This window comes from Thalassotalea ponticola (genome assembly GCF_041379045.1).
Lineage (GTDB): Bacteria > Pseudomonadota > Gammaproteobacteria > Enterobacterales > Alteromonadaceae > Thalassotalea_A > Thalassotalea_A ponticola.
The window spans coordinates 2,248,149-2,363,491 of the sequence record NZ_CP166871.1; the positions used below are offsets into that span (position 1 = coordinate 2,248,149).

The following is a 115,343-nucleotide window of genomic DNA, read 5'->3' on the forward strand; positions in this document are numbered from 1 at the left end:
GTATTACCGCGATACCACCGGAACTCGGCGGCGCCACACTGCATAAACGATAAACTCGATAAGGCGCACACAACGCTTGCTTTTGTTGCGCTTGATAATGTTTCATATCCTCAAGACTTAACAGCCCCGGTGCAATAGCACTGTTTTGCACCGCATCAACAATTTTTTGCGCTATCCAGCCTTGGTAAAATACCTCACTTTTGTGTTTTGCTAGCGCTCGATACACGTTAGCAAGTTGGGGATTTTTTAACACCGTTCCGGCTTTCAATGGCTCGCCATTTGGATAGAAATAGGAGCTCGCAGCAGTCAGTTGCTTTACACCGGGATTAAAGCCCATGCTAACTAACTTAGCCAAGCGAGGTGATACCTCAAAGCCGTGCTCAGCCAAACTAATGGCTCGCTCAAACAATTTAGACCATGGCAATACACCATACTGTTGATGGGCTTGCTCCATTGCTTTGACAACACCGGGAACACCAACGCTTCGACCACCAACCACAGCATCTATCCATCTTACTGGTGTACCATCAGCTTGTAAGAACAAGTCTTGTGAGGCTGCAGCTGGAGCCGTTTCGCGACCGTCAAAACTGGTGACTTGCTTGGTTTTATTGTCAAAGTACAACAAAAAGGCTCCGCCGCCAATGCCCGAAGACTGAGGCTCAACTAAGGTGAGCACCAGTTGCACCGCTATCGCGGCATCGATTGCGCTACCGCCTTGCTGCAAAATATCAGCACCAACTTCAACCGCATACGGGTTTGCCGCGGCGACCATGTACTGTTTTGCCTCAACAACCGACTTTTCAATAACGCCCGTTGCTGCTTCTGGCTCACGGTCTTCACGTTGTAGCTCGCTATGCTCTGCCAGACCACAAGCACTCACCGAAACTATCAGGCTAATTAAAAGTACAAGCTTGGTAAGATAACGCATAAAATTCCTTGTTGTTGTTATTGCGGATGTCGACCCGACCATTGTAAATGCCACTGATTAAATTGTAAAAAGGCATCCAACAAAGGCTGATATTTATCTGTATCACCTTCTAATGCCCCTAATGCATGAGCACAGGCTTCTAAGGAAGATACATCACTCGCTTTGTGGTGCTTGCGAATAACGTACTGACTTTTTATCTCTGCTGCCAGGGTTATGGCGGGTAAACGTTGTAAATTGGTGGACAGTTGCATCATTTTATACGCTTTGCGCCACGTCGCATCAATAATCACAATCACTTGCTTGCGCTGCTGAGCCACTGACAACTCGGTTGCAGGTTTGGCTGACGCACTAGGATATAACACAGCCACATTTACCTCATCGTTGCCAATCAGTTTATTTAACGGCTCACAGTGTGAAAAATCTTCCCCTACAATAACCTGAGAGTTTTGCAGTGACAAGTGTGCTAAAGGTACACTGCCTTTACTGTGTCCCTGCTCTTTGGGGTGCTGGAGAAATAAGACCTGAACGCGGTTATCGATGTGTTGGCAAAACTTACAAAGACAAGTGACTAGCGGTCGCTCACACCTTGTGCAATACTGTCGGCTCATAATAAAATCAAAGTTGTTGGTATTCCTGCATTATAAATAAAGCTATCCCTATGTTGAAGTTATCATTACCCATACAGCTGAGCGCTTGGCTAATGCCATTAGTCGCCCTCATTTTGGCGGTCGTCGTACACTTTCTTCCCTCAGACCTATATGAGCTGTGTATTTATCACCGGCAACAGATTGAACAAGGACAGTGGTGGCGAATTATTAGCGGCCATTTTGCTCATACGAATCTTAATCATCTACTGCTTAACCTTGCCGGACTCGTTATGCTTTGGGCGTTACACGGCGATCACTATCAACATCGCAGTTTTTCGTTGGTGTTTTTAATATCCGCCGTAACCTGTAGTTTGGGCATCTATCTATGGACCCCTGAAATGACTCAATACGTTGGCTTATCGGGGGTGCTACACGGTGTGTTTGTTTGGGGAGCGATTAAAGATATTGAAAAAGGTTGGCGTTCAGGATACCTACTGTTGATTGGCGTATGGGCAAAAATCGCCTGGGAACAAGTCAGTGGCGCGAGTGCCGATGTCGAGCAACTAATCAATGCCAAAGTCGCTATTGACGCTCACCTATTTGGCGCATTGGGCGGTGTTGTCGCCGTGTTACTATTGACACTGCGTTCAAAACTAGCCCCCCGTTTATCGCCAAGTGAATAGCTCCGATAGCCGTCGCTAATATCTTGGTGTGCTATTGGGGGACGACAAGCTTTGTCGATGAACATAAATAGTATAACTGGATGAGCTAAACGACGAGCCATAGCGTTCCAATAAAGCTTTGGCTTCGTCGCGAGTGCCCAAGTGCTCGGTGAGTGCTTGATAAAATGACAATTCTGGCGGCATCATATCGGCATATGACTCGTACCCCACAACCAACTCGACCTGAGCTTCCCCACCGACTCGATAGTTCCACAGCCAACTTAGTGGCCATTGTATCTGTTTGGCAGCGTCACTGACCTGTTTGATCATTTCTCGTGCCTGAATACCTTTACCGGGGGCTATTTTTAAGGTTTCAACGGCAAAGTACTGAACCGGCTTGGCGCTGTCCCAAGCGCTGTTTTGTTTGTCATAGCGAGAGTAATAATGAGAGGTATTGACAATAAACGGCAGTACTTTTTCTCGCCAGTGCTCAACCGTACCCGCTTGTTTTGCCCAGGCTTTGTGGTCGCTAAGTTGATCCCAATTGGTACAACACGAGCTCATCATGTACACATTTAATTTATCGCCAACGACTGGGGTGTATATATGCCAGGTATTTTTCTCACCTTTTTTGAGTCGATACTGTAAGTGTTCTTTTAATGCACTTTCAAACTCGACCCGGTTAACTTCATTGATTTCTATCACAAACACATCGGTTAACGGCATAAATACCGGTTCGTCATGTTGTTCATTTTGAGCATCAGTGGCTGGTGCTTGTGCGGTTGTCGTAGACTCTTGCTGTTCAGCTCTGATAGCCGGAGTTAACAATAAGCAGCACAAACAACTGACGACAAAAGAGCGGAAAAAAAGATCAAATGGCTTGGCAAAATTTAGGACGTTGAGAATACTCATTATCGGTGAATCACTCGGATTATTACTATTTAATGTTTACTATAGTCGATAAATTTTGATTGGCTCACCCGTCATAAAAAATCATCAGCATAACAAATACCGCACTGAGCGAAATCAAGCGGTACGTAAGCGAGGGATTCACAGCGTGTAAACGATGTAAAACGCTGTAAACGTCAAGCTTAGCAACACGACGATTCGGTAAAAATAACAGATGAGATAAGTGGTCGGTCGTGAAGGTTCTGAACCTTCGACCAAGATTGCGTTAACGGTTAAAAGCCTTGGCTTTATCGCTAGCATTTACTTGCTGAAAAGAAAGTGGTCGGTCGTGAAAAGTTTGAACCTTCGACCAAGATTGCGTTAACGGTTAAAAGCCTTGGCTTTATCGCTAGCATTTACTTGCTGAAAAGAAAGTGGTCGGTCGTGAAGGTTCTGAACCTTCTACCAAGATTGCGTTAACGGTTAAAAGCCTTGGCTTTATCGCTAGCATTCACTTCATGAAAAGAAAGTGGTCGGTCGTGAAAGATTTGAACCTTCGACCAAGATTGCGTTAACGGTTAAAAGCCTTGGCTTTATCGCTAACATTTACTTGCTGAAAAGAAAGTGGTCGGTCGTGAAGGATTTGAACCTTCGACAAATTGGTTAAAAGCCAACTGCTCTACCAACTGAGCTAACGACCGATATAAGGATTGTGACTGTCTCATTTGATAAATGAGAAAGTGCTTGGTGATGATGTTTACCTTCGACCAAGATTGCGTTAACGGTTAAAAGCCTTGGCTTTATCGCTAACAGTCACTTCCTGAAAGAAAGTGGTCGGTCGTGAAGGTTCTGAACCTTCTACCAAGATTGCGTTAACGGTTAAAAGCCTTGGCTTTATCGCTAGCATTTACTTGCTGAAAAGAAAGTGGTCGGTCGTGAAGGATTTGAACCTTCGACAAATTGGTTAAAAGCCAACTGCTCTACCAACTGAGCTAACGACCGATATAAGAATGTTCACTTTCTGAAAAGAAAGTGGTCGGTCGTGAAGGATTTGAACCTTCGACAAATTGGTTAAAAGCCAACTGCTCTACCAACTGAGCTAACGACCGACATAAGATTGTTCACTTCCTGAAGAGAAAGTGGTCGGTCGTGAAGGATTTGAACCTTCGACAAATTGGTTAAAAGCCAACTGCTCTACCAACTGAGCTAACGACCGACATAAGATTGCTCACTTCCTCGTTTGGCGAAGAGAAAGCGCTTGGTGATGAAGTTTACCTTCGACCAAGATTACGTTAACGGTTAAAAGCCTTGGCTTTATCGCTAACAGTCACTTCCTGAAAAGAAAGTGGTCGGTCGTGAAGGATTTGAACCTTCGACAAATTGGTTAAAAGCCAACTGCTCTACCAACTGAGCTAACGACCGACATAAGATTGTTCACTTTCTCATTTGGCGAAGAGAAAGCGCTTGGTGATGATGTTTACCTTCGACCAAGATTGCGTTAACGGTTTAAAGCCGTGGCTTTATCGCTAACAGTCACTTCCTGAAAAGAAAGTGGTCGGTCGTGAAGGATTTGAACCTTCGACAAATTGGTTAAAAGCCAACTGCTCTACCAACTGAGCTAACGACCGACATATAGTTGCGTTAGGGCTTGTGCCTCAACGCGGGGCATATAATACTGATAATAATTTTTAGTGCAACAACAATTTTAAGATTTTAAAGAAAAACTGTTCGTTCGCACAAAAATACAGCATTTAGCTTTCTTTACTAAGCCTTAACTAAACTCAATAAAGGTCCACTTACCAGCCTAATACGGTTTAACGTACCGTTTTAGATTAGCGAAAAAAGAACCCGACATCCAACGGTTCTTTTTTGCTGCGAGTAATAGACAAATTATAGACTGGCTAAACGCGCTTTTGCCAATTGTGCAGCAGATGAGCCTGCATATTCAGCGATAACACGTTCAAATAGAGATTTGGCTTGCGCTGTCTGACCTTGCTTTTGCTTTACCATACCCAGTTTTAAGATTGCATCGCTGCGCTTAGATGATTTCTCGTAGTTATTCATCACAATGCTAAATTCTTTTTCAGCAGCAGATAAATCACCTTTGTTAAACAGCAGTTGCCCTAACCAATAGTGGGCATTATCGGCATAACTTGAATTAGGGTATTGTTCAGTGAACTTTTTAAATTCAACAATCGCTTGATCATAGCGTTTGTCTTTTAAAACTAAGTTTACCGCGCGATCATAGGTTTGATTTTCAGTTAGGTTTTCGGAGTATTCAACCGAAGACGGTTGTGTACTTGCAGGTGGTACTACAGCCGCAGAGCTCTGTGATAAACGACGGTCGATTTCCTGATACAGTTCGCGTTGGCGCTGTAAGATTTGTTTAATCGTATAGGCCTGCTCTTCAGTAACACCACGCAATTGACTAACCTCAGTTTGCAGCTCGTCAATTTGTTGTTGCATGTCAATTAGTGCACGATTGCGAACTTGTAGCATGCGTTGTAACGTTGCTACATCCGTCGTTTGATCTGGGGTATCGTTAACTGTCGATTGGTTAATATCGAGTACGGGTGCAGGCTCAGCAGCAAGTGCTATATTAGCACCTGCTGCCACCGCAAAACCCAAGATAAGTTTATACGATTTCATTTATTATTCCGTCTGTATTAGTAAACCAATACTGCACGACGGTTTTTAGCGAAGGCGCTTTCACTGCGATCATTAACCGCTGGCTTTTCTTCACCGTAAGATACCGTTTCGATTTGTGTCGACATTACGCCAGAGTTCTCTAGGTATTTTTGTACCGCCTGTGCACGACGCTCGCCAAGTGCGATGTTGTATTCTGGTGTACCGCGCTCATCGGCATGACCTTCAATAACAACTTTTGCGTTTGCATTTTTCACTAAGAATGCTGCGTGTAAGTCAAGTACTGACGTTACAGAGCTATCAAGTTTTGCTGTATCAAAGTCGAAGTAAACAGTGTTTGCAGCAGAAAGTTTTTCTTGCTCTTCTTGTTTGATCTGCTCTAGACGAGCCATTTCAGCAGCGGCTGCCGCTTCTGCAGCTTGTTGCTCTGCTTGTGCTTCTGCTGCTGCTTTATTAGCAGCAATACGCGCTTCTTCATCAGTCGTGTCGTTTGATGAACACGCTGCCAAAGCAAGCATAGGTAGGGCTACAGCCATGCTCTTTACTAATTTATTTAAACGCATTTTGATTCCTCAATTGATACAAAATTATTATTCTAAATTTATATTTTTTATAAATACGGTGACCAAGCAGGTGATTTCACTTGCCCGTTTTTGGCCGGCAGACGCGCTTTAAAGCGACCGTCTACAGACACGAGTCCAAGTACTTGACGATTACCATGCAGAGTACTGTATATTATCATGCCTCCGTTGGGAGCAATACTTGGTGATTCGTCAAGTCGGGTTTGAGTTAACACCTCGACTTGCGAATAAGCATCAAGAGCTTGCTTGGCAAGGCGATATTGTCCCTGTGTTCGATTCACCATTACTAACTGACTACCATCAGGTGTTATCGAACCACCGAGGTTCATTTCACCATCAAAGGTCAGTCGTCTAATTTTCCCATCAGCTAAATTTACTCGATATAGCTGCGGTTTGCCACCCCGTTCTGAGGTAAATATCAAAGATTTTCCATCCGGTGACCAATTCGGTTCGGTATCAATGGCTCGATGGCGAGTAATTCGTTGAAGTTTTTTACTTTGTAAGTCCATTACGTACACTTCTGGATTGCCATCTTTAGACAAGACCAACGCCATTTTATCACCGTTTGGCGACCAACGAGGCGCGCCATTAATGCCTTTAAAGCTTGAGATAACTTCGCGCTTTGCGGTGTAAATATCTTGCACGTAAATTTGTGCCTGACGTTGTTCAAAGGTGACATAAGCCAGTTTTGAACCATCTGGCGACCACGTTGGCGACATCAGCGGCTCAGACGATCGCAATAACACTTGCTCGTTGTAGCCGTCGTAATCAGCAATCACTAACTGATAAGGCTTGCTGCCTTCATCGCGGACAATGATATACGCAATTTTGGTACGAAAGGCACCGCGAATGCCGGTCAGTTTTTCAAATACCACATCCGATATTTGATGCGCTTTCGGGCGCAATAAGTTGGCACTAATGTACTGCGTTGGCTTTGAATCCACTAACACGTGAGAATTGCCTTGTACCAATCTACCGTTTTGTAACGCTTGGCCTTCACCACCGCTTAATTGACCGCGAATCACGTCAATCAACTTAAACGATACCAAAAAGCGTCCATCATCAGTTTGTTCAATATTGCCCATCACCAGCGCTTCAACCCCCAAAGACGCCCATGCTTGGTAGTCAATGTCTTCAATTGATTTTGGCTGCTGCGGCATACTCAAGGTTGCCAACGGATTAAACTTACCACTGCGCAGTAAATCTTCGCGAATGATCTTACTGACATCATGAGGCAGCTCACTGGTGCCCTGATAGGTAAACGGCAACACCGCGATAGGACGGGTTGTATCAACACCACCGGTTATCACTAACTCCAATTCAGCGTGCGCTTTACTGATCAGCGCAGCGAACATGGCGACGAAAAATAATAATTTTTTAATCATAATCTGTTATTTAAACTCTGGTTGATAGTGAATAATGATATTTTCAAGTTGCTTAAATACGGCAGGGTCCTTTGACACGGGCAAAGTATTGGCCTTAGTCACTGCTTTTACTGCTTCTTGGCACACCGCGCGATCGCCATCTACCGCGGTCGCACTGATCACAAAGCCACTCGATGCCAGTTTGATACGTACTTTACACGATTTACCCCGCATAGTGGTTTCATCTTTGATAAAGTTACGCGCGATAGTTTGAGTAATCAACGCACTGTACTTATCAACTTCGCTCATCACTTGCTGACTTCGAGCACTTTCGCGAGCGGCCATTTCTTCCTGCATTTGTTGCTCTAACAAGCGTTGCTGTTCGGCGCGCTCTGCAGCTTCTTTACGGCGTTTTTCCTCTTCTAGCTTTTTGCGACGGCGCTCTTCTTCCGCTTTGCGAGCCGCTTCCTCTTCGCGTTCACGACGGGCTTTTGCTTCCGCAGCAGCTTGTTCGGCTTTCTTGCGTTCTGCAACTTTTTGCTGGCGCGCTTTTTCTTCAGCTTCGGCTTTTGCCTTTGCTTGTTTAGCGGCGCGTTCTGCTTTAACGCGTTCCGCTTCCTTGCGCTTTCTATCTTGCTCTAGCTTTTTAATTCGCTCGGCTTCCGCTTGTCGCTTCTGGCGCGCTTGCTCAGCGCGACGTTCAAGCTCTTTGATCCGCTGTTTTTCGCGGTTATCGGCAAGCTCTTTTTCGCGCTTTAGTTTATCCACTTGCTGTTGTAATTTGGCACTGTCGACAACAACGGCATCAATCACCTGCATTTGCGGTTTAGGTGTCGGTTTGGGTTTGGCGCTAAAATCGGTATTGGCAATAAGGATCACCGCAAACACCGCATGCACCGCAAGCGCGGCGACTAAAGCGATAAGATAATTTTGCTTAATCGTTTTGCCATTGGGTAAATAAGTAAAGATACCCATACACTTCGCAATGACGCCACCGATAAGTTTCTTTATCACATTCACGTGTTAATTCTCCACCGACTCTGTCATCAAACCGACAGATGGCACACCTGCGTTTTGCAGTAACACCATAAGTTGGATAACCGCATTGTAGTTAACGTTACCATCGCCATTGACAACCACCGGGGTGTCGGGGTCAACGGTTAGACGAGCGCGAACTAGCGTCGCTAACTCTTCAGGCTCAAGTGGTTCACTTTTACTGTCACCTACGTTGAGATAAAAACGCCCATTGACGTCAACACTCGCCACCAGTGGAGGCTTGGAGTCTTGTGATAACGTTTCCGCGTCAGCTTTTGGTAAGTCGACCTTCACCCCTTGGGTGATCAACGGTGCGGTTACCATAAAAATAATTAATAACACCAGCATGACATCAATGTACGGGACGACATTGATTTCTGCTACGCGTTTTCGCTTTGAACGAACATACATAATCGGCGCTCCTGCTTATTGCGGTTGCGTCTGTGTTGCTGGCATCGCCACCGTTTGGCGCTGTAAAATACTTGAAAACTCTTCCATAAAGTTACCATAGCTGTTTTCCAAACGCTCAACCGTATGTGAAAAACGGTTATACGCCATAACAGCGGGAATTGCCGCAAACAAGCCCATCGCCGTTGCGATCAATGCTTCAGCAATACCCGGCGCCACCATGGCCAAGGTCGCTTGTTGCACCGCTCCCAACGCGATGAATGAATTCATAATTCCCCAAACCGTACCAAATAGGCCAATGTACGGACTAATAGAGCCAACAGTGGCCAAAAATGACAAGTGGGTTTCCAACTCATCAACTTCTCTTGACAACGCGACGCGCATCGCTCGGTGTGTACCGTCAACGATTTGCTGAGGTTTTGCGCCTGGGGTCTTGCGAATGCGGGCAAACTCTTTAAAACCAGCAACAAACAAACTTTCTAAGCCCGTCATATGACCGCGCGCAGTTATTTCTTTGTACAGCTTGCCTAAATCAGCACCTGACCAAAACTTATCCTCAAATGCTAAAGCATTTAGTTTGGCGTTATTTAACGCCTTTGAGCGTTGAATAATCATCGTCCAAGAAGCGATGGAAAACCCAAGTAAGGTCAGCATAACCGCCTTTACAAGTAAGCTGGCCTGTAAAAATAAATCAAAAAATGAAAGTTCAGCGTGCACTGGTTAATGCTCCTAAAATAACTGCAGGGATGGGACAAGGTTTTGCTTTGTTTAAATCGACACAAGCGACGTTAACACTCACACGGCACAATAAGGTGTTCTCTTGATTAGCGATCTCTTGTTCAAATTGCAAACTTGCCTTTTTTAAATTAGATATTGTTGTTGTCACGGTAAGTAAATCATCCAATCGGGCGGACGCCTTGTTTTCCATAGCCACTTTTGTGACCACAAATCCAAGCTTTTGTTCAAGAAAATATGATTGGTTAATACCCAACGCTCTTAGCCACTCAGTGCGAGCGCGCTCGGCAAATTTTAAATAATTTGCGTAGTAGACGATGCCACCGGCATCAGTGTCTTCATAAAAGACTCGAATTGAATAGGTAAAGCGCTTATTTTTATCCATTAGAGGTCTAATTCGATACTGCCATAACAACCAAGCCTTATCTTACGTTATATATCGCCTCATCCTCAAGAGCCATAACTCTATTTTGTCTAAACAACAGCCAACATTTACAAAATTCAACGCTGTTTTGCCTTAAACATAAAAAAAATAACCCTAGTGAACCTCTCCTTTTCGGCCTCACGCCCCCATTAACAAAAATAAATATTTACTATGAAACGCGTTAAACTGGATAAAAAGTCAGAAAATATAAATAAAAAAACACATCTTAACAGCACCACACATACATTAGTTTTTCTTATCCGAATAAGCAAAAAATCTCGTTTGTTTACGACCATTAAAGACCATAGAATGCGCGCATCTTGGAAACATCTCTTGTTAATATACTGTTCCTGGATTTATTTAACTTCCTACTATCAACTCTTATTGTTGAGCCCACTTGATTACAAGTGGGCTTTTTTTTTGCTAAACAAATATTTTATCAGTAAGTTATATACATACTTACCTAAGGGATGGACTATGCAGTTTAGCGATATCAAGGTCATTGAGCAGGCGTTAGACCGACTAAAGAACAACCATAGTGTTTGGTTAGCAACCATTACCCATACTTATGGGTCAGCGCCACGACCTATCGGCTCAATTTTTGTCACCGACGGTCGTATACGCTTTGGCTCCATATCAGGGGGATGTTTAGAGGACGCTTTTGTTGAGATGATAGAAGCCGATCACTTTGAGATGAAAAACCAGCGTTTTATTTACGGTCGTCACGGTCAGCAAGAGGCTATTTACGGCGAACTGCCTTGTGGTGGCCGTATTGAATTGGCATTAGAATACATCGATGCCAACCAAGGCAATGTACAACATTTTCAACAGTGGTTCGATTGTGCACAGCAAAATATTCCCTATCAACGATGTGTATATTGGCACAGCGACCAACGCCAGATAACACCACTTGTAACTTGCCACCAACCAATGGCCAATATAGAACAAGGCGATGGGTTTATCAGTATACGTTACCAAGAAGTTTTCCAATTATTATTAGTGGGGATCGGCTTGGTCACCGAACACATTGCGAGACTGGCGATGTTAAATGGCTATCAGGTACGAGTATGTGATATGCGTCGTGAGTTAGCTGATACATGGCAGTTTGACGCACAGCGCGGTGGAGTTGATATCACTTGGATGTCTCCGGATGAGTTTGTTGAACAATACGCCACCTCGCATAGTGCCGTACTAACCCTTGCCCACGATCCCAGACTCGACGATGTCGCTTTAATGAGTGTTTTTAATACCCAAGCTTTTTATATTGGCGCAATGGGCAGTGTGCGTACCACCAAAAACAGGCTTGAGCGACTAAAGCGAATTTGCGGGCTAAACGAGCAACAACTGCAGCGGCTGCACGCGCCAATTGGCTTGAATATTGGCAGTAAAACACCGATAGAGATCGCCATCGCCACCATGGCCGATATTATTCGGGTTCGTTATAACATCGACAAATGCAGCTTATGACCAATAACAGACAACAAGCAGCTATCGTGCTGGCGGCAGGATTTTCTAAGCGCTTTGGCAGTGATAAGCGATTATCGGGTGAGCCACCAATGTTAGTAAAAACGCTGACTGCGATTGCTCGACATTTTGCTGATATTTATGTGGTGCATCGCCATTGTGATCAGGCAATAACCGCGTTGTTACAATCGTTACCAACGACGCAGATAGCCGCGCCCCAATCGCCTTTAGGCATTGGCGAAAGTATCGCCTGTGCTGCACAATATATGCACCAAAATCACAATTACCAACGGATTTGGTTGTTTCTTGCAGACATGCCCGAGATTACTGATGACACCTTGCAGGCACTGCTTAATACTGAGCTCGATAAATATATTACGCGTCCCGTATTCAATGGCCAAGCAGGTCATCCAGTGGGCTTCCCCAGGCAAGACTGGCCAGCGTTAATGCAATTGAAGGGGGACATCGGCGCGGTTGAGGTTATACAAAAAAATCAACACCGGTTGCGATTAGTGAGTTGTACTGACGAAGGAACGGTGCGCGATTACGACGTTCCCTGTCAAAATAAAGTAGAATAAACCACGTTGGCTTATGCCAAATGAGAGAGTTCTGATGCCGCGAGAGATGATCAGTCTGGTTTATCTAAGCCAAAATGCAAGTAAGCTTTACTGGTCACAATGCGACCGCGTGGCGTACGCTGTAAAAAGCCTTGTTGAATTAAAAATGGCTCAATTACATCTTCAATGGTTTCGCGCTCTTCACCAATCGCGGCGGCGATGTTATCGAGGCCAACCGGACCACCGTCAAATTTCTCTAATATGGCCTGCAGTAGTTTTCTGTCCATTAAGTCAAAGCCTTCGGCATCAACTTCCAGCATATTAAGCGCTTTTGCCGCCACCTCCTGACTCGCCACGCCATTGGCTTTTACTTCAGCGTAATCTCTAACACGGCGCAATAATCGGTTGGCAATACGCGGTGTCCCACGCGATCGCTTGGCCACTTCTAACGCCCCTGCGTCATTCATATCAACGTTCAGAAAGTGCGCACTGCGAGAAATAATATCTTTTAAATCAGCTACCTTATAAAACTCTAAGCGTTGCACAATGCCAAATCTATCGCGAAGAGGTGAGGTTAATGCCCCCGCACGAGTCGTTGCACCAATCAGAGTAAATGGCGGTAAATCGAGTTTTATCGAGCGCGCAGCAGGGCCCTCGCCAATCATAATATCTAACTGGTAATCTTCCATTGCTGGATAGAGGATTTCTTCAACCATTGGACTCAAACGATGGATCTCATCAATAAACAAAACATCGTTCTCTTCGAGATTGGTGAGTAGCGCGGCTAGATCGCCCGCTTTTTCTAATACTGGGCCTGACGTAGTGCGGATATTTACCCCCATTTCGTTGGCCACGATGTTAGCCAGCGTCGTCTTACCAAGACCAGGAGGACCAAATATCAATAAATGATCAAGTGGTTCATCGCGTTTTTTAGCCGCTTGAATAAAGATTTCCATCTGCTCTTTTACGTGATCTTGACCAGTGTAGTCGTCGAGTAACTTGGGGCGTATCGCCCGATCGATGGTTTCTTCTTCTCTACTTAATGTCGGCTGAATTAAACGATCCGCTTCAATCATAATGTTAACTTACCTAATGTGTTTTACCGTACCAGCGAAACGCGTGCTTAAAGCATAGACTTTAGCGCATCTCTGATTAACTCTTCAGAGCTCATTTCTGGTTTTAATACTGCTTTAACCGCTTTATCAGCCTGCGCTTGTTTGTACCCTAACGACACAAGTGCGGTTATCGCATCGCCTTTGGCATCAACTGCAGGAGTTATCAATACATCATCGCCATGCTGCTCAAGCACAAGGCTATCGCTAACTGGGGTATCAATATCAAGGCCCCAGTCTTTGAGCTTATCGCGCATTTCAATAAGTAAGCGTTCAGCGGTTTTCTTACCCACTCCGGGAATTTTTACAATAGTGCTTACGTCGTCGAGTGTTACGCAGTTAACAAACTGATTAGCCGACATATTTGATAAAATAGCCAAAGCTAATTTGGGGCCGACGCCATTTACTTTTATGAGTAAGCGAAATAATTTCCGCTCGGTTTGATTGGCGAAACCATACAGTAATTGTGCATCTTCGCGTACCACAAAATGGGTGTATATAGTGGTCTCTTGATTTAACTGTGGCAAATGATAAAAACTGGTCATTGGTAAGGTAACTTCATATCCCACACCAGCGCACTCTAGGACAATCTCTGGCGCGTGTTTCTCAACCAGTATGCCTCGTAATCTTCCTATCACGGTCTACCCTGTTTCATGTTGTAAATCGAATTACCACAACCTTAACACTGTATAAATATATAGTAAACTAAAACTTGGTTACTGGCGCGATTTGCTCACTCAATTGACGACCTTAACTGGTTAACGCAAACGGCCACGCACCGTCTTTTTCGCATGACCGGCCATTTTAATCAGCGATTCATAACTGTGGGCATGACAAATGGCAACGGCCAACGCGTCAGCGGCGTCGGCCTGGGGTACCGACGGTAGCTTTAACAATGACGTCACCATGTGTTGAACTTGCTCTTTACTCGCCGCTCCCGTACCGACAACGGCTTGTTTTATTTGTCGAGCTGAATACTCTGCGACATCGAGGTTGAGATTGGTGGCGGCAACCATCGCCGCGCCTCTGGCTTGGCCAAGCTTGAGTGCGCCAGAAGGATTCAGCCCCATAAACACCTGTTCAATGGCAAACATGTCGGGTTTAAACTGAGTCACTAGCTCGCTTACCCCAGCGAAAATAATTTGCAGTCGCTGAGCCATATTATCGCCCGCCGTTAGCGTTTTAATGCAGCCGCTACCTAAATATTGAAATTTTCGGCCTTGCACATGAATTACACCGTATCCGGTTAATCGCGAGCCAGGGTCGATGCCAAGAATAATACTCATATAAAAGTCGTTATTAACATGTTGTTGGTCATAGCATAATGACAGTCATTTTACCTCGCTACACGCACAATGCCAGAGAAAACAGACAAACGATAAAAATGGCCCTAACGCAACGCGATTGCAAGGTGTAAGTACGCAATAAAAAATCCCGTTAAGCAATACCTTAACGGGATTTTTTTGTCCATTGCGATTAACTCACTGGCGTGAATTGACGGCGTTACTCGCTGTCTTTGCTAATTTTTGCAATACCCAACTCAACCAACTGCTCAGGATTGGCTTGTCCTGGTGCATTGGTTAGCGGACACGCTGCGGTAGTTGTTTTTGGGAATGCCATAACATCGCGAATTGATGTAGCACCGGTCATTAGCATCACCAAGCGATCTAAACCAAACGCCAAACCGGCATGCGGCGGTGTACCGTAGCGCAATGCTTCAAGTAAGAAACCGAACTTTTCTTTCGCTTCATCATCGCTGATACCCAAAATATTGAATACCGTTGCCTGCATTTCTTGGTCGTGGATACGCACCGAACCACCACCTAACTCAACACCGTTTAATACCATGTCATACGCATTTGACAAAGCGGTTGTCGGGTTGGCACGCAACTGCTCTGCACTCATATTTGTCGGTGCCGTGAACGGATGGTGCAGTGCGTGTAAGTGACCATCGACTTCTTCAAACATTGGGAAGTCAACAACCCATAGTGGTTTCCATTCATCACTCACCATGCCAAGATCTTCACCCAGTTTAAGACGCAAAGCACCTAGCGCTTCAGTCACCACAGTGTAGTTATCAGCACCGAAGAAGATGATGTCGCCTGAACTCGCGTTAGTGCGAGTTAGTAATTCGCTGACAGCCGCTTCGGGTAAAAATTTTAAGATTGGCGACTGAATACCGTCCATACCCGCGTCGATATCGTTGACTTTCAGCCACGCCAAGCCTTTGGCGCCGTAAATGCCGACAAATTTGCCGTATTCGTCGATGTTTTTGCGCGATAGTTTATCGGCAGCGCCCGGTACACAAATCACCGCGACGCGACCTTTGGGATCGTTTGCAGGGCCGTTGAATACTTTAAACTCAACATCTTTTAAAATGTCGGCTACGTCAACAATTTCAAGTGGGTTGCGCAGGTCAGGCTTGTCCGAACCAAAACGAGTCATCGCTTCGTGATAACTCATGTGCGGGAACTTGCCTAAATCGACATTTAACAACTCTTGGAACAGTTCTCGGATCATGGTTTCGGTAACATCTTGAACCTGCTCTGCCGTCATGAACGAGGTTTCGATATCGATTTGAGTGAATTCTGGTTGACGATCTGCTCGCAAATCTTCATCGCGAAAACACTTAACGATTTGATAGTAGCGCTCCATGCCAGACATCATCAACAACTGCTTAAACAATTGCGGTGATTGAGGTAAAGCGAAAAAGCTGCCTTTGTGAGTGCGACTTGGCACTAGGTAATCACGTGCACCTTCCGGCGTCGCCGCCGTTAGAATAGGCGTCTCAATATCCATAAAGCCTTGATTTTCTAACGACTTACGTACTGCTGCCGTGACTTTAGCACGAAAGCGTAAACGCTCAGTCATTTCTGGGCGACGCAAGTCAAGGTAACGATATTTTAAACGATTTTCTTCGCTGTTTTCTTGGTTGAAATCAATCGGTAATGGCGCAGATTTATTTAAAATATTAAGCTCTAAACCCAAAACCTCAACAGCACCGGTCGCCATGTCCTTGTTTACTTGCGACTCTGGACGGGCGCGAACCTTACCTTTTACTTGAATACAAAACTCATTGCGCAATGTGTTAGCAACGTCTAATACTTGCGGTAGATCGGGATCGAAAACGACTTGAACAAGACCTTCTCTGTCTCGCATATCAACAAAGATTACCGCCCCTAAGTCACGACGGCGGTTAACCCAACCACATAAGGTAATTTCTTCACCTATGTGAGACTCGTTTACCTGACCACAAAACACGCTACGCATTATCATTTATCCTGCTAATTTCATAAAAATTGTATCTTGTGGCGGGTGTATAACGGCCGCGCAGTCTTTGCACGTACAGCGCCAAATCGGCGGAGAAATCACTGCTGCAACCGTCGACTAATCGTTCTATACATCGGCTTACAATCGCGATCGCCACAAGACAAAAAATCAAAGGTCGACATTATAGCGAATAGCACCGTAATGTCACCCATCGACACAATAATTTTAACCGATAATCAGACTAATCAAGAATTATCCACACCTAGGCTGGCTAATTTCTTAGCATTTTTCAGTAAGTTGGCTAAAAGCACAAAAAAGCTGGCCTTATTACTCGTTTAAGCCTTTGTTTATCTGATATAATTTGCCTATACGTTTTTATTGGCGAAAGATAATGCGGCATCTACGTGGCCCTTGGGGTCTGTATCTAGTCACAGGGTGACAGATCAGGCAGCAAAGCCTTCAACACCGCGCCTTGCATACGATATGACAGATAAAAAAACCGACTTAATTTATTCGAAACCACAAGCCAAGGTGGCTGACTTTCGCTTTGATGCGCAAGTTGTTGAAGTGTTTCCGGATATGATCAAACGCTCAGTGCCCGGCTACTCAAACATTATTGAGACCATTGGTCAGTTGAGCAAACGCTTCGCTCAAGATAACAGTAACGTCTACGATTTGGGTTGCTCATTGGGGGCAGCCAGTTTAGCGATGCGCCAAAATATTGAAGCGAAGAATTGTAAAATCATCGCTATAGATAACTCCAAAGACATGGTACAACGATGCCAAATGCACGTTAATGCGTTTAAAGCAGCCACTCCTTGCCATGTGTTTGAAGGCGATATTCTAGACACCGACATGGATAATGCTTCAGTCGTTGTGCTCAACTTTACGCTGCAATTTATCGACAGTAGCAAACGTCAACAATTAATGGATAAAATCGCTTCGGCATTATTGCCTGGTGGTATTTTGATCCTATCTGAAAAAATATACGACAACGACGAGACGTGTCGTGATTTACTTAACGATTTACACCACGATTTTAAGCGCGCCAATGGTTACAGTGATTTGGAGATAGCGCAAAAACGAGCAGCCATTGAAAACGTGATGCGTCCCGATGTACTTGACACCCACTACCAACGCTTAAACCAAGCTGGGTTTAGTCATGCGACTACCTGGTTTCAGTGTTTTAATTTCTTTTCTTTAATCGCCATAAAATAATGAATAACGTATTTAATAAATTTTACCAACAAATCGCCGGCAATCGCCTCGCTCATTGGCTTACCCAGTTACCAGAGCAGCTAAGTCAGTGGCAAAAAAGCGAGCTGCACGGCGACTTTAGTAAGTGGCAAAAGACGTTACAAGCCCTGCCGCAAACAACGCCTTCGCATATTGATCTTTGCAATAGCGTTACCATAGGCGACGCTGATGATATCCCTCTAGGTCAACAAAAGCGCATTGAAGCCTTGCTGAAAAATTTTAAACCTTGGCGCAAAGGCCCTTACCACGTGCATGGCATTGATATCGATACCGAATGGCGCAGTGATTTTAAATGGGATCGGTTAGCCCCACACATCAGCGATTTAAACGGTCGCTACGTATTGGATATTGGTTGTGGCAGCGGCTATCACTTGTGGCGCATGCGCGGTGCTGGAGCAAGCTTTGTGGTGGGCATCGACCCAACCCAGCTATTTTTAATGCAGTTTTTAGCCATGCAGCACTTTATCAACGATGCCAATGTTAACTTGCTACCATTAGGCGTTGAACAGCTACCCGAGCTAAAAGCCTTTGATACGGTATTTGCCATGGGGGTGCTGTATCATCGAAAATCACCCATCGATTTTCTACAGCAGTTAAAAGCACAACTGGTCAAAGGTGGTGAGTTAATTTTAGAAACGCTGGTCATCGAGGGTGACGAGAATACGGTGCTTGTGCCCGGTGAACGATACGCCAAAATGCGCAACGTGTGGTTTATTCCCAGTACTGCCGCATTGGTGTTTTGGATGGAACGGTTGGGCTTTAAAAACGTGCGCGTGGTCAATACCGATCAAACCGCGTTCGAAGAGCAACGCAAAACCGAATGGATGGATACCGAGTCACTGCAGGACTTTCTCGATCCTAATGATGCCAATAAAACCATTGAGGGCTACCCTGCCCCATTGCGGGCAATCATTATAGCCAACACCTAATCCGTTGTGCGGTGTTCACCTGAGTTGGTAAACGACGGGCATAGCGCTCTATTTAACCAAGCGCTATGCTCACTGTTTATCGTGCAGCCCTCACGTGCTAGCTGCCCGAATACACTAATTAATTAATGCGATGTTTATTTGCCATTCTCTGAACAAATAACTGAGCAAAAAGCGGCGCTGATTTTGGCTCCATATTAAAATACAACGACGGTTCAATAAGCTCCGCTTCCATCATCGCAAAACGCTCTCCCATGCGGACAAAATCAACTCGTGCGTACATTGGCATTTCATCAATTGAGGCTAAGACCGCCATTGCATGGTCTGCTTGCTCCAGTAGCTCAGCTTGTGGCTCAACCAGAGTCAGTCGCCCACCGTGCTCTTCTTGTACGCGAAAATCATTGGCTTTTGGGGTTTTTAAAATACTGTGACTGTATTGACCGTCAAAGTAAAAACACGAGTATTCGCCTTCTTCAATAACACTTTCGACAAACGGTTGTACCATAAAATCACGCTTAGCGAAGGTTGTTGCCAAGGTGGTTTGGTAGTCTTGCCAATTGTCGATAGTCAACCAGAAGGTGTCATCTGCATTTGCACTAACACAAGGTTTTATCACCAATTGTTGGCAACCAAATTGCTCAAAACAGGCGGCAATGTTGTCGCTTTGATACTGGTTAAACCATGCGGTTGGGACAATGTTTACGCCGTGATTTTGCAATTCTTGTAAATACTTTTTGTCTATGTTCCAGGCGCAAATAGTCAGTGAGTTTTCTAATACAGCGGAGGAGTTTTCAATGTCGCCAAGTACTTGTATAAACCGCTCTGCATCATCTTGATAATCCCATGGTGTGCGGATTAAAACCACATCAAATTGATCCCAGTCCACCTCGGTGTCTCGCCAACTTACCATTTCAGTTTGCCAGCCCAACTCCAACAGAGGTTGGTCTAATAAATGATCGTAGGCTTCAAAGCCTTCAAGGCTCTCCATAGTCAGAATTGCACAGCGTTTCAACGATTTCCCCTTGTAATGTTCAGCGTTGTATTACCGCTAAGAATGACGCACAGACTTAGCTCGCAGTAAATTTATCGACAGAGTTTACGTTTTTTGGTTGACCACAACAACCTAAACCACGTAAATTAACAACATAAGTAACACCATTGGATAAGTGATTATGAAAACAATAAAAATTGCCGCGGTTAGTCTACTTTGCTTGGCATCAATGCAAAACACAGCGATTGCTACGCCTTATAGTTCGTCAAGTGACACCACCGCGACGATAAGTATCGATATTCCTATGCTCGCTGATGCTAAGGTGTTTGCTGCCTATACTGACTCGATGCCGGCCGTCGTAAACTACTTTACTCAAGCTGACACTGAGCAAATTCGCCAATATTACACTGAAAAATTTGGCGTTCCTGTCTCTGAACGCACTCAATACGGCCGACTAGAGTTGTACTTTGACTACATGCAAAGCGACGTGCGAGTGATTGTTGATCCACAAGACTATTTGCCAGAGAGCAACATGCAAGAAGTGGATGTGATCATGACAGCAAAACCATAAATACGCCCTAAGGCGAATTGACTTCACTGAAATAACAATACAAAAAAACGCACACACAATACGTCATTGTGTGTGCGTTTATATCTACAGCCAAATATTTTATAACCGTAAATCAGAGCCCCTGTTGTCGCGCTTATTGCAACAAGATTTCATCGATCGTACCTTGAGCTAGTGGATGGTACCCCGGTCGAGCCACCTTAAAAACTCGTTTTGCAAACGCCAGTCCTTGCGGTGTTTGCGCGAGCTTTTTGTACAGCGGAACAATGAGTTTACGACGCCCGATGTGAATTAGGTACTGTTCAAGCGCTGGCATGACCGTGTCATAACCTGTGTGCAAGGCAAGTAAATACCAGGCGTGTGCAATTTCAGCGTTGGTGCTTTGAGTTAAGTTAAACTGGCGATCGAGTTGTGCCATAGTATCAAGGCTCATTTGACGATCTAAACCGTTGATAAAGTACAACCATTCATGCACGGTCCATTTGTTGGTTGGCAACTGTGCCAGCGCAACTTCACCGGCAAGCCACTGTGCCGTTAACGCGTCAATTTTAACAAATACGTCGGAAGTTGGAGTTGGCGTTGTGTTGGGTAAACCGGCGGTAAAAATCCACTCATTTACTTCGTTCATGCTGACAATACCTGGGTATTTGTCAATCAGGTTTTGTCGCAAGTAGTTGATAAACGTTTCAGTGCCGATTGACTGAAAGGCAAAGTGATTAAAATAATCTAAAACAAATGGATCAAATTTTTCACGCCCAAAACGCTGCTCTAAGAACATCAAAAACAGCTGACCTTTCACATAGGGAACACCGCTGAACGCCGCATCGGGATCACGGCCCTGTAGATCGAGATACAGGATAGAGTCGTTGGCCGGTAATGTCGCTAAGTCCCCCTGTAAATCAGCAACACCTAACACTTGCTCCATGATTGCTCGCTCACTGCCAAACACGCGTTCCATAATGCGATTCTCAACATACGAAGTAAATCCTTCGTTCAACCAAAGGTCGCGCCAGCTTTCATTGGTCACTAAATTGCCAGACCAACTGTGTGCAAGCTCATGAGCAATCAAGTTTACCAGCGATTTATCGCCTGCCACTACGGTTGGCGTGATAAACGATAATCTAGGGTTCTCCATGCCGCCAAAGGGAAAGCTCGGTGGCAATATCAACAAATCGTAACGGCCCCAGCGATACTCGCCGTATAAGTCCTCTGACACCTCAATCATGTCTTGTGTGTCATCAAATTCGGCTACAGCGCGATCGAGAATGTACGACTCTGCGTAAATACCGGTTTGTTCGCTCATCGGCTTAAACTGTAAGTCACCGACCGCAATCGCGATTAAATAGGCGGGAATCGCCTGAGGCATGACAAAGTGATAATCACCATCTACTGGTGTATTCGGTTCGTTATTGGCACTCATCACTGCCAATAGTGACTTCGGTGTTTTAATTCGCGCACTGTAGGTTAAGCGAACCGCGGGCGTGTCTTGGATTGGGATCCAACTGCGCGCGTGAATAGCCTGATTTTGACTAAACATAAACGGCTGTGTTTTGCCTTGTGTTTGCGCTTTCGACAACCACTGGAGACCAGACGCTTTTTCGGTTGATTGATAATAAACGCGTAGTTTTTTAGCTTGAAAGTTCGGAGTAATGGTTAACTTTGATCCCATCACATCATCGCGCTTGGCAAGCTGATAGCTAACAGTGTGCCACTCGCCTTCGCTATCTTCGGCTAAGGTTTTGAAAACAATCAAATCGCGAGTATCTAACACCACCTTTGTTTGTTCGGCATCAAGCCAGGTTAAACTGAGGTCGACAAAACCCTTTACCGCTTTTTGATCAAAATCAACAGCCAAGTCTAAGTAAGCGTGGCTTATTTTTACTTGCTCGTAATTTGCATAAGTTAAGGTGTCCTTTGCTACGGCTAGTGCATGGCTAGAAAACATGACTAGGGTGCAAAACACCATATGAAGTCGCTTTATCATAGTATTTCATCTCTAAGTGGTTAACGGCGTTAGTGTACTGACAAGATTTTGCTTTGCAAGTACCACAACTACAGAATAAGCAAATCCCGCGGTGATTGTAGCGCCTGTTGTGATAAAACTCCTGGTTGAAAATCAACGGATGAATTTCAATTCAAATTTTGCGATAATTCGCGCTTGACGTTTTCTTTTACCTAATTACATCAAGGCTTCGTGAATACTTGTTATGGACTCTGAAAAATCACTTTTTGCCCGCCGATTTCGCGGTTACTACCCTGTTGTTATCGATGTTGAAACAGCCGGTTTTAACGCGCAAACCGATGCCTTACTTGAAATTGCTGCAAGTATTTTACACATGGATGAGATCACCGGGCTATTATCGGTAAAAGAAACTTTGTGCTTTAACGTTGAACCGTTTGAGGGGGCAAACCTTGAGCCCGCCGCGCTTGAGTTTACCGGTATCGATCCTCATTGTGCCTTGCGAGGTGCGGTCAGTGAGTCTCAAGCATTAAAAGATATCTTCAAACGAGTGCGCAAAGAAATGAAAAGCTACGGTTGTAAACGCGCCATCATGGTTGCCCACAACGCGGCATTTGACCTTGGTTTTGTCAATGCAGCAACTGAGCGTTGTAATATTAAGCGCAGTCCATTCCATCCATTCGTCAGCTTTGATACGGCTACACTGGCTGGTTTGGCGCTTGGTCAAACCGTATTGGCCAAGGCATGTGAAAGCGCCAATATAAACTTTGACAATAGCGAAGCACACAGTGCACTTTACGACACCGAAAAAACAGCGCAGTTGTTTTGCTTTATCGTCAATAAATGGCAACATCTCGGTGGTTGGCCATTGGCTAATGAGCAAGCGGAACAAGACAGTGAAAAAGCTGGTTGTATTCATGACGATCCGTCGACAGAAGACTAAATTGTAAGTTGTTACTCACTGCAGTTAGCAACACTGGTTTGGTTTATCAAGGCGTGAGACAATGGTTTAGCCTAAGCTGCAAGCTATAAGCGATAAGCAAACTGCGATAACGATATGTATCAGCGGTGACTAAACCGATGTTTTACTGCCAAAGCTAAGTAAGTTAACTCGTCGCGACTGACGGCGAACATAGATAACTTTCAACGCAAACAGCAAAAAAGGTAAGGCAATAAACACACCAAGCGCATCGGTTTTAAATTTGATCAACAACATCGAAAAAGCGACAAAGCCCCACGGATAGTACTCATACACCACTTGCGGTAAACGAAAGCCCGGAACGGTTTGTTTTACTCGATTTTGACGTCGATAGTTTGAGCGCAATACCGATATATGAGCGCCATAAGCAAATAGTGCCACGGCAGGCAGTAGATAGCCTATTGCATCAAATCGAAAAAACAATGCCCCTGCAAGGGTGAAATAAATAAGCGGAAGTTTTTCATAGATAGGGGTGCTAATTTTCACTGATGTGCTCCGTTTCTTATTCTTGTCAATTACCACTTACCGAGTGCAAGCGCCCGCTTACTAGACACGTGTGACCATCGGTTTGGGTAACTGTGATTCAATAATCTAGATGTTATTTTGTGCTTTACTCCAAAGTGTAGTGCAAAAAAAAAAAGCTGCTTAATAAAGCAGCTTTTTTTTATTCAGTTATAACTGACTGATTATTATAATTTATCAGCGTTATCAGATAGGTAAGATGCAACGCCTTCTGGTGAAGCGGTCATACCTTTGTCACCTTTGTTCCAGCCGGCTGGACATACTTCACCGTGCTCTTGGTGGAATGCTAACGCGTCAACCATACGGATCATTTCGTCAACGTTACGACCAAGTGGTAAGTCGTTAACCACTTGATGACGTACCATACCGTCTTCATCGATAAGGAATGAACCGCGGAACGCAACGCCAGCTTCTGGATGCTCAACGTCATATGCTTGACAGATTTCGTGTTTAACGTCAGCAACTAGAGTGTAATCAACTTGACCGATACCACCTTCGTTTACTGGTGTGTTACGCCATGCATTGTGAGAAAATTGTGAATCGATAGAAACACCAATAACCTCAACGCCACGGCTCTTGAAGTCATCCATACGGTGATGAAACGCAATCAGCTCTGATGGACAAACAAAAGTAAAATCTAATGGGTAGAAAAAGATAACGGCTTTCTTGCCTTTAATAGCTTCACTTAAATTGAAGTTATCAACAATTTCACCACTACCTAATACAGCAGCAGCGGTAAAGTCAGGTGCTGGACGACCTACTAATACACTCATGGTTTTCTCCGTTTTTTGTTAATGCTAATAAGACATTAGCCAAATAAAATGATTTGCGACACAAGGTGCCGATGACACCATTGCATGACTTTATATATGGCGATGAATAGAATAATTACAAGGCCATAGTTTTAATTATTCTGCGTCTTTGTATTTTTCAGCGGTATCTTTTACCAACGGCTGAAGTTCGCCTTGTTGGAACATTTCTAAAATAATGTCACAACCGCCAATCAGCTCGCCTTCTATCCACAGTTGCGGAAAAGTTGGCCAGTTTGCATATTTTGGTAACTCTGCGCGAATATCAGGGTTTTGTAAAATGTCAACATAAGCAAACTTTTCACCACAGGCCATTAGCGCTTGCGAGGCTTGCGCTGAAAAACCACAACTTGGCAGTTTTGGTGAACCTTTCATAAAAATTAAAATCGGGTTTTCGGCGATTTGTTGTTTGATTTTGTCGATAGTTTCCATAAATTCCTCGAGCAAGCTTGTTTATTCAAGCTTCTTGGGTACACAAAAATAAAGTCCGACTAGTTTACTCGGTTTTTTGGGGTGACGACAACCGCTTTTCAACAATTGTCGTCATTTTTTTGACGACGCGAGCCCCTCAACGAGGCTAGTAAGAGGTTATTTGGCCAGTTCAGCCATGATATTGTCTTTCAGCTTTTCCCAAAACTGTACCGACTTAAGACCGTGATCACGCACCACCTGCACCGACTCGTTAAACTGTCCGTTTTCAGCCAACTCGATTAATTGGTGATAAAACTCTTGGGTGAGCGCTCTAGCCTGAGGGTCGGCAAAGTACACACCACCAAGCCTTGAGTACAAGTTTTTAAAGCCGTTTAAAACCAATACATAAATCGGATTATTCGATGCCAACGCCAAATCGTGATGCAGTTGGTAATCTGTTTCAGCAAATTGTTCAGCACTTTCTGAAGTATCGATACACGCTCGCACTAGTTCGATCACTTTTTGCGGATTATTTTTAATCGCCGCGCGTACGTAAATAGCGCAGATATTGGTGCGTGCCGACAGCAAATTTTCAACCAAATCAGGGATTCCTTCTTGGTCTAATTCGGCTAATCGACCTAAGATATTGAGTCCGCATGTTTCCCAAAAGTTATTCACTTTAGTTGGTTTACCGTGCTGTATAGTGAGCCAGCCATCACGAGCTAAACGCTGTAATACCTCGCGTAATGTTGTTCGAGTAACGCCTATCAGTTCTGATAGTTCGCGCTCGGCGGGTAAAATAGACCCCGGCGGAAAACCGCCATTCCAGATCGACTCGACGATATACTGTTCTGCGAATCCGGCTGGACTTTGAGCTTTAATGATCATGAATATTCCATCTAAGGGGTACATTTATAGCGAGATTTACCGCATTGATGCACTTGTTACATCCAAAATTGAACGCTGTAAAAACTGCGACCCCAAATACTATTGATAGGTTAGTGTTATATAAACTGATTGTACCAGATTATGTCAAGGTTACACACCACCTTAATGTGCAAAAAATTCATCTTACCGGCTAATCAGTGGGTGATATATTGAGTAGTTGTTAATTTTGTTAAAAAATAGATGTGGATATTAAAATCAGTTTTAGGTGCCTGTCATCGCGCAAATACATCGCGCTAGCAGATCAATCGCTTTGCTCATCTCACTTTGTTTGGCAGGTTGAAATGGCGAACATCACCGCATGTATTGCGATTAAAGCAAATTGAGTTAGCGCCTGTGGCCTTTGTGATACGTATTTGGCGCGGCTTTGTGTGCCTTTTGGCCGCGTTATTAGCTACTCACTTTCAATTCCCCCCATTGCAAGCACTGCCTTGCACTGGGATATCGTTCGCTTTATCACATCGAAACTAAAGACTATATGAATATTAAACAGCAACATAAATAGCGCAGAGCTTGACGTACAGCTAGACTTTGCTGCTTTTAGTTAATATTATCAAGCCTTTCAAATGTCATACTGACATTAATATTGCGTTCATTTTGTACTACGCTTTGTAAGTGCCTTAAAAATTAAGGAAAGCGGGCTATTATTGAGCGCAAACATCATTATCAAGGGCGTCTGCATGCAATTATCTTACTCTCAGGCTGTATTTAAAAATTTTTTAGGGCAAGCGCCTCAGTGGTTTAAACTAACCATTATTGGCTTTTTAATCCTCAATCCGATTCTTTTCTTTTGGGTGTCTCCTTACGTAGCTGGTTGGGCTTTGGTCATTGAATTTATTTTTTCTTTGGCGATGGCACTTAAGTGTTACCCATTGCAACCGGGTGGCTTACTGGTGATTCAAGCCGTCGCCATCGGCATGACAACGCCGGCACAAGTATTACATGAAATAGAAGTTAACTTAGAAGTCATACTGCTGCTGATTTTTATGGTTGCTGGTATCTATTTTATGAAGAACCTGTTGTTAGTGTTGTTTACCAAGATTATTACCAAAATCCATTCAAAAATAGCCGTGTCGTTGATGTTTTGTGCCGCCAGTGCCTTTTTATCAGCGTTTTTAGACGCACTAACCGTAATCGCGGTCATTATTAGTGTTGCTGTGGGCTTTTACTCTGTTTATCACAAAGTCGCCTCAGGCTTACATCAGTCACAGGCGCACGACCCAAACAGCGACCACGACCTACCCGAGTACTCCCGTAGTGACTTAGAGCAATTCCGTGGCTTTTTGCGTAACCTACTGATGCACGCTGGTGTTGGTACCGCTCTTGGTGGGGTGATGACCATGGTAGGCGAACCGCAAAACTTAATTATCGCTGAGCAAGCAGGATGGCAATTTATCGAGTTTGCTATTCGCATGTCGCCGGTCACTATTCCAGTCTTTATTGCCGGCTTGTTAACCTGCTATTTATTGGAAAAATTTAAATGGTTTTCTTACGGGGTCCCTTTGCCAGAAAACGTCAGGCAGATATTGGTTGAATTTGATCAACAAGAAACCGAAGCGCGCACTCGCGCCGATAATATGAAGCTCGTGGTACAAGGTCTCATCGCCATTTGGCTCATCGTTGGCCTGGCACTACACCTCGCATCTGTTGGTCTTATTGGCTTAACCGTGATCGTTCTTGCCACGGCATTTACTGGCGTTATTGAAGAGCATCAAATTGGTCATGCCTTTGAAGAAGCACTGCCGTTTACCGCGTTATTGGCCGTGTTTTTTGCTGTGGTTGCGGTAATTATCGATCAACAGTTATTTACGCCTGTTATTAATTGGGTATTAACCTACGAAGGTAATATGCAACTGGTGATGTTTTATTTAGCCAATGGCTTTTTATCTATGGTCAGTGATAACGTATTTGTTGGTACGGTGTATATCACCGAGGTCAAAAAGGCTTTGCTATCAGGTCAAATTACCCGCGATCAATTTGATATGCTAGCGGTCGCAATTAACACAGGTACTAATTTGCCATCCGTAGCCACACCAAATGGTCAAGCCGCCTTCTTGTTTTTGCTCACCTCAGCCATTGCACCGCTCATCCGCTTATCGTACGGACGGATGGTTTTTATGGCATTGCCTTATACCATTGTATTAACCATTGTTGGCCTGCTCATCATCAACTCAGGGGTATTAGTGGAATACACAGATATGTTTTATCAAATGGGATTGATTGAGCATCATACGCTGAGTGAAAGCGCCAGTCCGTCAGGTCATTAACCCGATACTGATGCTGTATGTATTGGCAAACGTATACACTTAAATTGTTTGCCAATACATCACCTACTCGCTCGGGCTGACTAGGCTGATGTAAAAAAGGATCTAGCACTCTAGATCCTTTTTTTGGTTCGATTAGCGTTAATTGTTGAAGTGGTACAAAGCCCCAAATGGAATCGGTTATCTACGGCCGTTTTGTGCCATTAACTGCCTGTGAGATTTAATGATAAATGAAATAGAAAACTAACTAAAAAGCTAAACGTAGCGGTGTAAAAGGACACTATAAATAATTTGCGAATAGCGCTAAATTCTTCATCGTCCAATTGTTTGTGATAGCCGAGAAACAGATAACCAGCTTCACCTATTAACGCATTTTTACCACCACATTTATTGGTGTTTTTACGTAAATATTTTAACCGAGATTGAGCCGCAATTTGGTTTATTCCAGCAAAAATGGCGGCACAAACTCCTACAAATAAAATTAAACCCTGTATTACTTCCATTGTTTTATCTCAGTCCGCTTTACGCTGACTTAAGTATTAATAATTGATATTAACTACCTAAGTGTTTGACAAGTCTGTATTCTTTTTAGTCCAGTTTGGGTTTTTCCAATGTACATGCATCTTCGACTTGCTCCAAAAATAGCCAGATACCAACACTAGGATTAAATACAGAAGACTTGTCCATGCACCAATAATCTTATCAAGGTCAGCCTTGTAGTAACCAGAAACAATTAGTACAGCAAGAATAAGAATAGGAAAGGCTTGCTCATTTAAACGTATTTTTAAAATAGATTGGCAGTTACTGCATTCAATGCCCGTAGATGGGCTGCATGTGGCTTTAACCATAAAAGGAATTTTTGTGCCACAAACGGGGCAATTTTTCTTACTATCCATAATTTATCAAAAATCAGTTTTCGTCCGTTGCTCGCTCAAAGCGGAAGTAAATTTCCACTATGTTTTTATTTAATTTACTGATTAAACGTCAAAAGTAAAAGTGTCTATTACGACGATTCGTGACATGAAACTCAACAACATGTGCTACAAACTATTGATTTTAATGATAAATGCAATCGACACGGAACGATTTCGTTGCGCCTCAATAAGAGCTAAGCTGTTGATTATAAATAGGAATAAAAAAGGATCTACGTTATGTAGATCCTTAATTTCATATCAGCCCAGCGTAAGCGGCCTTTTTTGTGCCCGGAATTTGACTATAAACAATTGAAAAGGTTAATGTATATTCAAGTGTTAGCAATCTAAACGTAACTGAAAAATTTAAAATAAATAGTTACTTAACAGGGAAATTACTTTGAATCAGCTATTAATAACCAATATAACAGTGATGTGTTTTTTGTTAGGTTGTGCTTCAACAAACAATGAAACTTTAAGTTTTAATAGCAAATGTGAAGGCTTTGAGTCCAATGACTCCGACAGGCTCGAATATAATTCTTATAAGAACTCTATCAATAGAGTAGCTCCTAAGTACCCAATTCAAGCGGCAAGAGATAAAGTTGAAGGGTATGTTCAATTTAATTTTGATATATCTGAACAAGGCAAGCCAATAAATATTGAACCAATATCGTCATTTCCTTCAGATACTTTTATAGACGCTGCAAAACAGGCTCTTTCACAGTGGGAATATATCCCTATGACTAAAAGTGGCTCGCCAGCATTAAGCAAGTGCCATAGTGTACAAATTGATTTTAGGCTGAGCTAAGACTGCAGAGTCGAGCTACGTACATTGTTGTGCTTAGAATTATATTTTAGTTAGGCTCAATATTCTTACTAGGACGTTAATATGAATAAATGAAAACCGCCTTCTTCACAAGGCATTAACCTTAAGTGGGGCGACCAACAAATTCGAGGCTTAGTCCTCGAATTTTTATTCATAAAAGTGAATATTTGACTTGGCGGTCGGTTAGGTTAGTATGAAGCGAAGTGGCGGAGGCAACTACCGCTTTGAGCGATAAACAGCCGTTGTATAGTGACTTTTTATGGATATCACGGATATAAAATTAGAGAAACCACTATTCTACAACAATTCCATTGGTTTGAGGTTTGAGATAGGGCCAGATGACGTAGAGTTGTGGGATAATGTTGAAGAGCGAGATATTAATAAGGAATATTTTGATATCGCCTTACAAAGGGCTATTTCCATATTCAATGAAGTCTTTAAGCCTGACGACAGTATATCTATAGTATTTCAAATGTTTTCAGATGGTCGCAGGAAGGTCAAAAAGAATAGTTTTATATTTAAGCAGTTTTTACCTTCTGGTAAGCCTCAAATATCCTATACCGAACATAAAGATATTTACTCTGAAAACATAGATTACAAGAGAGAATGCTGGAAAAGGGCTACTTTCGAAAACATCACGCCTCAAGACGTCAATATAGAACAAATACTTCTGTCTTTAATTAATTTCGATTTTCCCTCTCGACGGCCTTCTTCCAAAGGGGAGGTTTATTTTATAAATCATACGAGGGATATAGTGCTGAATTTATACGATGATCGAGGTATGGATGTTATTGCGCTCGATAAGGCAGTATTAATGCCCCTGTATTTATCACACAACCAATTTATCCTGAATTACGACAGAGCAATCATCGAACAAACTTTTGGGCAACCCACCTAAATTATCCGGCGGCAGCTATTGGCACAAAACAGCCGGTCAAGCCACATCGAATATGAAGGAGATTCCATCTAAAAACATGATGGAATGACGATGTTTTTTTTCTGGTATTTTGACGAGTTCTGAATGGCACAAAACAGCCCCTCAACCCTACCTTGAAATGAAAGTAGGTTGCGTTTTTCACCGCAATGACGGTTCTTCTTTGCTTACTTTAACTAAGGGCGCAGAGCGAACGTCAGTGCCCACTACTTTTATATGTAATTTAATAACAAATTGTTGAACGTCAAACAAGGCTCTCTAAACAACAGTTCAATCAGCCGTCGTTGGGTCGATGGTCGAGCGCACTTGCGCTACCGAATTGACCGGAAACCCGCCCATTTGTGCGTGCTTTCGCACCAAGTTTTCGTCTTCAGCGATATAAACACAATAAATTTTATCGTCAGTTACATAGCTGTGTACCCATTGAACCTGAGGTCCTAATTCATTGAGTACCGCGCACGACTTTTGCGATATGCTCTGCAACTCGTCACCCGACAAATTGCCAGCGCCAGGTATTTCACGTTCAATAACAAATTTAGGCATGTGTATTTCCTCTGTAATGCCAAAAGTCCATTTGACTATAGGCTAAGGTGACGCTAAATCAAGCTAGGCCATATTGACCTTGGGTGAATGATCCTACTGAAAGGTGAAATCGCGTTGATCAAGGCGAAATTATCTGGTTTAGTCATCTAAATCTACTCACAAGTTATTGCACATCGACGACAATCACTTTATTGTTGGCATTCATTATTAATCAAGCTCGAATGAGAATAAAAACACAACGGTCGTACTTTAATGCTTAAACGATTAAATGATTTTGTGCTAACCCCTACATCGTGGTGGCTGTTAGCTTTATCCGCACTGGGTTTAGAACTCAGCGCCCTTTACTTTCAATACGGTATGGAACTTGAGCCGTGTATTATGTGTATCTACCAGCGCGTGGCCATTGTCGCTATTGTTATCGCCGGCGTTATTGGTGCGCTTGGCAATGCATTTATGGTCACTCGCTTACTCGGTTTTGCGATATGGGGAGTTGCAGCTATCTGGGGATTGGCACTGGCCTTGGAACACGTTGAAATCCAAGCCAACGCTGGCTCTTTATTTTACACCTGTGACTTGGTTCCCAACTTCCCAACATGGATGCCTTTACACGAATGGTTACCAGCTCTTTTTGCCGCAACAGGTGACTGTGGCGAAATAAGTTGGCAATTTTTAGGCTATTCAATGCCTCAGTGGATGGTTGTCGTATACGCTGTGTATAGCGCACTGTTTGGGGTGTTTTTCCTCGCTCGTGCAAGCCAACTGTTTAAAAAACGACACTAGGGCGTGTTCACAACGCACGGCCAGCTAACATGCGCCGTGCGTTTTTTCAAATGTTGAGTACGTTATTGCTACCTCTATGCCTTTCATACCCTCAGCTCAGCTAACCAGAGTGATTGTGCTTCCTTGACGAGAGCGTTTGACATCAATGCGTTTTGCCATTTGCTCCTTTAACTCGCTTACATGAGAAATAATACCGATACTTCGTCCCGTTGTTTGCAAGTCGATTAAAGTTTCAATCGCCAGTTGCAGCGCGTCTTGATCTAAGCTGCCAAAGCCTTCGTCGATAAATAACGTATCAAGAACAATACCGCCAGAACATTGCTGAACCACATCACTTAGCGCCAAGGCCAAGGCTAATGATGCCATAAACGACTCGCCGCCAGAGAGTGTTGCTACGGGACGTACTTTGCTGCTGTAATTATCATAAACAGCCAAATCAAGTCCGGCGCTGACATTGCGCTTTTGTTGCTGTTCGTCCTGGCGCATTAACTCGTATTGACCGCGACTCATCACCTGTAAACGCTTTGAGGCAATAGCCAATACACTATCGAGTAAGTCGGCTAAAACAAACCGCTCTAACGATACGCGAACACTACCACGCCCAGACGCAGCGGCAGCTAAATTGCCAATAATCTCATATTCGCTTTTGCTTTGCGCTTGCTGCTGTTCAAGGCGCTTTATTTTTTCCTGAGCGGACACCAGTCGCCGGTGATACAACACCGTTTGGTTGTGTAATTGTTCCACCTCATTGTACTGCTGCTCGGCCGCCAAGCGCTGTTGCTCTAACGCTTCAACGTCGGGTGGCTGTTGCTTCTCTAACTGCGTTGCCAACGCCGATAACTGACCGGTTAACTGTTCGCGTTGCGTGTTGTGTTCATCGATTTGCCGTTGTATTTGCTCAACTTGTGGTTCGCTTGCTAACGCACGCTCAAAGTCAATCTGCTGCTCAAATCCGTGTTGCAGTCGTATCTGTTGCCAGTTTGTTTGCGCTTGTTGCTCGCGCTGTTCGAGCTCGGCGAGCGAATCAACACTTTGGCTAATGTGTGCGTCCAACGCAGTTAACTGCTGCGTCACTTGGTCAAGTGCTTCTTGAGCTTGTATTTGCTGTGTGTCAAGTCGCTTGATTTGCTGTTGGAGTTGCTCAACTTGCTGTGTGATGACGCCGTTGCCTCGGTATTCTTCGGGCACACTTTGCCGCGCTTGCAGCAATGCCTGTTCAGCCTTTGCCCGTTGCGATGCAAGTTCGGGTAACCGTGCATTGAGTTCTGATATTTTGCTTTGAAGTGGTGCCAGTGACGCCTGCATGCGCTGTTGATTGCGTTGCCATTTATCTAAGTTATTAGCGACCTCATCGAGCTTGCTTAACTGTGACTCTAACGCGGCAATACGTTGTTCTAACTGCTCACAGGTCCATTGAGCAGTAGCGTCAAATTGCTCGCTCAATTGAGTCTTCAGTTTGGTCAATGCTTGCTCTGTTTGTTGCCATAACACCTGGTGTTGCTGTAGCGTTTTGTCACTTGCTGACAACTTGAGATGTTGCGCTTGCCAGTGTTGGTGAGCTTGCTCAAGTTGCGCTTTATCTACCGTGTGTGCCGCTTGCGCCTCTGCCGGATGAGGGTGCTGCGTCGCCCCACAAACCGGACATGGATGCCCGGCTTGTAATTGTTTGGCCAGTACCGTGGCTTGACTGGCATGGTAAATACTTGCTTGCTGATGATATATACGCTCAGCTTGTTGACTGTCATACCGATCTTGCTCAACGCGTTGCTTGGCCTGTTGGTGTTGTTGCACATGGCCATTTAATTCGTTGGTCAACTGATCATATTGTTGTTTTAATTGGTATTGTTGCTGAATATTTTGCAACTCAATCTGGACAGCGTGCCGCTTTTGCAGTTGTTGTTGGCTTTGTTCTATTAACGCTCTTCCCTTGTCGCTGCGCTCTGCTAACTGCTGATATTCGGCTTGCGTATGCGTTAGTTCCGTCTTTGCCTGTTGCTGTGCTCGCTCTGCTTGGTCAAAGCTGTCACCTACCTGAGTCAACTGCTGCTGTAGTGGCAACATCGCAGTCAACCGATTAATTTGGCTCAGTAATTCATCTCGACATTGACTGTCTTGCTTGGCTTGCTGATATTGCTCTTTGATGCGCTGGTGGGCAAGTACTTGCTGTTGTTTTTGTTCAAGCCATTGTCGGTGCTGGTTAACAATACGTGTTTTTTGCGTACTAATGGTTTGCAGCGCCTGCCAATGCGAATCAATTTTCTGTGCCCGCAAAATAGATTGATGTTGCTCGACCAGCTGTTCGATCTTGGCTTGATTGGCGTTGACGCGCGCGAGGTTTTCACCTGCTTGCTGCTGTTGCTTGAACAGTTGACGCAAGTTACTCGCTTGTTGATAGCGCTCACTTACTGCACGTCGATGCGTATCTGCTTGCTGTTTATTGGCTTGCTGCTCGTTGGCGGTTTGCGCCGTTTGCTGTACCAATTGAGCTAGCTGCTCTGCGTTTTCGCAGTCAATATCGTCTAAGGTATCATTTACGCGCTCAATAAATTGGCGATACTGACGTTCAATATCCGTCGCTTTATCTTTGATCTTTTGCTCAATCTTTTGATAAATATCGGTAGCAAATAGGGTCGATAAAATCGCTTGTCGTTCGGTTGAATTAGCGAGCAGTAATTCGCGAAACTTACCTTGTGGGAGCACCATTACTTGACGAAATTGATCAACGCTCAAACCAACGATTTGGCTGATATGCTCATCCGCTTCGGTTTTCTTTTTAGCAACCAATAACGTTTCATTACCACTGTCATCCATGCCAATTAGCTCGGCACTGGCATTGTGTTTAACTTGTTTATCGCCGCGTTTGCTGGCGCGCATTTGCGTCGGTGTACGAGTTATCCGATAGCGCATGCTCTTGATCGAAAACTCTAACGTTACTTGGGTGAGTACATCGGGCTTGGCTTGATCGCAACGCACCGACAGATCTTTGCGCTCCGCGTCTGTTGTTTCTCCATACAAGGCATAGCAAATGGCGTGTAATATCGATGACTTCCCCGCACCAGTTGCACCGTCAATTAAGAATAACGGGTTATCGCCAAGGCGCTGAAAGTCGATGTGTTGACGGTCGGCAAACGGGCCAAAAGCCTGTAGCGTTAATTGATGTAACTTCATCACTCTCCCTCGTGTTCTGCTTTGGCTTGACTAACGCATTGGCTCATAATCTCGCGTTGCGGCTCTGTCAATTCAATGCCCATGACTTGCTGGTAGAAGTCAGCGAATACATCTAATTCTGATTTTTTATTGGCAAACAGCGGTGCCTCACTTTGCTCTCGCGGCTCGTTAAAGTTAACCCGTTCAAGCTGTAAAACATTGGGAAAAACCGCGCGCAATTGTCCCATCGGGTCGAGCATAAGTTCGGTATCGGTCAATCTCGCCAAGTAATAGTGCTCACATGGCGTGCCGTGTTCATCGCGATGCGCTTGCCCTTGTGCAATTAACTGTTGCAATGGCCCTTCGATTATTTTCACATCGCGCTTGGCCTGCAATGGCAACTGGGTTATTTGCAACGAATGGTTTTCATCGATATCCACCAAGGTGACGCTTTTTTGTTGACGGTGTTCTGAAAACGAATATTTTAGTGGCGATCCGCTGTAGCGAATATGCGATTTGCCGCGATATTGTGGACCGTGCAAGTGACCTAACGCAACGTAAGTGAACTCTTGCATTGGCTGCCACGCAACTCGATCCGCGCCGCCAATCGACAACGGGCGTTCCGAGTCAGATTCACTCGCTCCATCGACAAAACAATGAGACATCAATACCGCAGGTATGTCGCGGTAATGCTGTTGTTTGTGAGCAAGTACTTTGGCCACACAATAGTCGTGAGCTTGAGCATGGCTTTTTATCTTCGACACCTCTTGCTCGTCGGCAAAGGCGAAACGCAGCTCATTCGGGTCGTGATACGGTATCCCGTAAAACGCCACTTGCTGTTCTCCATTTTCAACGATGATGGGCTCGGTCACCTCGGCTAAATCGGCCACGATATGTACGCCCGACAGGTGCATTTGTTTAGCGCCAAAACGCAGGCGCTTAGCGCTGTCGTGATTACCGCTGATGATAATGACTCGTATATCGAGCTCGGCCACTTGGTTTATGAATCTGTCGAGTACATCGACGGCATCTGACGGTGGCACCGAGCGATCAAAAATATCGCCAGCAATCACTAAAGCATCCACTTGATGATCAACCAAGTACTGTTTTATTTGCTCTAATATATAAACTTGATCATCGAGTAATGATTGGTTTTGAAACAAGCGGCCAATGTGCCAATCGGAAGTGTGAATAAAGCGCATTTATAATTATAAGACTCGTCAGCTAATAATGGACTGACCACATTATGCCAGAGATATCGGTGCCTGCACAGAGTGACAAACACGCGATTAATGCGCTTGTTGCCAATTTAACTTCGTGCTAAATTGCCGTTTAATTTCAACAATTTTGTACTTTTCTTTATGCTTTCAGGGCTTTTTTCTCGGCTTGTCAACTCGCCATCTGTGCTCGACACAGAATCCAAATACTGGTTAATGGATGCGTTTATTTGGGCGGTAAATAATTTCGATAAACAACAGTTTCTCAATCACAGCCAATTAGTCCTACCCAACAATGCGTTCTATCCGGGTCGGGTCAGCAGTGTACAAGATATGGCAGAGCGTATTTTTGTACAAACCGTGTCACTTGCTGGTATGCAACACTGGCCAATCACTCTCGCCTTAGCGCCTCCACAGCAACCGCTATTGCGCCACGGTGCTGAGCAACGCTTACAATTTACCGGCTCACTGCGCGGTGAGCAGTGCGTCGTCAGTCATCACTCGCCTGATTTTGAATCACCAGCTACCCAGTCGCTAACCATCTACTATAAACAACCTCAAGTAAATCAACCGCAAGATATGATTGCCTCTTTAGTACAACAACTGGCAATCTTGCTGCTGCCCTACCGGCAAACAGCCTTACCGGGTGGCGATAAGTTACTTAGTGCAAGTGTCGATGTCATCGCCTGTGTGTTGGGCTTTGGAGTCATTTTTAGCAATACCGCATATCAATTTAAAGGTGGCTGTGGGAGCTGCTATAACCCTATGGCCAATCGACAGGCGTTGCTTACAGAGAATGACAATGTGTTTTTATTGGCCTTGTATTGCCAAGTGAAATCTATTCCCTATAAACAAGCGAGTCGCCACTTAAAACCACATATGCGCACCTTGCTTAAGCGCGCAGTCAAAGAGCTTGAACGCATTGGCGTTGTCGACTTTAACAGCCTCGAGAATTTGCGCCGTTAAACTGGCTTTTACGGCGCAATGGGTACATGATGTAAACAGATGAATATACTGGCTACGGCTGAGGCTTCACGTTTTAGCCTGCGAGGATCACTGATGATTTATAAACGTGTTTACACCGAGGCGCACAAGCGAATTGCCCTCGTTGCTCATGATAATATGAAGCCCGATTTGCTTCAATGGTGCGTTACCCACAAGCAACGACTGCAACAACATCAATTGTTGGCTACCGGTACAACTGGCTCGGTACTTGAACAGCAAACCCAGTTACCAATAACCAAGCTGATATCGGGGCCTCTCGGTGGCGATCAACAAATCGGCGCGCTAATCACCGAACAAAAGATTGATATTGTAATATTTTTTTGGGATCCACTAGAGGCTCAACCGCATGATCCTGATGTCAAAGCACTGTTGCGCCTGGCGGCTGTTTGGAATATCCCCGTCGCCTGTAACATTGCAACCGCCGATATGCTGGTAAGTTCACCGTTGTTTGATACACCGATGCCTCGACAGATTCCTGATTACGACGCGTATTTAGCCAAACGGCTATAGTCACACGTCACAGTTCACAAAAAAGGAAAGCCTTAGCTTTCCTTTGTTATTGATGAGGCATTCGCCCCTGAGATCGGTTGACCTTTGTTGACAAAATGCGGTTAAACGAATCTTTTGGACAGTTATTCTGTTACCAGCTTAGGAAATGATTTAACTAAGTCATCAACCGCTTTCATCTGGGTCAAATACCCCTCTAAAGCGTGCAGTGGTAACGCACTTGGCCCATCGCATTTCGCCTCGTCAGGATTTGGATGCGCCTCAATAAACAAGCCGCCAATACCAAGAGCCATACCCGAACGCGCCAGTTGCGCTGCCTGGGCGCGACGTCCGCCTGCCGAGTCTTCTCGTCCACCGGGCTTTTGCAAGGCGTGAGTGGCATCAAAAATCACCGGCGCCATCGACTTCATTTCGTCCATTGCCAACATATCAACCACAAGGTTGTTATAGCCAAAACAGCTACCTCGTTCACAAAGAATAATATTTTCGTTACCCGCTTCGCCAAACTTTTTAATAATGTGGCGCATTTCATGAGCCGCTAAAAACTGTGGTTTTTTGACATTGATAACCGCCCCAGTTTTCGCCATGGCGACTACTAAGTCGGTTTGTCGAGCCAAAAATGCCGGCAGTTGGATCACATCTACTACCTCGGCAACTGGCTGCGCTTGGAACGGTTCGTGAACATCGGTGATAACAGGAACGTTGAATGTCGATTTGATTTCTTCAAAAATCTTCAAGCCTTCATCCATACCCGGACCGCGATACGAATTGATTGACGAGCGATTTGCTTTGTCAAATGATGCTTTAAACACGTAAGGAATGTCCAACTTATTGGTCACCTCAACGTAGTGCTCAGCTATTTTCATCGCCATATCACGAGACTCGAGTACATTCATACCGCCAAACAGTACAAATGGCAGATCGTTTGCGATACTGATGTTCGCAAAATCAATTTTTTGTAAACCCATAATAATCCTTAATAATTAGCCGACAGTTTGTAAAATCTGCCCGCAAAACCAGGCTGCGAAAGTACCTAGAGTATAACCTAGAACAGCCAATAGTACGCCAACAGGTGCTAATGATGGGTGGAATGCCGATGCCACAACGGGTGCCGATGCCGCACCGCCGACATTCGCTTGGCTACCAACCGCCATGTAAAACAACGGCGCTTTAATCAACTTAGCAACAAGCAACATCAGTGACGCATGGATCAGCATCCAGATAATACCTATAACAAAATAAATTGGCGCATCGGCTATCATTCTGATATCCATTTTCATCCCAATAGAGGCGATTAAGATATACAGCATGGCAGAGCCGACTTTCGAAGCCCCTGCCCCCTCCAATTTGCGCCAACGAGTGAACGACAAGGCGATACCTACAGCAGTAGCAAACACAATCATCCAGAAAAACTTGCTGTGAAACGACAGTCTGTCGAGACTCGGATAGTTTTCCACCATAAATGGGGTAATACTGTCGGCAAACATATGAGCAAAACCGGTGACGCCAAAGCCGATCGCTAAAATCAACATCAAATCGGTGAGTTGCGGTATCCGCGAGTGCTCAGCATGAAAGTTTTCGACTCGCTCTTGCAACCGTTGAATAGCACTGGTATCGGCGCCTGTATTGGCGTCGATGCGCTTGGCATTAGACGCTAAAATTAACACCACAGCCATCCACAAGTTAGCAACGATGACGTCAACGGTGATCATCGCCGAGAAAATGTTGTCGCCAACATCATATATTTCCTTCATTGCCGCTTGGTTTGCGCCGCCACCAATCCATGAGCCAGCAACCGTTGTCAAACCGCGCCACACCGCCTCTGGACCTTGCACCGATAACAACTCAGGACTAAAGCTGGCGACGATTAACAGGGCGATAGGTCCACCGATAACGATGCCGAGCATGCCGGTAAAAAACAATATCACCGCTTTTCGCCCCAGTCCGGCGATTGCCTTTAAGTCGACACTTAAGGTTAGGAGTACCAGACAAGTGGGCAATAAATAGCGCGAGGCAACATAATACAGATTGGACTCTTTACCGCTAATAACCCCTGTACTATTTAAAATAGAGGGCAAAAAATAACACAGTAAAACCGCTGGCACGATGGCGTAAAAGCGTTGCCAAAATTGATGGTTAGAGTGCGCAGTATAAAATACCGCTCCTAACATAATCGCTAATAATCCTAACACGGATGCATCATTGGTGATCAATGCACTCGATTCCATGAACTCTCCCTATCGCCTTGTATCGGCTATGTATTGTTAAATTATGACGTAAAATCAGCCTTATAAAGCTCACATATAAAGTGTTAGTGAACTTTACAATCGCGCTCCAATACGGTGTACATTGACTCTGTGAGCCACTGAGTTTGATTGGTGCTTTTGTCGCTAAAATATTGATGATCATCAAACGCCACTTTGTGATAATCAACCTGCTCTAATAAAAAGCTGTGTTCCCGCTGGCAATTAGCATCAGACGGCGCCAAAGCCAAAACGAGATCCGTGGTCAGCAACGCATGCTGGTAATACTGCTCGCGAATTAATGCCCCTTTTAAACTCAATAAATACTGAATAAACAGTTTGTCATCGTTTATCGGCTGTAGCGATACATGCTCTTCGTTGTCTTGACCTAAGCGGCGTTCAAGCTCCTGCCAAGTTATTGGGTTCCCATCAATGCAGTCAAAAATAATCGCATAATTGTCATCGCAAATTATGCGCACCATCACCGAATCAGGTACGTACACCGCTTCGGCGCGAAACCCCAATTGACGGCAAACATGCAAAATAAGCATATTTTTTACAACCGGCGCTATCGAACGATGAGCAATAGCGTATTGTAATTGGTGCTCCGACACCGACCACGTTGGTTTGTACTCACTGACAAAGAGCTGATCGATAAAAATCAATTGCAACAGACGTTCAGCTTTTTCCAACGGGTCGCCAATATCCCTTAACGCGTCTTGTGCACTAGCGATAAAGCTGGCAATTACTTCGATATTTGCCTGTGATTCACTGGGATCAGTTGACCACAAATGTTGTTCTATTAAACACACCGCTTTTACTAAATCGATTTGCTCAGATTTTAATTCTGCTAACAATAATTCTTTCATTAATCCTGATTACTCATTAACCGCCAAGCGGTACAACAATAAGTGATGGTTACATTGCATTTGCAATATTGGCGCTTAAAACAAAAAGTTTTGCTTGGTTACCGCGACTCGAGCAGCAAGGACGACCCAGCCCATTGCTCCTAAGTAGCCGATGACTCGCATGGTGTTATTACGCGCCCATTTAAGTGCGTATAAGCCACAAAAAATATACGCCGCTACTGCAAATAACTTTTCCGTCATCCAGCTTACTTGGCCCGGATACAGTGACAGTTGAACCATCATGACAACGCCAATAAGTAACAGTGCCGTATCAATTACGTGCGGTGTTATTTTCAACCAAGGTGACTTTAGCTTGTCAGATTTTGTCATACACAAGGCGAAGCGAAAGCTAAATAACGCGACGCTCAATGCGGCCAATGTCATATGTAAATGTAACATGTAATAAATTTACTCCGAATCGAAAGCAACGATTAAAAACTTGCCGCTAGAATAGCATAATCGCCGTCAGTTGTAATGTATTGACTGTTTTTTGCTTATCGCAGCTATAACTTTTACAGTTTATTCACTAAAACAATTACAGAGCTTCGCTACGATCATATTTACATCGCTTTTTAGGCGATATTTAAACAATTTTTAACTTTGATTAAATATCACTCAAAGCCTTTAAGTGGCGGTTCTTATTGGTTTATCGGTTGTTGTAAAAGGTTAATACACAACATTATCCACAACTTGTGTGGAAAACTTCACAAGCGACAACTTTGTCGGATTTCTAAGCCGATTTTGGCGAGTTTTAATCATAAAAAAAGCGGCCTTAGCAGCTTTTTTTATGATTCTTCATTATTTATTAACTTTTGTCTTCAATATAATGCGATGCAGCGGCGGTAAAAACAACATCTGTTGAGCTGTTAAGGGCGGTTTCCGCTGAATCTTGAACAACACCGATAATAAAGCCGATCGCAACAACCTGCATCGCAACGTCATTGGGAATACCAAACAGGCCACATGCGAGAGGGATCAGTAACAAACTACCGCCAGCGACGCCAGACGCACCACAGGCTGAAATCGCTGCCACAACACTGAGCAATAACGCCGAACCGAGATCGACTTCAATAGCCAAGGTGTGTGCCGCAGCTAATGATAATACGGTAATCGTAATTGCCGCCCCCGCCATATTAATCGTCGCGCCAAGAGGTATCGACACCGAATAGGTATCTTCGTGCAAGTTAAGCTGACGACACAAGCGCATATTAACGGGAATATTGGCCGCCGAGCTGCGGGTGAAAAAGGCGGTTATGCCCGACTTGGCTAAACAGGTTAGTACCAGTGGATACGGATTTTTGCGGGTGATGATAAAGACGATCAACGGATTGACCAACAAAGCAATAATTAACATCGAGCCCAACAACACCAGCAGTAACTGCCCGTATTCATACAGTGCCGAAAAACCGGTAGTGGCTATGGTGTTGGCAACTAGACCAAAAATACCAATAGGCGCGAGGCGAATGACCACACGCACAACGGCAGATATCGCCTCGGCAATGTCTTGTATCACGGTTTTCGTTTTAGTACTCGCTTGTTTAAAGGCAAAACCTAAGCCCAGCGCCCATGCCAAAATGCCGATGAAGTTACCCGTTACAATCGCGTTTAATGGATTGTCCACCAATTTGTAGGCTAACGTAGTGAGTACCTGATTAAGCCCTTTCGGTGGATTCGCGTTGGCACTGGCCAGATCCAGCGACAAAGATGTCGGAAATAAAAAACTCATCGTTACCGCTGTGAATGCGGCGCATAAGGTACCGATTAAATACAGAAATATAATCGGCTTTAACTTGGCATCACTATCGAGCTTTTGATTGGCAATCGACGCAATGACAAGAACGAACACTAACACCGGGGCTACCGCTTTTAAGCCATTGACGAATAGACCACCCAATATGGCAAAGTTTTTCGCGATATCAGGGGCAATTGTCGCTAGCAAGCTTGCCAAAAAAATAGCCACGATGATTTGCTTAACCAGACTGGCTTTAATCACCTTATTTAATAATTCTGTCATTGATGTTAGTTCTCTTATTGTTTGTTATTGTGCCTGTAAATGCGCAGTGTATTGTGTTGGCTTTGCTCACTTTGATCAAGTGTTTGCAAGTAATCTTTATTGATAAACTGACCGACAACGGCGGCGAGCTGGTCATTGACACGCAGATAAATTTGTCGCTTGCGCAGCCAAGGCGCTATAGCTAACTCTTGATAGACTTTGTTCAGTTGTCGGCGCTTATCTCGAAACTGGGGCCATACTTTGTCATTGTGATAATGACAGTCCAATTGAATGTGCTGGCAGCCCATCGCAAGCGGTATATCAATGCCCCCGTCAGCGGCAGGCTTATCGTCGTTGGTCTTATTGACAAGGCATAGGTCAACATAGCCTAAGTTATCGGGCAGTTCTACTCGTTGCGGTAACTCAGCCACGGCAAGTAGGAATTGCCAATCACTCACATCGTTAAAGTGCTGAGTAATGACTAACTGGTTTTGATAACGACGAATGATCCCGCCGGCCAATTCGATTTTAGGTGTCGCATCTTGTTTTGCCAACACGCAGGTCTGATGAACCTGATTTAACTGTGCCTCAGACAGGGTAATCGACGCATAACGCTGACAATATTGGCGGATCAGGTGACGTTGTCGAGCGATAGAAAATTGCAAAAGCTCTGATATTAACAGACCGTCATTGGGCCCGAGTATGTGCTCAATATCTCGTTGACCGTATTCGTCGAGCAACGCTTGTGCTTCGGCTAAATGACGAGCGCTGCGTTGACTGCTGTTGAGTATGTGAGGCCAACGTCGCGTCAGCAAAGGCAATACGTTTTGGCGTAAAAAGTTGCGTTCAAATCGCTGATCTTGATTCGACTCATCATCGATCCACGCTAACTGATGGTATTTGGCATAGCATTCAATCTCTTGACGGCTAACCGTTAATAGTGGTCTGCCGATACGCTGCTGTTTTTCGCCGGTTCGCAATGTTCGCATCGCCGCAAGACCGGCGACTCCCGCACCGCGTTTTAATGCCAACAACATGGTTTCTAACTGATCGTCTTGGTGATGGGCGGTTAAGATCACGGCATGCTCTGCGCTGTTGGTACTGAGTGCGTTATAACGCGCCTTGCGCGCACTAGCTTCAATGCCTAGACCGGCTTTGGCGTCCAGTTGAACTCTTACCGCGAGGTAATCAACACCGTAGCTATTTGCTTGTGTTTGGGTGAATTGTTGCCAGCTATCGGCGTTGTCACTCAATCCGTGATGTACGTGAATCGCCTTAAGTGAGCCGTTAATATGACCTGCATCTTGTAAATGAGCGGCGGCGTGTAATAGCGCTTGTGAGTCACACCCACCACTGTAGGCAATAACTAATGGCGTCGACAACAGGCTATGCTCAGCTAAAAAGCGCAATAGTGTTTGCTGTAAGTTAGTTACTGTCATTGCCGTCTACAATTTACCAATTTAAATCCACTGCTATCAAAATGAAATAAGCGCCACATAAGACGCTTATTTTTGCCAGTCACCGATGTTATCAGCTGATAATGACTATCGCTGATCAAACCATAGACTGTGAAAAAGGGAAGCCATAGCTTCCCCTTACAACGAGTCTAACAGTAGCCGTAACTCATTAAACGCTGATAGCGATTTTCAATCAAATCATCTTTGTCGTGCGCTTCAATATCGCTTAAGTCTTTTTTAATAGCTTGCTTTAACGTATTGGCCATTAAATCGAAATCGCGATGTGCACCGCCTAGTGGCTCCTCGATAATATTGTCGATTAAGCCAAGTTCTTTAATGCGATCAGCAGTAACGCCCATGGCTTCGGCAGCAAGAGGCGCTTTTTCCGCGGTTTTCCACAAAATAGACGCACACCCTTCTGGCGAGATCACCGAGTAGGTCGAGTATTGCAACATGTTTACGCGATCGCCAACACCAATAGCAAGCGCACCGCCCGAACCACCTTCACCGATAACGGTACAAATAATAGGTACATTCAAGCGCGCCATCACTTTCAGGTTGCGGGCAATGGCTTCCGACTGCCCGCGCTCTTCAGCGCCGATGCCCGGATACGCACCCGGCGTGTCAATGAAGGTAATAATCGGCATGTTAAAACGCTCGGCCATTTCCATGATGCGAAGTGCTTTGCGATAGCCTTCTGGACGTGGCATGGCAAAATTGCGGCGTACTTTTTCCGCCGTAGCGCGGCCCTTTTGATGACCTATGACCACAACTGGACGGCCATCGAGGCGCGCCGTACCCGAGATTATTGCTTCGTCATTGGCATATGCGCGATCACCAGCAAGTTCATCAAAATCAGTAAACATGCGTTCGATGTAGTCTTGCGTATATGGACGGCCGGGATGGCGCGCAATACGCGACACTTGCCACGGATCTAAATTGGCGAATACTTTTTGTGTTAATTCTTCGCTTTTATTGCGCAATTGTGCAATTTCAGACTCTAGATCTAAATCGAGCTCTTGCCCCTGATTGACTAATTGCAGTTCTTCTATTTTTGCTTCTAGTTCTGCAATAGGTTGCTCAAAATCCAAAAAATTGAGTGACATAAATTGATTACCTAATATGTTATCTTCTGCCTTTGTCGCATGTAAGATGATGGCAACAGAGGTCATCCAAACCGCTTAAGCAAGCGATTTTACTAAACTTATTCTAATTTTAAAACTGCATGGCGACATTATCTTCGCCAAGTAAAAGTTTTAACTCATGTACTAGAGTGTCACTTGGGGTTACTCGCCACAGTGTCCCTAGTTCAAGTTGTGCTGACACCTCTGGACGCTGATAAAACACCCTGAGTGGACACGTTCCCTCTTTGTAAGGTGTTAATATTTGTCGCAATTGACCCGTAAAGTCAACCGCCAGTGCAGCTTGCACTAAATTTAAATCGATTGATTTAATAAAATGTTCGCGCGCTTGGGTTATTGTCATTACTTCTCGAGCCGTCATTGTAAGGCCTCCGGAGTAATCATCAAAGCTGACCTGTCCGCGACACACTAAAACACTGTCGTTTTTGAGTATCTCTTCATAGCGCTCAAAATCATCGGGAAACAATCGCACATCGATACGCGCACTTTTATCATCAAGGGTAACCAGTGCCCAGCGGCGTCCTTTTTTATTGACCAGCACGCGCACGCCGATCACCAGCCCCGAAGCCGTGGCCACTTTATCTTTACCGCCTGGCTGTAAGTTAACTAAGCGCGGTGCCCCGTATTGCTTAATTTCGTCGAGGTAGCGATTAATTGGATGCCCGGTCAGGTAAAGTCCTAGGGTTTCGCGTTCACCGTCTAGCCACACCGCCTCTTCCCATGGAGCGACCTGCTTAAACGACTGAATCGTGTCATCAACTTGTTCATTGATAAGGCCAAATAAATCATCCTGACCGATGGCTTGCGCTTTAGCGTGTTGATCGGCTGCTTTGATCGCCTCATCTAATGTTGCCGCCATGGCGGCTCGATGCGGCCCCAATTTATCCATGGCTCCCGCTTTAATTAGCCGCTCAAGTACCCGTTTGTTGATTTTCTTTAAATTCACTCTCGCGCAAAAATCAAACAGATCTCTAAATGGACCACCTTGCTGTCGCGCTTCAATAATCGCTTCAATAGGGCCTTCACCAACCCCTTTGATTGCGCCGATACCGTAGACAATCTGGTTGTCATCGTTGACGGTAAATTTGTACAGACCCGAATTGACGTCGGGGGGCAACAAATCCAGGCCCATGTTGGCGCACTCGTCTACTAAGGTAACAATTTTGTCGGTGTTATCCATATCTGCAGACATAACCGCAGCCATAAATGGCGCCGGAAAGTGTGCTTTCATCCACAGAGTTTGATAAGACACCAAGGCGTAAGCCGCTGAGTGAGATTTGTTAAAACCATAGCCGGCAAACTTTTCAACCAAGTCGAAAATTTTCATCGCCAGCTCGCCATCTACACCTTGAGATTCAGCGCCGTCTTTGAACACCGAACGCTGCTTGGCCATTTCCTCCGGCTTTTTCTTACCCATGGCTCGGCGCAACATGTCGGCACCACCCAACGTATATCCTGCTAACACCTGAGCAATTTGCATGACCTGCTCCTGGTACAAGATAACCCCGTAGGTGGGTTCTAATATTGGTTGTAAGCTATCGTGTTGCCAGGTTTGATCTGGATAACTGATTTCCTCACGACCGTGCTTTCGATCGATAAAGTTATCAACCATCCCCGATTGCAAAGGCCCTGGACGAAACAGAGCAACCAAGGCGATCATATCCTCAAAACAATCCGGTTTAAGGCGTTTGATCAAGTCTTTCATTCCGCGAGATTCAAGCTGGAATACGGCGGTTGTTTCAGCTCGTAACAGCATCTCGTAACTGGTGCTATCGTCTAGCGGAATAGCGGCGATATCAATGCCTTCTTTGCCCTCTTTCAGCAACTTCGCATCGGCCATTTCAATGGCCCATTGCAATATCGTAAGGGTACGCAAACCGAGAAAGTCAAACTTAACTAAACCGGCTTCTTCGACGTCGTTTTTATCAAATTGGGTAACCGGATTGCGCCCCTCGCTATCACAATACAGCGGTGCAAAGTCGGTTATTGTCGTCGGCGAGATAACCACGCCCCCTGCGTGTTTACCGGCGTTACGGGTTGTGCCTTCGAGGATGCGGCACATATCGATAAGGTCTTTCACCTCGTTATCGCGACTGTAAACTTCGGGTAGCCTAGGTTCCGCTTCAAACGCCTTGGCAAGCGTCATGCCGGGATCGCCGGGCACCAGCTTTGAAATGCGGTCAACAAACCCATAAGGATGGCCAAGTACGCGACCGACATCGCGTATAACCGCTTTGGCGGCCATGGTACCAAAGGTAATAATTTGCGACACCGCATCGCGACCGTATAAATCGGCAACGTGATCGATAACTTCATCGCGACGATCCATACAAAAGTCGACGTCAAAATCAGGCATCGATATACGTTCAGGGTTCAAAAAGCGTTCGAAAAGCAAGTCGAATTCAAGCGGATCAAGATCGGTAATTTTTAGCGCATAGGCCACCAGAGAGCCTGCACCCGAGCCCCGTCCGGGCCCAACGGGAATATTGTTGTCCTTTGACCACTGGATAAACTCCATAACGATCAAGAAATAGCCTGGGAACCCCATGTCATTAATGACGTCCAGTTCTATTTTTAACCGTTCATCATAGGGTTTGCGCTTATCGGCAAAATCGTCGGCGTTTTTATCAAATAAAAATTCCAAACGCTCTTGCAAGCCTTCTTCCGAGACTTTGACTAAATAATCTTTAATGTCGAGATCGCCGGTGGGGAAATCAGGTAAAAAATACTCACCAAGGCGCACTGAGACATTACAGCGTTTGGCAATTTCCACTGAATTTTGCAGCGCTTCGGGAATATCGGCAAACAGCTCACACATTTCTTGTTCACTGCGCAAATACTGCTGATTTGAATAATTGCGCGGTCGGCGTTTGTCGTCGAGGGTATAACCATCGTGAATGCACACGCGAATTTCATGGGCATCAAAATTATCTTGCTCGAGAAATACCACGTCATTGGTTGCAACGACAGGCGTATTGGATTGTGCGGCAAGCTCAACCGCCATGTGCAGATAATCTTCCTCTTGATCGCGGCCGGTGCGAATCAATTCGAGGTAATAACTGTCTTTGAAGTGGGTTTGATAAAATGCTAAGCATTGCTCAGTGAGTTGCTGATTGCCCTTTAACAGCGCCTTGCCGACATCGCCTTGACGTGCACCACTTAAAATAATTAAGCCTTGTTTGTATTCGACAAGCCAACTCTTGTCCATAACCGCACGACCTTGTATTTCACCGCGCAGATAAGATTTAGAAATTAGTTCGGTTAAGTTTTTATAGCCTTGATTGTCTTGTGCTAACACCGTCAAGCGAAAGATATCATCCTCAAATTCATCGCTCTTAACCCAAAAGTCACAACCAATAATCGGTTTTAAACCGCTTGCCTGAGCGGCGCCGTAAAACTTTACTAGGCCACATAAATTCATTTGATCGGTTAGTGCCATTGCCGGCATATTAAGATCAGACACTTTACTGACAATGGGTTTGACCTTATTGAGGCCATCGCACATTGAAAAATCGCTATGTACACGTAAATGCACAAACTTTGGGTCTTGCATTAACTTCTCTCTTGTTGCATCTGGGCGAGAATATTGGCTACCGGTTTAAAGCTTTTTCGATAACAGTCCAATACACCATGGATGGATAACGCTTCGAGGTGCGCTTTGGTCGGGTATCCTTTGTGACTGGCAAAACCGTATTGCGGATAGCGTTTGTCTAGCGCGATCATTTCTTCATCGCGAGCGACTTTGGCCAAAATCGATGCCGCTGATATTTCGGCTACCTTGCTATCTCCTTTAACCACACTGGTTGCTGGCACCGCAAATTGAGGACAGCGATTACCGTCAACCAAGACGTGTTGTGGTTGTATCGCTAACCCAGCTACTGCTCGCTGCATCGCCACCATAGTCGCTTGTAAGATATTGAGTTGATCCACCTCTTCAGGCTCTGCTCGGCCGAGGCTAAAGGCTAGCGCATTATCGCGAATTTGTTGCGCCAATAGCGCTCTCTTTTTATCAGATAATTTCTTCGAGTCAGCCAATCCAGCAATTGGATTTTTAGGATCGAGAATAACAGCGGCAGTGACAACGGCGCCAACCAAAGGGCCGCGGCCGACTTCATCTACGCCGGCGATTATTGCAACGTTTGGACGAACAAATTCATCGCTCATATACAGCTTACTCCAGAGATCAGGGGATTTATGATTGTCGTTAGTGCTAAGTGACACTAAGGTGATTGCATAAGCTCAATCACCGCTATTGCGGCTTTTTCACTGGCATTTTGCTTAAGCGTTTGATGGATTTGTACAAACTCTTGCATCAGTTGATGCTGTTGCTCAAACAACAAAGGCTCGACCGCTTTTGCCAAATTATCAGGGGTTACTTGTTCTTGCAATAGTTCGGGCAACAAAGGTTTATTGGCGAGCAAATTCGGCAGTGAAAACCACTTGAGTTTAACCAGCATCCGACCGATCATCGCCGTTAACCAATTGAACTTATAAGCGACAACCATTGGCCGTTTAACTAATGCACCTTCAAGTGTCACCGTACCAGAGGCCATCAATAAGCAATTGGCACTAGCCATTACCGCTTGAGTTTTATTGTTGATAATCGTTATCGGCAATTCGGGTGCATGCAGCTGCCACAACTGAGTAAACTGTTGCTCGCGAATATCATTGATAACTGGGGCGACGAACTGCAAATCGGGGTGGCGCTGTTTGAGTAACACAGCGGCCGCTAAGAAGTCGGGCAGTAACATCGCTAATTCACTGCCGCGAGAGCCAGGCATCAAGGCCAAATAAGTGGCGTCGGCGTCTAAGCCGAGCGATTGTCGGGCACCGGACATTGAACTGTGCATCGGTATACTATCGGCAAGAGGATGACCGACAAAGGTACAGGCAACGTGGTGTTTGTCGTAGAAGTCTTTTTCAAAAGGCAATAACGACAACACCATGTCAGTGGCTTTATCGATTTTAAAGATCCGCTTTTCACGCCAAGCCCAAACGCTGGGACTGACGTAATGAACGGTTTTGATACCTTGTTGCTTTAGCCTAAGCTCTAATCCCAAATTAAAATCTGGCGCATCAATACCAATAAAGACATCTGGCTTGTGCTGGCTAAAATACTCAACTAATTGCTTGCGAACGTGCAATAAACGACGCAAACGGCCGAGTACTTCAACAATCCCCATTACCGCCAACTCTTCCATCGCAAATAAGCTTTGAAAGCCAAGTGCTTCCATTTTTGGTCCGCCAATGCCAATGAACTCAGCATCGGCATAGCGTTGGCGCAATGACTGGATTAATCCGGCGCCTAATGTATCGCCAGAATGTTCGCCAACGACAATGGCGAAAACCGGCGCTCGGTGACTATCCATATCCACACTCATCTGCAATAAGGCCCGCTTACTTAACGCGCTATACCGCGTTGTGAATTGGCAATAAAGTCAGCAAACGCCTTAACTTCGGGAATATCTTCGCCAATCTCATTAATGGCAGCAACGGCCTCGGCAATGGTATTGCCTTTGCGGTAAACCTCTTTGTAGGCGCGCTTTATTTTGAGAATAACGTCTTGCTCGAAACCGCGACGCTTTAAGCCTTCACTGTTTAAACCAAACGGCTTAGCCGGATGACCCGAGACCATGACATACGGCGGGATATCTCTAAGTACAATACCACCACCACCGACAAAGGCATGCGAGCCAACGTGGGTAAATTGATGCGCTCCCGATAGACCACCAAAGATCACCCAGTCGCCAATGTTACAATGACCGGCAAGGTTACAGTGATTGGCAAAAATACCGTTATTACCAACGATAACGTCGTGCGCAACATGAGCCCCTGCCATGAACAAATTGTCATTACCAATAATGGTAATGGCATTGTCTTGTACAGTACCGCGGTGTATCGTGCACCCTTCGCGAAACACGTTGCGATCGCCAATTTCAAGCCGAGTAGGTTCGCCTGCGTACTTTTTGTCTTGGCAGTCTTCGCCTATTGAGGCAAATTGAAAAATGACATTGGCATTGCCAATTTGGGTATCACCTTTGATCACCACGTGCGAGTGAATGACATTGTCATCACCTATCACGACATCGTTACCAATATAGGTAAATGGGCCCACACTGACATTTTTACCAAGCTTGGCGCCTGGCTCTACAATCGCTTGAGGATGTATCACGAAATTAAATACCTTTTCTTGCACACATTAAATCGGCAGTACAGACAACTTTGCCATCAACTTTTACCGTACCCGCAAACTTCCACATACCACGGCGCTCTTTGACCAATTCTAAATGCAGATGCATGGTATCACCCGGTACTACCGGCGCTTTAAAACGCGCATTATCTACTGACGCAAACAAAAACATCTCGTCTTCGCCACCTTCAACTGACTTAAACCCCAATATACCGCCGGCTTGAGCCATCGCTTCAAGGATCATCACGCCAGGGAAAATTTTATACTGCGGGAAATGGCCTTGAAATACCGGTTCATTAACCGATACGTTTTTAATCGCGTGAATCGACTGGCCAGGTACGTAATCCAACACGCGATCGACCAATAAGAAGGGGTACCGGTGTGGGATTAGTGTTTGAATCTCTTCAATGTCTATAATGTTGTTAGTCTTTTCCAAAACTAATTCCTTGCAAAATACATCGCTGTTACCGCGATATTAAGATTGTCCACTTTGTAGCTGTTCTACGGTTTTTTCTAATTCCTGTAGACGTTTATACATTGCATCTAAGTGTTTATAACGACTGGCATTGCGACGCCATTCTTTGTTGTTAAGGGCCGGTATGCCGGATGAGTACAAGCCAGATTCTTTGATGTTTTTAGTCACCATGGTCATCCCGGTAAACGAGGTACCATCGGCAATCTCAATATGGCCGTTGATACCAACTAATCCGGCAATGATACAGTGTTTACCAACTTTTGTACTACCGGCGATAACACTACAGGCAGCCATCGCACTACCGTAGCCAAGCTGCACGTTATGGGCAATTTGCACTTGGTTGTCGATGATACAATTGTCTTCGATGATGGTATTTTCTAAGGCACCCCTATCAATTGTAGTACATGCGCCTATTTCAACACGATTGCCGATCACAACGGTACCAAGTTGCGGGATTTTTACCCAGGTGCCCGCATCGTTCGCATAACCAAAACCATCACTACCAATAACTGTATTGGCCTGAACCAAACAGTGCTCACCAATTTCAACCCGGTGGTAGATGCTGACGTTTGACCAAAGCTGAGTGTGTGCACCTACTTTCGCGTGCTTACCAATAAAGCAGTTCGCGCCAATGGTCACGTGGTCGGCCAATTGCACGCCACTTTCGATTACCGTATTCGCACCTATCGATACGCCCTCGCCGAGTACAACGCCTTCGCCGATAACTGCCGATGAGGCAATATCACAAGACGCTTTTGGCGTGGTATCTAACAACTGCGCCACTTTGGCAAAGGCCAAATACGGATTGTCAATAATCAGCGCATTACCTGGACACAAACTCGCTTGCGCTGGCGCAACGATCACCGCACTGGCATTGGTTTGTTCGACGTATTGGCGATATTTGGCGTTAGCTAAAAAGGCAATTTGCCCAGTTTGGGCGTCTGCTAATGTACCAAGGGAATGAATCTGGCAAGACTCATCCCCTTGTACGGAACCACCAAGTTGCTTGGCCAGTTCTCCTAGAGTAACCATAAAAGACCTTATTGGGTTTTACCGGCTTGTTCTACAACTTTAGCTGAAATATCAAAATCTGGCTTAGAAAATGCTACCGCTGACTGCTGAATCACGATGTCATAACCGTCCTTCTTAGCGACAGCATCAATGGCTTCTTTTACTAACTTTAAGATTTTTTGTTGCTCTTCTTGTTCGCGACGCTTTAAGTTTTGTTGCAAAGGTTGAGCTTGCGAAGCGTACTGTTGACGCAAATCAACAATCTCTTTCTCGAGCTGCTCAATCTCTTTTTTACTCATAATCGCTTCGTCGCGTTGACGCTTTTCCATTTTGTACTTGATATCGCCTTCAAGCTGTTTTAGTGCGTCAACTTGATCTTTAAACTCAGCGCCAATGCTCTGTTGAATTGCCGCCATTTGCGGAAGCTGTGAAATGACCTGCTGAACATTCACTGTGGCAATCTTTTGGTCTGCGGCCATCGCTTGGCTTGATGCCATCATCATAGTTGAAGCTACGGCTGTTAAAGCAGCCGATTTAAGTAAATTTTTCACAAACATCTCCTGTTGTATTGTTATCTTGTCTTGTCTTGTGATGACGTAGTCTTTGACATCGCGCCACATCGGACGCGTAGCTCATTCGTCTTAGGCAAACGCCTTAGAACGTTTTACCAATGTTAAAGCTAAAGAACTCCGTGTCATCGCCATCTTCACTGCGCAAGCGTTTGGCGAAGTTAAAAATCATTGGTCCCATTGGTGACAACCACTGAATCGATAAACCTGCCGAGGTACGAATGCGCATCGGATCTGAATAATCAGCGATTTTATTAAACTCTTCTGGTTTCAATGTGCTGTAATCAGATAAATTAAATTCAGTATCCCATACGTTACCCGCATCGACAAATAAACTGCTGCGTACCGAGTTGGTGTAACTCTCGTCTAAAAACGGGGTAGGTACGATAAGTTCGATGCCCGCTATCGCCATGGCGTTACCACCGACACTTTGTCTTGAAATGGCAATCGCATCTTGATTTGGTGGGCTGATTTCCGAGCCCTGACCAGGCAAGCCTGGTTGAGTTGACGGACGGCGATAAATCGCGCGCGGACCAACCGTGTTGTTTTCAAAGCCGCGTAACGTAGTCGCACCACCCGCTCTAAAGTTTTCCCAAAACGGCAGTAATTGGTCGTTGCCATTAACATCGCCATAGCCATTGCCATAACCCGCTTCAAAGCGCGCTAAGAAGGTCCAGCTGTGATCTCTTGACAACGGCTTGTAATATTTGGCGTCGTACTTGACTTTAAAGTATTCGACATCCGAGGCTTCTGGTAGCGTCACTTTACCCGATAACACCTGAGATGTACCTTGGGTTGGAAACGTACCGCGGTTTAGGGTGATTCTCGATAACGAAGCAGTTAAGTCATAGGTTTCAAAATTCAGCTTCGCGTCAGGATCATCTGGATCTTTAAAGACTTCGTTGAAATTCTTGATTTGCTCGTAGGTTTGCAAATTAGAAATATCCGAGTTTTTATAGCCCAAACCGAAGTTTAATCGCATGTATTCGTTTATTGGGTAACCAACATTGGCACCGATACCATACGAGGTGTTGTTATAGGCAACTAGGTTAGCGCGTCCGGCGTCAAACTCACTAAAAAAGATGTTACCACCAAGCGACACCCCATCAATGGTAAAATAAGGGTCGGTGTAGGTGATATTGGCACTTTTTGAAAAACGCATGGTATTGATTGAAAAGCCCAAGCGATTCCCCGTACCCAAAAAGTTATTTTGTTGGATACCGGCGTTTAAGCTAAGACCTGAGTACGAACCGTAACCAATACCCGCTGTAAACGAACCAGACGGTTGTTCTTTGACGGTAAAGTCGACATCTACTAGGTCTTCTTCACCCGGTACCGGCGTGGTTTCAAACTCAACCGATTCAAAATACGGTAAACGCTGGATTCGAATCTTAGACTGCTCTAACAGGTTATTTGACAACCACGAGCCTTCCATTTGACGCATTTCGCGTCTCAGTACTTCTTCTGACGTTACGTCGTTACCGGTAAAGTTAATGCGATTTACATACACACGCTTACCCGGATCGACGTTGACTATCAACTTCACCGTTTTGTCTTCGTCGTTGATCTCGGTACCGGTTTGCACCTTGGGATAAGCGTAACCAAAGCGGCCTAAAAACTTTGAGATCATCTCTTCGGTATAAGTAACTTCCGCGGCGTTGTACAGTTCACCTTCGCGCAGTGGAGCCAGTGCTTTGATGGTATTGTCGTAGCCCACCATGTCGCCCATGAACTCAACCGCGCTGATTTTGTACTGCTCGCCTTCGGTGACGTTCATGGTGATGTAAACACCTTCTTTATTCGGCGTCATTGATACTTGAGTTGAATCAATGTTAAAGCGCAAATAACCGCGATCGAGGTAATAACTTTCAATCGACTCCATATCGCCTTGTAAGGTTTGCTTTTGATAGCGATCTTGCGCCATAAAATTCCACCAAGGTGAGTCATAAGTTAGCTCGATGCGATTTAATAATTCAGCATCGGAAAATAACTCGTTACCGACGATGTTGATTTGTTCAATGGCGGCTGCATCGCCCTCGTCAAATTCAAACGTTAAGATAACGCGGTTGCGAGGAAGGCGGGCTATTTGCGTGGTCACTTTCGCATTGTATTTACCAACGCTGTGATAAAAATCTTCTAAGCCAGTTTCAATACCCGTTAATACTGAGCGATCCAGTGTTTCACCGACGCGAATGTTTGAACCGTCTAGACTTTCTTGTAGCTGTTCGTCCTTGATGTCGTCATTGCCATCAAATACGATTTCAGAAATTGTCTCGCGCTCTTTCACTTTAAAAATAAGGCTATTGCCTTCGCGCAATACCTCGATATCGTGAAAGTGTCCAGACTTGTACAGTGACTTTATCGACTGGGCAATACGAAACTCGTTGAGCTGATCGCCAACGCTAACTGGAATGTGTGTTAAAGCGGCGCCTAAAGCGACCCTTTGTAATCCCTCTACTTCGATATCTTCTACGACAAACTCATTGGCAGCAAATGCTTGACTACCAACGCTGCCCAATAATACTGCTAAGGCGAGTTTTTTTATTATCATGGGTTCTTATCAACTTTTTCATGTTATGCGGCTGACGCCGTCTTGTTAGAGTCTGGCTAAATCATTGACAATGGCGATACACATCAGCGTTAGCAATACCAGAGCCCCTATTTTAAAACCTATTTCTTGAACTTTTTCCGAAACCGGCTTGCCCGTCACTAACTCTACCGCGTAGTAAAGTAAATGCCCACCGTCTAAAATGGGAAGAGGCAACAAGTTTATAATGCCAAGGTTAATACTTATCAAAGCTAAAAAGCTAAGGAAGTATACTAAACCGATGCCGGCACTGCTACCCGCACCTTGTGCAATAGCAATTGGCCCACTCAAGTTATCAACGCTGACATGGCCAGTGAGAAGCTTGCCAATCATGTCGAAACTGAGGGTTATCAGATTCCACGTGCTCGAGAGTGCTTTTGGCAAGGCCTCCAATGGGCCGTATGATATATCAACTTTGTGGCTGTCAGGCCACGGCGATAATGTAGGCGATAAACCAAGGTAACCAACACTGAGACCGTTATCGTTGGTTTGAGTTCCCACCAACACCTGAATTGTTTGTTCAACACCTTGACGGTTGATGGTCACCGCGACTCGACGATTGGGATTTTGTACAATAGTATCCACAAATTTCTGCCAATTGCCATCTAATTTTTGGCCGTCGACAGCAATTATCTCATCACCTACTTGAATGCCCGCCTTATCCGCTGCTTGTTCTGCAACGAGACGGCCAATAATAGGCTTGATTTCTGGTCTAAACGGGATGATCCCCAAGCTGTCCATAGCGCTGACTTTGCTCGGTTCAAACTGCCAGTTCCGGGTATCTAGCTGATGCGTTTTAACATAGCTCGAATCAGCCTGCTTTGTTTGAATGGTAATTTGGGGATCACCGATGTGGCTAACTAACGCCATGTTTACCGCTTGCCAATCGACCGTTTTATCACCGCCGACGGCAACGATTTCGCTTGCGGTGCTGATCCCCGCTTGAGCGGCAATTGAGTTTTGTTCAACGTCGCCAATAACCGGTTTAACGCTGGTCATACCGATCAAGAACATCAAGTAGAAGGCGACAATGGCAAATAAGAAATTAGCGATTGGCCCAGCACTGACAATGGCAATGCGCTGATATACCGATTTGCCGTCGAATGCATACGGTTTATCGGCGTCGCTAACCTCGTCGACGCGACTGTCGAGCATCTTTACATAGCCGCCCAGAGGAATGGCCGCAATGACGTACTCAGTGCCGTATTTGTCGTGGCGGCGCAGTAACGTCTTACCAAATCCGATAGAAAATTTTTGTACTTTTACGCCACACTTTCTCGCCACCCAAAAATGGCCGTATTCGTGTACCGTTATCAATAAACCCAATGCGACGATAAATGACGCCAGATTCCACAAAAACTCAAACATCAACTATTTTCCTTTAACCAATCAACCTGCGACGAGGCTTGTTTCCGTGCTTCTTGGTCTAAGCGTAACACGTCCTCTATGCTACGAACATCCGTTGTCAGAAAAGATTGCATAACCTCGGCGTTAATTTTAGCGATATCGGTAAATTTTATCTGTTTCGCTAAAAACGCGGCAACGGCAATCTCATTTGCCGCATTGAGAGCGGTACACGCCCCCTGCCCAGCGCGACACGCGTCGATGGCAAGTTTTAAGTTGGGATAACGCTCAAAGTCAGCTTGCGCAAATTGAAAACTTTGGCAGTTGAAAAAATCAAACGCCTGCACGCCTGCATCAATGCGCTCTGGATAAGCCATGGCGTGTGCGATTGGCGTGCGCATATCGGGATTGCCCATTTGCGCCAGCACTGAGCCGTCTTTGTATTGTACCATGGAGTGAATGGTAGATTGTGGATGGAGCACCACCTGGATATCATCAGCGCTTAAGTTGAATAGCCACTTAGCTTCAATAAACTCAAGGCCTTTATTCATCATCGTTGCTGAATCAACAGATATCTTTTGTCCCATGTCCCAGTTTGGGTGAGCACACGCCTGCTCTGGCGTTATCGTATCAAATTGCTCCAAAGGAAGCGTTCTAAACGGTCCACCAGAGCCGGTTAACAATATTTTACTGATCCCGTAATCGGTTATAGCGCCATGACCAACGCTGTCTTGCATGCCTTTGGGCAAACATTGAAAAATCGCATTGTGTTCGCTATCGATGGGTAATAGTGTTGCCTTCGACGCGTGCAGAGCATCGATAAATATTTGCCCCGACGTCACCAGCGCTTCTTTATTGGCAAGAAGTACTTTTTTATCGGCCTTAACCGCTTCTAATGTCGGTAGCAAGCCCGATGCGCCGACAATTGCCGCCATGACAATGTCTACGTCGGGTGCCTTGACCAAGTCGAGCAATGACTGCTCTCCTTGTTGTACCTGAATTTGATGATCGCCTGACTGCATCAACATCAATTTAAGTTGTTCGGCAGCGCTGGCGTCAACCATTACTACTGTTTGCGGTTTAAACTCTAAGCACAGGGCGTGCATTTGCTCAACCCGCTGGTTTGCACTGAGGCTAATCACTCGGAATTTTTGAGGATGTCGGCGCACAATATCCAGCGTGGACATGCCAATTGAACCGGTTGCCCCTAAAACAGATAAACCTTGCATTTAATCGATTACCACGTAAATAAAATCAGGCACAAGGCAAATATTGGCGCGGTTGCTGTCAGACTGTCGATGCGATCCAAAACACCGCCATGGCCGGGTAAGATACGACCGCTGTCTTTGACGCCAGCTTGTCGCTTGAGCATGCTTTCAGTAAGGTCTCCAATGACGGATACGGTGCTTACTACGACCGCCAAAACAATCATCTTAGTTAATTGTTGGGCGCTACTGCCAAAGAATAACGCAATGGCTGCAGCCACAACGGATGCACAAACCATCCCGCCGATGAAACCTTCAATGGTTTTACCCGGACTGACATTAGGCATCAACTTGTGTTTGCCAAAGCGTTTGCCGGTAAAGTAAGCGCCAATGTCAGCACTCCAAACCAAAGCAAATAACAATAAAATAAGATAGCTACCGTGGTACTCATCGATAGGGTAATCATTTGAGCGCAGTGTTAAGAATGCCAACCACGTGGGGACTAAGGTAAGTAGGCCAAAGATACCGCGGATACTGCGATGTGTAGTCCAAAAATTTGAATGTTTCGGGTATTTGCTTATCATCATTGCGCTAATCAACCACCAACAGGTTGATATCGACATCACGACAATAACCCAAGGATTGGCGTGTCCAGATGACGACCAAATGGTTTCAGGAGGTACTAAATACCAAACGCCAACAATAGCCAGTACTAATGCAGATACAAAACCAATACGACGCGTTTTGGTATCGAAGCCCATTAGAGGCCCCCATTCCCAAGCACCTATGGCGAGAACGACAGCTAGCACAGCAGCAAAATTTTGTAATGATAAGAAGAATATTGCAGCAATAGCTAAGGGTGCTAAAACGGCAGCTGTAATAATACGTTGCTTTAACAAACGTTAGTCCTTTTATGTTTTCTCGGCCTTTACTTGGTCACCGGTTTTGCCAAAACGTCGTTCTCGATTAGAAAATGACATCAGTGCGCGTTCAAACGCCACTTCATTAAAGTCAGGCCATAGGGTCTCGGTAAAATACAGTTCAGCGTATGCTGCCTGCCAAAGCAGGAAGTTACTGATACGGTAGTCCCCTCCTGTCCTTATAAGCATATCCAGTTCAGGTAAGTCCGCCAAATTAATATATTGATCAAGCAGTTTTTCATCAATGCTATCGATATCGAGCTGTTGATCAGCAACTAACTGGGCAATTTTCTTGGTCGCTTGCGCGATATCCCAACGCCCGCCGTAGTTGGCTGCAACAGAGAGTACCATTGCATCATTATTTTTGGTTAATTGTTCAGCTTCAACAATTTGTTTTTGTAGTTTTTCAGAAAAACGGCTTTTATCGCCAATCAATTGAAAGCGAATATTGTTTTTATGCAAGCGCTTAACTTCTTTGGTCAGCACATACATAAATAAATCCATTAACACACTAACTTCTTGCTCTGGACGCAACCAGTTTTCAGAACTAAAGGCGAATAAAGTTAATGCTTTCACTCCCATTTTTCGAGCGGTGGTAACACAGGCTCTAACCGATTCTACCCCAGCTTTATGACCAGAGACTCGAACCTTGCCTTGTTGTTGTGCCCAACGCCCATTACCGTCCATGATAATAGCCACGTGTTGTGGCAGTGACTTGGTTTCAAATTTATTATTGGTTGTTGTCACATTGATTCCATAAACTAAAACGCCGCAAACTCATGCTCATAACGCGCTCACGAGCTTGCGGCTGGGCGAACTAACAGAGATTAAATCTCCATTAGCTCTTTTTCTTTTGCCGCAGCTAACTCGTCAGCTTGCTTGACAAATTCATTGGTGATTTTCTGAATTTCGTCTTCTGCTTGACGTGCTTCATCATCACTGATTTCTTTTTCTTTATTAAGTGACTTAATGTCCGAATTCGCATCGCGACGAATGTTGCGAATGGCAATTTTACCATTTTCAATCTCGCCACCAACCACTTTAACTAAGTCACGACGGCGCTCTTCGGTTAACGGTGGCAACGGAATGCGAATAAGCGTACCTTGTGACGATGGGTTTAAACCCAGGTCAGAGGTTAAAATCGCTTTTTCTACCGCGCTGATCATTGATTTATCAAACACAGTGATCGCTAAAGTGCGCGCATCTGGCGTTGATACCGAACCAACTTGGTTCAACGGGGTGTCGACACCATAATACGATACGCTAATGTTGTCTAGTAGCGATGTGTGCGCACGGCCTGTACGAATTTTATTTAAGTTAAGTTTTAAAGCTTCAATACTCTTGCCCATACGGTCACGAGCATCTTTTTTAATATCGTCGATCAAAACAGTTTCCTTTTATCTTATTCTTGCTAACGCTGATTACAGCATTACTTAGTTAAATTTTCAGCGTGGTCTATTAACGTGCCTTCGCTACTACCTAGGATGATAGACTTGAGTGCGCCTTCTTTATTCATGTTGAATACGCGAATTGGCATAGAGTGATCGCGAGCTAAAGTAAAGGCCGCTAAGTCCATTACTTTCAACTCTTTATCCAACACTTCTGAATAGGTTAATTGAGAGTATAGTTCAGCGTCAGGGTTGGATACAGGGTCTGCCGAATAAATGCCATCGACCTTGGTGCCTTTGAACACCGCATCGGCTTCGATTTCGATACCGCGCAAACAAGCGGCTGAATCGGTGGTGAAAAATGGATTACCGGTACCGGCCGAGAAAATAACAACGCGGCCTGATTTAAGCAAACTGATTGCTTCAGCCCAGTTGTAGCTGTCACATACGCCTTGCAAGTCAATCGCTGACATCAAGCGCGCATTGACAAACGCACGATGCAACGCGTCGCGCATCGCCAATCCATTCATCACCGTGGCAAGCATGCCCATTTGATCGCCAACGACGCGGTTCATACCCGCTGCGGCTAATCCGGCGCCGCGAAATAAGTTACCACCGCCGATAACTAAACCGACTTGAACACCCATTTCCACTAGCTCTTTGATTTCTTGCGCCATGCGATCAAGAATTTTTGGGTCAATACCAAAACCCTCTTCGCCCATTAAGGCTTCACCACTAAGTTTGAGTAAAATACGATGATAAGTTGGTTTAGGTGTTGCGCTCATACTTGCTAATCCTATATTTGTAATGTGGCGTTTTGTAAGTGTATTGCGTTGATTAGACGCAAATTACATCAAATAAAGGCGCAACCGCATTGCGCCAATTAAATCTGCGCTATTTTAATACCTATTAGCAGATTTATCCACTGCTTTGTCATATCGCCCTGTGCGGCAAAATTATTGCGCATATGACTAACGTACAGGGCAATACCACAATCGCCGTTAGCGGTGCGTAAAAGGTGAATAAGTCGATGCGAATCAGCAGGTGGACAAGCGTTGGTATCAAAAGCCAGATAAGTAAGCGCGGACCGCAAATTTGATAGTGATTGCGAATAAACCAAACAAACAATGTTGTCAGCAATAAACTCAAGCTAATGACGATAATAACAGAGTCGTCGTAGTAACTGAGCACTTGATCGGAACTGGGTGACTTGAGGAGTGATAAATACGGTTGAAACTCAACCAGAAAGTAGTAGAAGCCGGTGAGAATAACACCAAAGCCAACAGCCATTAATTCACGTATGTATCGCTTAGCCAAAACGTTCCACTCTATTTACTTAACCTCTGTGGTGCATGGTATCAAGCAAATGGGCAATCTACAACGTTCACTTGCAAGTTCGTCTTGGTTGCGACTTGCGCGAGCGTGCTGCATTTTACAACCGACACAAAAAAGCTCCGCACAAGCGGAGCTTTTAACATTGAGATGGTATTTAATTCAGTGTGTTACCGAATTAAATTATGCACCTTTAGCAGCAGCGATTTGCGCTTCTACTTCAGCTGCGAAGTCTTCTTCTTTCTTCTCGATGCCTTCACCAACTTCTAAACGGATGAAGTTAGAAACAGAAACACCTTTTTCTTTAAGAACGTCACCAACAGTGCGCTTAGGTTCCATGATGAACGCTTGACCAGTTAGAGAGATCTCGCCAGTGAATTTCTTCATACGGCCAGAAACCATCTTCTCAGCGATTTCAGCAGGCTTGCCTTCGTTCATCGCGATATCGATTTGGATAGCTTTCTCTTTTTCAACTACGTCAGCTGGAACGTCTTCAGGGTTAACGTACTCAGGCTTAGAAGCAGCAACGTGCATTGCAACGTGCTTAAGTGATTCCGCGTCGCCTTCACCAGCAACAACAACACCGATTGTGCCACCGTGGATATAAGAAGCTAATGCAGCGCCTTCGATGTACTCAACACGACGGATGTTCATGTTCTCACCGATTTTAGCAACTAGAGCAACACGAGTTTCTTCAAACTGCTCTTTTAATGCTTCGATAGAAGGCTTGTTAGCGATTGCGTAATCTGCAACTTCGTTAGCAAAGTTTAAGAAGTTAGAATCTTTAGCTACGAAGTCAGTTTGACAGTTAACTTCAACAAGTGCTGCAACACCGTCAGCTTGCTTGATGATGATTGCACCTTCAGCAGCGATGTTACCCGCTTTTTTAGCCGCTTTAGCTTGACCAGACTTACGCATGTTTTCAATTGCAAGTTCCATGTCGCCGTTGGCTTCTTGAAGAGCTTTTTTACAATCCATCATGCCCGCGCCAGTGCGGTCACGTAATTCTTTTACGTCTTTAGCAGTGATTGCCATGACTTATTCCTCAAAATATCTGTAGTTTTAGTGCGAAAAGGCTACGCCCTTTCGTTAAAGAAATGAGTCACAAACGCGTTTGACACGTCTGTGACTTACAGCAATTATTCAGCTTCTACGAAACCGTCTTTTTCAGCTGCTACGGCAATGTTAGATTCACGACCTTCGATTACAGCATTAGCTGCAGACTCTAGGTATAGGCTAACTGCACGGATAGCATCGTCGTTACCAGGAACGATGTAGTCAACGCCATCTGGGTTTGAGTTAGTATCAACAACAGCTACTACAGGGATACCTAAGTTGTTTGCTTCTTTAATTGCAATGTGCTCGTGATCAGCATCGATAACGAAGATAGCGTCAGGTAGGCCACCCATGTTCTTGATACCGCCAAGGCTCTTCTCAAGTTTTTCCATTTCACGAGTACGCATTAACGCTTCTTTCTTAGTAAGAGCGTCAAAAGTACCGTCTTGGCTTTGAGTTTCTAAATCTTTAAGGCGACGGATTGATTGACGAACAGTTTTCCAGTTAGTCAACATACCACCTAACCAACGGTGATCAACGTAGAATTGGTCACACTTGATAGCTGCTTCACGAACTGCTTCGCTTGCTGCGCGCTTAGTACCAACGAAAAGAACTTTACCTTTTTTCGCAGAAACGCCTGATAAAAATTGCAGAGCTTCGTTGAACATTGGCACAGTTGATTCTAGGTTGATGATATGCACTTTGTCACGAGCACCGAAGATGAACGGCTTCATCTTAGGGTTCCAGTAACGAGTTTTGTGACCGAAGTGTACACCTGCTTTAAGCATGTCGCGCATAGATACGTTTGGCATTTTAAAATCCTCTATTGGGGTTATGCGTTCATACATTCCATATCTCCGACCTATCGTTACCTTGTAAAGCAGGTAACAGGCACCCCGGTATATGTTTGCTGAATGTATGTGAGATTAATAATAAATAAAGTTAATTGTATTCGCACAGTTCAACTGACGAATACGACAAATCACACCACTGTGTGTAGCGAGAATGATTTGAGCGGTGCTTTATACCACTATTGATTGCAAAAATAAAGTAAAAGCTTAAAGTTTTGTTGTTTTTTTGTACATCGATATTGGTTTGGTGGTTAAACTAATTCACGCCCTTGAAAATTAACGCTGTGCGGGTGCTTTTTAGATTAAGCTGGGTTATTATTTAAGCTTTTAAAATGTTGATTTATTAGGCTTTGACCGATAGCGTAATATCGGTTGCTAAAGCCACAGAGGAAACTCATGAGTATTGCCATAAAAACGCCTTATGAAATCGAAAAAATGCGCATCGCTGGTAAGTTGGCGGCCGACGTTCTAGAGATGATAGAAGCCCATGTCAAAGTGGGTGTGACCACGGCAGAGTTGGATCGCATTTGTGCTGACTATACAGCCGAACACAACGCCCTTTCTGCGCCGTTAAACTACGGTGCCGACAACAACGGTGACGGCGGCTTTCCCAAGTCAATTTGTACTTCGGTCAACCATGTCGTTTGTCACGGTATCCCCAGTGAGCAAACCTTGCAAGATGGCGACATCGTAAATATCGATATCACCGTAAAAATCAGCTTTGATGACCCTGATACCGCTGAGAGTGAGAAAACTTATTTCCACGGCGATACGTCGAAAATGTTTTTGATTGGTGATGTAACCCCAGAAAACCGTCGCTTGTGTCGCATTACTCAAGAAAGCCTGTATGCGGCGATCAAAAAAGTAAAACCGGGAAATACGTTTGCCGATATTGGTACGACAATTCAAAAGTACATCAAAAAAGCAGGACGTTACGGCATTGTCAAAGATTTCTGTGGTCATGGCATCGGTACCGTATTCCACGAAGAACCGCAAATCTTGCACTATAAGAACGCCGATAACCGAAAGATGAAAGCGGGCATGATTTTCACCATTGAACCCATGATCAACTTGGGCAAAGGCGGTACCGTTTTAGATAAAGACGACGGTTGGACCGCCTACACTGTTGACGGCAAAAACTCAGCTCAATGGGAACACACGATTTTAGTTACCGATACCGGCTGCGAAATCCTCACTTTGCGCAGCGAAGAAAAAGACATCAAGCGCATTATGCACAATTAGCCGATACGCACCTTAAACCAAGCCGCAAGCGCGGCTTGGTTAGCGACGGACTCAACCGATGAGTTAGGCCGTTACCAAGTAACTTCTAAATCAATAATAACAACGCGAATTAACGACAACAAGGTAGTAAACAGCCGATGTTAACTGACTCGATCATCCCCACACATTTAACCGCCAAACTCGCCCCCGCGGCGGTTAACTTAACCACCAGTGACCTTGTGGCATTAGGGCAAGATTTTTATCAGTGGCTCGGCGACAACTTTCACCACTATGAAATCACCGAGCTCGTCCACGCACGCGCTGAATTTGTCGATCAGGTACTGCAGAAGGTTTGGTGCCAGCACCACTTAGATGAGCATCAAATTAGCTTATTAGCGGTTGGTGGCTACGGACGGGGGGAATTGCACCCGCATTCTGACGTCGACATCTTAATTTTAACCAAAGACAATATCAGTGATACAGTCGGTGAACACATTGCAGCTTTCATCACCGAATTGTGGGATATTCGCTTAGACATCGGTCACAGCGTGCGCAGCATTAAAGAGTGTGTGAAGCAAGCCAAAGCCGACGTCACCATAGCCACTAATTTACTTGAGTCGCGACTCATATGCGGTAACGTTATGCTTGAAGAGCAACTGCGTCCGCATCTCAACAAAGCATCATTTTGGCCTTCCAAGGCATTTTTTATCGCCAAACGCGACGAGCAAAAAAAGCGCCATCAACAATACAAAGGTGCCGCCTACACCCTTGAACCAAATCTAAAAGCCAACCCCGGTGGGCTGCGAGACATTCAAACCATCAGCTGGGTTGCCAAGCGCCATTTCCTAGCCGACAGTATCCAGCAGTTAGTCGCTCATGATTACCTGTCTGAAAATGAGCTACAAGAGCTGATCGAATGTCAGGATTACCTGTGGCGTATGCGCTTTTGCCTACACATGGTTGCTGGGCGCAGTGAAAATCGGTTGCTGTTTGACTATCAAGGCGATGTTGCCAAAATGATGGGCTTTGGCGCGGATGGAAAACCGGCAGTTGAGCGCATGATGAAGCGCTTTTTCCGTATTATCAACTCGGTAAATGAACTGAACGAAATGCTTTTACAACATTTCGAGCAAGGCTTTTTAGGCAAACACGAACACATTGACGCGGTACCTATCGACCACAACTTCGACAAAATAGGTCAACTTATTCGCCTGCATAACAGCAGCGGCTTTAGTCGCCATTCGATGTTTCTGAGACTGTTTTTAACCATTGCCGATAACCCCGATATAAAAGGCATTCACTCAGCGACCATTCGCAAACTGCGCAACACTCGCCGCCGTTTGATTGGTGGTTTAAACGATTATGCTGAATGTCGTCGCTTGTTTATGCAAATCATGCGTCACCCCAATGGACTTGGCCGCGCCTTTAACTTAATGCACCGCCATGAAATACTTGCCAGTTATTTACCCGAATGGCAAAACATCGTTGGCCAGATGCAGTTTGATCTGTTTCACGCATATTCTGTTGATGAACACAGCTACCGACTGATCAAGAATTTATATCGCTTTTCGCTGCCCGAACACAATCACGAATTTCCATTGTGCTCGGCGATTGTGCAAAACATTCGCAAGCCAGAGCTGTTGTACATTGCCGGAATTTATCACGATATCGCCAAAGGGCGCGGTGGCGATCACAGCAAACTCGGCGCCATTGATGCGTTGGAGTTTGGTCGCACTCACCAATTGTCAGAAACCGACAGCCGACTGATCAGTTGGCTAGTGAAGTATCACTTACTGATGTCGGTTACCGCGCAACGAAAAGACATTTCGGATCCCGATGTCATTCACAAATTTGCCGATGTGGTACGCGATGAAAATCGCCTTGATTACCTCTATTGTTTAACCGTGGCCGATATGCGGGCAACGAATGAAAGTTTGTGGAACAGCTGGAAAGCAAATTTATTGCAAGAACTGTACTTTGCCACCAAGGCGGCGTTTAGGCGCGGTTTAGAAAAGCCGGTTGAAGTGCGCACCAATATTCGAGAGAACAAAGTCAAAGCGCTAGAAAAGCTCAGTGTACAAAACATTGACGAGGAAGCGGTTAAAAGCCTGTGGAAGCAATTCAAACCAGACTATTTTATTCGCTATACGCCATCACAAATTGCGTGGCATGCAAGGCATATTGTGAGTCACGACAAACAAAAACCGCTGGTAATGGTGAGTAAAAAAGCCTATCGCGGCGGCACTGAAGTTTTTGTTTACACCAAATTTAAGAGCAATATTTTCGCCAGTACGGTTTCGATATTATCATCGAAGAAACTGTCTATTCACGATGCTAAGATCATGACCTCTAAAAACGGTTATACCCTTAATACGTTCACTGTTCTCGATGCTAAGGGCCAACCGATAAACGACCTTTATTACTTAGATAATATTGAACAAGCATTGGTTAAGCAGTTGTCGACTGGGCAAAGTATTTCCCATCCGCAAAAACCGTTACCGAGCAAATTAAAACAGTTTAAGGTACCGACCAAAGTCAGCTTTATCAAACACCGCAACCCCAATGTCAATTATATCGAGGTGGTTGCCAAAGATCGCCCTGGCCTACTCGCCGATATCGGTCAAATATTCCAACAGTGTGAGATGAGCGTTCACATGGCTAAAATCAGTACCTATGGTGAGCGAGTAGAAGATATTTTTATCGTTTCAAACAAGAATGGCGAAGCGTTGTCGCTCGAAGAGCAAAGTCACCTTGAAACACTGCTTTGTAATATTGCGCAATAACCGTCGTTGAGTTACTGGTTTTAGATTGCTCGGCCACTGACCAATATCGACAAAGCACCCATTTAATTGATATTGCCCAAGCGATATCAACCATTATCAGTTAAATAATTATTTAGGAAGTTTTATGAGCTTACTGCAACAAACAATTGAACAAGCATTTGAAAATCGAGCCGAGATCACGCCGGCAACGGTTAGTGGAGAAATCAAGCAAGCGATTGTTAGCGCCTTGGACATGTTAAACGACGGAACGGCTCGCGTTGCCGAAAAAGTCGATGGTCAATGGGTGGTTAATCAGTGGTTGAAAAAAGCGGTGTTGTTGTCATTTCGCATTTGGGACAACGAAGTCATTGATGACGGCGATAAAAACGGTAAGTTTTTTGACAAAGTACCGATGAAATACAAAGACTATGACCACGCACGCTTTGCTGCTGAAGGTGTGCGAATTGTCCCTGGTGCATCGGTTCGCGCGGGGTCGTTTATCGGCAAAAACGTGGTTGTTATGCCGTCGTTTGTCAACATCGGCGCATTCGTGGATGAAGGGACCATGGTTGATACGTGGGCAACGGTAGGCAGCTGTGCACAAATAGGAAAAAACGTGCATTTGTCGGGTGGTGTCGGCATTGGCGGCGTACTAGAGCCGTTACAGGCTGGGCCAACCATTATCGAAGATAACTGTTTTATCGGTGCGCGTTCAGAAATCGTCGAAGGCGTTGTCGTTGAACAAGGCTCGGTTATTTCGATGGGCGTTTACATTGGCCAATCAACCAAAATTCTCGATCGCGAAACCGGTGAAATTCACTACGGGCGCGTCCCCGCAGGCTCTGTTGTCGTGCCGGGCAATATCCCTTCAAAATGCGGTAACTACAGCCTTTACGCCGCCGTTATCGTCAAAAAGGTCGATGCTAAAACGCTTGGTAAAACCGAACTTAACGAGCTATTGCGCAACGCTGAATAAGCGCATTAAAATCACGTGTACCGGCTTTGTTCGGCAATAAGAAAAGGGGCTAATTAGCCCCTTTTCTTTTATTTCGCGTTACAAGCGAGTCGCCTTAGTGCGTGTTGCGACGCTCACCTTTGTCTTGGCGGCTGGTGCGACGACGCGGTGCGGTTACCACTTGCTGGTCGGCAACCGAGATATCTAATTGCTTGCGGCGGATACGCACGGTACGCAACTTGTTATACGCATCTTTAGGCATGCCTTTTGGCAAATGCACAATCGAATGCTGCTCATGCAAGTCGATTTGACCGATGTATTGACTGTCTAACGCAATTTCATTGGCAATTGCACCAACGATGTCTCCTGGACGCGCGCCGTGCTCTTTGCCCACTTCAATGCGGTAAGCTTGCCAATCAACGTCTACGCGAGGACCATTGTTACGTGGACGTTCACGACGCTCTGCGCGACGTTCACCGCGATCACCGCGTTCTGCACGACGGTCATTGCGTTCACCTCGGCGTGAGCCACGTTCATCGCGATCGCCACGACGGTCGTCACGCGCACGGCGCTCACGCGGCTCTTCTTTCGGTTGCAGCGGTTGCTTCAATTGCTTTTGATACAACAACGCAGCAGCTAAGTGTTCCATGCTAAGTTCTGTTTGCTCAACCGCTTCTTGTAACACGGTCATCATTGCCGACAAGTCTTGTGAACTGGCAATAGCAACTATTTCTTGTTTTACTCGTTCAACGCGTTTCTTGCCAATTTCGGCAATGTCCGGCATGTCAAAACTATCAATGCGGCCTGATGTCGCACGCTCGTAATGACGCAGGCTATACATTTCGCGAGGGCGCACAAAAGAAATAGCGGTACCTTCGCGACCCGCACGACCGGTGCGACCGATACGGTGAACGTACGATTCAGTATCACCCGGTAAATCGTAGTTGATAACCATATCGATGCGCGGGATATCGAGACCACGAGCGACAACGTCGGTAGCAATCATTATCGAGATCTTACCATTTTTTAGCTGCTCAACCGTGCGTTCACGCTGTGCTTGGTTCATGTCACCATTTAATGCTGCACACGGGTAACCTTGACGCTCTAAAAATTCACTAACCGTGATCGTGTCATTACGGGTGCGCACGAAAATCAGCAATGCGTCATAGTCTTGTGTTTCTACAATGCGCTCAAGTGCCGTATTTTTGTTGATGCCGGTTACTTTCCAAGCCAACTGAGTGATGTTTTTCTTTGACTCTTTTTTATGAGCAATTTTCACGTGCGTTGGATTAGTTAGGAATCGATCCGCCACTTTCTTAATGGCCGGTGGCATTGTGGCAGAGAATAGCGCCATTTGCGTATCTTTTGCCAAGTGATCTAAAATCCACTCGATATCTTCTAAAAAGCCCATGTTTAACATTTCATCGGCTTCGTCTAAGGCGCAAAAACGCACATCGCCTAGCTTTAATGATTTGCGACGCAAATGGTCCATTAAACGACCGGGTGTGCCTACGACCACTTGTGCGCCTTTTTCAAGTTGCGCTAATTGTGGGCCGTAAGATTGACCGCCGTATACCGTTGCGATACGCAACCCTTTTACGTTGGCAGCAAAGGCTTCTAAAGCCTCAGCCACTTGAATAGCCAATTCGCGTGTTGGTGCTACCACCAACATTTGTGGTTTGCGCAAACGCGTATCAATTTTTGCAAGCGCAGGCAAACCAAAGGCTGCCGTTTTACCTGTACCGGTTTGTGCTTCACCTAAAACATCGTCACCGTTTAACAAAGGCACGATCGTTTTTTCTTGAATAGGTGTAGGCGCTGTAAAGCCCATGTCTTTAATTGCAGAAAGTAAAAATTCAGGCAAGCCTAGTTCGTCAAAGCTGACGACAGCATTGTTAGTATCAGTCATTAATCATCTTCTATTTGTAAGGGCAGCTCTATACAGACGAGCAAAATCGATGTTCGTCCAGGCAAATAACTGCATTTTCAATATACGTTATCCACCTGGCGACTTATGGCGATAGCAATATCTCATTGCTATATAGACATCAACGATAAGCCATTAATTTGAGTTAGGCATTCGTTGCGAAGTCGGATGGCGGAAATAACCCACGCGCAATGTAATCATTCTATCCCTGCAACGAGTTTATTTACTCTGTCAAATTAGCAAGGTGATTACAGCAGAGCGCGAATCATACCGATTTGTTAAAAATATGCAAGTAACATTATGTAATTACTCTAGGGGCTGTTGAGCTTTGTTGTATGGTTTTACCACGATTTTGAAGGTAATGGTCAAAGCGAGCTGATCACATTTAGGTGTATTATTCGTTTATTGAGCAACGCTACACCCTGTTAAAATTCGGCGTTTGTCGATTGCGTTGCTCAATTAAGTCGTCTGTTTATATGCGTTAAGATTACTCTTCGTCACTGCCGTTGATCAATTCTGACAACGCTTGCAAACGCGCCATTGACCGACCGTGAATACTCTTTTTCGGGTAGCTACCGTCGCGCTTTGCCGTACCCGCGTTTTCATCGAGTAAGATTTCTAAAGCCTGATCGACATTGTCCACCGCATAAATACTAAACATATTATTTTTGACAGCCTCAATGACATCGTCGTCCAACATTAGATTCATCATGTTAGTTTTCGGAATGATCACCCCTTGCTCACCGGTTAAGCCCTTGTCTTTACACAGGCGATAAAAACCTTCTATCTTTTCGTTCACACCGCCAATCGATTGCACACCACCGTGTTGGTTCATTGAACCGGTAATCGCAATTTCTTGCTTAATGGGCATACCGGTAATCGATGAAATCAAAGCGCACAGCTCGGCCATCGAGGCACTGTCGCCGTCGATATGACCATAGGATTGCTCAATGGCGATGTTGGCCGATATCGACAAGGGAAAACCTTGCCCGTATTTATGACCGAGATACCCGATGAGTAACAGTACGCCTTTGGAGTGAATAGATTTGCCCAGTTCCGCCTCTCGTTCGATATCCGTCACCCCTTGGGCGCCCGCGTAAACAGTCGCCGAGATACGCGCCGGCGTGCCAAATACACTATCGCCAATTTCAAGTACCGTCAGTCCATTGACTTTGCCAACGGCGGTTCCTTGCGTTGAAATTAACACCTGTTCTTCTTTAATCTCTTGTAGCCAGGTTTCACTGAGTCGACCGGAGCGTCGTTGTTTAGCGGCCAAGGCGGCTTGCACGTGTGAAGCTTGGATGCTCTCTTTGTCGTCTTTTTGCCAGATAAAAACCGCTTCGTCGAGCAAATCATTAATGTTAACGATATTGGCTGATAACCGGTTTTGGTGCTCGGCTTTGCGCAGAGAGTAACGCACTAGTAAACTGATCGCATCATCATCAACCGGCGGGTAATTGTGTTTGCTCGCATGTTGGCGAATCAATGTAGCGTACGACTTTAAATTTTCGTCGGTTTTTTCTACGTGCCGATCAAAGTCCGCCAAGACTCGAAATAACTCGGTAAATTCTTGATCGTATTCTTGTAAGGTGTAATAAATTTCTGAGTTACCAAGCAACACGACTTTGACTTTTAATGGTATTTTTTCCGGCTGTAGCGAGACACTGCCGCCAATGCTCATTTCGGCATACGGGTGCTCTATTTGCAACTCTCCGGTTTTTAAGGCCAACTTTAAGCGTTGCCAAACCATGGGTTGAGTCAGTAATTTATCCGCATCGAGTAATAGGTAACCGCCATTAGCACGGTGCATAGCGCCAGCTCGAATTAGCCGATAATTGGTATACACAGCACCTTGAATTGATGAATAATCAATGGTGCCAAATAAATTTTGAAATGTTGGGTTTTGCTCATACACCACGGGCGCGCCTTCGTTTGCACGGCGACTAACCAATAAATTTGGCATAAAGCGATCAACTAATAGCTTGCGACAGGCTTTGTCATCGCGGGTGTTTTCCGAGTTATCATCCACCAAAATGTCTAGCACCACTTCGGTAATGTGCTCTTTGACCTGGCGCAAATATTTCAGCACCCCAATGTTTGAAGCAAATTCGTGCTCGAGCTCTTTGAGAAGCGGGCGCACACTTTGTTCTGCGGTATCAAACTTCAATTTGCGCAACGCCACACTTGACTCTCGTTTCCACAACGGTAGCTCAAGCAACTTCTCACTGAGCATGGTTTCTAGCTCTTCGAGTAGCTGATAAAACGCCGTGCGAGTATGCTCGTCAAGCTTAGCAAACTCTTTATCATCAACCGGCTTACCATTGACTAAGGGCGCAAAGCTAATTTCGCCTTTTTCTTCATACAACACCACATCCTTTGAATAGGCGTAGGTTTCGAGCTCCTCGATAGCCAGGTCGTATCGCTTGTTGAATTGGCGATCGATAGCGGCTCGCTGGCGTTGGTACCCAGGGTTATCAAACACTTCGGGAAATAAGTCGAGCAAATCGTCAATTAAGGTGTTCATTTTAGCTTGCAATAACTTGCCTTCACCGGCATTTAAATAAAGCACCTGTGGACTTTGAGGATCGTCAAAGTTATTGATGTAGCACCACTCATCGGCGGTATCGTCCTGTGACGCAAACTCAGTCAACAGCTGACTAATAAGCGTTTGACGACCAGAGCCAGGCTCGCCTTTTGCAAACACATTAAACCCACATGACGCCATTGACAAACCGAAGTTAAGAGCTTCTTTGGCCCGCTCATGACCAATAAATTTCTGTTGTACCTTCGAGTCGACCTGCGACTGCTCAAATAATTTCGCGGGTAATTCGGCGGTCAGTTTGTTTGCCGGTATTTTTAACGCGTCAACGTTTGCTGTCATTTATTATCCTTAATGATTATTGCCTTTGGTCAGTGTAACCATGTGTTAATCAAAAAATCAAAGGCTAAATGGACAGCTGGTTGTGCTTGACTAATGAGTGATTAAATATTGTGCTCAAATGCTTGGCGAATAAAACGATTATGGCCACATTTGGGACAATCAGTCACCTCGGTGGCGTGGCAAATATCAATCACATGCCGACATTGCATGCACACCAGTTGACCAAAACCTATCACATCGCCAGTTTTATAGACGCCATCGTGCTCAACATCGGCAACAAACTCTGCCCATTCTATTTGCGTCTGGTCAGTTAAATTGGCCAAGTGGTGCCACATGCCCTCTTGCAAATTTGCGAGATAGGTCGAGTGCTGGGCATCGTGTTGATAACTGTGATAAAAACCAAGTAAGTCGCGCTTAAAACTATCAATGCTAAGTTGGTACTCGGTCACCGACACTTGGGCGGCGGCATCTAACAACTGCTCGGCCTTTTCGACCCATTGTTCAATGCTTTTCATTTCCGCAGGTGCCGCTTGTCCAAGCCAATCGTTCACGCGTTCAACTAAACTGTCATAATGTTGCTTTTTTTCGCTCATAATCCCCCTCAACGTTAACGCACTGTCACTGTTTAAGTATAGTCTTAAGAAAGCGTTGTGAGACGGCCCTGAAATAAGGTATTATTACCGCTATATTTTTAATTTCAGATAATGCGCCTGAACCGACCTTGACAGGTCAACGTAGCGATGCCAGTAAAACCCTTTTAGCAACGCTTTAACGCCGTGTTCTGGTGGCGCTTGATAACTATCACATTCGGAAAAGTTCTTAATGGAAGCCATTTATAATCCTCAATCTATTGAGCAAAAAATCCAACAGCGTTGGATGGAAAAGAAAACCTTTAAAGCCGAAGAAATCGAAGGCAAAGAAAAGTTTTACTGTTTGTCTATGTTTCCTTACCCCAGCGGTCGTCTGCACATGGGGCATGTTCGCAACTACACCTTGGGTGATGTTATTAGTCGTTATCAGCGTTTGCAGGGTAAAAACGTACTTCAACCTATGGGGTGGGATGCCTTTGGTCTACCGGCTGAAAATGCGGCAATCAAAAACAAAGCCGCGCCGGCAGCATGGACCTACGAAAATATTGACTACATGCGCAACCAATTAAAGTCGCTTGGTTTTGCTTACGACTGGGATCGCGAGTTTGCCACCTGTAAAAAAGAATACTACCGCTGGGAACAATGGTTTTTCACTAAACTTTATGAAAAAGGATTAGTGTACAAGAAAAATGCTACCGTCAATTGGGATCCGGTCGATCAAACCGTGTTGGCAAACGAACAAGTCATTGACGGTCGTGGCTGGCGTTCTGGCGCCCTTGTTGAGCGCAAAGAAATCCCGCAGTGGTTCATCAAAATAACCGATTATGCGGAAGAGTTGTTGAACGATTTGGATCAATTAGACGGCTGGCCAGAACAAGTAAAAACCATGCAGCGCAATTGGATTGGCCGCTCTGAAGGTGTTGAAATGACCTTTGATGTTGCCAACAGCAACGACAGCTTTGATATCTACACCACTCGCCCTGATACGGTAATGGGTGTCACCTATGTGGCACTTGCCGCACAGCATCCGCTAGTATTGCAGGCCGCAAAAGCAAATCCAGTACTTGAGCAATTTGTCGCCGAATGTAAAAACAACAAAGCCAGCGAAGCCGACATGGCAACCATGGAAAAATTAGGTGTCGATACCGGCCTTAAGGCAATCCACCCGATCACCGGTGAACACGTACCGGTTTGGGCGGCTAACTTTGTGCTTATGGACTACGGTTCTGGTGCGGTTATGTCAGTACCAGGTCACGACCAACGCGATTATGAATTTGCCAAAAAGTACGGCTTACAAATCAAGCAAGTAATCAGCGCAAGTGAAGGTGACGATATTGAGCAGGCAGCGATTGTTGAAAAAAATCGCTTGATTAATTCAGGTGAATTCGACGGTTTAGACTTCGACCAAGCATTCCAAGCGGTCGCCGACAAGCTAGCCGAATTAGGTAAAGGCAAAATCACCGTTAACTATCGCTTGCGCGATTGGGGTGTTTCTCGTCAGCGTTACTGGGGTACACCAATTCCGATGCTAACTCTTGAAAATGGCGAGTCGGTACCTGTTCCTGAAGACATGTTACCGGTTGAGCTACCCGAAGACGTGGTAATGGACGGTGTTACCTCACCGATCAAAGCAGATCTCGAGTGGGCTAAAACCACCTACCAAGGACAGCCTGCACTGCACGAAACAGATACCTTTGATACGTTTATGGAATCGTCTTGGTACTACGCTCGCTACTGTTCACCTCAACACGACCAGGCGATGCTCGATCCGAGCAAAGCCAACTACTGGCTGCCGGTTGACCAGTATATCGGTGGTATTGAGCACGCGATCTTACACTTATTGTACTCGCGCTTTTTCCACAAATTATTGCGTGATGTCGGTTTAGTCGAGTCTGACGAGCCATTCAAGAGCTTGCTGTGTCAGGGTATGGTCTTAGCAGATACCTATTACCGCGAAGAAGCAAACGGCGCGCAAACATGGATTTCGCCTACCGATGTTGACGTTGAGCGCAACGACAAAGGTCAGGTAACGTCTGCTGTTTCTAAATTAGATGGCCAGCCGGTAATTTCTGCCGGTATGAGCAAGATGAGTAAATCGAAAAACAACGGTATCGACCCGCAACAGGTTATCGACTTGTACGGCGCCGATACGGTGCGATTATTTATCATGTTTACCTCGCCACCAGAGCAGACACTAGAGTGGTCAGACTCAGGTGTTGAAGGTGCTCACCGTTTCCTCAAGCGTGTGTGGAAATTGGCACACGACTTGTTCAGCGCCGGCGAGATTAAAGCATTGTCGGATGTTGCGTTAGCATCTAATCACAAAGCGTTGCGTCGCGAAGTGCACAAAACCATCAGCAAAGTCAGTGATGATATCGGTCGCCGCAACACCTTTAATACCGCGATTGCGGCAATCATGGAGTTGATGAATACGCTGGCCAAAGCGCCACTTGAGTCGGACGCTGACAAAGCCGTAATGAAAGAAGCGGTGCAAGCCGTTGTCTTGATGCTAACGCCAATCACCCCGCATTTAGGTCACGAGCTTTGGGCTATTATCGGTGACGGCGGCGACGTTGAAGATGCATCTTGGCCAGCTGTCGATGGCTCGGCGTTGGTTGAAGACGAAAAACTGGTTATCGTGCAAGTTAACGGAAAATTACGTGCTAAAATCACTGTTGCAACCAGTGCTTCGCAAGAAGATGTTGAAAAACAAGCTTTTAACGAAGAGAATGTAAGTAAGTTTACCGATGGAAAAACGGTTCGCAAGGTCATTTACGTACCGGGCAAACTGTTAAATATTGTGGCCAATTAATGTCAATAAAAAAACGCGTAACATCCTACGTCTCGCTGACCGTAAGCGCTTTGCTTACGGTCGCGTTGCTCAGCGGTTGCGGTTTTAAACTGCGCGGTGATTATCTATTGCCAGAGCAATTACAAACCCTATATGTAAGCTCTTCTGATCCTAACGGCGAGCTCGCCCGCATCGTGCGCCAACACCTATCGATTAATGAGGTCGACGTGGTTAAAGCGCCAGCACAAAACACTCCTCAACTGCGCCTGTTAACCGACAAGCTCGATCGACGAACACTGAGTTTATTTAACAACGGACAAGTCGCTGAATACGAACTGACCTATTCCGTTGCTTATGAACTGATCGATGTTGAGCTCGATAAACGCCAACGCTTTAATTTTGCCATTACCCGCAATTATCAAGACGACCCAGATCGCGCGCTAGCTAAATCTCGAGAGCTTAACTTATTGCACAAAGAAATGCGCTTTGAAGCCGCCGATATTATTTTGCGCAACCTCGCCAGTAGCAACTTCTAACGGACTCTGTTGATGCGCATATACCACAGCCAGCTAAGCAACCAGTTACATAAAACATTGTTACCTACTTATTTAGTTTTCGGTGATGAGCCTTGGCAAAAAAATGACGCATTAGCACAGATAAAGTCAACGGCAAAAGCACAAGGCTACGATGAACTGATTCGCTTTACGGTTGAACCGTCGTTTAACTTTAGTGACATCTTGAACGAAATCAATAGCATGAGTTTGTTTTCTAGCTTGCGGATCATTGAAGTCGACATGGTAACGGCAAAAGTTGATCAAGCTAGCGCTCAAATCTTGCAACAGATTGCCGAGTTGCAAAGTCAAGGTCAAAGTGATGTTTTACTGATTTTACACGGTCAAAAGTTAGATGCGGCAACGACAAATAAAAAATGGTTTAAAAGTCTAAGTCAACACGGTTGTTACCTTCCCTTGTACGAGTTGGAGGGGAAGGGGTTAACTATTTGGCTGTCGCAACAATGTCAGCGTTTGCGGTTGAACATGAGTCAACAAGCACAGCAATTGTTAATCGATTTTTACGCCGGTAATACGCCTGCGTTGGCCCAAGAGTTAGAAAAACTGCAGTTGCTCTATGATTCACAGCACATTGACGCGCCATTACTTGAGACCCTGTTAACAAAGCAGTCTAAGTTTACCCCCTTTCAACTGACAGACGCCCTACTTGGTGGTAATTTACACCATATAATGGATATGCTCACTCAGATGAAGCACGAGGGGATTGCTGCAGGCCAACTGGTTTGGGTTATTCACAGCCAATTGGCTCAATTGGAAAAAATGCACCTTCAACATCGACAAGGACAATCGCTCGAGCAACTGTTCAAGCAGTTTAAAGTTTGGGATAAGAAAAAGCCATTGTATCAAAACGCATTGCGCTCGATCAGTTTAAGTAACGTCCAACGAGCGAAAAAGCGACTGGCGCAGGTCGATTTGATCAGTAAAACGGCGAGTGACTTTGATGCCTTTATCTTGCTCAGCGACGTCTGTGTTAGTTTGTACCAAGGTGAGACGCTTCGCGCCTTATCCCTCGACTACGAAAGCTAATAAGGCGAAGGTATCCCCCTATGGCACCACATCGCATCGGCATCTTTGGCGGCACTTTCGACCCCATTCACTTTGGACATATTACGCCTTGTAAAGATTTAGCCCAAGCGTTGGAATTAGAGCAAATTCGGCTGATGCCTGCAAACATTCCGCCACACAAGGCCAATGCACATGCCACCAGCGGCCACCGACTCGCCATGGTCAAATTGGTCTGTCAAAACGAGCCCTTGTTTGTCTGTGATAGCCGCGAACTAAACCGTCAACAAGCCTCGTACACCATTAATTCTATCGTTGAATTGGCCACTGAATACGACAATGCTCAATTGTTCTTTTTCATTGGCACTGACTCACTGTTAAATTTACATACGTGGTACCAAATCGATCGGTTATTACAGCACTGTCACTTTGTTGTTAGTACTCGTCCTGGCTATGCCCTCACAGCCATGTCCGACTCACCACTTGTACAGCGATTGACGACCGACGTTGAACAAGTGCTCGCTAGACCCGCCGGTGGCATATTGTTAGTTGATACCTGCCAGATAGATATTTCCTCAACCCAAATTCGGCAATCTATCGCACAGCAGCAAGATGTCTCGGCCTATTTACCGGACTACATCTGCAAATATATCAGAGAAAATAACCTTTATCAGTTGATTGACTCTGTAAATTAAGCGAGCTTGTCGCTAAAATAGCACAATCAATAACCGATTAAACCGTCACAACGACTTAGGTGACAGCAACGTTTTAAGTAAGGAATTAGTTTGCACACAGAACAATTAGTTGACTTTGTTAACAATGAATTAGACAACATGAAAGCTCGTGATATCGTTACCATCGATGTGCGCGATAAGGCGAGCTTTACCGACGTCATGGTGATCTGTTCAGGTAACTCTACCCGTCATGTAAAGTCAATTGTTGACAACCTTCACACCCAAATAAAGCACACCGATGTCACCCCACTAGGGTTAGAGGGCACCGATATTGGCGAATGGGCATTACTTGACTTAGGTGATGTTATCGTTCACGTTATGATTGATGAAACCCGCGATTTATATCAACTTGAAAAGCTTTGGGGCGAAGATTAAATTATGCGCATCACGCTAATTGCTGTGGGTACCAAGATGCCTAACTGGATCACCGAAGGTTTTAACCAATACGCTCGTCGCTTTGAGCGCGACGTAAGCTTCGATTTGATTGAAATCACGCCGGGTAAACGCGGTAAAAATGCCGATATAGCCAGAATTCTTGAAAAAGAAGGTGAGCAAACACTCGCTGCGGTTCCCAAAGGCGCGCGTATTGTTACTTTAGAAGTCGAAGGCAAGCCGTGGACCACACCGCAATTAGCAAAACATTTGGCCAGCTGGCAAATGGATGGCCGTGACGTGGCTCTTCTGGTCGGTGGACCAGAGGGATTGGCGCCGGCTTGTATTAAGGCTTCAGAGCAAAAGTGGTCGCTCTCACCGTTAACCCTACCTCACCCAATGGTCCGAGTTATTGTTGCTGAGAGCTTGTATCGCGCCTGGAGCATTAATAACAATCACCCCTATCACCGGGAGTAATTCGCCTTGGCAGTTAAACGGGTCACTATAAAAAATCATAGTGCAGAGGCGAACCTGTTTGCTCGTCGTACTTTGATCACCTTTATCGGCGTTTTGGTGATGATTTTGATATTGTTTAACAATGTCTACGACATGCAGATAAACAGCTATGAAAAGTATCAAACGCGCTCAAATCAAAATCGGATAAAACTGTTACCCGTTGCCCCTAATCGCGGCCTGATTTACGATCGAAATGGCGTACTGCTCGCCGAGAACCGTCCCGTTTACAGCCTGGCTATCATTCCTGAGCAGGTTGATGATATTGAGCAAACCCTTACTGATTTGGGCCAAATTATCGATATCGACGAAGAGCAAAAGCAAAACTTCATTGAATCGATGCGTTATAAACGACGCTTTAAACCTCTCGAACTGATCTCCCGATTAGACGAACAGCAAGTTGCCAAAGTCTCGGTTAATTTGCATCGCTTACCAGGGGTAATTATTGATGCACGACTAAAACGCTATTACCCGTTTGGCGAACTGACCACGCACTCGCTCGGCTACGTCGCCAAAATAAACCGCAAAGATTTACTCAATTTAGAGCAGCAAGGCAAAGCCGAAGAGTACAAAGCCACCCGCGATATTGGCAAACTCGGACTAGAGCGCTACTACGAAGATATCCTGCACGGTAAAATGGGCTATCAAGAGGTTGAAGTAAACAACCGCGGACGCATCTTGCGAACCCTCAATTACACTCCGCCTGTTTCCGGTAAAGACCTTACCTTAAGCTTAGATATTGAGCTGCAAATGATCGCCAAGCGAGCCTTAGCCGGCAAACGCGGCGCGGTTGTGGCCTTAGACCCGCGCGACGGTGGCATTTTAGCGCTGTACTCAAATCCGAGTTATGACGGTAACTTGTTTGTTCACGGAATTTCGTCAAAGGACTATAAAAATTTAAATAATCCCGATAGACCGTTGATTAATCGCGCTACCCAAGGAACCTATCCACCAGCTTCGACCATCAAACCATTTTTGGGCTTGATAGGGTTAGACGAAAACCTGATCACCTTACATTCAAAGATTTGGGATCCGGGTTGGTTCCAACTTAAAAACGGTACGCGAAAATATCGCGACCACTTAAAATGGGGCCACGGTTGGGTGACGCTTGAAGAAGCGGTTATGCGCTCATGTAACACCTATTTTTATGATTTAGCTTATAAACTTGGCGTCGATAGAATCAGTGAAAACATGGCCAAGTTTGGCTTTGGCGAAAGCACCGGTATTGACATCCACGAAGAGACCTCGGCTATACTGCCAAGTCGCGGCTGGAAACGCGCACGGGTAAATCAACCCTGGTATCACGGCGATACCATAAATATTGGTATCGGTCAGGGATATTGGACCGTTACTCCGATTCAATTAGCGCAAGCGACCAGTATTTTAGTCAACAAAGGCAAGGTGATCGAACCCCATTTTGTCGCGCAAATCCACCAAGGTGACAGTGCTGTGTATTCCGCCAGCGAGCCAACCAATATTACTCGTGCACTGACAGATAGTCCCGAGGCTCTAATAAATCGCGGCTTTAGCATAAATGAAAAACCACCGGTGGTACTCAACAATGACAAAAACTGGGACATCATTTTAGAAAGTATGCGCGCTACCGTGCGCAAACCGGCTGGCACCGGATATAACGCCTTTTTAGGTACCGACTATCGCGCTGCCGGTAAATCTGGAACCGGCGAAGTGGTTGGTCGAGCACAAGACGTCGAATACGATGCCAGTAAAATATCGGAAAACCAGCGCGACAACGCCATGTTTATTGCCTACGCACCACATGAAGCACCGGAAATTGTAGTAGCCATTGCCATTGAAAACGTCGCTGTTGGCGGTGGTGGTTCAAACGCTGGTCCGGTTGCACGACAGATCATGGACCAGTATTTTTCTAACCGAGCGTTAACTAACAATAACCAGAGTAACCGTAACTAATGATCCGCAATACAGGTAAAGACGAAACCAAAAAGAAGCCGCTTCTCACTCGGTTGCACATCGACCTGCCCTTACTACTTGGGCTGCTAACGCTTATGGGGCTGGGCTTGATGGTTATCTACAGTGCGGGGGGACAAGACACCGACTTGGTGATACGCCAATTAATTCGCTTGGGCGTTGGTTTGGTAGTCATGTTTGCCGTGGCCCAAGTACCTCCCATTGTTTACCAGCGCTGGGCCATTGTCGCCTTCATCATTGGTTTGCTGATGCTATTGGCGGTATTGCTGTTTGGTCATGTTGGCAAGGGCGCACAGCGTTGGCTCGATTTAGGCTTTATGAAATTTCAACCGTCAGAGGTATTAAAGTTAGTAGTACCTATGACCATCGCTTGGTTTATTTCGCAATACGAATTACCGTCGAAAACCAAGCATATTATCATCGCTTTCATTTTGGTTATGATGCCAACGCTAATGATTGCCAAGCAACCTGACTTAGGGACGTCATTGCTCATTGCAAGCTCGGGTATTTTCGTTCTGTTTTTGGCCGGGGCGAGTTGGCGGTTAATTGGTGTTTGTGCTGCTCTTTTGTCGGCGTTTTTGCCGGTGTTGTGGATGTTTTTGATGCGCGACTATCAAAAGCAGCGCGTGCTCACGTTTCTAAACCCAGAACAAGATCCATTGGGCTCTGGTTACCATATTATTCAGTCGAAAATTGCCATCGGCTCGGGTGGCTTTGAAGGCAAAGGTTGGTTGCAGGGCACCCAATCGCAACTGGAGTTTTTACCGGAGCGACACACCGACTTTATTTTTTCCGTATTCAGTGAAGAGTTTGGTTTAATCGGCGTAATTGCGCTACTCGCCATTTACCTTTTTATCGTCATGAGAGGCTTGTGGATTGCCTTAAATGCACAAGAAGCATTTACCAAGTTACTCGCCGGCAGTTTAACACTGACCTTTTTCGTCTATGTGTTTGTTAATATCGGTATGGTTTCTGGACTGCTTCCGGTTGTGGGGGTTCCCCTGCCGTTAGTAAGCTACGGCGGTACCTCGATGGTAACTCTGATGGCAAGCTTCGGAATTCTCATGGGGATCAGTACCCATCGTCGATTAATTTCGTCGTAAAACGGTTGTACTTATGACTACTGCGCTTTATAGTTTGATAACAAACTCTGATAACACTAACAAGAATATAGATTATGAAGCCGTATATCAGCTTTATTAGCGCAGTCTGCTTTACCCTTATCGGTTGTCAATCGTCTCAGTCATCACGCTACTCGCAACAACACGACAGCATTCCCTCTAGATTGCCAAATCAACAGGAATTAATTGAACCGCTACCGAAAGTCGTTGCTAAAAGTCGCGGTGGCAACAAAGATTATCAAGTGTTTGGTATTGACTACCAAGTCATGACATCGGCAGAGGGTTACACCGAATCGGGTATTGCCTCGTGGTATGGAGAAAAGTTTCACGGTCACTTAACCTCAAATGGCGAAGTTTACGACATGTATGGCTTTTCGGCCGCTCACAAAGCGCTGCCACTGCCCACCTACGTGCAAGTCACCAATTTGGACAATCAGCGCAAGGTTATTGTTCGAGTCAACGACCGCGGTCCGTTCCACCAAGACAGGTTAATTGATTTGTCATACAGCGCCGCTTATAAACTCGGTATGCTCGATAAAGGCACAGCCCGGGTAAAAGTTGAGGCCATTACCAAAACCAACCTAGCCAAGTTTATCGGTGATGATAACGGCGAACCTCAAGGCACTCCAGCTACGCTTATCAGCAGCGCTAAAACAACGCCGCAACTAGACAACCCCGGCGAAAAAGCACCTAGCGCCACAGCCCTGTTCAAGCCGTATATTCACGTTTTAGTCACCCGTAATAAAACACTGGCTGACAACACGGTAAAAGGTTTGTCATTTTTACTGCAAGTACCGGTTAATTTAAGTGAAAATAATGAACTTTACCGCGTACAAATAGGACCAATATCACAAGCTAAACACGCCGAACAATTACTGGCGAGCTTACACAACCAAGGCTATACCGAAGCTTATCCGTTATTTGCATTAAAATAACGAATATTTGCCTAGGTCCATAGAAAAAAACCGAAGAGGTGCAAAAATAAGCGCAAATGGTCTTAACAACAGGACTAATGTTGCTATACTATTCGTCAATTTTGCACGTCGTTCGTTCACAATAAAGTCAATAATAGTGAGCGTTTTGAATACTCTTTTCAAATATAATAAATACAGGTTTATAATGAGCAAATCAGCTAATAAAATCATTAACGTTCTGTCTGCTGTTGCTTTAACGGCAACCGCGACGTTAGCAAGCGCTAAAACCATCATCCCAGATCCACCGCAAATCAATGCTGAAGGTTTCATTCTCATTGATCACGTTACCGGTCACGTTATTGCTGAAGGCAACGCCGACATTCAACTCGAGCCGGCATCACTGACTAAAATGATGACCAGTTACATTATTGGTCGCGAAATTCAATCAGGTAATATCAGCAACGACGACAAAGTCTTGATCAGTGAAAACGCTTGGGCTAAAAACTATCCTGACTCGTCAAAAATGTTTATCGAAGTTGGCACTGAAGTTCCGGTAAGTCTACTTAACCAGGGAATTATTGTTGCCTCGGGTAATGATGCTTGTGTCGCTATGGCTGAGCATATCGCGGGCAGTGAAGGCGCATTTGCCGATATGATGAACGCCTACGCACAACAGCTCGGTATGAACGGTTCACACTTTGAAAACTCACACGGCTTAAGTGGCACTGAGCACTATACCACGCCACGTGATATGGCTACGCTGGCTAGTGCATTAATTGACGACGTGCCAGAAGAGTATGCCATCTACAAGCAGAAATCATTTACCTACAACAACATCAAGCAATACAACCGCAATAGCTTACTTTGGGATAAAAGCTTAAACGTTGACGGCTTAAAAACGGGCCACCACTCGAAAGCGGGCTACAATCTAGTCACTAGCGCAACCAAAGGCGATATGCGCTTAGTCACCGTCGTTATGGGCACTGACAGCGAGCAAGCGCGTAAAATTGAAAGTAAAAAGTTGCTCAATTACGGCTTTAGATTTTTCGAAACAATAACCCCTTACTCTGCTGGAGAAAGCTTTGCCACCAACCGCGTGTGGATGGGAGACATTGAAGAAGTCGACTTGGGCATTTTATCTGATGTGGCGATTACCATTCCTCGCGGACAACAGAAAAACCTCGAAGCCAAAGTGACCTTAGATCGCCAATTAACGGCACCGTTAGCAAAAGGCGATGTTGTTGGCACAGTTTCACTGCAACTCAACGGTGATGAAGTGGCTAATTACCCACTCGTTACTTTACAAGAAGTCAATGAAGGCAGCATTTTTTCTCGTTTACTTGACTACATTATGTTGCTATTCAAAAACTTATAACTGTTAAGGAAGCACCTCCTGGACACCGTATTTTTAAATGGCGAATGGCTCGCTAAACAGCAAGCAAAAATATCGGTACTCGACCGCGGATTTTTGTTTGCTGACGGTGTCTACGAGGTTATTCCCGCCTATCAAGGCAAGCCTTTTCGCCTGCCCCAACACCTCGTTCGCCTTTGCGATGGGTTAGCGCAAGTCGGTATTCCCTCCCCTTACACCGACAAACAATGGCAACATCTGATTGACCAACTGATCGATAAAAATGGCGGCGGTCACTTATCTATTTACATTCAAGTCACCCGAGGTTGTAACCAACAGCGCCAGCATGTTTATGACTCGGATGTGCAACCGACTGTGTTGCTTATGACGTTGCCTTTGACCACCGACCAACAAACAATTACTTGCAGTAAGGTGACCTTGCTCGCGGATTCTCGGTGGCAACATTGCGATATCAAAAGCACCGCCTTATTAGCCAATATCATGCTCAGTAATCAGGCCAGTGCCCTTGGCTTTGACGAAGCAATACTGCACCGTGACCACGTCGTTACCGAAGGGGCGAGCACCAACGTATTTATGGTTAAAGATGGGCGAATTTATACTCCTGAGAAAAGCCATCTCATCTTAGGGGGCATCACCCGTGATTTAATTATTGAACTTTGTCATCGAGCACACCTTGAAATACACCAACAACGCATCCATATAGACCAGTTGCTAACGGCCGATGAAGTGTGGATTAGCTCTTCGAGCAGAGAAATTTCCCCTGTCATACAAATTGATGATAAAATAATCGGCCATGGCGGTGTAGGCCCGATGAGTAAGTACGTATTTACTCTATTTCAGCAATTCAAACGCGACTTAATAACTAATTCGTGAGCAATTGCCACCAGATATCATTCTGGAGAAGTGAGTTTACCCACCTGCGTTTTAGTTAATTTGCCCCTGCGGCTAGGTAAAGAGATTTATATGAAAGCTAGATTCGATAAAATTATTGAATTCCCTTATGTGTTTAATTTCAAAGTAATGGGCGTTGCGGTACCTCATCTGCCGGATCTTGTTGTTGCTGTATTACAAAGCGACACACCAGGCGATTACGCTCCTACCATTAAACCAAGTAGTAAAGGTACCTATCACTCGGTATCTGTACGCGTCACTGTCCATAGCCAAGAACACATTGAAAAACTCTATAAAGAGCTATCTGCGATTGAAGAAGTAAGATACGTACTCTAAGGTGTGATTTAACCGCTTTGGATTACCTTTTGATCGGCGCCAGTTGACTGGATCTTTGCCGTTATATGGCTATAATAGCCGCCTAATTTTTAACTTTGGAATGAATGTGAGCTACCCTCTGGTTATTCGCCAACTTGGCACGGTCGACTACGAAACCGTATGGCGTGCAATGCAACAATTTACTGATCAACGGGATCAAGACGTCGTTGATGAATTGTGGCTCGTTGAACACCCTGCGGTATTTACCCAAGGCCAAGCCGGTAAAGAAGAACATTTGTTGATGCCCGGAGATATTCCGGTGGTGCAAGTGGATCGCGGTGGGCAAGTAACCTACCACGGACCCGGCCAACAAGTGATCTACTTTATGATTAACCTGCGTAAACGCAAGATGGGTGTGCGTGAGCTAGTCACATTGATCGAGCAAGGCATCATTAACACCCTTGCCCACTACAACATTGAAGCCTACGCTAAAGCCGATGCTCCAGGCGTTTATGTCGAGCAAAAAAAGATCGCATCACTTGGCCTTCGCGTGCGCAAAGGGTGCTCATTCCACGGTTTAGCCATCAACATCAATATGGATATGTCACCTTTTTTACGCATTAACCCATGCGGTTATGCTGGTTTAGAAATGACCCAAACAGTGGATCTCGGTGGTCCAGATAATGTCACCGAGGCGGGTGAAAGATTACAGTTAGAGTTGCAGCAATTACTTAATGCAAGCAATGTTGAATACAAAACAGGTTTAGATAATTTATGAGTAACACCAGCGAGCGTTTAAAAACGTCAAAACTTGCAGCGGGTACTAAGCTACGCGATGCTGACAAAATGCAACACATTCCCATTCAGGTCATTCCATCTGAACGCGAAACCATGCTGCGCAAGCCTGAATGGCTAAAAATAAAGTTACCTCGTACCAGTGAAAATATCGACAAAGTAAAAGCAGGCTTGCGCAAAGGTGGTTTGCACTCAGTATGTGAAGAAGCCTCATGCCCTAACCTAGCGGAGTGTTTCAACCACGGTACAGCGACGTTCATGATCCTCGGTGATATTTGTACTCGACGTTGTCCATTTTGTGATGTTGGCCACGGACGCCCGTTGGCACCTGACGCTGAAGAGCCGAAGAAACTGGCTATGACGTTAAAAGACATGGCGCTCAAATATGTGGTGATCACCTCGGTTGACCGAGATGACTTGCGCGATGGTGGCGCTCAGCAATTTGCTGACTGTATCCGTGAAATTGGCGAACATGCGCCGCATACGAAAGTGGAAATTTTAGTGCCAGACTTCCGTGGTCGCATGGATCGCGCGTTGGAAATTCTAAACGCAAATCCGCCACATGTGTTCAACCACAATATGGAAACAGCACCGCGCTTATACAAAAAAGCACGCCCGGGCGCAAATTATCAATGGTCTTTAGACTTGTTGAAAAAATTTGGTGAAGCGAACCCTAACGTACCAACCAAATCAGGTTTAATGGTTGGCCTAGGCGAAACCAACGAAGAAATTCTCGAGGTGATGCGCGACTTGCGAGCCCATGGTGTGACCATGCTTACCATTGGTCAATATCTACAACCGAGTAAGCACCACTTACCAGTAGAGCGTTATGTGCACCCTGACGAGTTTGAAATGTTCCGTCAAGAAGCAATGAAGATGGGCTTTGAACACGCTGCCTGTGGACCTCTTGTACGCAGCTCTTATCACGCCGACAAACAAGCGGCTGGTGAAGAAGTTAAGTAAGGCTAGGTAGCCATTTATCACAAGAGGGGCAGATATAACCGAGTATCTGCCCTTTTTTATGCCGTCTTTATGTACATCCTCGGTTAATTTCAGTCCAATACGTGACAGTAACCAAATTCACCGTCACTCAACCACGTCTTTATTTCATCGTTGGCGTACATACAGCTAATTGACCTCCTGTATATCTGTCCACATTTATTTCCGGTTCTTTAGTAGTAGTTACGCTGATAAACATTGTGTTAACAAGCTAATTTAGGTAGCTTAAGGTCTACAAAAAATGACCGTCGTAATCATACTAACGACACGCCACACAAGGTGGCACTAACATGATATGGGGAACATAAATGGCTGGATTTAATAAAGTCGTAAATTCTTACGAAGAAGCTATGGCTGGTTTGGAAGACGGGATGACCGTTATCGCTGGCGGTTTTGGCTTATGTGGTATTCCAGAAAATCTAATCAAACAAATCGTTAAACAACAAACCAAGGACCTCACCGTGGTATCAAATAACTGTGGCGTTGATGACTTTGGCCTAGGTTTACTGTTACCGAACCGACAAATTAAAAAAATTATTGCCTCGTATGTTGGCGAAAATGCCGAATTTGAACGCCAAATGATGGCTGGCGAGTTAGATGTTGAATTAACACCACAAGGTACGCTTGCTGAAAAAATGCGCGCAGGTGGTGCCGGTATCCCTGCATTTTTTACCGCCACCGGTTTCGGTACACCAGTTGCCGAAGGTAAAGAAGAGCGTCAATTTAATGGCCGTGATTATATCCTTGAAGAATCTATCACAGGTGACTTTGCCATCGTCAAAGCGTGGAAAGCGGATACCTATGGCAATTTAGTGTATCGTCATACCGCACGCAACTTTAACCCAATGGCGGCAACCGCAGGCAAAATAACCGTGGTTGAAGTAGAAGAAATCGTTGAGGCAGGAGAGCTTGATCCAAACGAAATTCACACCCCAGGTATTTACGTTAACCGCTTAATCAAAGGTAACTTTGAGAAGCGCATTGAACAACGTACTGTGCGTGCGAAATAAGGAGAACAAAAAATGGCTTTAACTCGTGAACAATTAGCAATGCGCGTGGCTCAAGAGCTACAAGATGGATATTACGTCAACTTAGGCATCGGTATTCCTACACTCGTCGCAAACTACGTACCTGAAGGTATGGAGGTGATGCTGCAGTCTGAAAACGGCTTGTTGGGTATGGGCCCTTTCCCAACTGAAGACGAGATTGATGCGGATTTGATCAACGCCGGCAAACAAACGGTAACCATGGCCAAAGGCGCCTCGCTGTTTGACAGTGCAGAATCCTTCGCCATGATCCGCGGTGGCCATGTTGACCTAACGGTACTTGGTGCGTTTGAAGTCGACGTTAACGGTAATATTGCTTCCTATATGATCCCCGGTAAATTAATAAAAGGCATGGGAGGGGCAATGGACTTAGTCGCCGGTGCCGACAACATTATTGTTACTATGACCCACGCCTCAAAGCACGGTGAGTCTAAATTACTACCGCAGTGTACCCTACCGTTAACCGGTAAAGGCTGTATCAAAAAAGTACTAACCGACTTGGCCTTTATTGAAATTAAAGACGGAAAGTTTCATTTACTAGAGCGCGCACCTGGCGTTAGCGTAGAAGAGATCGTTAACTTAACCGCCGGTGAGTTAGTGGTACCAGATAACGTTCCAGAGATGCGGTTTTAACCGTTACATAGCCTATAAGACTAAGCCTGATGTGCTTAGCTAAATTGCTAGATTGAAAAAGGATCTAAGTTATTAGATCCTTTTTATTCGATACATACCTGGTTCTGAAGTCGTTTACTTCAACATCCCCCAATCTAGCTTTGACTTTTTATATGATTTAAGTAAATTAGCACTCGCTATTGGCTGCCTTGTCGGGCTTTGAGTCAAGCAGCGCCATATCAGGCCATTAAACAGTCGGCTTGCGAACAGGGAAAATAAACACAGGGAATTTAGTATGAAAAATAGCTGTCCATATTGTGCTCATCAACTGAGCAGAAAAGAAATTTTCTCATCGTCTTTCATTACCTGCAAAGCCTGCGAAAACAAAAGCTACCCGGGAAGTTTTCTGCAATGGGTATCGATAGCCATACTGAACTTCGGTACGTTATTTTTATTACTGTTGGCAACGGTATCAATCGAAGATCAACTCATTAGAAACACTGTCGTCATTAGCGTTACTCTTGTAAGCTTTTGGATGAGTATTTTTATTATTGTTAGCCCGGTAAAGCTCAACACTGACAAGCCGATAGATTAACTAGACGGATATATCAATGAGTTGGGCGCTGGTGCTAATGATCAAACGGAACGTCTGGATACGCACTACAGCGAAGCCCGTGAATAAATTTTAGCGTTTTAAAAGCATCAAAATAGTTGTGTAATTGCTTAGTAAATTGGACTTCGGTTACTGAACTTTGACTTAACACAAAATCGCTTAGCCCAATGTCGCGCAATGTTTGAGCGGTGGTTGATGACAACTGACTGTACCAATTATCCAGTTGCTGACGATGGGAGTACAGATTGGTAAAGGCCGATAATACTAAACCGAGCTCGACAAATACCTTAGGGTGATAGTAATGATAATCTTGTCCCGTAGCCATCAATTCAATGATTTTGATGACCGCTGGCCCTGTACCAAACGGGACTCTATCAGATTTTCTGGCTTGTAGTTGAATCACCACTTCATCGGCAAAGTGATAATCTCCTAATTTTACCAGCTTGTTTACTAGATAAAAATCTTCTCCTGCGCTGCGTTTAGGAAACCCTCGGCATTGACAATATGCCAAACAATCAAACGCAAGAGTGCTGCCAATGGTAAAAAAAGCATATCGACTGCCTGCCTGTTGTAGTCCTTTAACGTAATAGCGCAGAGCCTGTTCGTAAAGCGAATTGGCGCGATGGACCAAGACATCATCACATTGATGTTTAAAGTCAAAGCCTAAGGCAACAACCGAATCAGAGGCTTGGGTTGCTGCTACGAAGTAATTCTCTGGCAGGGTTGCATCGGCATCGGTTGAATGAATAAAACGATTCTTGATAAGACCTTTTGCAATCATTTCCACCGCCAAATCACAACCAATTTTTCGCGCTAAGCCAACGCCCTGGTTATTTGCAATGGGGTCACTAAACCGATCAACCAATAAAATGGCACTGTGTGTGTCTGCCACCTCAATCAGACGAATAGAATCGTTGTGAAAAACCTCCTCCCCCAACATACTGCAGCTATCAAATAGCTCCCGTTGTGGTTTAGAACCGCTGACTGATTGAGGTTGGTTTACCACGACGACCATCAGGGTTCGTTGTTGGGCCAGTGCAGAGCGAAAAAAACGATGCACAAAATCATCGCTTTCTTTAAAGGCAGGGATGACAATTACGTGCTCAAAAGGCTGGATACTAGTGCCATCAAATGATGATAACAATGAAACTTCACGTTCAGCATAGCTGTGTAAGTATTTACTTATTACCTTTTGCCTATTAGTCACAACGCCTCCGCGACAGAAGTAGCACGCTGCCTATTAATGCAAGGCCGCTCGAAATGGCAGCTTCTCGCAAATTTCAGCTTCGGCAATAAGAATTTCTTCTAAGCGGCTGTAAACTTCGTCTTCAGGGAAGTACTCTAGTGCCAACTCAACAAATAAATTTTTGTGCTTTTCTTCTGATTTGGCGATGTCGTCGTAAAACTTCTTGTCGCGACCTTCAGGCAAGGCTTCAGCAATTAATGCGAAACGCTCGTGACCGCGCGCTTCAATAACACCGGCAACCAACAATCTATCTAGTAAAAACTCGTCACGCCCACGACGAAACAACGTGCGGATCTGATGAATGTACATATCTTTTTGATCATTCGCCTGAATCACGTTGCGCGCGGTCATCAACTTTAATACTTGTTTAAAGTGGATCAGCTCTTCTAAAGCCAAATCCGTCATTGCGCGCACTAATTTTTGTCGATCGGGATAATGAGATAACATCGACATTGCCATGCCTGACGCTTTTTTCTCTGCGGCGGCATGATCTTGTAAGAAGGCGTCAAAGTCTTTGAGCGCCACTTCAGCCCACTCTTTTGGCGTGTGATATTTTAATTCAAACATACTAATCTAATTACAACTTACGATACGCGTTATTTTACACGCAATTGAGGCAAGGTTATAGATTAAATCGATGATTCACCGTTCGACTCCCGTGGTGATAGGTTAGCCAAATAAAAAAGCCACCGAGCCGAAGCTCGATGCCTTTCCCATCCTATATAGGTTATTTCATGTCAAATCGATCGAGACGCATCACCTTAACCCAAGCTTTGACAAAGTCTTCAACAAACTTTTCATCGCCGTCATTGCTTGCGTAAACCTCAGCTACGGCTCTGAGCTCTGAGTTAGAGCCAAAGATCAAATCAACGGGTGTGGCTGTCCATTTTACTTTACCTGATTTGCGATCTTTGCCGACGTACAAGCCATCACTACCTCCTTTTTCCCAAAAAGTCGACATATCAAGTAAGTTAACAAAGAATGCATTATCAAGAGCCCCAGGTTCGTCCGTTAATACACCCAGATTGCTGCCATCTACGTTCGCACCCAGTACGCGCATACCGCCGATTAACACCGTCATTTCCGGAACGTTTAAGCCCAACAAATTAGCTTTATCAACCATCATTTCCACCGGACTCATATAACTGTCTTGGTGATAGTAATTGCGAAATGCATCCGCTTTCGGCTCTAAGTATGAGAACGATTCAACGTCGGTCAGCTCCTGACTGACATCAGCACGTCCCGCAGAAAACGGCACCTTAACACTCATACCCGCTTTTTTAGCCGCGTCTTCTATCGCTGCGGCACCAGCTAACACAATCACGTCAGCAAGCGATACTTGGGCATTTGACGATTTGTCGTTGAAGTCAGCTTGTACTTTGCTCAGCGCTTTAAGTACTTGCTTCAATTCGTCTGGGTTGTTGACGTCCCAGTTTATTTGCGGTTGCAAGCGAATACGCGCACCATTAGCACCACCGCGCATATCCGTAACCCGATGAGTAGAGGCGGATGCCCATGCAGTGCGAATAAGTGCGGCGTTATCAACGCCCGATTTCAAAATAGCCGACTTCAAACGAGAGATGTCGCCATCGCCCACTAGCGGGCTATCAAATTTTGGAACTGGGTCTTGCCAAAGCAATGTCTCACTGGGTACTTCGCTACCTACATAACGCGCACGAGGCCCCATATCGCGATGAGTTAGCTTAAACCATGCTTTAGCAAACGCCAACTCGTACTGGCTAGGGTCTTGCCGAAAGCGCTCGACAATTTTTCGAAACTCAGGATCTTTTTTCAATGCCAAGTCAGTGGTGAGCATCACCGGTGGGTTTCGCTTACCCTTCACATGAGCGTCAGGAACTAGGTCTTTTGCTGCCTCATCGTCTGGGATCCACTGAACCGCCCCCGCCGGACTTTTACTCTTAACCCAGGTAAAGTTCATCAAGTTATCTAAAAAGTTTGTTGACCACTGGGTAGGCGTGACGGTCCATGCACCTTCAAGACCACTGGTGATAGTATCTTCAGCGTTACCTTTACCACATGTGTTTTTCCAACCAAAACCTTGGTCTTCAATAGCTCCGGCCGCGGGCTCCTTGCCTACACAGTCTTTGGGACTTCGCGCGCCATGGGTCTTACCAAACGTGTGACCACCGGCAATTAAAGCGACAATCTCTTCATCATTCATCGCCATTCGGCCAAATGACATGCGAATATCTTGCGCGGCAAGCAGTGGGTCAGGGTTGCCATTTGGGCCTTCTGGATTGACGTAGATAAGCCCCATTTGAACGGCTGCCAATGGCCCTTTCAACTTGCCTTTGTCATCGCGGCGCTGGTCTTCTAAAAACGCTTCTTCAGGGCCCCAATAAACCAAATCTGGCTCCCAATCATCGGCGCGCCCTCCGGCAAAACCAAAGGTTTTAAAGCCCATCGATTCGAGCGATACATTACCGGCTAAAATCATTAAGTCCGCCCAAGAAAGCTTGCGACCGTATTTTTGCTTAACCGGCCAAAGTAAACGTCGCGCTTTATCGAGGTTTGCGTTATCAGGCCAGCTATTTAGCGGGTCGAAGCGCTGTTGCCCACCAGCGGCTCCACCGCGACCATCGTGAACGCGATAAACACCCGCGCTGTGCCACGCCATGCGGATCATAAAGGGACCGTAATGTCCCCAATCGGCCGGCCACCAATCTTGCGACGTTTTTAACACTTTTTCGATGTCTTTTTTTACCGCACTCAAGTCTAATGTTGCAAACTCTTTGGCGTAATCAAAGTCTGCGCCGTAAGGGTTTGATGCTGGGTCGTGCTGTCGCAATGGGCTCAGGTTGAGTTGTTCTGGCCACCAAAATTTATTGTCTTTTGCTTTTGTTATGGCGAGTGCTTGATTCGACGCCACTGACGTAAACAGCATCACGGCACACGCGGTAATCGCCAACGGAAACTGTCTCAATACCATTTGTTCTCTCCTAGCTGAAATAGAGTCTTGCGTATTGAGTATAGAAAACCTGTTATTTTTTTGTAAAATTAAATTAATTAATTGTCTTAATTGATAAATTTAATTATCACTGCACCGCTACGGGTAGCTAACGTATAGAGCAAATTTGCGACCAATAGACGGCAAATCGACAAGAATGAAAGTAGAAAATACAGATGATGACATTATATATTACCGGCGCAGGCGTAAGTGCCGAATCCGGTATTCCCACCTTCCGCGGTGAAGACGGTTTCTGGACCATTGGCAGTGTCAATTACACCCCGATGGAAATGGCCACCCGTGCCATGTATGAACACAATCCTGTTGAATTTCTAAAATGGTATTACCACCGTTTTGCCAGTTACCGACATCACGGACCTAATGTCGTTCATCATTGGCTACGTGATAAAAATTTAATCACCCAAAACATCGATGGTTTAGATGCTAAGGCGGGTAATAAAGATTATATTGCTATTCACGGACGCCTTGATCAAATGACCTTATACCATCCCCAAGACCAGCATGTTGAAACGCTACCCACGCCTTGGGATGAGGTTGACGAGCAGCACTTGACGGAATCGCTATTAGATATCTTTCGCATTAATAAAACGAGTCAGCAGCCCGAACTAAACTTTTCCTATAAGCCTTATGTGCTGTTGTTTGACGAGTACTATACCGAGTTGTACCGTATAAGCGAGGCGGAACAACGGATGTACAACGCCGATAAAATGATATTTATGGGCACCTCGTTTAGCGTCAATATTACGCAAATGGCGTTGCGCGCGGCAATCAGTAAGCAAATAAACATTGAAATTGTCGACCCAAATCCGATCAAAATTGACTACGCCAAGGTCACTTACCACCGTATGAAAGCAAGTGACTACATTCAGTTGTAATCGCGGTTACAGATACTACGTTTTTCGGTTAAATCGACTTGTCTTAGCTTGGTGGCAGTGTTCGCACAGGGTCTCGAGGTTAGACAGCTCAAGTTCCAGCTCTGGGTATTTGGCTCGTTCTTTTATGTGGTTGACTTCGAGCTTGCTTTCGCTGGCACTTGCACCGCATAACTTACAACGCGATTTATCTCGCTCTAACGCTTGCACGCGAAGCTCTTTCCACTGAGGCGTTAAATAAAAATTAGGCGTGTTATTTTGTTCACTATACGGTACGTCTTCAGCTCTGCTAAACGTTGTTGGGCCGTTATTGATTGAATACAATATGGCCTGTTTACTTACCGTCTTTGCGTGTTTAACCAACCATTTGTAAATATGGGTATGCGCTCGTTTATCATCAACGTATTGTTTACGCTGCGTTTTACCGTTTAAAATATAGGTTACCTGAGTCATCGCTAACGCAGTCCTAACGACACATCTTCAATGATAAAGTTACCTGTAAAAATCGGATCTGGTCGTCCAAAAGAGTCGATTTCAAAGAAATCTTGCTCATCTTCGCTAAGCCCAGTAAAGCCATTAATAACGGCATAAACCCAGACTTCTTGATCAAATTCAAGACCGTGCTGATGGTGGTACTCAAGTGCCGAGATGGGCGCTGCACAATCAATAATATGGACAAAGTATTGCTCAACCGATTGCTTTAAACCATCGTCTTCAAGATCAATCCCCTCAATATCGGTAACCTCAAAATTTTGCGCTTGCCGTTGCTGCTGATTCTCACTGCGACTGTGACGCACTTGTTTGATACGATTAACAATATCAGTAAAAGCGTGTTCGTGTTCAATGTTATTCACATCAACGCTCGCGGGTTGCATAATGACCTTCGCCTGATTGAACAGTTCGGGAATATTATGCAATGCGCCGTAATCGTTAAGCCGATAATCAGGCTTTTGTTGATGGTGTAAGACAAAGCCCTTTAACAATTGTGATCGGTGTAGGTACTGTCTAAATTTACCCAGTAAATCAATAAGTTTTGCTTGTGCAACACTCAACTCTTGCCCTATTTCGGTGTGGCTTTTTTGCAATTGCACGACCAACAAACGACGCAGCTCTCGATTCGATCCCGCCAAATCGGCTAGTTCGTTAAACTGAAACATTTCTAGTTGCTGGCGCATTTGTGTCAATTGGCTTTGCGCTAATTCATTTTCGCGAATCTTAGCGTTAATCGAAGCCACGTAACCAAATTCATTGTGAATACGTCGCCACAAACTTCTCACATTGGACTTTAAACTATCGACTAAGGTGTATACTTGCTCGGCTAAATCTTCTAAAAACACTTCCGCTTCACTGTGCGCATGACGATGCAGTGCTTCTTTATAGTGCTTAGTGACGGTCTTAATGGTTGCCAACTTTGAGCCCACATTGGCATCAAGTTGACGATTTCGCTCGTCTTTTAAGCTATTTTCTAACAGGGCGCGCATTGAACTGCGCAAGCGCAGATCTTCTCCCGGCTCGGGTCGCCAAAGCACTCCCAGATCCATCAACTTCTCTAACGCAGCAATGTCAAAATCAAGCTCGCTTACTCGACCAGATACATACCCTTGCATAATGATATCGGCATGCTTGGCCAAGGCTTTTAACAGTTTTACGCCACTGGTAGTTAACTGTGAGCTCACAGTAAGTCTCCCTGCTCGATTGCCATTTCAGCCTGTTGCTCTAGACCTAAATTTTCAGCCTCATCAATAAAGCGAATGACATCAAATACATAATCTACTTTACCTGTGACCAAGTAGATTTGAGTATCCGGGTTAGGGCGCAGCAAATAGCCTAAGTCGACTAAACGCTTGAATATTTGTTTTAGCTGGCCATCAATGGCACTACTCATTGAGTTGAACAAACCATATCGGGCAATTTTCGCTAATTGCTCTGCAAACGCAGGCGTATCCTCTATAACCGTTTGCAGTTCATTTAAGCGGATCACTTTGCCTTCCGATAGCGGTGCATTGTCGCCCCTCGCCTCTTGTACAAGCACTAACCACTCAACCAAGGGAAGTAACGAGCCTGCCGTCTCTCTAAATTGGCTGGCAACGTGTTTGCGCTCTTGCTCACCAATGGCCTGATAGGCGCAAAATATCACACTGCCTTCATTAGCTGTGGCGATTGTCCGGTTCATCGTATTTAACGTGCGTTCGAGTTCCTCACAATGTTCACTATTTTGCAGATATTGAAACGCTAATTCGTTACTGGTTTTACAAATAAAGCCACCGCTGAGCAGTGTTTCCATTATTTGTCCTTGTAAACTGATCACAGTGCTACCTCCTGCGCTCGGCGCTGCTTAAGCTTTTCGGCAATAGGGTTTACTTTCGGTTGTACCATGCGCAACTTTTGTGTTGTTGCATTCTTGTCAATTAAGTAGCGATTTTTAAAGAAGTGCAGCACATCAGACTCAGGGTTCGGAAAGGCTCCGAGCACACTGATATTATTGGCTGCACAAGCATCAAATATTTTCTTCACATTCTTATTTGCCAATGTACCGATTTCATCTATTGGCCAATGAATCACGGCCTTTGAATCACCTCGGAGCAGACGAGTGAAAGCCAATAAGAACTTACACAAGATAAGGTAAGCCATACCGTGACTCGACGATTCATTTAGTTGTCGATCAGTACGGATAACGAGATTTGAATTGCCTTCTTTTAAATGCAGTTCGATATCAAGTAATTGACCAACACCGCCAGTCATTGTCGCACGTCCGAGCACATCCAATACTTCTCGAATAGTTAACATATAGTCTTCATCAGGCAAAACTGCGGACTCGTCAGCTAGCCACTGCTGATGTAACTTATTAAATTTTTGCAGCGTAGGCCAAAAGTCAAACTCACTGATCCGAGAACGAATTTTTACGCTCGACTCACTGACACCATCTAAAAACAATTCTTGATCGACTTGTTTTGATATGCGTCGCGATTGCGCCGCGATACGTTTATCTATGTCGGCGAGAATATTGTAATATTGAGTTAAATCATTACCAAAGTTTAAACCGTTATTGCGCACACCTTCCAAGTGCTGAGGAACCATAACGGTTAATAGCAGATCGAGCTCTTTAACCATTTTACGACAGTCTAAGACCATAATGCCTTGACCGTTCTCGATCTGGCATTCACTGCGTGCCCGCTCCCATGTTTCGGTTAAACTAATACCGGATTTTTGACCAATCGCATTGTCAAAATAGTGAACGTAATCATCAATCTGCTGCAACGCTTGACGATGTTGGCTGAATAATTCACTCGCTTCACTAACCCGCGAGGCAACGGTTCCCGACTCTTGCTGAGCGGCGATGGTTGGCAACTTAACAAGAGCATACTGCTGTTTTATTTGATTGATCTGTTTTACTAACTCATTTTGCTCGCTCAATGCTTTGTCGAGTTGTTGCAATTGTTCTTGGTATTGTTGCTTTTGCTGCCGATAGTTACTTTGCTGATTCGCAAGTTGGCGTTCACTGTTAGCCTTGTTATCTTTTGCTTTTGCCAGTTGTTGTAAGTATTGCGCTTTTTGTTTGCTGAACACTAAATCATACCAGCGCAGGTACTCAGCAACACTATCGCGGTGCTTATTGGTCACCTCGATTTGTTCCGACAATTCGGTAATTTGCTGTTTCAATAGCGCGATTTGTTCAACGTCAACCTCTCGATTGGCCAATTCATCTTGGTACCACTTTTTAGCCGCTTTCACACCTAACTTATATTGTTGTTTTGCATCATCAATTTGCCCATTGGCATTATCGAGCTTTTGCTGAATATCATTGATAATTTGTTGCCAATGCAGCTCGTGCTCCATCTTCTCATCGTGACACGCATCTTTGTGCTCATCTATCGCTTGTGCTTTATTGAGCGTCAGTTTATCAATTTTACTTTGCTCGTTGACAAGCTCTTTTTGACGCTTTTGTTTGCGTTCCAATAACGCTTGCTTTTGCTCGGCGCGCAATTGTGTTTTTTCTTCCTGGACTCGCAGACGCGCTTGCTGTTTAAATTGACATTTGGATGTTAACGCTGTGCAGTCGTTTTGAGCATTGTTAACTTGACTATTCAATTCCTCTAACTGCTTAGATAACTGTTGCTTTTCGTTAATTACCTGGGTCAACTGCTGTTGTGCCAGTTGCAGTTGTTGTTCGAGCTCTGCCTGTGATTGCAATAGTTCACTTTCTTCAATCACGCTCGTATCAACGCATACGCCAAACAAGGTATTTTGGGTTTGATGATCATCGCTTAATACCGGCGACAAATCGCTGCGATTGAGTAAACTTGGATCGATAAGCTTACCCAGGTTATCTTGCCAACCTTGGCATTCGTTGCGCAAAAACTGTAACAGTGTGCGTTCACCTGGGTTTAACCACGAGTCGACTTCATCAACTTTTGCTTGCGCTTGCTTTACTTTGAGAGACGCTTTTTGCAATTGTTCATGAACAGCGATTTGTTGATACTTCAATTGCTGAGTCTGCTCTTGTTTCTTTGTCAGTTGCTCGCGTAGCACATCTTCTTCGCGCTGTGCTTCTTCAATACGCGCTTCAAGTTGCGCCATCGCTTGCTGCTCTTGTGTAGTTGGACCACTAAGTTCTATTTCAGTGGTGAGTTTTTGCAACGCCATGTTTGCCTGTTGCAGTTGAGCGTCAAAGTCACTAACGATGCGTTGATACTTGTTGTCTTGCTGCAACTTTAACTGATGTAAGGCATCATTTTCTAACCTTTGTTGGCCTTGCAGTTCTGCTGTAATCGTATCCTTAAGTTGGGACAACTGAGCAATACTTTTGCTTTGTTTTTTCTCAAGTTCGGCTTGTCGTTTGTGGTAAGCCGCTTCAATATCTTGATGCTCTGCTGTCAACAAGGCGTGCTGTTCACTAGCCGACTGAAGCTGTGATTGCCATGATGGGATCCGATCAATATTTAATTTGTGCTGTTCAATATTGCGATCTTGCCAACCATTAAAATCATCTTCGATTTTATCAAGGTGTTGCTCGGCGCTAGAGACATCCGCCTTAGCGACAGATATATCTCGATTTAACTGATCTCGAGTAGCGTCAAACTCAGCATTGAGTGCAGTCAATTTTTCTTTGTACAATTGCTGATCACTTTGTGCTTTAACAATTGCCTCGGCCAAAATCGAGTAATCATTACTCAATTGATGCTGTAACTGTGCCAAGCGTTGCTCGCTGTGTTCAACCCCAGCATTAACTTGTTTCAACTTGTCATATTGTGGCATCAACTCGTCAAATTGGCGGATCAGAGAGCACTCCTTACGCCAATCTTCTACTTGCGACTTGGAAATTTTACTACTCGGAGTTTGAACGCCATCTTCTTCTAAGATTGCAGCGATCATCGCCTTGATGGTTTCCATTTTACCTTCTTTCGAATGAACCGCTTTAATCAGCTTTTCAATATGGCGTAATTTAGCATTGTGCTCACATAGGCTAAACAAACGCGCCGCATTGACCAAGTCGCGTTTATGACTGCTGTTATTCATCATCGCACGGTCATTTTGAATCACAGCCTTAAACTCTTTGGTATTTAATGCCTTGGTAACTGCCACACCTTCGCGTTTACAGGCTTTTACCACTTCACTCACACCAATAGAGCGCTTGCCAGAAAGATCGTCACCAATAAAGTCATTAACGTTGAAAGGCTTTTCGATAAAACGATATTGAACGCCAGTTGCAGAGGACGTCAACACCGCCATACACACCTGTTGATCAATTCGTTGATACTCATAAATTATGTAACTAGACTCGCGTGGCAAATACCACTTTTGAAAGTTATCGCGTGTGGCGGGAACTACCTTGTTGGGTGATTCACCAAAAAACACCGGTACGAGACGTTGCAATGTGGTCTTACCGGAGGCATTGGTGCCACAAATATTGGTATGTCCGCTGAGTTTAAGTTCTACCAGCCCTGGAAGGTGAGTGTCGATCAAAATGATCCGTTGTAAGCCTGACATAATTCGATTAGCCTAATTTCTACAATTGCCTTATCTTAAAAGCGGTAGCCAGCCTTGTAAACCGAAACATCCAGCTAATTGCTTCGCTTGTAGCGTTTGTCGGAAGATGTCAGTAAGATTGTATAAAAGCTGGTCATTCAAACGACTCTATCATTAGCCACTATTGAGTGAGCGTTAATTTAACAGCTAGGGAAATGCCATCGATGCAATGCTAATGAAAATAGAGTTACGACTAATTAACAGCATAAAGTGAAGTAATGTTCAGACATCGACAAGGCGATGATCTCAGCTGACGTTTCAACCATATATCTTAGCGTTTGCATCGATATGTCAACGACTCAACACTTTACGCTAGGGCACAACACTACGGGAAATTTATGCACCATTATCAGCTCTACATATTCGATTGGGATGGCACATTGATGAACTCTATCAATAAAATTGTTGCGTCATTACAACACGCAGCCGAGTGCGCTGAATTACCCATACCGTCTCAGAGTGACTGTAAGAAAATTATTGGTGCAGGAATGTCACAAGCGGCAATGACGTTATTTCCCAAAGCAACGGTGGATCAGTTAATGGAACTTGAACAGGCTTACCGTCGTCACTTTGTATTTGAGAATCGCGTTGCATCGCCTCTTTATCCAGGATGCCTGGATTTAATCAACAATCTACAGCGGTCTAATAAACAGTTAGCGATTGCAACCAGCAAAGGTCGCATCGGCTTAGATAACTGCCTTCGCAGTTATAACTTAGATGGTGTATTTGATTGTTTGCGCACGGCGGATGATGCCAAGCCCAAACCTCACCCTGACATGCTAGAGCAAATTCTCAGCGCCATGAATATGAATAGGAAAGATGCGCTATATATCGGCGATAGTCGCTACGATATTGAAATGGCTAATAATGCGAGCATCGATAGCATAGCTATTACCCACGGTGCGGGAGAAGTTGAAGATTTAATACAAAGTAGGCCTACAAAATTGGTCAACTCGATAGATGAATTGGCTAGGCAGATATTAATCTCTAACAATCAGTAAAACGAGGCTTGAGTCAAATCAACTGGCTAATTAACGCTTTTAAATAACCAATCTAATGCAACTTGAATTTGGTTAGTATTCGCGTTAATTGGTCACAGTCGCTCTCCGTTTCTTGTTGATTGTTGATTGTTGATTGGTCGAAACTATCAACTAAACTAAGGGAAACTTTTATTTGCCCAATCGGACACACTTCTGTGGGACGGTATGTATGGGTATGATAAATACCTGTAAATAGAAGGGATACAGCTGATTACAAAAAGCAAAAAACCCGTCACAAGGACGGGTTTTTATTAATAGGAACCTAGCGATGACCTACTCTCACATGGGAACTCCCACACTACCATCGGCGCTACTTCGTTTCACTTCTGAGTTCGGCATGGGTTCAGGTGGTTCCAAAGTGCTATTGTCGCTAGATAAAAAACGTCTAGATTTTTAAACTCTAAGTTAATATTACTAGTTAAAGTAATATTAACTTAAAGTTCAGAGTAAAAAGCCCGTCTCAATCAACGGGCTTTTTTCAATTAGGAGCCTGGCGATGACCTACTCTCACATGGGAACTCCCACACTACCATCGGCGCTACTTCGTTTCACTTCTGAGTTCGGCATGGGTTCAGGTGGTTCCAAAGTGCTATTGTCGCCAGACAAAAAACTTTTATACATGGATGTATTTATGTCGCGATGCCATGGATGGCTTGGAGCGACGTCTCCACGTAATTAATAATCTGGAAAGCGATATTTACTCAATTCTTAATCATGCGTGATGATTATCAGACCATACGAAAACCTCTTGGGTGTTGTATGGTTAAGCCTCACGGGCAATTAGTATCAGTTAGCTCAACGTCTCACAACGCTTACACACCTGACCTATCAACGTCGTAGTCTCCGACGACCCTTTAGGGGACTCAAAGTCCCAGTGAGAACTCATCTCAAAGCCTGCTTCCCGCTTAGATGCTTTCAGCGGTTATCAGTTCCGAACATAGCTACCCGGCAATGCCACTGGCGTGACAACCGGAACACCAGAGGTTCGTCCACTCCGGTCCTCTCGTACTAGGAGCAGCCCTCTTCAATTCTCAAACGCCCACGGCAGATAGGGACCGAACTGTCTCACGACGTTCTAAACCCAGCTCGCGTACCACTTTAAATGGCGAACAGCCATACCCTTGGGACCGACTTCAGCCCCAGGATGTGATGAGCCGACATCGAGGTGCCAAACACCGCCGTCGATATGAACTCTTGGGCGGTATCAGCCTGTTATCCCCGGAGTACCTTTTATCCGTTGAGCGATGGCCCTTCCATACAGAACCACCGGATCACTATGACCTACTTTCGTACCTGCTCGACGTGTCTGTCTCGCAGTTAAGCTGGCTTATGCCATTGCACTAACCGTACGATGTCCGACCGTACTTAGCCAACCTTCGTGCTCCTCCGTTACACTTTGGGAGGAGACCGCCCCAGTCAAACTACCCACCAGACAGTGTCCCCATCCCAGATTATGGGACCAGGTTAGAACATCACGCATACAAGGGTGGTATTTCAAGGATGGCTCCACGAATACTGGCGTACTCGCTTCAAAGCCTCCCACCTATCCTACACATGTAGGAGCAATGTTCACTGTCAAGCTATAGTAAAGGTTCACGGGGTCTTTCCGTCTAGCCGCGGGTATACGGCATCTTAACCGCAAATTCAATTTCACTGAGTCTCGGGTGGAGACAGTGTGGCCATGATTACGCCATTCGTGCAGGTCGGAACTTACCCGACAAGGAATTTCGCTACCTTAGGACCGTTATAGTTACGGCCGCCGTTTACCGGGGCTTCGATCATGAGCTTCGCTTGCGCTAACCCAATCAATTAACCTTCCGGCACCGGGCAGGCGTCACACCGTATACGTCATCTTACGATTTAGCACAGTGCTGTGTTTTTAATAAACAGTTCCAGCCACCTGGTTACTTCGACTGGCCTCAGCTTAGGGAGCAAGTCCCATCACCAGAGCCAGCGTACCTTCTCCCGAAGTTACGGTACTATTTTGCCTAGTTCCTTCACCCGAGTTCTCTCAAGCGCCTTAGTATTCTCTACCTAACCACCTGTGTCGGTTTGGGGTACGGTTCCTTATAATCTGATGCTTAGAAGCTTTTCCTGGAAGTATGGCATCAACAACTTCAATTCCGTAGAATCTCGTCTCGTATCTCAGCCTTAAGGAAATCCGGATTTACCTAAATCTCCAGCCTACATACTTTCACATGGACAACCAACGCCATGCTTGCCTAGCCTGCTCCGTCCCTCCTTCGCAATTATAAGAAGTACAGAAATATTAATCTGTTTCCCATCGACTACACCTTTCGGTCTCGCCTTAGGGGCCGACTTACCCTGCCCTGATTAACATGGGACAGGAAACCTTGGTCTTTCGGCGTGGGGGTTTTTCACCCCCATTATCGTTACTCATGTCAGCATTCGCACTTCTGATACCTCCAGCATGCTTTACAACACACCTTCAACGGCTTACAGAACGCTCCCCTACCACTTAATCCTAAGATTAAATCCGCAGCTTCGGTGCTATGTTTAGCCCCGTTACATCTTCCGCGCAGACCGACTCGACTAGTGAGCTATTACGCTTTCTTTAAAGGATGGCTGCTTCTAAGCCAACCTCCTAGCTGTCTGGGCCTTTCCACATCGTTTCCCACTTAACATAGACTTTGGGACCTTAGCTGGCGGTCTGGGTTGTTTCCCTTTCCACGACGGACGTTAGCACCCGCCGTGTGTCTCCCGGATATCACTCACTGGTATTCGGAGTTTGCAAAGGGTTGGTAAGTCGGGATGACCCCCTAGCCTTAACAGTGCTCTACCCCCAGTGGTGTTCGTCCGAGGCTCTACCTAAATAGATTTCGGGGAGAACCAGCTATCTCCCGGCTTGATTAGCCTTTCACTCCGACCCACAAGTCATCACCGCATTTTTCAACATACGTGTGTTCGGTCCTCCAGTTGATGTTACTCAACCTTCAACCTGCCCATGGGTAGATCGCCGGGTTTCGGGTCTATGCCCTGCAACTAAACGCGCAGTTAACACTCGCTTTCGCTACGGCTCCCCTAATCGGTTAACCTTGCTACAGAACATAAGTCGCTGACCCATTATACAAAAGGTACGCAGTCACCCGAAGGCTTCCACTGCTTGTACGTATGCGGTTTCAGGTTCTATTTCACTCCCCTCACAGGGGTTCTTTTCGCCTTTCCCTCACGGTACTGGTTCACTATCGGTCAGTTAGGAGTATTTAGCCTTGGAGGATGGTCCCCCCATATTCAGACAGAATTTCACGTGTTCCGTCCTACTCGATTTCACGGTAAGGTCATTTTCGTGTACGGGACTATCACCCTGTATCGTCAAGCTTTCCAGCTTATTCCACTAATTCACAAACCGCTTAAGGGCTAATTCCCGTTCGCTCGCCGCTACTAAGGAAATCTCGGTTGATTTCTTTTCCTCGGGGTACTTAGATGTTTCAGTTCTCCCGGTTCGCCTCGTTAAGCTATGTATTCACTTAACGATACCCGCCTTATGACGGGTGGGTTTCCCCATTCGGAAATCTGTGCCTATAACGCCTTTTATCGGCTCAACACAGCTTATCGCAGATTAACACGTCCTTCATCGCCTCTAACTGCCAAGGCATCCACCACATACGCTTAGTCACTTAACCATACAACCCCAAAAAGTCTTGCTTGTCTTTTGCGTTATTAGCTGCGTTACGCTTGATGTTCGTTGGTCATTACCCGAAGGTAACTCCCTGCCTCACATCATCGCAAGCCTTGCTACTAAAGCAAAATCTGTACAATACAGTTGCTGAGTAATTTGGTGACAAAACCAAATTCAAATGTATGTCTGACATTTTCACGCATTCATTAAGAATGTTCCAAACAAGGATGTTTGGATGTCGAATTGTACACGGATGTACTTAATTCGACCCTTGAGTATTGATTTTTTTAAAAATCATGAAGAATTTCTTCTTCGTTGGTATTTATATCTTATGCAACACCGTGCGACACGTTGTTGCCAATACAAACACCGGGTTTAATATCAGCTTTCCAAATTGTTAAAGAGCATCATGCAATCGCATGCGAATGTTATCATTCAATTTGTGTGAACACTCAAAAGACAGTGTTTTACTTAAGGTAAGGAGGTGATCCAACCCCAGGTTCCCCTAGGGTTACCTTGTTACGACTTCACCCCAGTCATGAATCACAAAGTGGTAACCGTCCTCCCGAAGGTTAAACTAGCTACTTCTTTTGCAACCCACTCCCATGGTGTGACGGGCGGTGTGTACAAGGCCCGGGAACGTATTCACCGCGGCATTCTGATCCACGATTACTAGCGATTCCGACTTCATGGAGTCGAGTTGCAGACTCCAATCCGGACTACGACGGACTTTATGGGATTCGCTCCACCTCGCGGTCTCGCTGCCCTTTGTATCCGCCATTGTAGCACGTGTGTAGCCCATCCCGTAAGGGCCATGATGACTTGACGTCGTCCCCACCTTCCTCCGGTTTATCACCGGCAGTCTCCTTAGAGTTCCCGCCCGAAGCGCTGGCAAATAAGGATAGGGGTTGCGCTCGTTGCGGGACTTAACCCAACATTTCACAACACGAGCTGACGACAGCCATGCAGCACCTGTCTCAGAGTTCCCGAAGGCACCAAACTATCTCTAGTAAGTTCTCTGGATGTCAAGGGATGGTAAGGTTCTTCGCGTTGCATCGAATTAAACCACATGCTCCACCGCTTGTGCGGGCCCCCGTCAATTCATTTGAGTTTTAACCTTGCGGCCGTACTCCCCAGGCGGTCAACTTAGCGCGTTAGCTACGCTACCCACGAATCAAGTTCACAGACAGCTAGTTGACATCGTTTACGGCGTGGACTACCAGGGTATCTAATCCTGTTTGCTCCCCACGCTTTCGTGTCTCAGCGTCAGTATTTGTCCAGGTGGCCGCCTTCGCCACTGATGTTCCTTCCAATCTCTACGCATTTCACCGCTACACTGGAAATTCCACCACCCTCTACAATACTCTAGACAGCCAGTTCGAAATGCAGTTCCAAGGTTGAGCCCTGGGCTTTCACATCTCGCTTAACAATCCGCCTACACACGCTTTACGCCCAGTAATTCCGATTAACGCTCGCACCCTCCGTATTACCGCGGCTGCTGGCACGGAGTTAGCCGGTGCTTCTTCTGCGAGTAACGTCACAGCTAGCAGGTATTAACTACTAACCTTTCCTCCTCGCTGAAAGTGCTTTACAACCCGAAGGCCTTCTTCACACACGCGGCATGGCTGCATCAGGGTTTCCCCCATTGTGCAATATTCCCCACTGCTGCCTCCCGTAGGAGTCTGGGCCGTGTCTCAGTCCCAGTGTGGCTGATCATCCTCTCAAACCAGCTAGAGATCGTCGCCATGGTAGGCCATTACCCCACCATCTAGCTAATCTCACTTGGGCTAATCTAAAGGCGAAAGGTCCGAAGAGCCCCTCCTTTGGTCCGTAGACATTATGCGGTATTAGCAGTCGTTTCCAACTGTTGTCCCCCACCTTAAGGCATATTCCCAAGCATTACTCACCCGTCCGCCGCTCGACGCCTTCTAGTAAACTAGAATCGTTTCCGCTCGACTTGCATGTGTTAAGCCTGCCGCCAGCGTTCAATCTGAGCCATGATCAAACTCTTCAATTAAAAATTTAATCTACTCAATGAATTCTGTTGCATTTGACATATGTCGTTTGCATGAACCTCATTAAGATTTTGAATAGTGGTAAAACTACATATCTTATGAATGCTCACACAAATTGCATGATAACTATTTGTTAAAGATCAGTACAAGGATGTACCGACATCGAAACGGTTCATGGATGAACGTTTTGTTTCGATGCGAGATTAGACGCACTCGCTAACCTTGTTCGTGTCGCTGCAGGCCTTGCCCGAAGCGAGATGCGCATTTTACGCATCTGAGTTTTGATGTCAACTGCTTTTTGAAAGTTTTTTGAAAAACATTTTTAAGCGTTTTGTTGACCGCTAAGCTCGATATTCTCTGACTTAACTTATCAAAACCGACCTTATCTCAATTTGACTCGGTCTAGTAGGCATTCCCTACTGTTGCCTTCGTTGGTCTGCGCCGCTGAAGATGGTGTGCATTGTAGGGATTTTTGTGATCGGGTCAACCGCTTTATGTCGATTTTTACACTTAATCACAAAGCCGGTTAAATTATAGTCAGAAACCGCTACAATTGCGCAATAAATGAACGCACAGACTCAATGTTTAGTATGTCGGTTTCCTGTTCACTTACGTCTTGCTGTTGGTAACGACTGCTCACTAACACTTTCTTACCGACACCGGCGCGATTTGCCGCTTGCATATCTGACAGTTTATCACCGATGAAAATACTCGCAGATAGATCAATGTGGTGTTCTTTTGCCGCTTGTAAAATCATGCCCGGTTCAGGTTTTCGACATTGACAGTGCTGTTTATAGTCGGCAACACCCTTTTGTGGATGATGGGGGCAGTAATAAACCTGTTCAATAGATACGCCTCGTTGCTTGAATTGGCTGATCATCCAGTCACTGAGTTGCAAAAACTGCTCCTCACTGTACATACCTCGACCAATACCAGACTGGTTGGTGATCACATAAATGTGATAGTCGAGTTTGTTGGCTTTAGCACAAAGTTCAAAAATACCATCGACAAATTCAAAGTCTTCACTTTTATATACGTAGCCATGATCAATATTGATGATCCCATCGCGGTCTAAAAACAACGCTTTGCTCATGTGTTATTTACCCTAATGATATAAAAAGATATGTACGTGATAACTGTCGATAGCATCAAGCGACATTATCGCACAGCATGTCTATGAGCTGATAAAAATAAACACAAAGTGTCGTAACCGCTGACGCTTTGTGTTTATTGTGCTCACTCGGCTGCTAAAATCGCGTCTTCGCAACACATGCCCAGTAAAATAGGCACAATACAATGACGCAACTGCAAATGATGACTACATGGCCAAGCCACCATCGATTTCAATCACTCGACCTGTGAAAAAGTCATTCTCAAAAATATATTTGGCTGTATGAGCTATCTCTTCTGGTGTACCCAAACGTCCCACAGGCTTCATTTTCTCTAAGCGCTCTCGCATTTCGGGCTTCATCGCATCGGTCATGGCCGTACGAATCACACCTGGCGCTATGGCACCGACTCGAATTCCGTAACGTCCCAACTCTCGGGCCCAAGTCACAGTCATTGCGACAACGCCGGCTTTTGACGCTGAGTAATTGGTTTGCCCCATATTACCTTGTCGAGCAACTGATGACATGTTAATAATCACACCTTGGCGCTTGTATTTGATCATTTGCAGTGCCGCTTCACGGCCGCACAAAAATACGCCGGTTAAGTTGACGTCAATAACCGACTGAAATTGCTCTAGCGACATTTTACTCACTACGTCACCGTCTTTGGCTTTTAGTAACAGTCCGTCTCGCAAGATACCGGCATTATTTATTAATCCATCGATGCCGTTAAAGTCTTCAGCTATCTGTGAAAACGTTGATTCAACACTCGTTTCGTTACTGACATCCGCATTGTAGGTTTTGGCATTTGCATCCAGCGCTACTACTTGATCAAGGGTGACTTGTAACGCATCGTTACCTAAGTCAACCAGTGCCAACTTGGCACCTTGTTTCGCAAGCTGTAATGCCATAGCACGCCCTAAACCACCACCGGCTCCGGTGATAACGATGACTTTGTCTTTAATGTCCATTCGTTGTTTACCTATTATTTTTTGTTTTGGTGATCAAACATCTTAAAAATGCTCGAAAAGTCGCTGGTGCCATACCCCTGTGCCGCGTGCAACGAAAAAAGGCTGCGCGCTAGCGCCCCCATCGGCGTTGCTGATTGGCTGTCAATGGCTGTATCAAGAGCCAGACCTAGGTCTTTGGTCATTAAGTCGACCATAAAGCCACCGCTGTAGTTATTACTTGACGGTACGTTATCGAGTACTCCTGGGCACGGGTTGTACCGCTCTAATGTCCAGTTTTTGCCCGAACTTTGGAGCATGATATCAGATAGCGTTTTCGCGTCTAGTCCGTTACTTATTCCCAACTGTAGGGCTTCCGATGTACCCGCCATCAGGATGCCGAGCAGCATATTATTACACACTTTTGCGATTTGTCCGGCGCCATGTGCTCCCGCGTGAAAGATATTTTTCCCCATGTCTGTAAGCAGTGGTTGTGCGCGCTCGAAATCCGCTTTATCACCACCGACCATAAACGACAATGTACCGGCTACAGCACCAGCCACACCACCAGATACGGGTGCATCTACAAACTGTACATCTTTTGCAGCTAGCGCATTAGCTACCTTTAACACCGTTGGCTTATCAATGGTCGACGAGTCAATAACCAACGTATTTGGCTTGATGCTATCGATCAGCCCTTGCTCGCCCAAATACAGCGACTCTACGTGTTTTCCCGCAGGTAACATAGACACAATCACATCAGCGTGCTTGGCCAAGTCAGCCACACTCTCTGCGGTGGTTGCTCCTTGCTTGACAAGATCTGCTATTGCCTCTTTATTTAAGTCAAACACCATAACGCTGTGTCCGGCATTGACCAAATTAGCCGCCATAGGGCCACCCATATTACCTAAGCCAAAAAAGCTTACATTTGCCATGTTAACTTCCCCTTCATCATTGTTCTGTATATTGCCAAACGATTTGGCGACTATTGTTCCAGCTGTTGTAGTGGGTGAGCACCTTGCTCATAATCGTTGTCAAAGAACCAGTCAACAACGGTCTCATCGACACTCGCCACATCTGGGTAGCGCCAATGTGGTTGGTTGTCTTTTTCAATCAACAGCGCGCGTACGCCCTCTTTAAACTCGCCAAATTGAGCGCATTTTTTCGATATAACCAACTCCATCTGAAAGCATTCTGCTAGGTTCATCTGTTGACCTTTGAGCCATTGATGATAAGTAATAACAGCACTGAGTGGGCTACCGTGAGCAAGGGAATTTTGCGCTTTGTTAAACCACTTATCGTCAATTTGTTCGTTGACAATATTATCGACGATAACCTTTAAGTCCTCACCGCTCATTACTTTGTCTATTAACGACTGATGAGCTGCAACAACACTCGGCGGTGCTAGCTCTTGTGACAGCTTAGCGAGTTTAGATAACTCGGTTTCAAGCTGCTGCTTTTGCGTGCTCAAATCACCTGACCAGGAAATTTTACTGAGATTATCAAGTAGCGTTTGTTGCTGTTGATGGCCAATAAAGTAATCAGCTAAATTCACATACATTGCATCGGTTGCATTAATTGATGCCCCTGTTAGCCCCAAAAACAAACCGGTTCTATTAGGCATATTATTGAGAAAGTAACTGCCGCCGACATCGGGATATAAACCAATACTAATTTCAGGCATGGCAATGCGGGTATTCTCGGTCACAATTCTATGACTCGCGCCGGCCATCAACCCCAAGCCGCCGCCCATAACAATGCCATTACCCCAAACAACAATCGGCTTTGGGTAATTGTGAATGAGGAAATCCAATTTGTACTCGTCACAGAAAAATTGCTCGACTTGTGGCGCTTCTTTGCCCCCTTCGGCGGGCATGTTATTGTATAAATGAACAATGTCGCCACCTGCGCAAAACGCCTTATCGCCACTTCCTTGCACAAACACAGCAACCACCTCAGGCTGGCTTTGCCACAGCTCTAATTGAGGCGTTATTTGTTGTACCATTGCATGGCTCAACGCATTTAACGACTTCGGTGCATTTAGGGTGATCACCGCTATTTTTTTATCATTAAGACAATCAATTTGGTCAAATAATACGACGTCTGACATATTAACCCTTATTGTTATATTTTTTATTTAAGTTGTCCTGCGCTAAAGCAACTGTGCTGCACTTTGAGCAAGTAAACGGCGAGCGATAATAACGCGCATGATCTCGTTGGTACCTTCAAGAATCTGATGCACGCGAACGTCGCGAAAATGGCGCTCTAGTGGATATTCTTTGATGTACCCGTAACCGCCGTGAATTTGCAAGGCCGCATCGCACACCGCAAAACCGACATCGGTGGCAAACTGTTTAGCCATCGCACAATAGGCAGTTGTTTCGCTGTGCTGTTGATCCAACTTAAATGCAGCTAAACGCACCATTTGTCGCGCCGCCACCAGCTGGGTTGCCATATCCGCTAATTTAAATTGTAACCCTTGAAACGCAGCAATAGGTTTACCAAATTGCTGACGCTCTTGCATGTACGCTTTGGCGGTATTTAACGCCTGTTGCGCCGTACCTATAGAGCAGGTGGCGATGTTAATGCGACCGCCATCTAGACCTTTCATCGCTATTTTAAAGCCTTGCCCTTCTTCGCCGAGTAAATTCTCTGTCGGAACGCGCACACTGTCAAAGGTAATAAGCCGCGTAGGCTGTGCATTCCAACCGAGCTTTTCTTCAGCCTTGCCATAAATTACTCCGTCAGCGTCAGCAGGAACAACGATTGCAGAGATACCATCAGCGCCTGGGCCGCCCGTACGAGCCATCACCACCAGAACATCGGTTTCACCGGCACCGGAAATAAACATTTTCGAGCCGTTGATAACATAATAATCGCCATCCTTTTTGGCACTTGTTGCTAACGATGCCGCATCAGAGCCAGCACCCGGTTCCGTAAGGCAATATGACGCCAATTTTTGGCCGCTCACTAGGTCGCTGCACCATTGTTTTTTAATTGTGTCGCTTCCCCAAGTGGCCATCATCCACGTTGCCATATTGTGAATGGTTAACATCGCCGTTGTTGTCGTACAGCCCATCGCCAATTGCTCAAAAATAATCGACGAATCCAAACGAGATAGACCTAATCCGCCGACGCTTTCAGGACTGTATAAGCCACAGAAACCAAGCTCCCCAGCTTTGCCGATAACATCGCGCGGAAATATGTGTTCGGCGTCCCAACGCGCGGCATTTGGTGCCATCTCTGCTTGTGCAAACTGCGACGCCATATCAGCAAACATTTGCTGATCTTCGTTTAAATCAAAATTCATTAGCTTTTGTCCTTCCCCATAAGGTCATGTCGCCAAACCTGATTAACGCAAAACAGCGATGTGCTTGTTCACATCGCTACTCACGTTGCGTTATAGCATTTCTATGGCAAGTGCTGTCGCTTCACCACCGCCAATACACAAGCTTGCAACACCTTTATGTAAGCCTTTGTTTTTCAGTGCGTGAATCAGGGTAACGATAATACGCGCACCGCTTGCACCAATTGGATGACCTAGCGCACAAGCGCCACCATTGACGTTAACTTTGTTGTGATCTAAGCCCAATTCTTTAATCGCCAACATGGTCACCATGGCGAAGGCTTCGTTGATTTCAAATAAATCTACGTCGTCCTTTTGCCACATCACTTTATT

Annotated in this window: 100 protein-coding genes, 6 tRNA genes and 4 rRNA genes (2 of these 110 cut by a window edge); 35 read left to right on the plus strand and 75 right to left on the minus strand. The window is 45.2% G+C overall.

What is annotated here, in order from left to right; genetic code table 11:
• Positions 1-928 carry the 5' portion of a gamma-glutamyltransferase gene (gene ggt / locus ACAY30_RS09700; RefSeq protein ID WP_290251753.1) on the minus strand. 827 nt of this gene lie to the left of the window's left edge, so only the first 928 of its 1,755 coding nucleotides appear in the window; the start codon lies at positions 926-928; its stop codon lies beyond the left edge, outside the window.
• A gap of 17 nt (positions 929-945) precedes the next feature.
• A complete protein-coding gene (locus tag ACAY30_RS09705) occupies positions 946-1,536 on the minus strand; it encodes a tRNA-uridine aminocarboxypropyltransferase (protein ID WP_290251754.1) in 591 nt (196 codons plus the stop codon).
• 50 nt (positions 1,537-1,586) lie between these two features.
• On the opposite strand from ACAY30_RS09705, the gene rrtA reads away from it, so the two are divergent.
• Complete coding sequence (gene rrtA, locus ACAY30_RS09710) at positions 1,587-2,198, plus strand: rhombosortase (RefSeq protein ID WP_290251755.1); 612 nt, start codon at positions 1,587-1,589, stop codon at positions 2,196-2,198.
• 15 nt (positions 2,199-2,213) lie between these two features.
• Here rrtA and ACAY30_RS09715 read toward each other — a convergent pair whose 3' ends face one another.
• The 14 genes from ACAY30_RS09715 to ybgC all read right to left on the minus strand — a co-directional run bounded on the left by ACAY30_RS09715 (position 2,214) and on the right by ybgC (position 10,219).
• On the minus strand, positions 2,214-3,089 hold the full coding sequence (locus ACAY30_RS09715) for a hypothetical protein (RefSeq protein WP_290251756.1): 876 nt from the start codon (positions 3,087-3,089) through the stop codon (positions 2,214-2,216).
• Positions 3,090-3,690: 601 nt separating this feature from the next.
• A tRNA-Lys gene (locus tag ACAY30_RS09720) sits at positions 3,691-3,766 on the minus strand.
• A 225-nt stretch (positions 3,767-3,991) separates the two neighbouring features.
• Positions 3,992-4,067: transfer RNA gene (locus ACAY30_RS09725), tRNA-Lys, on the minus strand.
• A gap of 31 nt (positions 4,068-4,098) precedes the next feature.
• Positions 4,099-4,174, minus strand: a tRNA-Lys gene (locus ACAY30_RS09730).
• Positions 4,175-4,205: 31 nt separating this feature from the next.
• Positions 4,206-4,281, minus strand: a tRNA-Lys gene (locus ACAY30_RS09735).
• A gap of 130 nt (positions 4,282-4,411) precedes the next feature.
• A tRNA-Lys gene (locus tag ACAY30_RS09740) sits at positions 4,412-4,487 on the minus strand.
• A gap of 130 nt (positions 4,488-4,617) precedes the next feature.
• Positions 4,618-4,693: transfer RNA gene (locus tag ACAY30_RS09745), tRNA-Lys, on the minus strand.
• 262 nt (positions 4,694-4,955) lie between these two features.
• Positions 4,956-5,714, minus strand: coding sequence for a tol-pal system protein YbgF (gene ybgF / locus ACAY30_RS09750; RefSeq protein ID WP_290251757.1), 759 nt, complete (start codon positions 5,712-5,714; stop codon positions 4,956-4,958).
• Between the two features lie 17 nt (positions 5,715-5,731).
• Positions 5,732-6,274, minus strand: coding sequence for a peptidoglycan-associated lipoprotein Pal (pal, locus tag ACAY30_RS09755; protein ID WP_290251758.1), 543 nt, complete (start codon positions 6,272-6,274; stop codon positions 5,732-5,734).
• A gap of 47 nt (positions 6,275-6,321) precedes the next feature.
• Complete coding sequence (gene tolB, locus ACAY30_RS09760) at positions 6,322-7,677, minus strand: Tol-Pal system beta propeller repeat protein TolB (protein WP_290251759.1); 1,356 nt, start codon at positions 7,675-7,677, stop codon at positions 6,322-6,324.
• Positions 7,678-7,683: 6 nt separating this feature from the next.
• The gene (gene tolA, locus ACAY30_RS09765; protein WP_290251760.1) at positions 7,684-8,676 is read right to left on the minus strand and encodes a cell envelope integrity protein TolA; all 993 of its coding nucleotides are present in this window, start codon (positions 8,674-8,676) and stop codon (positions 7,684-7,686) included.
• A 3-nt stretch (positions 8,677-8,679) separates the two neighbouring features.
• Positions 8,680-9,102, minus strand: a complete 423-nt coding sequence (gene tolR / locus ACAY30_RS09770; protein WP_290251761.1) for a protein TolR — start codon at positions 9,100-9,102, stop codon at positions 8,680-8,682.
• Between the two features lie 15 nt (positions 9,103-9,117).
• The gene (tolQ, locus tag ACAY30_RS09775) at positions 9,118-9,816 is read right to left on the minus strand and encodes a protein TolQ (RefSeq protein WP_290251762.1); all 699 of its coding nucleotides are present in this window, start codon (positions 9,814-9,816) and stop codon (positions 9,118-9,120) included.
• Positions 9,806-10,219 carry a tol-pal system-associated acyl-CoA thioesterase gene (ybgC, locus tag ACAY30_RS09780; protein ID WP_290251763.1) on the minus strand — a complete coding sequence of 138 codons (414 nt, stop codon included), beginning with the start codon at positions 10,217-10,219 and terminating at the stop codon, positions 9,806-9,808. Before ybgC ends, tolQ begins: the two co-directional genes overlap by 11 nt.
• A 516-nt stretch (positions 10,220-10,735) precedes the next feature.
• Here ybgC and ACAY30_RS09785 point away from each other — a divergent pair.
• Both ACAY30_RS09785 and ACAY30_RS09790 read left to right on the plus strand, forming a co-directional pair.
• Positions 10,736-11,725 (plus strand): XdhC family protein, encoded by a 990-nt coding sequence (locus ACAY30_RS09785; protein WP_290251764.1) that lies wholly within the window; start codon positions 10,736-10,738, stop codon positions 11,723-11,725.
• Complete coding sequence (locus ACAY30_RS09790; RefSeq protein WP_290251765.1) at positions 11,722-12,300, plus strand: nucleotidyltransferase family protein; 579 nt, start codon at positions 11,722-11,724, stop codon at positions 12,298-12,300. Before ACAY30_RS09785 ends, ACAY30_RS09790 begins: the two co-directional genes overlap by 4 nt.
• Positions 12,301-12,350: 50 nt before the next feature.
• Here ACAY30_RS09790 and ruvB read toward each other — a convergent pair whose 3' ends face one another.
• The 4 genes from ruvB to aspS all read right to left on the minus strand — a co-directional run bounded on the left by ruvB (position 12,351) and on the right by aspS (position 16,661).
• The gene (gene ruvB / locus ACAY30_RS09795) at positions 12,351-13,355 is read right to left on the minus strand and encodes a Holliday junction branch migration DNA helicase RuvB (RefSeq protein WP_290251766.1); all 1,005 of its coding nucleotides are present in this window, start codon (positions 13,353-13,355) and stop codon (positions 12,351-12,353) included.
• Positions 13,356-13,402: 47 nt separating this feature from the next.
• Complete coding sequence (gene ruvA, locus ACAY30_RS09800; RefSeq protein ID WP_290251767.1) at positions 13,403-14,029, minus strand: Holliday junction branch migration protein RuvA; 627 nt, start codon at positions 14,027-14,029, stop codon at positions 13,403-13,405.
• A gap of 120 nt (positions 14,030-14,149) precedes the next feature.
• On the minus strand, positions 14,150-14,677 hold the full coding sequence (gene ruvC, locus ACAY30_RS09805; protein ID WP_290251768.1) for a crossover junction endodeoxyribonuclease RuvC: 528 nt from the start codon (positions 14,675-14,677) through the stop codon (positions 14,150-14,152).
• A 217-nt stretch (positions 14,678-14,894) separates the two neighbouring features.
• Positions 14,895-16,661 carry an aspartate--tRNA ligase gene (gene aspS / locus ACAY30_RS09810; protein WP_290251781.1) on the minus strand — a complete coding sequence of 589 codons (1,767 nt, stop codon included), beginning with the start codon at positions 16,659-16,661 and terminating at the stop codon, positions 14,895-14,897.
• 483 nt (positions 16,662-17,144) lie between these two features.
• Here aspS and cmoA point away from each other — a divergent pair, with 483 nt between their 5' ends.
• Together cmoA and cmoB are read left to right on the plus strand one after the other, a co-directional pair.
• Entirely contained in the window at positions 17,145-17,879 is a 735-nt protein-coding gene (gene cmoA, locus ACAY30_RS09815) for a carboxy-S-adenosyl-L-methionine synthase CmoA (protein WP_290251769.1), read from the plus strand.
• The gene (gene cmoB, locus ACAY30_RS09820) at positions 17,879-18,847 is read left to right on the plus strand and encodes a tRNA 5-methoxyuridine(34)/uridine 5-oxyacetic acid(34) synthase CmoB (RefSeq protein WP_290251770.1); all 969 of its coding nucleotides are present in this window, start codon (positions 17,879-17,881) and stop codon (positions 18,845-18,847) included. The genes cmoA and cmoB overlap by 1 nt, the downstream gene beginning before the upstream one ends.
• A 118-nt stretch (positions 18,848-18,965) precedes the next feature.
• On the opposite strand, the gene ACAY30_RS09825 is transcribed toward cmoB, so the two are convergent.
• Complete coding sequence (locus ACAY30_RS09825) at positions 18,966-19,856, minus strand: RimK family alpha-L-glutamate ligase (RefSeq protein WP_290251771.1); 891 nt, start codon at positions 19,854-19,856, stop codon at positions 18,966-18,968.
• A 160-nt stretch (positions 19,857-20,016) separates the two neighbouring features.
• Here ACAY30_RS09825 and ACAY30_RS09830 point away from each other — a divergent pair, with 160 nt between their 5' ends.
• Positions 20,017-20,406: a hypothetical protein gene (locus tag ACAY30_RS09830; protein WP_290251772.1), complete on the plus strand. Its 390-nt coding sequence runs from the start codon at positions 20,017-20,019 to the stop codon at positions 20,404-20,406.
• Between the two features lie 133 nt (positions 20,407-20,539).
• Here ACAY30_RS09830 and ACAY30_RS09835 read toward each other — a convergent pair whose 3' ends face one another.
• Positions 20,540-22,387 carry a M1 family metallopeptidase gene (locus ACAY30_RS09835; RefSeq protein WP_371189882.1) on the minus strand — a complete coding sequence of 616 codons (1,848 nt, stop codon included), beginning with the start codon at positions 22,385-22,387 and terminating at the stop codon, positions 20,540-20,542.
• A 223-nt stretch (positions 22,388-22,610) separates the two neighbouring features.
• Between ACAY30_RS09835 and rnt the strand changes: the two genes are divergently transcribed.
• Positions 22,611-23,306: a ribonuclease T gene (gene rnt / locus ACAY30_RS09840; protein WP_290251773.1), complete on the plus strand. Its 696-nt coding sequence runs from the start codon at positions 22,611-22,613 to the stop codon at positions 23,304-23,306.
• 129 nt (positions 23,307-23,435) lie between these two features.
• Here rnt and ACAY30_RS09845 read toward each other — a convergent pair whose 3' ends face one another.
• From ACAY30_RS09845 to fadR, 4 genes are all read right to left on the minus strand, one after another.
• Positions 23,436-23,828 (minus strand): hypothetical protein, encoded by a 393-nt coding sequence (locus tag ACAY30_RS09845; RefSeq protein ID WP_290251774.1) that lies wholly within the window; start codon positions 23,826-23,828, stop codon positions 23,436-23,438.
• A 203-nt stretch (positions 23,829-24,031) separates the two neighbouring features.
• The gene (locus tag ACAY30_RS09850) at positions 24,032-24,637 is read right to left on the minus strand and encodes a peroxiredoxin (protein ID WP_290251775.1); all 606 of its coding nucleotides are present in this window, start codon (positions 24,635-24,637) and stop codon (positions 24,032-24,034) included.
• Positions 24,638-24,772: 135 nt separating this feature from the next.
• Complete coding sequence (locus ACAY30_RS09855) at positions 24,773-25,105, minus strand: Grx4 family monothiol glutaredoxin (RefSeq protein ID WP_290251776.1); 333 nt, start codon at positions 25,103-25,105, stop codon at positions 24,773-24,775.
• 156 nt (positions 25,106-25,261) lie between these two features.
• A complete protein-coding gene (gene fadR, locus ACAY30_RS09860) occupies positions 25,262-25,972 on the minus strand; it encodes a fatty acid metabolism transcriptional regulator FadR (RefSeq protein WP_290251777.1) in 711 nt (236 codons plus the stop codon).
• A gap of 737 nt (positions 25,973-26,709) precedes the next feature.
• On the opposite strand from fadR, the gene nhaB reads away from it, so the two are divergent.
• Positions 26,710-28,296 carry a sodium/proton antiporter NhaB gene (gene nhaB / locus ACAY30_RS09865; RefSeq protein WP_290251778.1) on the plus strand — a complete coding sequence of 529 codons (1,587 nt, stop codon included), beginning with the start codon at positions 26,710-26,712 and terminating at the stop codon, positions 28,294-28,296.
• 200 nt (positions 28,297-28,496) lie between these two features.
• Here the strand turns inward: nhaB and ACAY30_RS09870 are convergent, their stop codons facing one another.
• Together ACAY30_RS09870 and ACAY30_RS09875 are read right to left on the minus strand one after the other, a co-directional pair.
• Positions 28,497-28,796 carry a hypothetical protein gene (locus ACAY30_RS09870; protein ID WP_290251779.1) on the minus strand — a complete coding sequence of 100 codons (300 nt, stop codon included), beginning with the start codon at positions 28,794-28,796 and terminating at the stop codon, positions 28,497-28,499.
• A 57-nt stretch (positions 28,797-28,853) separates the two neighbouring features.
• A complete protein-coding gene (locus ACAY30_RS09875) occupies positions 28,854-29,189 on the minus strand; it encodes a hypothetical protein (protein ID WP_290251780.1) in 336 nt (111 codons plus the stop codon).
• Positions 29,190-29,604: 415 nt separating this feature from the next.
• Between ACAY30_RS09875 and ACAY30_RS09880 the strand changes: the two genes are divergently transcribed.
• Positions 29,605-30,012 (plus strand): energy transducer TonB, encoded by a 408-nt coding sequence (locus ACAY30_RS09880; protein WP_290251783.1) that lies wholly within the window; start codon positions 29,605-29,607, stop codon positions 30,010-30,012.
• A gap of 277 nt (positions 30,013-30,289) precedes the next feature.
• Positions 30,290-30,928: a DUF3885 domain-containing protein gene (locus tag ACAY30_RS09885; RefSeq protein WP_290251384.1), complete on the plus strand. Its 639-nt coding sequence runs from the start codon at positions 30,290-30,292 to the stop codon at positions 30,926-30,928.
• 306 nt (positions 30,929-31,234) lie between these two features.
• Here the strand turns inward: ACAY30_RS09885 and ACAY30_RS09890 are convergent, their stop codons facing one another.
• A complete protein-coding gene (locus ACAY30_RS09890) occupies positions 31,235-31,507 on the minus strand; it encodes a DUF4242 domain-containing protein (RefSeq protein ID WP_290251385.1) in 273 nt (90 codons plus the stop codon).
• Positions 31,508-31,759: 252 nt separating this feature from the next.
• Here ACAY30_RS09890 and dsbB point away from each other — a divergent pair, with 252 nt between their 5' ends.
• The gene (gene dsbB / locus ACAY30_RS09895; protein WP_290251386.1) at positions 31,760-32,287 is read left to right on the plus strand and encodes a disulfide bond formation protein DsbB; all 528 of its coding nucleotides are present in this window, start codon (positions 31,760-31,762) and stop codon (positions 32,285-32,287) included.
• A gap of 96 nt (positions 32,288-32,383) precedes the next feature.
• Here the strand turns inward: dsbB and ACAY30_RS09900 are convergent, their stop codons facing one another.
• Positions 32,384-35,455: an SMC family ATPase gene (locus tag ACAY30_RS09900; protein WP_290251387.1), complete on the minus strand. Its 3,072-nt coding sequence runs from the start codon at positions 35,453-35,455 to the stop codon at positions 32,384-32,386.
• Positions 35,455-36,636: an exonuclease SbcCD subunit D gene (locus ACAY30_RS09905; RefSeq protein WP_290251388.1), complete on the minus strand. Its 1,182-nt coding sequence runs from the start codon at positions 36,634-36,636 to the stop codon at positions 35,455-35,457. Before ACAY30_RS09905 ends, ACAY30_RS09900 begins: the two co-directional genes overlap by 1 nt.
• A 159-nt stretch (positions 36,637-36,795) precedes the next feature.
• Between ACAY30_RS09905 and ACAY30_RS09910 the strand changes: the two genes are divergently transcribed.
• Both ACAY30_RS09910 and ACAY30_RS09915 read left to right on the plus strand, forming a co-directional pair.
• Positions 36,796-37,617, plus strand: coding sequence for a hypothetical protein (locus tag ACAY30_RS09910; protein ID WP_290251389.1), 822 nt, complete (start codon positions 36,796-36,798; stop codon positions 37,615-37,617).
• Positions 37,618-37,710: 93 nt separating this feature from the next.
• Positions 37,711-38,166, plus strand: a complete 456-nt coding sequence (locus ACAY30_RS09915) for a methylglyoxal synthase (protein ID WP_290251390.1) — start codon at positions 37,711-37,713, stop codon at positions 38,164-38,166.
• Between the two features lie 122 nt (positions 38,167-38,288).
• Here ACAY30_RS09915 and kdsA read toward each other — a convergent pair whose 3' ends face one another.
• The 24 genes from kdsA to rpsB form a co-directional block, all read right to left on the minus strand.
• Positions 38,289-39,131 (minus strand): 3-deoxy-8-phosphooctulonate synthase, encoded by an 843-nt coding sequence (gene kdsA, locus ACAY30_RS09920; protein WP_290251391.1) that lies wholly within the window; start codon positions 39,129-39,131, stop codon positions 38,289-38,291.
• 15 nt (positions 39,132-39,146) lie between these two features.
• Positions 39,147-40,391, minus strand: a complete 1,245-nt coding sequence (locus ACAY30_RS09925; protein WP_290251392.1) for a DUF819 domain-containing protein — start codon at positions 40,389-40,391, stop codon at positions 39,147-39,149.
• Between the two features lie 83 nt (positions 40,392-40,474).
• Entirely contained in the window at positions 40,475-41,275 is an 801-nt protein-coding gene (locus ACAY30_RS09930; RefSeq protein ID WP_290251393.1) for a transglutaminase family protein, read from the minus strand.
• Between the two features lie 75 nt (positions 41,276-41,350).
• A complete protein-coding gene (locus tag ACAY30_RS09935) occupies positions 41,351-41,713 on the minus strand; it encodes a SirB2 family protein (RefSeq protein ID WP_290251394.1) in 363 nt (120 codons plus the stop codon).
• A gap of 406 nt (positions 41,714-42,119) precedes the next feature.
• Complete coding sequence (gene sstT / locus ACAY30_RS09940) at positions 42,120-43,328, minus strand: serine/threonine transporter SstT (RefSeq protein ID WP_290251395.1); 1,209 nt, start codon at positions 43,326-43,328, stop codon at positions 42,120-42,122.
• 14 nt (positions 43,329-43,342) lie between these two features.
• The gene (tilS, locus tag ACAY30_RS09945; RefSeq protein WP_290251396.1) at positions 43,343-44,746 is read right to left on the minus strand and encodes a tRNA lysidine(34) synthetase TilS; all 1,404 of its coding nucleotides are present in this window, start codon (positions 44,744-44,746) and stop codon (positions 43,343-43,345) included.
• Positions 44,747-44,913: 167 nt separating this feature from the next.
• Positions 44,914-45,870 (minus strand): acetyl-CoA carboxylase carboxyl transferase subunit alpha, encoded by a 957-nt coding sequence (accA, locus tag ACAY30_RS09950; protein ID WP_290251397.1) that lies wholly within the window; start codon positions 45,868-45,870, stop codon positions 44,914-44,916.
• Positions 45,871-45,979: 109 nt separating this feature from the next.
• On the minus strand, positions 45,980-49,459 hold the full coding sequence (dnaE, locus tag ACAY30_RS09955) for a DNA polymerase III subunit alpha (protein ID WP_290251398.1): 3,480 nt from the start codon (positions 49,457-49,459) through the stop codon (positions 45,980-45,982).
• Positions 49,459-50,070: a ribonuclease HII gene (gene rnhB / locus ACAY30_RS09960; RefSeq protein WP_290251399.1), complete on the minus strand. Its 612-nt coding sequence runs from the start codon at positions 50,068-50,070 to the stop codon at positions 49,459-49,461. The genes dnaE and rnhB overlap by 1 nt, the downstream gene beginning before the upstream one ends.
• A 56-nt stretch (positions 50,071-50,126) precedes the next feature.
• The gene (gene lpxB / locus ACAY30_RS09965; protein WP_290251400.1) at positions 50,127-51,275 is read right to left on the minus strand and encodes a lipid-A-disaccharide synthase; all 1,149 of its coding nucleotides are present in this window, start codon (positions 51,273-51,275) and stop codon (positions 50,127-50,129) included.
• A gap of 32 nt (positions 51,276-51,307) precedes the next feature.
• A complete protein-coding gene (gene lpxA / locus ACAY30_RS09970) occupies positions 51,308-52,078 on the minus strand; it encodes an acyl-ACP--UDP-N-acetylglucosamine O-acyltransferase (protein WP_290251401.1) in 771 nt (256 codons plus the stop codon).
• Between the two features lie 4 nt (positions 52,079-52,082).
• Complete coding sequence (gene fabZ, locus ACAY30_RS09975; RefSeq protein ID WP_290251402.1) at positions 52,083-52,532, minus strand: 3-hydroxyacyl-ACP dehydratase FabZ; 450 nt, start codon at positions 52,530-52,532, stop codon at positions 52,083-52,085.
• Between the two features lie 39 nt (positions 52,533-52,571).
• The gene (gene lpxD / locus ACAY30_RS09980) at positions 52,572-53,603 is read right to left on the minus strand and encodes a UDP-3-O-(3-hydroxymyristoyl)glucosamine N-acyltransferase (protein ID WP_290251403.1); all 1,032 of its coding nucleotides are present in this window, start codon (positions 53,601-53,603) and stop codon (positions 52,572-52,574) included.
• Positions 53,604-53,611: 8 nt separating this feature from the next.
• A complete protein-coding gene (locus ACAY30_RS09985) occupies positions 53,612-54,139 on the minus strand; it encodes an OmpH family outer membrane protein (RefSeq protein ID WP_290251404.1) in 528 nt (175 codons plus the stop codon).
• A 97-nt stretch (positions 54,140-54,236) separates the two neighbouring features.
• A complete protein-coding gene (gene bamA / locus ACAY30_RS09990) occupies positions 54,237-56,702 on the minus strand; it encodes an outer membrane protein assembly factor BamA (protein WP_290251405.1) in 2,466 nt (821 codons plus the stop codon).
• Between the two features lie 45 nt (positions 56,703-56,747).
• Entirely contained in the window at positions 56,748-58,106 is a 1,359-nt protein-coding gene (gene rseP / locus ACAY30_RS09995) for a sigma E protease regulator RseP (RefSeq protein WP_290251406.1), read from the minus strand.
• Positions 58,106-59,311 carry a 1-deoxy-D-xylulose-5-phosphate reductoisomerase gene (gene ispC / locus ACAY30_RS10000; protein ID WP_290251407.1) on the minus strand — a complete coding sequence of 402 codons (1,206 nt, stop codon included), beginning with the start codon at positions 59,309-59,311 and terminating at the stop codon, positions 58,106-58,108. The genes rseP and ispC overlap by 1 nt, the downstream gene beginning before the upstream one ends.
• Before the next feature lie 8 nt (positions 59,312-59,319).
• A complete protein-coding gene (locus ACAY30_RS10005) occupies positions 59,320-60,186 on the minus strand; it encodes a phosphatidate cytidylyltransferase (protein ID WP_290251408.1) in 867 nt (288 codons plus the stop codon).
• 12 nt (positions 60,187-60,198) lie between these two features.
• Complete coding sequence (uppS, locus tag ACAY30_RS10010; protein WP_371190271.1) at positions 60,199-60,894, minus strand: polyprenyl diphosphate synthase; 696 nt, start codon at positions 60,892-60,894, stop codon at positions 60,199-60,201.
• Between the two features lie 140 nt (positions 60,895-61,034).
• The gene (frr, locus tag ACAY30_RS10015; RefSeq protein WP_290251410.1) at positions 61,035-61,592 is read right to left on the minus strand and encodes a ribosome recycling factor; all 558 of its coding nucleotides are present in this window, start codon (positions 61,590-61,592) and stop codon (positions 61,035-61,037) included.
• A 44-nt stretch (positions 61,593-61,636) separates the two neighbouring features.
• Entirely contained in the window at positions 61,637-62,380 is a 744-nt protein-coding gene (gene pyrH / locus ACAY30_RS10020; RefSeq protein WP_290251411.1) for a UMP kinase, read from the minus strand.
• Positions 62,381-62,528: 148 nt separating this feature from the next.
• The gene (locus ACAY30_RS10025; RefSeq protein ID WP_290251412.1) at positions 62,529-62,912 is read right to left on the minus strand and encodes a hypothetical protein; all 384 of its coding nucleotides are present in this window, start codon (positions 62,910-62,912) and stop codon (positions 62,529-62,531) included.
• Between the two features lie 198 nt (positions 62,913-63,110).
• A complete protein-coding gene (tsf, locus tag ACAY30_RS10030; RefSeq protein WP_290251413.1) occupies positions 63,111-63,962 on the minus strand; it encodes a translation elongation factor Ts in 852 nt (283 codons plus the stop codon).
• 104 nt (positions 63,963-64,066) lie between these two features.
• Complete coding sequence (rpsB, locus tag ACAY30_RS10035; RefSeq protein ID WP_290251414.1) at positions 64,067-64,795, minus strand: 30S ribosomal protein S2; 729 nt, start codon at positions 64,793-64,795, stop codon at positions 64,067-64,069.
• A 435-nt stretch (positions 64,796-65,230) separates the two neighbouring features.
• Between rpsB and map the strand changes: the two genes are divergently transcribed.
• The 3 genes from map to dapD all read left to right on the plus strand — a co-directional run bounded on the left by map (position 65,231) and on the right by dapD (position 69,793).
• Positions 65,231-66,076: a type I methionyl aminopeptidase gene (gene map / locus ACAY30_RS10040; protein WP_290251415.1), complete on the plus strand. Its 846-nt coding sequence runs from the start codon at positions 65,231-65,233 to the stop codon at positions 66,074-66,076.
• A gap of 137 nt (positions 66,077-66,213) precedes the next feature.
• Positions 66,214-68,838, plus strand: a complete 2,625-nt coding sequence (glnD, locus tag ACAY30_RS10045) for a [protein-PII] uridylyltransferase (protein WP_290251416.1) — start codon at positions 66,214-66,216, stop codon at positions 68,836-68,838.
• A gap of 124 nt (positions 68,839-68,962) precedes the next feature.
• Entirely contained in the window at positions 68,963-69,793 is an 831-nt protein-coding gene (gene dapD / locus ACAY30_RS10050; protein ID WP_290251417.1) for a 2,3,4,5-tetrahydropyridine-2,6-dicarboxylate N-succinyltransferase, read from the plus strand.
• A 94-nt stretch (positions 69,794-69,887) separates the two neighbouring features.
• On the opposite strand, the gene ACAY30_RS10055 is transcribed toward dapD, so the two are convergent.
• From ACAY30_RS10055 to ACAY30_RS10065, 3 genes are all read right to left on the minus strand, one after another.
• Entirely contained in the window at positions 69,888-71,681 is a 1,794-nt protein-coding gene (locus ACAY30_RS10055) for a DEAD/DEAH box helicase (RefSeq protein WP_290251418.1), read from the minus strand.
• Between the two features lie 505 nt (positions 71,682-72,186).
• Complete coding sequence (locus ACAY30_RS10060) at positions 72,187-74,580, minus strand: Lon protease family protein (protein ID WP_290251419.1); 2,394 nt, start codon at positions 74,578-74,580, stop codon at positions 72,187-72,189.
• A gap of 101 nt (positions 74,581-74,681) precedes the next feature.
• Positions 74,682-75,173 carry a hypothetical protein gene (locus ACAY30_RS10065; RefSeq protein WP_290251420.1) on the minus strand — a complete coding sequence of 164 codons (492 nt, stop codon included), beginning with the start codon at positions 75,171-75,173 and terminating at the stop codon, positions 74,682-74,684.
• A gap of 229 nt (positions 75,174-75,402) precedes the next feature.
• Here ACAY30_RS10065 and leuS point away from each other — a divergent pair, with 229 nt between their 5' ends.
• The 17 genes from leuS (at position 75,403) to ACAY30_RS10150 (ending at position 91,761) form a co-directional block, all read left to right on the plus strand.
• Positions 75,403-77,982: a leucine--tRNA ligase gene (gene leuS, locus ACAY30_RS10070; protein WP_290251421.1), complete on the plus strand. Its 2,580-nt coding sequence runs from the start codon at positions 75,403-75,405 to the stop codon at positions 77,980-77,982.
• Positions 77,982-78,497: an LPS assembly lipoprotein LptE gene (lptE, locus tag ACAY30_RS10075; protein ID WP_290251422.1), complete on the plus strand. Its 516-nt coding sequence runs from the start codon at positions 77,982-77,984 to the stop codon at positions 78,495-78,497. Before leuS ends, lptE begins: the two co-directional genes overlap by 1 nt.
• Before the next feature lie 12 nt (positions 78,498-78,509).
• A complete protein-coding gene (gene holA / locus ACAY30_RS10080) occupies positions 78,510-79,559 on the plus strand; it encodes a DNA polymerase III subunit delta (protein WP_290251423.1) in 1,050 nt (349 codons plus the stop codon).
• A gap of 20 nt (positions 79,560-79,579) precedes the next feature.
• Positions 79,580-80,230 carry a nicotinate-nucleotide adenylyltransferase gene (nadD, locus tag ACAY30_RS10085; protein ID WP_290251424.1) on the plus strand — a complete coding sequence of 217 codons (651 nt, stop codon included), beginning with the start codon at positions 79,580-79,582 and terminating at the stop codon, positions 80,228-80,230.
• A 90-nt stretch (positions 80,231-80,320) separates the two neighbouring features.
• On the plus strand, positions 80,321-80,644 hold the full coding sequence (gene rsfS / locus ACAY30_RS10090) for a ribosome silencing factor (RefSeq protein ID WP_290251425.1): 324 nt from the start codon (positions 80,321-80,323) through the stop codon (positions 80,642-80,644).
• A 3-nt stretch (positions 80,645-80,647) separates the two neighbouring features.
• Positions 80,648-81,118, plus strand: coding sequence for a 23S rRNA (pseudouridine(1915)-N(3))-methyltransferase RlmH (rlmH, locus tag ACAY30_RS10095; protein WP_290251426.1), 471 nt, complete (start codon positions 80,648-80,650; stop codon positions 81,116-81,118).
• Between the two features lie 6 nt (positions 81,119-81,124).
• Complete coding sequence (gene mrdA, locus ACAY30_RS10100) at positions 81,125-83,083, plus strand: penicillin-binding protein 2 (protein ID WP_290251427.1); 1,959 nt, start codon at positions 81,125-81,127, stop codon at positions 83,081-83,083.
• Entirely contained in the window at positions 83,083-84,204 is a 1,122-nt protein-coding gene (gene rodA / locus ACAY30_RS10105; protein ID WP_290251428.1) for a rod shape-determining protein RodA, read from the plus strand. Before mrdA ends, rodA begins: the two co-directional genes overlap by 1 nt.
• Before the next feature lie 74 nt (positions 84,205-84,278).
• A complete protein-coding gene (locus ACAY30_RS10110; RefSeq protein ID WP_290251429.1) occupies positions 84,279-85,157 on the plus strand; it encodes a septal ring lytic transglycosylase RlpA family protein in 879 nt (292 codons plus the stop codon).
• A gap of 184 nt (positions 85,158-85,341) precedes the next feature.
• The gene (locus ACAY30_RS10115) at positions 85,342-86,511 is read left to right on the plus strand and encodes a serine hydrolase (RefSeq protein ID WP_290251430.1); all 1,170 of its coding nucleotides are present in this window, start codon (positions 85,342-85,344) and stop codon (positions 86,509-86,511) included.
• A gap of 93 nt (positions 86,512-86,604) precedes the next feature.
• Positions 86,605-87,381 (plus strand): aminotransferase class IV, encoded by a 777-nt coding sequence (locus ACAY30_RS10120; protein WP_290251431.1) that lies wholly within the window; start codon positions 86,605-86,607, stop codon positions 87,379-87,381.
• Between the two features lie 90 nt (positions 87,382-87,471).
• Positions 87,472-87,735, plus strand: coding sequence for a DUF493 family protein YbeD (gene ybeD, locus ACAY30_RS10125; protein WP_290251432.1), 264 nt, complete (start codon positions 87,472-87,474; stop codon positions 87,733-87,735).
• A gap of 100 nt (positions 87,736-87,835) precedes the next feature.
• Positions 87,836-88,492 (plus strand): lipoyl(octanoyl) transferase LipB, encoded by a 657-nt coding sequence (gene lipB / locus ACAY30_RS10130; RefSeq protein ID WP_290251433.1) that lies wholly within the window; start codon positions 87,836-87,838, stop codon positions 88,490-88,492.
• Positions 88,489-89,472 carry a lipoyl synthase gene (lipA, locus tag ACAY30_RS10135; protein WP_290251434.1) on the plus strand — a complete coding sequence of 328 codons (984 nt, stop codon included), beginning with the start codon at positions 88,489-88,491 and terminating at the stop codon, positions 89,470-89,472. Before lipB ends, lipA begins: the two co-directional genes overlap by 4 nt.
• Before the next feature lie 344 nt (positions 89,473-89,816).
• Positions 89,817-90,518 (plus strand): CoA transferase subunit A, encoded by a 702-nt coding sequence (locus ACAY30_RS10140; RefSeq protein WP_290251435.1) that lies wholly within the window; start codon positions 89,817-89,819, stop codon positions 90,516-90,518.
• 12 nt (positions 90,519-90,530) lie between these two features.
• Positions 90,531-91,187, plus strand: a complete 657-nt coding sequence (locus tag ACAY30_RS10145) for a 3-oxoacid CoA-transferase subunit B (RefSeq protein ID WP_290251436.1) — start codon at positions 90,531-90,533, stop codon at positions 91,185-91,187.
• 274 nt (positions 91,188-91,461) lie between these two features.
• On the plus strand, positions 91,462-91,761 hold the full coding sequence (locus ACAY30_RS10150) for a hypothetical protein (protein WP_290251437.1): 300 nt from the start codon (positions 91,462-91,464) through the stop codon (positions 91,759-91,761).
• Between the two features lie 34 nt (positions 91,762-91,795).
• Here ACAY30_RS10150 and ACAY30_RS10155 read toward each other — a convergent pair whose 3' ends face one another.
• The 3 genes from ACAY30_RS10155 to katG all read right to left on the minus strand — a co-directional run bounded on the left by ACAY30_RS10155 (position 91,796) and on the right by katG (position 95,930).
• Complete coding sequence (locus tag ACAY30_RS10155) at positions 91,796-92,986, minus strand: hypothetical protein (protein ID WP_290251438.1); 1,191 nt, start codon at positions 92,984-92,986, stop codon at positions 91,796-91,798.
• Between the two features lie 33 nt (positions 92,987-93,019).
• Positions 93,020-93,592 carry a tRNA-(ms[2]io[6]A)-hydroxylase gene (locus ACAY30_RS10160; RefSeq protein WP_290251439.1) on the minus strand — a complete coding sequence of 191 codons (573 nt, stop codon included), beginning with the start codon at positions 93,590-93,592 and terminating at the stop codon, positions 93,020-93,022.
• A gap of 160 nt (positions 93,593-93,752) precedes the next feature.
• Positions 93,753-95,930, minus strand: a complete 2,178-nt coding sequence (gene katG, locus ACAY30_RS10165; RefSeq protein ID WP_290251445.1) for a catalase/peroxidase HPI — start codon at positions 95,928-95,930, stop codon at positions 93,753-93,755.
• Positions 95,931-96,169: 239 nt separating this feature from the next.
• Between katG and ACAY30_RS10170 the strand changes: the two genes are divergently transcribed.
• Positions 96,170-96,889 (plus strand): Sir2 family NAD-dependent protein deacetylase, encoded by a 720-nt coding sequence (locus ACAY30_RS10170; protein WP_290251440.1) that lies wholly within the window; start codon positions 96,170-96,172, stop codon positions 96,887-96,889.
• A 15-nt stretch (positions 96,890-96,904) separates the two neighbouring features.
• On the opposite strand, the gene ACAY30_RS10175 is transcribed toward ACAY30_RS10170, so the two are convergent.
• Genes ACAY30_RS10175 through ACAY30_RS10190 form a run of 4 tightly spaced genes read right to left on the minus strand, consistent with a single transcriptional unit; the run spans position 96,905 to position 102,874 of the window.
• A complete protein-coding gene (locus ACAY30_RS10175) occupies positions 96,905-97,339 on the minus strand; it encodes an HNH endonuclease (protein WP_290251441.1) in 435 nt (144 codons plus the stop codon).
• Positions 97,340-97,341: 2 nt separating this feature from the next.
• Positions 97,342-98,562: a phosphoenolpyruvate carboxylase gene (locus tag ACAY30_RS10180; protein ID WP_290251442.1), complete on the minus strand. Its 1,221-nt coding sequence runs from the start codon at positions 98,560-98,562 to the stop codon at positions 97,342-97,344.
• On the minus strand, positions 98,559-99,170 hold the full coding sequence (locus tag ACAY30_RS10185; protein ID WP_290251446.1) for a hypothetical protein: 612 nt from the start codon (positions 99,168-99,170) through the stop codon (positions 98,559-98,561). The genes ACAY30_RS10180 and ACAY30_RS10185 overlap by 4 nt, the downstream gene beginning before the upstream one ends.
• A 20-nt stretch (positions 99,171-99,190) precedes the next feature.
• Entirely contained in the window at positions 99,191-102,874 is a 3,684-nt protein-coding gene (locus ACAY30_RS10190; RefSeq protein WP_290251443.1) for an ATP-binding protein, read from the minus strand.
• 377 nt (positions 102,875-103,251) lie between these two features.
• On the opposite strand from ACAY30_RS10190, the gene ACAY30_RS10195 reads away from it, so the two are divergent.
• On the plus strand, positions 103,252-103,914 hold the full coding sequence (locus ACAY30_RS10195) for an HAD family hydrolase (RefSeq protein WP_290251444.1): 663 nt from the start codon (positions 103,252-103,254) through the stop codon (positions 103,912-103,914).
• A gap of 299 nt (positions 103,915-104,213) precedes the next feature.
• On the opposite strand, the gene rrf (ACAY30_RS10200) is transcribed toward ACAY30_RS10195, so the two are convergent.
• The 10 genes from rrf (ACAY30_RS10200) to ACAY30_RS10245 all read right to left on the minus strand — a co-directional run.
• A 5S ribosomal RNA gene (gene rrf, locus ACAY30_RS10200) occupies positions 104,214-104,328 on the minus strand.
• A 113-nt stretch (positions 104,329-104,441) separates the two neighbouring features.
• A 5S ribosomal RNA gene (gene rrf / locus ACAY30_RS10205) occupies positions 104,442-104,556 on the minus strand.
• Positions 104,557-104,712: 156 nt separating this feature from the next.
• Positions 104,713-107,597, minus strand: a 23S ribosomal RNA gene (locus ACAY30_RS10210).
• Positions 107,598-108,070: 473 nt separating this feature from the next.
• A 16S ribosomal RNA gene (locus ACAY30_RS10215) occupies positions 108,071-109,610 on the minus strand.
• The 16S, 23S and 5S rRNA genes sit together here, the layout of an rRNA operon.
• A gap of 545 nt (positions 109,611-110,155) precedes the next feature.
• The gene (gene gmhB / locus ACAY30_RS10220) at positions 110,156-110,701 is read right to left on the minus strand and encodes a D-glycero-beta-D-manno-heptose 1,7-bisphosphate 7-phosphatase (protein ID WP_290252121.1); all 546 of its coding nucleotides are present in this window, start codon (positions 110,699-110,701) and stop codon (positions 110,156-110,158) included.
• Positions 110,702-110,926: 225 nt separating this feature from the next.
• On the minus strand, positions 110,927-111,688 hold the full coding sequence (locus ACAY30_RS10225) for an SDR family oxidoreductase (RefSeq protein ID WP_290252120.1): 762 nt from the start codon (positions 111,686-111,688) through the stop codon (positions 110,927-110,929).
• 14 nt (positions 111,689-111,702) lie between these two features.
• The gene (gene mmsB / locus ACAY30_RS10230; protein WP_371189883.1) at positions 111,703-112,599 is read right to left on the minus strand and encodes a 3-hydroxyisobutyrate dehydrogenase; all 897 of its coding nucleotides are present in this window, start codon (positions 112,597-112,599) and stop codon (positions 111,703-111,705) included.
• Positions 112,600-112,649: 50 nt separating this feature from the next.
• Positions 112,650-113,774 carry an enoyl-CoA hydratase/isomerase family protein gene (locus ACAY30_RS10235; protein WP_290252119.1) on the minus strand — a complete coding sequence of 375 codons (1,125 nt, stop codon included), beginning with the start codon at positions 113,772-113,774 and terminating at the stop codon, positions 112,650-112,652.
• Between the two features lie 42 nt (positions 113,775-113,816).
• Positions 113,817-114,974 (minus strand): acyl-CoA dehydrogenase family protein, encoded by a 1,158-nt coding sequence (locus tag ACAY30_RS10240; RefSeq protein ID WP_290252118.1) that lies wholly within the window; start codon positions 114,972-114,974, stop codon positions 113,817-113,819.
• A gap of 90 nt (positions 114,975-115,064) precedes the next feature.
• Positions 115,065-115,343 carry the final stretch of an acetyl-CoA C-acyltransferase gene (locus tag ACAY30_RS10245; RefSeq protein WP_290252117.1) on the minus strand. The gene runs 906 nt beyond the window's last position, so the window shows 279 of its 1,185 coding nt (coding positions 907-1,185); its start codon lies off the right edge, out of view — the gene reads right to left on this strand; it ends in the stop codon at positions 115,065-115,067.

Excerpts from the sequence above, each read along its gene's own strand:
- nadD (WP_290251424.1), top strand. The coding sequence starts at position 79,580 with ATGGCACCACATCGCATCGGCATCTTTGGCGGCACTTTCGACCCCATT.
- lptE (WP_290251422.1), top strand. The coding sequence starts at position 77,982 with ATGTCAATAAAAAAACGCGTAACATCCTACGTCTCGCTGACCGTAAGC.
- bamA (WP_290251405.1), bottom strand. The coding sequence starts at position 56,702 with ATGATAATAAAAAAACTCGCCTTAGCAGTATTATTGGGCAGCGTTGGT.
- ACAY30_RS09715 (WP_290251756.1), bottom strand. The coding sequence starts at position 3,089 with ATGAGTATTCTCAACGTCCTAAATTTTGCCAAGCCATTTGATCTTTTT.
- rrtA (WP_290251755.1), top strand. The coding sequence starts at position 1,587 with ATGTTGAAGTTATCATTACCCATACAGCTGAGCGCTTGGCTAATGCCA.
- pyrH (WP_290251411.1), bottom strand. The coding sequence starts at position 62,380 with ATGAGCGCAACACCTAAACCAACTTATCATCGTATTTTACTCAAACTT.
- ACAY30_RS09790 (WP_290251765.1), top strand. The coding sequence starts at position 11,722 with ATGACCAATAACAGACAACAAGCAGCTATCGTGCTGGCGGCAGGATTT.
- ACAY30_RS09935 (WP_290251394.1), bottom strand. The coding sequence starts at position 41,713 with ATGTTACATTTACATATGACATTGGCCGCATTGAGCGTCGCGTTATTT.
- ACAY30_RS10055 (WP_290251418.1), bottom strand. The coding sequence starts at position 71,681 with ATGACTGATACTAACAATGCTGTCGTCAGCTTTGACGAACTAGGCTTG.
- lpxB (WP_290251400.1), bottom strand. The coding sequence starts at position 51,275 with ATGGATAGTCACCGAGCGCCGGTTTTCGCCATTGTCGTTGGCGAACAT.
- tsf (WP_290251413.1), bottom strand. The coding sequence starts at position 63,962 with ATGGCAATCACTGCTAAAGACGTAAAAGAATTACGTGACCGCACTGGC.
- ybgC (WP_290251763.1), bottom strand. The coding sequence starts at position 10,219 with ATGGATAAAAATAAGCGCTTTACCTATTCAATTCGAGTCTTTTATGAA.
- ACAY30_RS10115 (WP_290251430.1), top strand. The coding sequence starts at position 85,342 with ATGAGCAAATCAGCTAATAAAATCATTAACGTTCTGTCTGCTGTTGCT.
- ACAY30_RS09835 (WP_371189882.1), bottom strand. The coding sequence starts at position 22,387 with ATGATAAAGCGACTTCATATGGTGTTTTGCACCCTAGTCATGTTTTCT.
- ACAY30_RS09890 (WP_290251385.1), bottom strand. The coding sequence starts at position 31,507 with ATGCCTAAATTTGTTATTGAACGTGAAATACCTGGCGCTGGCAATTTG.
- nhaB (WP_290251778.1), top strand. The coding sequence starts at position 26,710 with ATGCAATTATCTTACTCTCAGGCTGTATTTAAAAATTTTTTAGGGCAA.
- rnhB (WP_290251399.1), bottom strand. The coding sequence starts at position 50,070 with ATGAGCGATGAATTTGTTCGTCCAAACGTTGCAATAATCGCCGGCGTA.
- cmoB (WP_290251770.1), top strand. The coding sequence starts at position 17,879 with ATGAATAACGTATTTAATAAATTTTACCAACAAATCGCCGGCAATCGC.
- katG (WP_290251445.1), bottom strand. The coding sequence starts at position 95,930 with ATGCTGTTTACGTCAGTGGCGTCGAATCAAGCACTCGCCATAACAAAA.
- pal (WP_290251758.1), bottom strand. The coding sequence starts at position 6,274 with ATGCGTTTAAATAAATTAGTAAAGAGCATGGCTGTAGCCCTACCTATG.
- ACAY30_RS10240 (WP_290252118.1), bottom strand. The coding sequence starts at position 114,974 with ATGAATTTTGATTTAAACGAAGATCAGCAAATGTTTGCTGATATGGCG.
- mmsB (WP_371189883.1), bottom strand. The coding sequence starts at position 112,599 with ATGGCAAATGTAAGCTTTTTTGGCTTAGGTAATATGGGTGGCCCTATG.
- ACAY30_RS09885 (WP_290251384.1), top strand. The coding sequence starts at position 30,290 with ATGGATATCACGGATATAAAATTAGAGAAACCACTATTCTACAACAAT.
- glnD (WP_290251416.1), top strand. The coding sequence starts at position 66,214 with ATGTTAACTGACTCGATCATCCCCACACATTTAACCGCCAAACTCGCC.
- ACAY30_RS09900 (WP_290251387.1), bottom strand. The coding sequence starts at position 35,455 with ATGAAGTTACATCAATTAACGCTACAGGCTTTTGGCCCGTTTGCCGAC.
- ACAY30_RS10170 (WP_290251440.1), top strand. The coding sequence starts at position 96,170 with ATGATGACATTATATATTACCGGCGCAGGCGTAAGTGCCGAATCCGGT.
- ACAY30_RS09985 (WP_290251404.1), bottom strand. The coding sequence starts at position 54,139 with ATGTTTGTGAAAAATTTACTTAAATCGGCTGCTTTAACAGCCGTAGCT.
- holA (WP_290251423.1), top strand. The coding sequence starts at position 78,510 with ATGCGCATATACCACAGCCAGCTAAGCAACCAGTTACATAAAACATTG.
- dsbB (WP_290251386.1), top strand. The coding sequence starts at position 31,760 with ATGCTTAAACGATTAAATGATTTTGTGCTAACCCCTACATCGTGGTGG.
- lipA (WP_290251434.1), top strand. The coding sequence starts at position 88,489 with ATGAGTAACACCAGCGAGCGTTTAAAAACGTCAAAACTTGCAGCGGGT.
- leuS (WP_290251421.1), top strand. The coding sequence starts at position 75,403 with ATGGAAGCCATTTATAATCCTCAATCTATTGAGCAAAAAATCCAACAG.
- ACAY30_RS09850 (WP_290251775.1), bottom strand. The coding sequence starts at position 24,637 with ATGAGTGTATTAGTAGGTCGTCCAGCACCTGACTTTACCGCTGCTGCT.
- ACAY30_RS09830 (WP_290251772.1), top strand. The coding sequence starts at position 20,017 with ATGAAAACAATAAAAATTGCCGCGGTTAGTCTACTTTGCTTGGCATCA.
- lpxD (WP_290251403.1), bottom strand. The coding sequence starts at position 53,603 with ATGGTTACTCTAGGAGAACTGGCCAAGCAACTTGGTGGTTCCGTACAA.
- dapD (WP_290251417.1), top strand. The coding sequence starts at position 68,963 with ATGAGCTTACTGCAACAAACAATTGAACAAGCATTTGAAAATCGAGCC.
- ACAY30_RS09905 (WP_290251388.1), bottom strand. The coding sequence starts at position 36,636 with ATGCGCTTTATTCACACTTCCGATTGGCACATTGGCCGCTTGTTTCAA.
- ACAY30_RS10175 (WP_290251441.1), bottom strand. The coding sequence starts at position 97,339 with ATGACTCAGGTAACCTATATTTTAAACGGTAAAACGCAGCGTAAACAA.
- ACAY30_RS10110 (WP_290251429.1), top strand. The coding sequence starts at position 84,279 with ATGAAGCCGTATATCAGCTTTATTAGCGCAGTCTGCTTTACCCTTATC.
- ACAY30_RS10150 (WP_290251437.1), top strand. The coding sequence starts at position 91,462 with ATGAAAAATAGCTGTCCATATTGTGCTCATCAACTGAGCAGAAAAGAA.
- ruvB (WP_290251766.1), bottom strand. The coding sequence starts at position 13,355 with ATGATTGAAGCGGATCGTTTAATTCAGCCGACATTAAGTAGAGAAGAA.
- ACAY30_RS09910 (WP_290251389.1), top strand. The coding sequence starts at position 36,796 with ATGCTTTCAGGGCTTTTTTCTCGGCTTGTCAACTCGCCATCTGTGCTC.
- cmoA (WP_290251769.1), top strand. The coding sequence starts at position 17,145 with ATGACAGATAAAAAAACCGACTTAATTTATTCGAAACCACAAGCCAAG.
- accA (WP_290251397.1), bottom strand. The coding sequence starts at position 45,870 with ATGTCACTCAATTTTTTGGATTTTGAGCAACCTATTGCAGAACTAGAA.
- tilS (WP_290251396.1), bottom strand. The coding sequence starts at position 44,746 with ATGACAGTAACTAACTTACAGCAAACACTATTGCGCTTTTTAGCTGAG.
- uppS (WP_371190271.1), bottom strand. The coding sequence starts at position 60,894 with ATGGACGGTAATGGGCGTTGGGCACAACAACAAGGCAAGGTTCGAGTC.
- ACAY30_RS09930 (WP_290251393.1), bottom strand. The coding sequence starts at position 41,275 with ATGAAAGAATTATTGTTAGCAGAATTAAAATCTGAGCAAATCGATTTA.
- ACAY30_RS10065 (WP_290251420.1), bottom strand. The coding sequence starts at position 75,173 with ATGAGCGAAAAAAAGCAACATTATGACAGTTTAGTTGAACGCGTGAAC.
- map (WP_290251415.1), top strand. The coding sequence starts at position 65,231 with ATGAGTATTGCCATAAAAACGCCTTATGAAATCGAAAAAATGCGCATC.
- ruvC (WP_290251768.1), bottom strand. The coding sequence starts at position 14,677 with ATGAGTATTATTCTTGGCATCGACCCTGGCTCGCGATTAACCGGATAC.
- gmhB (WP_290252121.1), bottom strand. The coding sequence starts at position 110,701 with ATGAGCAAAGCGTTGTTTTTAGACCGCGATGGGATCATCAATATTGAT.
- ACAY30_RS10060 (WP_290251419.1), bottom strand. The coding sequence starts at position 74,580 with ATGACAGCAAACGTTGACGCGTTAAAAATACCGGCAAACAAACTGACC.
- ACAY30_RS09915 (WP_290251390.1), top strand. The coding sequence starts at position 37,711 with ATGATTTATAAACGTGTTTACACCGAGGCGCACAAGCGAATTGCCCTC.
- aspS (WP_290251781.1), bottom strand. The coding sequence starts at position 16,661 with ATGCGTAGCGTGTTTTGTGGTCAGGTAAACGAGTCTCACATAGGTGAA.
- ybgF (WP_290251757.1), bottom strand. The coding sequence starts at position 5,714 with ATGAAATCGTATAAACTTATCTTGGGTTTTGCGGTGGCAGCAGGTGCT.
- ACAY30_RS10145 (WP_290251436.1), top strand. The coding sequence starts at position 90,531 with ATGGCTTTAACTCGTGAACAATTAGCAATGCGCGTGGCTCAAGAGCTA.
- ACAY30_RS10160 (WP_290251439.1), bottom strand. The coding sequence starts at position 93,592 with ATGTTTGAATTAAAATATCACACGCCAAAAGAGTGGGCTGAAGTGGCG.
- ACAY30_RS09705 (WP_290251754.1), bottom strand. The coding sequence starts at position 1,536 with ATGAGCCGACAGTATTGCACAAGGTGTGAGCGACCGCTAGTCACTTGT.
- rseP (WP_290251406.1), bottom strand. The coding sequence starts at position 58,106 with ATGTTTGAGTTTTTGTGGAATCTGGCGTCATTTATCGTCGCATTGGGT.
- tolR (WP_290251761.1), bottom strand. The coding sequence starts at position 9,102 with ATGTATGTTCGTTCAAAGCGAAAACGCGTAGCAGAAATCAATGTCGTC.
- ACAY30_RS09855 (WP_290251776.1), bottom strand. The coding sequence starts at position 25,105 with ATGGAAACTATCGACAAAATCAAACAACAAATCGCCGAAAACCCGATT.
- rnt (WP_290251773.1), top strand. The coding sequence starts at position 22,611 with ATGGACTCTGAAAAATCACTTTTTGCCCGCCGATTTCGCGGTTACTAC.
- ACAY30_RS10185 (WP_290251446.1), bottom strand. The coding sequence starts at position 99,170 with ATGGAAACACTGCTCAGCGGTGGCTTTATTTGTAAAACCAGTAACGAA.
- ybeD (WP_290251432.1), top strand. The coding sequence starts at position 87,472 with ATGAAAGCTAGATTCGATAAAATTATTGAATTCCCTTATGTGTTTAAT.
- kdsA (WP_290251391.1), bottom strand. The coding sequence starts at position 39,131 with ATGGGTTTACAAAAAATTGATTTTGCGAACATCAGTATCGCAAACGAT.
- ACAY30_RS09785 (WP_290251764.1), top strand. The coding sequence starts at position 10,736 with ATGCAGTTTAGCGATATCAAGGTCATTGAGCAGGCGTTAGACCGACTA.
- tolB (WP_290251759.1), bottom strand. The coding sequence starts at position 7,677 with ATGATTAAAAAATTATTATTTTTCGTCGCCATGTTCGCTGCGCTGATC.
- ACAY30_RS10235 (WP_290252119.1), bottom strand. The coding sequence starts at position 113,774 with ATGTCAGACGTCGTATTATTTGACCAAATTGATTGTCTTAATGATAAA.
- rodA (WP_290251428.1), top strand. The coding sequence starts at position 83,083 with ATGATCCGCAATACAGGTAAAGACGAAACCAAAAAGAAGCCGCTTCTC.
- ACAY30_RS10140 (WP_290251435.1), top strand. The coding sequence starts at position 89,817 with ATGGCTGGATTTAATAAAGTCGTAAATTCTTACGAAGAAGCTATGGCT.
- sstT (WP_290251395.1), bottom strand. The coding sequence starts at position 43,328 with ATGACAGAATTATTAAATAAGGTGATTAAAGCCAGTCTGGTTAAGCAA.
- ACAY30_RS10225 (WP_290252120.1), bottom strand. The coding sequence starts at position 111,688 with ATGGACATTAAAGACAAAGTCATCGTTATCACCGGAGCCGGTGGTGGT.
- rpsB (WP_290251414.1), bottom strand. The coding sequence starts at position 64,795 with ATGCCAAACGTATCTATGCGCGACATGCTTAAAGCAGGTGTACACTTC.
- ACAY30_RS09875 (WP_290251780.1), bottom strand. The coding sequence starts at position 29,189 with ATGGATAGTAAGAAAAATTGCCCCGTTTGTGGCACAAAAATTCCTTTT.
- ispC (WP_290251407.1), bottom strand. The coding sequence starts at position 59,311 with ATGCAAGGTTTATCTGTTTTAGGGGCAACCGGTTCAATTGGCATGTCC.
- rlmH (WP_290251426.1), top strand. The coding sequence starts at position 80,648 with ATGCGCATCACGCTAATTGCTGTGGGTACCAAGATGCCTAACTGGATC.
- fadR (WP_290251777.1), bottom strand. The coding sequence starts at position 25,972 with ATGATCATTAAAGCTCAAAGTCCAGCCGGATTCGCAGAACAGTATATC.
- dnaE (WP_290251398.1), bottom strand. The coding sequence starts at position 49,459 with ATGCAAGACCCAAAGTTTGTGCATTTACGTGTACATAGCGATTTTTCA.
- ACAY30_RS09925 (WP_290251392.1), bottom strand. The coding sequence starts at position 40,391 with ATGGAATCGAGTGCATTGATCACCAATGATGCATCCGTGTTAGGATTA.
- ACAY30_RS10195 (WP_290251444.1), top strand. The coding sequence starts at position 103,252 with ATGCACCATTATCAGCTCTACATATTCGATTGGGATGGCACATTGATG.
- ACAY30_RS09870 (WP_290251779.1), bottom strand. The coding sequence starts at position 28,796 with ATGGAAGTAATACAGGGTTTAATTTTATTTGTAGGAGTTTGTGCCGCC.
- ACAY30_RS10190 (WP_290251443.1), bottom strand. The coding sequence starts at position 102,874 with ATGTCAGGCTTACAACGGATCATTTTGATCGACACTCACCTTCCAGGG.
- lipB (WP_290251433.1), top strand. The coding sequence starts at position 87,836 with ATGAATGTGAGCTACCCTCTGGTTATTCGCCAACTTGGCACGGTCGAC.